Here is a 111,161-nt window from a genome sequence, read left to right as displayed (position 1 = left end):
AGCGCCCCGGCATCGAATCGCTGGCTCGTGGCCTGGTCGAGCAATCGAGCGCCCCGATCGCACAGGCGGGTTCGCAGTACCTGCAGACGCAGGTGCCTGAAGCCAAGCGCGAAGCAGCCGCCAAGGCAGCCGACGCCGAGCTGAAGAAGTACTTCGACGAGACCTACCCCATCGTGCGCGACAAGGCCGTGCAGCTGGCACCGGGCGCCCTGACCCCGCTGATGGAGCAGAACTTCAGCGAAGACGAACTGAAGCAGCTGCTGGCCTGGATCAACTCGCCCCTGAGCAAGAAGTACCAGGAACTGAACCCCAAGATGCAGACCGCCCTGACGGAAAAGCTCGTGTCCGAAACGCGCTCTTCGGTCGAGCCCAAGATGCAGGCGCTCGACACCGCCGTCGCCAAGGCACTCGGCGCCCCCACCGACGGTGGCGCAGCCCCTGCCAAGGCACCTGCCAAGGCCCCAGCCAAGAAGTAAGAGAAACGTGACCCAGCAGCAGACGCCGGCCGGCAAGCGCCCCTACAACTTCTCGGCCGGTCCGGCTGCCATGCCGGAGGCGGTGCTGCAGCGCGCCGCCGCCGAAATGCTCGACTGGCAGGGCAGCGGCATGAGCGTGATGGAGATGAGCCATCGCGGCAAGGAGTTCGGCTCGATCTGTACGCAGGCCGAAGCCGACCTCCGCGCGCTGCTGGCGATTCCCTCGAACTTCCACATCCTGTTCATGCAGGGCGGCGGGCTGGGCGAGAACGCGATCGTTCCGCTGAACCTGTCGCGCGGTAAGGCCACCGACTTCGTCATCACCGGCAGCTGGAGCACCAAGTCGCACAAGGAGGCTCAGCGCTACTGCGACGCGCGCGTGGTCGCCAGCAATGCCGACAACCAGCACACGAAGCTGCCCGATCCCGCGACCTGGCAGCTCTCCAAGGATGCCTCGTACGTGCACGTGTGCTCGAACGAGACCATCAACGGCATCGAATTCCAGCAGCTGCCCGACCTGGCCGCGCTCGGCAGCAGCGCGCCGCTGGTCATCGATTTCTCCTCGCACGTCGCCTCGCGCAGTGTCGACTGGAGCCGCGTGGGCCTGGCCTTCGGCGGCGCCCAGAAGAACCTCGGGCCCGCCGGGCTGACCATCGTGGTCGTGCGCGACGACCTGCTGGGCCATGCACTCGAGATCTGCCCGAGCGCCTTCAACTACAAGACCGTGGCCGACAACCAGTCCATGTACAACACCCCGCCGACCTGGGGCATCTACATGGCGGGGCTCACGTTCAAGTGGCTGCTGGAGCAGACCGAGGGCGAGTACACCGGTGTCGCCGCCATGGAGCAGCGCAACATCGCCAAGGCGAAGCTGCTGTACGACTTCATCGACGGCTCCGACTTCTACGCCAATCGCATCGACCCGGGCTGCCGTTCGCGCATGAACGTGCCCTTCTTCCTGGCCGACGAAAGCCGCAACGAGGCCTTCCTGGCCGGCGCGCGCGAAGCCGGGCTGCTGCAGCTGAAGGGGCACAAGTCAGTCGGGGGCATGCGCGCGAGCATTTACAACGCCATGCCGCTGGCAGGGGTGCAGGCTCTGGTGGCCTACATGCGAGAATTCGAGCGATCGCATGCCTAGGCGCATGCCCAGCCGCTCGCACCGATGACCGCCTCCGCACCCACCCCACCCTCCTCTTCTCCCGACAATTCCGAAAGCCTGGCCGATCTGCGCGTGCAGATCGACTCGCTCGACCAGCGCCTGCTGAGCCTGCTCAACGAGCGGGCCCACGTGGCCGAGCTGGTCGGCGAGGTCAAGAAGCGCGAGGGCACGCCGTACTTCCGCCCCGACCGCGTGGCGCAGGTCATCGACAAGATGCAGAAGAGCAATGGCGGCCCGCTCAAGGACATCCACGTGGCCGCCATCTGGCGCGAGATCATGTCGGCCTGCCTGGCGCTCGAATCGCCGCAGCGCGTGGCCGTGCTGGGCCCCGAAGGCACCTTCTGCGAACAGGCCGCCATCGAGTACTTCGGGGGCGCCGCAGATCTGATCTACTGCGCCAGCTTCGACGAGGTGTTCCACGCCACCGCCGCGGGCAGCGCCCAGTACGGCGTGGTCGGCGTCGAGAACTCGACCGAGGGCGTAGTCACCCGCTCGCTCGACCTGTTCCTGCATTCGCCCACGCACGTCGTCGGCGAGGTCAGCCTGCTGATTCGCCACCATCTGCTGCGCAGCAGCAACTCGCTCGAAGGCGTGGAGGCGGTGCTGGCCCATCCGCAGGCGCTGGCGCAGTGCCAGACCTGGCTTTCCAAGCATCTGCCCAACGCCGAGCGCCGCGCCGTGTCGAGCAACGCCGAGGGCGCGCGTCTGGCGGCCACCAATCCCAAGTGGGCCGCGCTGGCCGGCGAACGCGCCTCCACGCGCTTCGGCCTGCACATCGTGGCGCACGCGATCCAGGACGACTCGTACAACCGCACTCGCTTCTCGGTGATCTGCCTGCCGCAGACGCTGGCGATGCCGCCGGCCTCGGGCCGCGACTGCACCAGCCTGATCGTCTCGGTGCCGAACCGGCCCGGCGCGGTGCACGACCTGCTTGTGCCGCTGAAGCTCAACAACGTCTCGATGACGCGCTTCGAGTCGCGCCCCGCGCGCACGGGCCAGTGGGAGTACTACTTCTACATCGACCTCGACGGCCACCCCTCGCAGCCCAACGTGGCCGCGGCGCTGGCCGAGCTGCGCGGCCTCTGCGCCTTCTACAAGGTGCTCGGCGCCTACCCCGTCAAGGCCTGAGCGGCAGGCGGACACACAGAGACAGCATGTTCGAACAACTGGGACTGATCGGCTGCGGCCTGATGGGCGGCTCCTTCGCGCTCGCTCTCAAGCGCGCGAAACTGGTGAAACGGGTGGTGGGCTACAGCAAGTCGCCCTCCACCACCGAGCGGGCGCGCCAGCTCGGCGTGATCGACGTGGCGGCGCCCTCGGCACTGCTTGCGGTGTCGGGTGCCGACATCGTGCTGCTGGCGGTGCCGGTGGCTGCTTCCGAAGCCACCTTCAAGGCCATCCGCCATGGCATCTCGAGCGAAACGCTGGTGATGGACGTGGGTTCGACCAAGGGCGACGTGATCGAGGCTGCGCGCAACGGCCTGCAGCGCCAGTTCGCGAGCTTCGTGCCGGCGCACCCCATCGCCGGCAAGGAGCTTTCGGGCATCGAGCATGCCGAGGCATCGCTCTTCGCCGGCCGCCAGGTCGTGCTGACCCCGGTGAAGACCACGCTTCGCTCCAACGTGCAGCGGGCCACGCAGGTCTGGAGCGGCATCGGCGCCAACGTCGTCACGATGACGCACGAGGAGCACGACGGCGCCTTCGCCGCCGTGAGCCATCTGCCGCACCTGCTGGCCTTCGCGTACATCAACGGCCTGGCCGCGCAGCCGCAGGGCGAGCGCTTCCTGAGCCTCGCGGGGCCGGGGTTCCGCGATTTCTCGCGCATCGCCGCGAGCGATCCGGTCATGTGGCGCGACGTGCTGCTGGCCAACCGGGAGCATGTGCTCGAACAGTCGCGCGCCTTCCGCAAGGCCCTGGACGACTTCGAGGCGATGATGACCGCTAGCGATCTGCAGGGGCTGGAGCTGTCGATCGCCGCCGCCAGCAAGACCCGGGCGGCCTGGAAGCCGGCCACCGACACCTCGTCGCAGCAGCAGGACAACTGAGATGTTCTCGACGGCTTTCCTCGACCTCCCTCCCCTCGCGGGCGCGGCCGGCACGGTCCGGCTGCCGGGTTCCAAGAGCATTTCGAACCGCGTGCTGCTGCTGGCGGCACTCGCCAGCGGCACCACCACCATCCACGACCTGCTGGATTCCGACGACACCCGCGTGATGCTCGACGCGCTGCGCGCCCTGGGCTGCGGCGTCGATCCGGCCGGCAGTACGCTGCGCATCACCGGCCTCGGCGGACAGCTGAAGCCCAGCGAGGCGCTGCTGCCCCTTTTCCTCGGCAATGCCGGCACGGCGATGCGCCCGCTGACGGCCGCGCTGTCGCTGCTGGGCGGCGAATTCGAACTCAGCGGCGTTCCGCGCATGCACGAGCGCCCCATCGGCGACCTCGTCGACGCGCTGACGCAGCTCGGCTGCCGCATCGACTACCTCGGCAACCCCGGCTATCCGCCGCTGCGCATCCATCCGGTGCCGCACGGCGACCTGGCGCTCGACGCTCCGATCCGCGTGCGCGGCGACGTGTCGAGCCAGTTCCTCACCGCCCTGCTGCTGGGACTGCCGCTGGCCGCGGCCAACGACATCGTGATCGAGGTGGTCGGCGAGCTGATCTCCAAACCGTACATCGAGATCACGCTGAACCTGCTGGCGCGCTTCGGCATCCAGGTCCATCGCGACGGCTGGGAGCGCTTCACCATCCCGGCCGGCAGCCGTTACAGCTCGCCGGGCGAGATCCACGTGGAGGCGGATGCCTCGTCCGCCAGCTACTTCATCGCGCTTGGCGCCATCGCCACCGGCGCTTCCGGCAAGGACGGCATCCGCATCGAAGGCGTGGGCGCCGATTCGATCCAGGGCGACATCCGCTTCATCGACGCCGCCCGCCAGATGGGCGCGCTGGTCGACAGCGGGCCGAACTGGCTCGAGATCCGTCGCGGCGCCTGGCCGCTCAAGGCCATCGACATCGACGCCAACCACATTCCGGACGCCGCGATGACACTGGCCGTGATGGCGCTCTACGCCGACGGCCCGACCACGCTGCGCAACATCGCGAGCTGGCGCGTGAAGGAAACCGACCGCATCGACGCCATGGCCAACGAGCTGCGCAAGCTCGGCGCCACGGTCGAGGCGGGGCCCGATTTCATCCGGGTGCATCCGCTGGCGCAGGCCGGCTGGCTCCCGGCGAGCATCCGCACCTACGACGATCACCGGGTGGCCATGTGCTTCTCGCTGGCGGCGTTCAATCCGGCGGGCGTGCCGGTGCGCATCCTCGATCCGCACTGCGTCGCCAAGACCTTTCCCGACTACTTCGAGACGCTGTTCTCCGTGGCCGAGGCCGCCGAGGTGCCGGTGATCTGCATCGACGGCCCGACCGCCTCCGGCAAGGGCACGCTGGCCGCCGAGGTGGCGCGCCTGCTTGGCTACCACTACCTCGATTCGGGCTCGCTCTACCGGGTGACAGGCCTCGCGGTGCGCCGCGCCGGCCTGAGCGCCGACGCAGAGCACGAGGCCGAAGTTGCGGCCCTGGCCGCCGCCCTGCCCCTGCAGTTCACCGAAGGCAAGGTGCTTCTGGATGGCGAGGACGTGAGCGACGAGATCCGCACCGAAGCCGCCGGCATGGACGCATCCCGCGTCTCCGCGCTGCCGGCCGTGCGCGAGGCGCTGCTGGCCCTGCAGCAGCGTTTCCGCCAGCTGCCGGGCCTGGTGGCCGACGGCCGCGACATGGGCACGGTGATCTTCCCCGACGCCGCGCTCAAGGTCTTCCTGACCGCCAGCGCCGCCCAGCGCGCCGAACGGCGGCATAAGCAGTTGATTTCAAAGGGAATTTCGACTACACTCGACAGTCTTCGCTCCGACTTGGAGGCTCGTGACGCAAGGGATTCGTCCCGCAGCGTCGCCCCCCTGAAGCCGGCGCAGGACGCCCGCCACCTCGACAACTCGCAGTTGTCCATCGAGCAATCGATCGACACGGTGTTGGACTGGTGGCAGCAGATTCAGCCGTTCAAGCACGCTTGATCGGCCGGAAGTCACAGCCTTTCAGGTCCGCTTGAAAAGCTGGCGCCCGACGGAATATCCGTAGGCGCATACCGCTCCAGCAGGCTCCTTCCGCGCGACAGCGCACCGGCCTGTTGGTTGTTCAACCAACCGGGCTCACGCCCACCCAACCGCCGTCTACAGACCCACAGCAGCCGCACGCAATTTCGCAAGAGCGCCTGCCAACCCTGCCTGACGGAAGGAAACATAAATGTCTGAATCTTTTGCCGATCTGTTCGAAGAGTCCCTGAAGCGTTCCGAAATGCGCACGGGCGAGGTCATCACCGCCGAAGTCGTTCGCGTGGAACACAACCATGTCGTCGTCAACGCCGGCCTGAAGTCCGAAGCGTACGTGCCGATCGAAGAGTTCAAGAACGACAAGGGCGAACTCGAAGTGCAGGCCGGCGACTTCGTTTCCGTTGCCATCGGCAGCGTTGAAAACGGCTACGGCGACACCATCCTCTCGCGCGACACCGCCAAGCGTCTGGCTTCGTGGCTGGCCCTCGAGAAGGCGCTGGAATCGGGCGACTTCGTCACCGGCACCACCAGCGGCAAGGTCAAGGGCGGCCTGACCGTCCTGGTCAACGGCATCCGCGCATTCCTGCCGGGCTCGCTGATCGACACGCGTCCGATCAAGGACCTGACCCCCTACGAGAACAAGACCCTCGAATTCAAGGTCATCAAGCTGGACCGCAAGCGCAACAACGTCGTGCTGTCGCGCCGCGCCGTGGTCGAAGCCAGCATGGGCGAAGAACGCGCCAAGCTGATGGAAACGCTGAAGGAAGGCGCAGTGGTGCGCGGCGTGGTCAAGAACATCACCGAATACGGTGCGTTCGTTGACCTCGGCGGCATCGACGGCCTGCTGCACATCACCGACATGGCATGGCGTCGCGTGCGCCACCCGAGCGAAGTCGTTCAGGCCGGCCAGGAAATCACCGCCAAGATCCTCAAGTTCGACACCGAGAAGAACCGCGTGTCGCTGGGTCTGAAGCAGATGGGCGACGACCCGTGGATGGGCGTTTCGCGCCGCTACCCGCAAGGCACCCGCCTGTTCGGCAAGGTCACGAACATCGCCGACTACGGCGCGTTCGTCGAGCTCGAGCCCGGCATCGAAGGCCTGGTGCACGTCTCCGAAATGGACTGGACCAACAAGAACATCGCTCCGAACAAGATCGTCTCGCTGGGCGACGAAGTCGAAGTCATGGTCCTGGAAATCGACGAAGACAAGCGCCGCATCAGCCTGGGCATGAAGCAATGCAAGGCCAACCCGTGGCAGGAATTCGCGCAGAACACCAAGCGCGGCGACCGCGTCAAGGGCCCGATCAAGTCGATCACCGACTTCGGCGTGTTCGTGGGTCTGGCTGCCGGCATCGACGGCCTGGTTCACCTCTCGGACCTCTCGTGGAACGAAGCCGGCGAAACCGCCGTTCGCAACTACAAGAAGGGCCAGGAAGTCGAAGCGATCGTGCTGGCTGTCGACGTCGACCGCGAGCGCATCTCGCTGGGCATCAAGCAGCTCGACAGCGACCCGTTCACCACCTTCACCACGGTGAACGACAAGGGCCAGATCGTGACCGGCAAGGTCAAGACGGTCGACGCCCGCGGCGCTGAGATCGACCTCGGCGAAGACATCGTCGGCTACCTGCGTGCTTCGGAAATCTCGCGCGACCGCGTCGAAGATGCCCGCAACGTGCTGAAGGAAGGCGACGAAGTCACGGCCATCGTCGTGAACGTGGACCGCAAGACCCGCAACATCCAGCTGTCGATCAAGCAGAAGGACATGGTCGACGAGCAAGGCGCCATGGCCAGCCTGAGCCAGCAGTCGGCACGCGAGAACGCGGGCACGACCAGCCTGGGCGCACTGCTGCGCGCCAAGCTGGACAACAACGACAGCAAGTAAGCTGAGCCGGAAGACAGAGCAGGCCCTGGGGCCGCTCTGTCTTTTTTTTCGCCCACGTTTTTCGTTTATGTTTGGCCTATGACACGCTCGGACCTCGTCGAAGAACTCGCAGCCCGCTTTGCACAGCTCACGCACCGCGACGCCGAATACGCCGTCAAGACCATCCTCGACGCCATGAGCGACGCGCTGGTACGCGGCCACCGCATCGAGATCCGCGGCTTCGGCAGCTTCTCGGTCAACCGGCGCCCGCCGCGCATCGGCCGCAACCCGCGCTCGGGCGAGAGCGTGCAGATCCCCGAGAAGCGGGTGCCGCACTTCAAGCCCGGCAAGGCGCTGCGCGAAGCCGTCGACGCAAAGACGGCCGAACTCGACGCGGGCAAGGAAGCCAAGAGCCGAAAGGCCTGACGCGCGGACCATCGGAATGCCTGCAAACGTAGAATGCTCCCGGCAACGGGAACGGCTATGAAATACCTCCTGTGGCTGCTCAAGGCAGCCATTTTTTTTACGCTCTTCGCCTTCGCGCTGAACAACCAGCACGACGCGACCGTCTACTTCTTCTTCGGTACCTACTGGCGCGCGCCGCTGGTGCTGGTCGTGCTCGCGGCCTTCGCGGGCGGCCTCGTGGTGGGCGCGCTGGGCATGCTGCCAGGCTGGTGGAAGCACCGGGTCGCAGCGGCCCAGGCGCCGTCCGCAGGCGAAGCCGTCCAGCCATCCTCGACACCGGCCACCGTTGCAACGACCGCAGCCATGGCAACGGCTGCCGCTCCGGCCATCGCCACCACCGACCTTCCCGCCGCACGTCAACATGGACTTTGATCCCAGCTGGCTGCTGATCAGCCTGCCCGTCGCCTTCGTGCTGGGCTGGCTCGCATCGCGCTTCGACATCCGGCAACTCAAGCTCGAGAACCGCCAGGCCCCCAAGGCCTACTTCCGTGGCCTCAACTTCCTGCTCAACGAGCAGCAGGACCAGGCCATCGACGCCTTCATCGAGGCGGTGCAGAACGACCCCGACACCCAGGAACTGCACTTCGCGCTCGGCAACCTGTTCCGCCGCCGCGGCGAGTACCAGCGCGCGGTGCGCGTGCACGAGCACCTGCTGGGCCGCGGCGACCTGAGCCGCAGCGACCGCGAACGCGCGCAGCACGCGCTCGCGCAGGACTTCCTTCGCGCCGGCCTGCTCGACCGCGCAGAGGCTGCGCTGCAGAAGCTCGAGGGCACGCGCTACGAGAACGAGGCCCGGCTCGCGCTGCTGGCCATCTACGAACGCTCGCGCGAATGGGCCCAGGCAGCCGATGTGGCGCAGAAGCTCGACGAGTCCGACCAGGCCAGCTACAGCACGCGCCGCGCGCATCACCTCTGCGAGCAGGCGATCGAGCGCGTGGCAGCAGGCGACCTGCCCGGCGCCGGAAAGCTGCTGGCGCAGGCCGTCGAACTGGCACCGCAGGCACCGCGCCCGGCCATCGACACCGCCAACCTGCAACTGCGCAAGGGCGAGGCGAACGCGGCCTTCGACACGCTCGTGGTCCTTAGCGACACTGCGCCACTGGCGCTGCCGCTCTATGCCGCCACGCTGCAGCAAGCCGCCATGGCCGCGCACCGCGAAGCCGACGCGCTCGAACTGCTGCAGCGTCGCTATGTCGAGTCGCCCTCCATCGACGTGCTCGAAGCGCTGATGGCGCTCGGCGGCAAGCCGAGCGCCACCGCCGAAGAACCGAACCCTACGCCGCGCGACGGCTATATCGCGCACCTCGCGCAGCAGCCCTCGCTGGTGGCGGCCTCGCGCTGGCTCGCGGGCGAACGCTTCGAGCACGAGCAGTTCCATCCACAGGTGCAGCGCGCGCTCGACCAGGCCACGCGGCCGCTCATGCGCTACCGCTGCGCGGCCTGCGGCTTCGAGGCGCACCAGTACTTCTGGCACTGCCCCGGCTGCCAGGCATGGGACAGCTATCCGCCGCGCCGCGTCGAAGAACTCTGATCACGTTTCTGAACAATGGTCACATGGAGGCTCGTCGAGCCTTCATGCGTCAACGCCCTCTTCACATACCTCGTTGAGCGCGGGCCGACGATTCCGTCGGCTGTCATTCATCAACGAATAGAGGGAGTTCTCAAATCATGTTCAAGAAGATCCTGGCCACCACCGCCATGCTGTTCGCGATCGCCGCGTCCGCGGCCGTCGATGTCAACAAGGGCACCGAAGCCGATCTCGACGGCATCAAGGGCGTCGGCCCGTCGATGTCCAAGCGCATCCTCGAGGCGCGCAAGGAGGGCGAATTCAAGGACTGGCCCGACTTCATGCAGCGTGTGAAGGGCGTGAAGGAGAAGAAGGCGGCCAAGCTGTCGGCCGACGGTCTCACGGTCAACGGCAAGAGCTTCGGCGATGCGGCACCCGCCGCATCGAAGGATGCGAAGGCTCCGGCCAAGGCCGCCAAGCCCTGATTCCGCTTCGGTAGCAATATGCAAAGCCGCCTACGGGCGGCTTTTTCATGGGTGCCATGGCAAGGAGATGGCAGGGAAATGCCTCAGGAAGTGGTCCGGAATTTGCACGTAAGCTCCCTTTCGTTTTGCTTTCAACATATTCCGGAGAGAGTCAATGAATCACAAGTTCGGCATTGCCCTCGCGGGCCTCACCCTCGGCGCCGCGGCCTTCGCTCAGACCAAGTGGGACCTGCCCACGGCCTACCCGGCCACCAACTACCACACGGAAAACATCACGCAGTTCGCAAAGGACGTGGACGCGGCCACCGGCGGCAAGGTGAAGATCACGGTGCATGCCAACGCTTCGCTGTTCAAGGCGCCCGAAATCAAGCGCGCGGTGCAGAGCGGCCAGGCGCAGGCCGGCGAGATCCTGCTGGCCAACTTCGCCAACGAGAACCCGATCTACGCGCTCGACGGCGTGCCCTTCCTCGCCACCACCTACCCCGAGGCCCGCAAGCTCTACGACGCATCGAAGCCCGCCATGGAGAAGCTGCTCTCGGCCCAGGGCATCAAGGTGCTGTTCGTGGTGCCGTGGGCGCCGCAGGGCATCTACACCAAGAAGGAGATCGGCTCGGTGGCCGACCTGCGCGGCATCAAGTGGCGCGCCTACAGCCCCGCCACTGCCAAGATCGCCGAGCTCATCGGCGCCCAGCCGGTGCAGATCCAGCAGGCCGAGCTCAGTGCAGCCATGGCCACCGGCGTGATCGAGAGCTACATGAGTTCGGGCTCCACCGGCTACGACACCAAGACCTACGAGCACATCAAGAACTTCTACGACACGCAGGCCTGGATCCCCAAGAACGCGATCCTGGTGAACGCCAAGGCCTACGACGCGCTCGACGCCGCTACCAAGGCCGCCGTCGCAAAGGCCGCGGCCGATGCCGAAGCCCGCGGCTGGAAGGTGGCGCAGGAGAAGAACGAGGAATACAAGCGCCTGCTCGCCGAGCGCGGCATGAAGATCCACAAGCCTTCGCCCAAGCTCGACGCCGACATGCGCCAGGTCGGCGGCATCATGCAGGCCGACTGGCTGAAGGTGGCGGGCGCCGATGGCGCCGCGATCGTCGACGCCTACAAGAAAAAGTAGACCATGCGGCGCTTTCTAGACCGCCTGTACGACGGTGCAGGCGCGCTCGGCGCGCTCTGCGTGTTCCTGATCTTCGTGCTGATGATCCTGGCCGGCGTGGGCCGGCAGATGAACTGGCACGTGAGCGGGCTCAACGACGTGGTGGCCTGGCTGTGCGCCGCCGCCGCGTTCTTCGCGATGGCGCACGCCTTCCGCCACGGCGACTTCGTGCGCGTGACGCTGCTGCTCGAAGCGGTGTCGCCGAAGCTGCGGCGGGTGCTCGACGTGAGCTGCCTGCTGGTGGCCGCGGTGTCGGTGGCCTATCTCACCTACTGGGCCACCAGCTTCACCTACGAAAGCTACGAGTTCGCCGAGATGGCGACCGGCCTCGTGGTCATTCCGATCTGGATTCCGCAGTCGACCTTCGTGATCGGCTGCTGGCTGCTGCTGATCGCCATGATCGACGAACTGGTCGGCGTGGTGCGCGGCGACAAGCCCAGCTACCAGCGCGCCATCGAGGAGCGCCACGCGGCGGGCGACTTCTCCTCCGACGTCTGAACAACAACAGCAACAAAGACACCCGATGTTCGAAAACCTCTGGATGGGCGCGCTTCTGCTCGCGATCATGCTGCTGCTCCTGGCCGGCGGCGTGTGGATCGCGATGACACTGGCCATCGTCGGCTGGGTCGGCCAGGCCTTCTTCACCAACACGCTGCCAGGCAAGAACCTGTTCTCTGCCTTCTGGGAGAGCAACGCGAGTTGGGAGCTTGCGGCGCTGCCGCTCTTCATCTGGATGGGCGAGATCCTGTTTCGCACCAAGCTCAGCGAGGAGATGTTCGAGGGCCTTCGCCCCTGGCTCAACCGGGTGCCCGGCCGGCTGATGCACACCACCATCCTCGGATGCGGCGTGTTCGGCTCTGTCTCGGGCTCGTCTGCCGCCACCTGCGCGACCATCGCCAAGGTTGCCCTGCCCGAGCTCAAGCGCCGCGGCTACAACGAGAAGCTGGCCATCGGCTCGCTCGCCACAGCCGGCACGCTGGGCATCCTGATCCCGCCGTCGATCACCATGGTGGTGTACGCAGTGGCGGCCGATGCATCGATCATCCGCATATTCCTGGCCGGCTTCCTGCCGGGCTTTCTTTTGATGCTGCTGTTCTCGGGCTACATCGGCTGGTGGAGCCTGCGCCACCCCGACCAAGTGCCGCCGGCCGACCCGCCGACCAGCTTCATGGAGAAGATCAGGCTGTCGGGCAACCTCATTCCCTGCGCGCTGCTGATCGTCTTCATCGTCTGGGTGCTGGTGGCCGGCTGGGCCACCGCGACCGAGTGCGCGGCCTTCGGCGTGCTGGGCTCGCTGGCCATCGCGGCCTGGGGCCGAAGCCTGACCTGGAAGAACTTCAAGGACGGCATCATGGGCGCCACGCGCACCAGCTGCATGATCATGTTCATCCTGGCCGGCGCTGCCTTCCTCACCAAGACCATGGCCTTCACCGGCATTCCGCGCGAGCTGGCGGAGTGGGTGGACAGCATGCACCTGTCGCCCTACGCGCTGATCGGCGCGCTGGTGCTGGTGTACCTGGTGCTGGGCACCGCGCTCGACGGCATCTCGATGATCGTGCTCACGAGCGCGGTGGTGCTGCCCATGATCCAGAAGGCGGGTTTCGACCTGGTCTGGTTCGGCATCTTCATCGTGCTGCTGGTCGAGATCGCCGAGGTCACGCCGCCGGTGGGCTTCAACCTCTTCGTGCTGCAGAACATGACCGGCAAGGACAGCAACGTGATCGCGAAGGCGGCGATCCCGTTCTTCTTCTGCCTGGTGCTGTGCATCGTGCTGATCACGCTGTTCCCGAGCATCGTGACGATCCTCCCGGACCTCGTGATGGGCCGCGAGAAGTAGCCTTGCCAGGCGCCCCGGGGGCGTGCGGATAATCGCTGCCATGCTGCTGAACGCCCTCGTCATCTGCCTCGCCGCCTGCATCGGCGCCCTCATGCGCTGGGGCTTCGCCCTCTGGCTCAACCCCGGCGGCGTGATTCCCTGGGGCACGCTGGCCGTCAACCTGATCGGCGGCTACCTCATCGGCTTGGCCATCGGCATCTTCAGCGGCCTGCCGGACATCAACCCCGCGTGGCGGCTGATGGTGATCACCGGCTTCCTCGGCACGCTCACCACCTTCTCCAGCTTCTCGGCCGAAGTGGTGGGCATGCTGACCACCGGCCGCCTCGGCCTCGCCGTGGGCACGATCGCGCTGCACCTGGGTGGCTCGTTGTTCATGACCTGGCTCGGGCTGCGCACGGTGCAGGCTTTCTCAGCCTGACGAGCATGAAAATCTCGCCAAAACTGCCTTATGTCTTGCGGTTATAGATAAGGCTTTCCATAGGTCCGGCCGATAGAATCGACCCCGATGCCCCTGGTCTTTCTCGTCGCCCTCCCCTTCATCGCCAGCGTGCTGGCCGCGTTGATGCCGTCCAATGCGCGCAACCGGGAGTCGACGCTGGCGGGGCTGGTCGCGCTGGGCTGCGCGATCCAGGCCGCATGGTTCTTCCCGCAGATCGCCAACGGCGGCGTGCTGCGCCAGCAGATCGAATGGCTGCCGGCACTGGGCCTGAACCTCGTGTTCCGCATGGACGGCTTCGCGTGGCTCTTCTGCATGCTGGTGCTGGGCATCGGCGCACTGGTGGTGCTGTACGCGCGCTACTACATGTCGGCCTCCGACCCGGTGCCGCGCTTCTTTTCGTTCTTCCTCGCGTTCATGGGCGCGATGATGGGCGTGGTGCTCTCGGGCAACCTGATCCAGATGGTGCTGTTCTGGGAGCTCACCAGCCTGTTCTCCTTCCTGCTGATCGGCTACTGGCACCACCGCCGCGACGCGCGACGCGGCGCGCGCATGGCGCTCACTGTCACCGGCGCGGGCGGGCTGTGCCTGCTGGCCGGCGTGCTGGTGCTGGGCCGCATCACCGGCAGCTACGAGCTCGACAAGGTGCTCGCCTCGGGTGATCTCATCCGCGCGCACTCGCTCTACCCCGTCGCGCTCACGCTGATATTGCTGGGCGCCTTCACCAAGAGCGCGCAGTTCCCCTTCCACTTCTGGCTGCCGCGCGCCATGGCCGCGCCCACGCCGGTGTCGGCCTACCTTCACTCGGCCACCATGGTGAAGCTGGGCGTGTTCCTGATGGCGCGGCTGTGGCCCGTGCTCTCGGGCACCGAGCAGTGGTTCTGGATGGTCGGCGGCGCCGGCGCCATCACGCTGCTGCTCGGCGGCTTCATCGCGATGTTCCAGCGCGACCTGAAAGCGCTGCTGGCCTACTCCACCATCTCGCACCTCGGGCTCATCACGCTGCTGCTGGGGCTCAACAGCCCGCTCGCTGCCGTGGCGGCGGTCTTCCATGTGATGAACCACGCCACCTTCAAGGCGTCGCTCTTCATGGCGGCCGGCATCATCGACCACGAGACCGGCACGCGCGACATCCGCAAGCTCAGCGGCCTGATGCGGCTCATGCCCATCACCGGCACGCTGGCCATCATCGCCAGCGCCTCGATGGCCGGCGTGCCGCTGCTCAACGGCTTCCTCTCGAAGGAGATGTTCTTCGCGGAGACGGTGTTCATCCAGGCCACGCCCTGGGTCGACTTCAGCCTGCCGCTGATCGCCACCGTGGCGGGCATCTTCAGCGTGGCGTACTCGGCGCGCTTCGTGTTCGACGTGTTCTTCGGCCCGCCCTGCGGCGACGAGGTGCCCAGGCATCCGCACGAGCCGCCGCACTGGATGCGCGTGCCGGTCGAGCTGCTGGTGCTGGTGTGCCTGGTGGTGGGCGTTGCGCCGGCCTGGTCGGTCGGCCCGATGCTCGCGGCCGCGGCCGCGCCGGTGGTCGGCGGCACGCTGCCTGAGTACAGCCTGGCCGTGTGGCACGGCTTCAATCTTCCGCTGCTGATGAGCTTCGTGGCGCTGGCGGGCGGCGCCGCGCTGTACCTGCTGCATCGCCGCCAGCGCGCGCGCGGTGGCCTCGAACACACGCCGCTGCTGCACCGCTTCGACGGCCAGGCCATCTTCGAGCACATCATCGCGCTGCTGAGCGAGGCCGGCCGGCGCAGCCGCCGCCTCTTCGGCACCAGGCGCATGCAGTGGCAGTTGCTGCTGCTGGTGGTGGTGGCTGTGGCTGGCGCGACCGCCTCCCTGCAGCTCACGCCCGCCGCGCCCGGCACGCGCGAGCTGCTGCCTTTCTCGCCGATGTTCGCGATGACATGGCTCATCGGCGGCACCTGCGCGGTCGCCGCCGCCTGGCAGGCCAAGTTCCACCGGCTGGCGGCGCTGATGCTGGCCGCGGGAGCGGGGCTGGTCTCGTGCGTCACCTACATCTGGTTCTCGGCGCCCGACCTCGCGCTGACGCAACTGGTGGTCGAGGCCGTGACCACGGTGCTGATCCTGCTGGGCCTGCGCTGGCTGCCGATGCGCAGCAAGGACGTGGTGCAGCCCGCGCGCGCACGGCTCAAACCGTGGGGCCGGCGCGGGCGCGACCTGCTGATCGCGGCCATCGCCGGCAGCGGCATGGCCGCGCTGGCCTGGGCCATGATGACGCGCACCTTCCCGCAGAGCATTTCGCCCTTCTTCCTAGAACGCGCGCTCACCGAGGGCGGCGGCACCAACGTGGTCAACGTGATGCTGGTCGACTTCCGCGGCTTCGACACCTTCGGCGAGATCACCGTGCTGGGCATCGTCGCGCTCACGGTGTATGCGCTGCTGCGGCGCTTCCGCCCGGCGATCGAATCGATGGCGCTGCCGATCCAGCAGCGGCTGCAGGCCGACGACGGCAGCAGCGACCTGCTGAACCCGCGCCGCGCCAAGGACACCGCCGTCGGCTACCTGATGGTGCCGGCCGTGCTGGTGCGCCTGCTGCTGCCGGTCTCGGTGCTGGTGTCGGTCTACTTCTTCATGCGCGGCCACAACGCGCCGGGCGGCGGCTTCGTCGCGGGGCTGGTGATGTCGGTGGCGCTGGTGCTGCAGTTCATCGTCTCGGGCACCGAGTGGGTGGAAGAGCACCTGCGCATCTACCCGCGCCGCTGGATCGCCATCGGCCTGCTGCTGGCGCTGGCCACGGGTGCCGGGGCGGTGTTCTTCGGCTACCCTTTCCTCACCACGCACACTGCGCACCTGCACCTGCCGCTGCTGGGCGAAGTGCACGTGCCCAGCGCCCTCTTCTTCGACACCGGCGTGTTCGCGCTGGTGCTCGGCGCCACCATGCTGATCCTGACCGCGCTGGCCCACCAGTCGATACGAAGCCACCGCTGGGCCGACGAGCAAAAAGAAAAAGAGGCCGAGGCGACCTCCGCCGCCACCTCCGAGGGAGGAGCCGGCTGATGGAAATCGTGCTCGCACTCGCCATCGGCGTGCTCACCGGCTCGGGCGTCTACATGCTGCTGCGCCCGCGCACCTTCCAGGTCATCATGGGCCTGACGCTGATCTCTTACGCGGTCAACCTGTTCATCTTCAGCATGGGCCGGCTCAAGGTCGACAGCGAGCCGGTGCTCATCAAGGGCCTGACCGCCACGCTGGCCAACACGGCCGACCCGATGCCGCAGGCGCTGGTGCTCACCGCCATCGTGATCGGCTTCGCGATGACGGCGCTCTTCCTCGTCGTGATGCTCGCCTCGCGCGGCCTCACCGGCACCGACCACGTGGACGGTGAAGAACGGCAGGAGGCGGAGTGAAAGAGGTTTTCCACCTGCTCGACGAACTGCTGGAGTTCAGCATGCCGCACCTGGTGGCGGTGCCGATCCTCGTGCCCATGCTCACGGCCGCGCTCATGCTGCTGCTGGGCGAGAACCGCCGGCGCGCCAAGTCGGCGCTGAGCGTGGTCTCGGGCCTGGTCGGCCTGCTGGCCGCGCTGGCGCTGCTGCGCTGGGTGAACGCGCCCGACACCGGCGGCGGCCCCGGCTCCATCGGCGTCTACCTGCCGGGCAACTGGCGCGCGCCCTTCGGCATCGTGCTGGTGGCCGACCGGCTCTCGACCATGATGGTGGCGCTCACTGGCGTGATCGCCTTCGCCGCGTCGATCTACTCCACCTCGCGCTGGGACCGCGCGGGCGTGCACTTCCATCCGCTGCTGCAGCTGCAGCTCATGGGCCTGAACGGTGCCTTCCTCACGGGCGACCTGTTCAACCTGTTCGTGTTCTTCGAGGTGATGCTCGCGGCCTCCTACGGCCTGCTGCTGCACGGCTCGGGGCGGCTGCGGGTGCAGGCGGGGCTGCACTACATCGCAATCAACCTCGCGGCCTCTTCGCTGTTCCTGATCGGCGCGGCCATCCTCTACGGCGTGACCGGCACGCTCAACATGGCCGACCTGGGGCTGCGCATCGCCGAGCTCTCGCCGGGCGACCGCGGGCTGGTGCACGCGGCCACGGCCATTCTCTTCACCGCCTTCTTCGCCAAGGCGGGCGCCTGGCCCCTGAACTTCTGGCTGGTGCCGGCCTACAGCGCCGCGGTGTCGCCAGTGGGCGCGGTGTTCGCGCTGCTCACCAAGCTCGGCGTGTACACCGTGCTGCGCCTCTGGACGGTGCTCTTCGCGCCCGATACCGGCGCCTCGGCCGCCTTCGGCCAGCCGGTGCTGGTGGGCGCGGGCATCGCCACGCTTTTCGTGGCGGCCCTGGGCATCCTCGGCACGCAGCGGCTGTCCAACCTCGCGGGCTTCAGCGTGCTGATGTCGGCCGGCACGCTGCTCGCCGCGGTGGGCCTGGGGCAGCCGGCCGTGTGGGCCGGCGCGCTCTTCTACCTGCTGAGCTCCACGCTCGCGGTGAGCGCCTTCTTCCTGCTGACCGACATGATCGAGCGCTGGCGCAACGCGGGCATGAGCGTGGCGCCGCACGAGGTCGCGGGCACCGCGCCCTTCCTGGCCGAAGACCTGAGCGCGCTGAGCGACGTGAACCTCGACGACGACGCGCAGGCGCTCTACGGCCGCGCCATACCGGCGGGCGTTGCCTTCCTCGGCCTGAGCTTCATGATCTGCACGCTGCTGCTCACCGGCCTGCCGCCGCTGTCAGGCTTCGTCGGCAAGTTCGCGATGCTCTCAGGACTCATGGGTGGCAGCGGCGCCATCGGCACCGCCGGCTGGACCTTCCTGGTGCTGCTGATCGCCTCGGGCTTCCTCGCGCTGATCGCGCTGAGCCGCACCGGCATCCGCCATTTCTGGACCCAGCCGCACGGCAACCTGCCATCGCTGCCCGCGCTCGAAGTGCTGCCGGTGGCCGGCCTCATCGTCGCTTGCATCGCGCTCACGGTCTGGGCCGAGCCGGTGCTGCGCCACGCGCAGGCCACCGCCGAGGGCCTGCGCACGCCCACGGCCTATCGCGCGGCGGTGATGGAGGCGCGGCAGGTGCCGAACCCGGCGCCCGCCGCAAAGACCGAAGCAAATGCCGAAGGAAAGGCAGGCGCGCAATGAAGCGCCTGATCCCCTCCCCGCCGCTGTCGCTCGCACTGTTCGTCATCTGGCTGCTGCTCAACCAGTCGCTCGAGGCGAGCACCCTGCTGTCGGGCGTGCTGCTTGCCATCGCCGTGCCGCTGCTGACCAAGGGCCTGCGGCCGGCCACGGTGCGCATGCGCCGGCCGGGGGTGGCGCTGCGGCTGTGCGGCGTCGTGCTCTACGACATGTCGGTGTCGGTGTTCGCGGTGGCGCGTGCGCTGCTCACGCGCCGCAGCGAGAACATCCAGGCAAGCTTCCTGCGCATACCGCTGGACATGCGCGACCCCAACGGCCTCGCTGTGCTCTCGATGATCATGTGCCTGACGCCCGGCACCGCCTGGGGCGAGGTGGCCTTCGACCGCAGCACCCTGCTTATCCACGTGTTCGACCTCGACGACGAAGCCGCCTTCATCGCGCAGATCAAGAGCCGCTACGAACGTCCGCTGATGGAGATCTTCGAATCATGACGCCCATCCTTTTCTGGTCGCTCAAGTTCGCGCTGTTCCTGCTGGCGGTGGCGATGCTGTGCGCCGTCGCGCGCCTGCTGATCGGCCCTTCCGCGCAAGACCGCGTGATGGCGCTGGACTGCCTCTACATCAACGGCATGCTGATGATGCTCGTGCTGGGCATCGTCTACGCGAGCGACGTCTACTTCGCCGCCGCGATGCTGATCGCGCTCTTCGGCTTCGTCAGCTCCACGGCGATGGCCAAGTTCCTGCTGCGCGGGGAGGTGATCGAATGAACGACTTCATCGCGGGTCCGCTGCCGCTTTGGGCCGAGATCGTCACCGCGGTCTTCGCGGTGCTGGGCGCTGCCTTCGCCGCGATCGGCTCCTTCGGGCTGGTGCGCCTGCCCACTTTCTTCCGCCGCATCCACGCGCCCACGCTGGGCGCCACCGGCGGCGTGTGGTCGATGACGGTCGCCACCATCGTCTACTTCTCGGCGCAGGGCCACAGCCTCTTCATGCACGCGGTGCTCATCGTGCTGTTCGTGGCGCTCACCACGCCGGTCACCACCATCTTCCTGATGCGCGCCGCGCTGTTCCGCGAGCGGCAGAAGCACGGCGAGGTGCCGCCGCCGGCGCCGTCGGACCAGGGGCCGATCCCGCCCTACCACGGCTGAGCGGCTGGCCGGGCCGGACGCCTCAGGTCGGCAGCAGCTGCTGCATCTCCTTGGCGCGCGCCACCTCGACCTCGCGCGGCAGCGTGACCGCGTTCTTCACCGCGAGGATCTCCGCCATCACGCTCACCGCGATCTCCGGCGGCGTCTTGCTGCCGATGTAGATGCCGATGGGCCCGCGCAGCCGCGCGAGCGATTCCTCGGTCTGGTCGAAGTGCTCGATCATGCGGTCGCGCCGGGCGTCGGCATTGCGCCGCGAGCCGATGGCGCCGACGTAGAAGGCCTCGCTTTGCAGCGCCTCCAGCAGCGCGAGGTCGTCGAGCTTCGGGTCGTGCGTGAGCGCGACCACGCAACTGCGGCGGTCGGGCCTGAAGGCGGTCACCGCGTCGTCGGGCATCTCGGTCGTGATGTGCACACCAGGCAGCGACCATGCGGTGCGGTACTCGGCGCGCGGATCGCACAAGGTCACCGCGAAGCCGCTGAACTTGGCCATGGTGGCGAGGTACTCGGCGAGCTGGCCGGCGCCGATCAGCAGCATGCGGTATTCGGGGCCGAAGGTGTTCGTCAGTTCGGTGTCGTTCACCGCGAGTTCGTCGGGCGCGGTCGCCTCGGCGATGCGCACCGCGCCGGTGGCGAGCGTCACGGTGCGCTGCATGAGCTTGCCCTGCTCCAGCTGCGCCACCAGCAGCTCGAGCGAGCCGGCGTCGGGAGCGTATTCGAGCAGCAGCTCCAGCGTGCCGCCGCAGGGCAGCCCGAAGCGGTGCGCCTCGTCGGCGGTGATGCCGTATTTCACGAGCGCGGGCGGCGCGCCCAATGGCACGTCCTCGGCCTTGCCGTGGGCATGGCTGTAGCGTGCGATGAGATCGTCCTCGATGCAGCCGCCGGAGACCGAGCCCACCACCGCGCCGTCTTCCGCCAGGGCCATGATCGAGCCCACCGGCCGGGGCGACGAGCCCCAGGTGCGCACCACTGTCGCCAGCAGCGCGCGCTTGCCGGCACGCCGCCAGTCGCGCAGCGTGCGAAGCACCATGACGTCGAGGTTTTCCATGTCGCTGCAGCCCGGGTTCAGGCCGCGTCGCCGCCGGGTGCGGAGGGCGCGTCCTTGTCGTCCTTCTTGCCGAGGCCGATCTTCTTCATCAGGCCGGACATCATCCCGCTCTTCTCGGCAGGCGCCTCGGTGCCTTCAGCGGCGGCCGCCGGGGGAGGACCGTAGCGGCTCTGCATCTCGGCTTCGAAGCGCTTGAAGAAATCGTCGGCTGTGGACTTGGCAGCGCCATCGATCAGGCGCTGGCCCAGTTGGGCGATCTTGCCGCCGACCTGGGCCTGCACGGTGTAGTCGAGTTCGCAGCCTGCGGACGCGGCGGCTGGTGGAGTTGCCGCACCGGCCTCGTGCGCGGTGGCATCACCCGCAGGGGAGGCCGCCGCTTCGGTGGCGAGCGGCTTGAGCGTGACGCTCGAAGATCCCTTCGCGAAGCCGGCCACGCCGCCCTGCCCCTCGAAGGTGAGCTTGTAGCCGTCGGGCGCCACGATGTCGGACAGCAGCACCTTGCCGTTGAACTTGGCCGAGACCGGGCCGATCTTGACCGCGAGCGCGACGCTGTACTGGTTGTCGCCCACCAACTCGAACTTGTCGCAGCCGGGGATGCACTTCTTCAGCGTTTCGGGGTCGTTGAGCGCGTCCCAGGCCTGTTGTTGGGTGACGCCCAGGCGTCGGTTTCCGAGCATTTCCATGGTGGGTTTCCTTTGTCTTCCTTCCCGGCGCCGCTAGCGGCCGGACCGCATCAGGGCGGCCAGGCTCGCTGCGAGCTGTTCGAGTGCGCTGAGATTGTGAACCGCCAGCATCGCGTCCGCTTGCCGGTGCAATACGGCGGCCCCACGCGCCAGAGGGGCGTAGCCCTCGAAGCGCAGCAGCGGGTTGAGCCACAGCAGGCGGCGCGAATGGCGCTTGAGCCACAGCACCTCATGCTCCAGAACGGAGGGCTCGCCGGTGTCCAGGCCGTCGCTGATCACCAGCACCAGCGTGCGGCGGCCGGTCAGCCGGCGGGCGTGGGCGTGGCGCAGCTCGGCCAGCGAGGCGCCGAAGCGCGTGCCGCCTGCGAAATCGTCGATGGCGAGGCTGGCGGCGCCCAGCATCGCGTCGGTGTCGGCCAGCCGGAAGGCCGGCGTCAGGTCGGTCAGCCGGGTGCCGAAGGCAAACACGTCGCGGCGGCCGGCACGCCGCGTTGCGGCATGCAGAAAGGCAAGCAGCAGGCGCGCATAGCGCTCCATCGAGCCCGAGACGTCGACCAGCACCAGCAGCGGCAACGGCTGCTCGCGCCGGGCCAGCCGTGGCAGGCGCAGGATCTCGCCGCCCGTGCGCGCCGCCTCGTGCAAGACGCCCGGCCAGTGCATGCGCGCATGCTGGCGGCCCGCATCGCCGGCAGGCCGCAGGCGGCGCGACGGCAACTCGGGAATGGGCAGGCGGATGTCGCGCGCGAGCCGCTCCACCAGCCGGTATTCGGCGGCGCCGAGCGCGTTGAAGTCGGCATGCTGCAGGCGCTGCCGGTCGCTGGACGTCATGGCGGCATCGAATTCGATCTCGCGATCGGGCCTGGCCGGCTCCACAGGCTTGGCGAGTGCGCGCGGCGCACTGAGGGCTTCGCGCACGCGCGGGCGCCGCTTCGACGGCTCGGCCTTGCCTTCGGCGCTCGGCAGCATCTGGGCGAGCAGCTTGTTGGCCAGCTCCGGGTCGCGGAACCATGCGTCGAAGAGTTCGCGGAACACCATGCGGTCCTGCTCGCGGCTGACCATCACCGCCTCCATGGCCGCGCTCAGGTCGAGCTTGTCTTCGACGCCCACCAGCGTGGCGGCCTCTGCCGCCAGCGCAATGCGCATGGCGTCGGTGCGAACACCCGCCCGGCGCAGCGCCCGGCCGAAGGCGGCGATGTTGCCCGCGAGCTTGCCGCTGCGGACGTCGCCGAGTTGCTGGACGCCGGTGCTGGCCATCGGTCGATCACGCCTCGGGCTTGAGCAGGTCCGACGCCAGCTCCTGCGTCAGCGCGGCCACGTCGTCGCGCTGCTTGAAGAGGATGCCGGCGGTGTCGACCACCACTTCGGGATCGAGCTCCACCGTGTCGAGCGCGATCAGCGCCCTCGCCCATTCGACGCTCTCGGCGATGCCCGGCGCGCGCTGGAAGGCATTGGCGAAGGGCGTCTCGCGCAGCCGTGCGACGAAGGCCGCCACCTGGGCCGACAGCTTCTCGCCAGCTTGCGGCACCTGCGCGCGCACGATGGCCAGTTCGCGTTCGCGCTCGGGGTAGTCGAGCCAGTGGTAGAGGCAGCGGCGCTTGACCGCGTCGTTGAGCTCGCGCGTGCGATTGCTTGTGAGGATGGTGACGGGCGGCACCACCGCGCGCACGGTGCCCAGCTCGGGAATGCTGACCTGGTACTCGCCCAGATACTCAAGCAGGAAGGCCTCGAAAGGCTCGTCGGCGCGGTCTACCTCGTCGATCAACAGCACGGCGCCGGGCAGCGGCGTCTGCAGCGCCTGCAGCAGCGGGCGGCGAATCAGGTAGTGCGGCTGGTAGACCTCGGCTTCCACGTCACGGGCCGCGCCAGTGGCCTCGGCCGCGCGCATGTGCAGCAGCTGCGCCGCGTAGTTCCATTCGTAGAGCGCCTCGCGCTGCTCCAGGCCGTCGTAGCACTGCAGGCGCAGCAGTTCGCGGCCCAGCGCGACCGACAGCGCCTTCGCCAGCTCGGTCTTGCCGACGCCGGGCTCGCCTTCGAGCAGCAGCGGACGCTGCAGCTTGAGCGCAAGGAACACGGCCGTGGCCAGGCGCCGGTCGGCGAAGTAGCCGGCCTCCATGAGTCCGGCGGAGAGGGTGTCGATGCTGGGGAAGATCATGGCCTAGGGTAATGCAGGGGCCGCTGCATTCGGGAGCGGACAGCCGAACGCAGAAGGAATACAAAAACCACGCAGAGGTCGCAGAAGAAGCCAGATTCGATCTTTTCTGGTCTTCTTTCGCGACTTCCGCGAGAGCTTTGCGACTTCTGCGTTCGGCAATCCGATTTCGTCAGCCCAGCGCCTTGGTCACGGCCCTTTGCGTCAGCACGCTGATCAGGTTCGCGCGATACGCGGCCGAGGCATGCAGGTCGCTGTTGAGATCGCTCGCGTCGATCTTCACTGCAGCCGCTGCGGCAGCGGTGAAGCTCTTGTTGAGCGCGTCTTCCAGCCCGGCATGGCGGAACACGCCGTTGCCCGCGCCGGTGACCGCCACGCGCACGCCGCTGTCGTACTGCGCGAGGAACACGCCGACCAGCGGGAAGTTCGACGCCTTCTGGCGCAGCTTCTCGTACACGGCGCGCTTCGGAATCGGGAAGCGGATCGCGGTGATCAGCTCGCCGTCTTCCAGCGCCGTGGTGAAGAGGCCGAGGAAGAAGTCGTCGGCCGCGATCTCTCGCCTGGACGTGACGATGGTCGCGCCCGAGGCCAGCACCGCGCTGGGGTAGCACGCTGCCGGGTCGTTGTTGGCCACCGAGCCGCCGATGGTGCCCATCGCGCGCACCTGACGGTCGCCGATGCGCGAGGCCAGGTCGGCCAGCGCCGGGTAGGCAGCCTTCACGTCGGCGTTGTTCGCCACGTCGAGGTGGCGCGACATGGCGCCGACGGTGATGGCGTTACCGTTCTTCGTAATGCCGGTGAGCTCCTTGATGCCGCTCAGGTCCACGAGCTGCTCGGGTGCGGAAAGCCGCAGCTTCATCGAGGCCAGCAGGGTCTGTCCGCCGGCCAGCGGCTTGGCGCCGGCGGCCACGAGTCGTGCCGCGTCGGCCACCGAGTCGGGCCGTTCGAGTGTGAAGGCATACATGGTGTGATTCCTTCTTTATTCGTTCTTGGTTCAGGGGTTGGCGGCTGCGGACTGCATCGCCTCCCACACGCGGGCGGGGGAAGCGGGCATGTCGAAATCCTTGACGCCCAGCGGCGCCAGCGCATCGAGCACGGCATTGATCACGGCCGGCGGCGAGCCGATGGCCCCCGCCTCGCCGCAGCCCTTGGTGCCCAGCGGGTTGTGCGTGCACGGGGTGCACACGGTGTCGAGCTTGAACTGCGGGAAGTCGCCGGCGCGCGGCATCGCGTAGTCCATGAAGCTGCCGGTGAGCAGCTGGCCGGTCTCGTTGTCGTAGACGCAGTTCTCCAGCAGCGCCTGGCCGATGCCCTGCACCAGCCCGCCGTGCACCTGGCCCTCGACGATCATAGGGTTGATGATGGTGCCGAAGTCGTCCACCGCGGTGAAGCGGTCCACGCGCACCTCGCCGGTCTGCTTGTCGACCTCGACCTCGCAGATGTAGGTGCCGCCGGGGAATGTGAAGTTGGTCGGGTCGTAGAAGGCGGTTTCGTTCAGGCCGGGCTCGAGTTTGTCGAGCGGGTAGTTGTGCGGCACGTAGGCAGTCAGCGCCACTTGGCCGAACGGGATCTTCTTGTCGGTGCCCTTGACCGTGAACTCGCCGTTGGCGAACTCGATGTCGGCGTCGCTCGCCTCCATCAGGTGCGCGGCGATCTTGCGGGCCTTGGTCTCGATCTTGTCGAGCGCCTTCATGATGGCCGCGCCGCCCACCGAGATGGAGCGCGAGCCGTAGGTGCCCATGCCGAAGGGCACGCGGCCGGTGTCGCCGTGCACCACGTCGACGTTCTCGACCGGAATGCCCAGCCGCGCCGCCACCACCTGCGCGAAAGTGGTCTCGTGGCCCTGGCCGTGGCTGTGCGAGCCGGTGAACACCGTCACGCTGCCGGTGGGGTGCACGCGGATCTCGCCGCACTCGAACAGGCCCGCTCGCGCACCTAGCGCGCCCGCGATGTTCGACGGAGCGATGCCGCAGGCCTCGATGTAGCTCGAATACCCGATGCCGCGCAGCTTGCCCTTGGCCTCGCTGGCCGTCTTGCGCGCGGCGTAGCCGTCGACCTCGGCGAGCACGCGGGCCTTGTCCATGCAGGCGTGGAAGTCGCCGGTGTCGTACTGCAGCGCCACCGGCGTCTGGTACGGGAAGGCGGTGATGAAGTTGCGCTTGCGGATCTCGTCCTGCCCCAGGTTCATCTCCCAGGCACAGCGCGACACCAGCCGCTCCAGCAGGTAGGTGGCCTCGGGCCGCCCAGCCCCGCGGTAGGCATCGACTGGCGCGGTATTGGTGAACCAGGCGTCCACCTCGACGTAGATCTGCGGCGTGGTGTACTGGCCAGCCAGCAGCGTGGCATAGAGGATGGTCGGCACCGCCGTCGAGAAGGTCGACAGGTAGGCGCCGAGGTTGGCATCGGTATGCACGCGCAGCGCGAGGAACTTGCCATCCTTGTCCATCGCCATCTCGGCGTGGCTCACGTGGTCGCGGCCATGGGCGTCGGAGAGGAAACACTCCGAACGGTCGGCCGTCCACTTGATGTTGCGGTTGAGCTGCCTGGCGGCCCAGGTCAGGCACACGTCCTCGGCGTACAGGAAGATCTTGGAGCCGAAGCCGCCGCCCACATCGGGCGCGATCACTCGCACCTTGTGCTCGGGCAGGCCCAGCACGAAGGCCGTCATCAGCAGGCGCTCGACGTGCGGGTTCTGGTTGGACACGTACAGCGTGTAGTCGTCGCCCGCGCGGTTGTAGCTGCCGATGGCCACGCGCGGCTCGATGGGGTTGGGCACCAGCCGGTTGTTGACCAGGTCGAGCTTCGTCACGTGCGCGGCGCTCGCGAACACCGCGTCGACCGCCGCCTTGTCGCCCAGCGCCCACTTGTAGCACTGGTTGTCGGGGGCTTCGTCGTGCAGCGTGACGCCACCGGACTTCTTCGCGGCGTCGGCCACGCTCACCAGCGCGGGCAGCACCTCGTAGTCGACCACCACCGCCTCGGCGGCGTTCCTCGCCTGCTCGACCGTCTCGGCCACCACCATGGCCACGTGGTCGCCGACGTAGCGCACCTTCCTGATCGCGAGGATCGGGTGCATCGGCTCCTTCATCGGGGTGCCGTCGGGGTTGTTGATGAGCCAGCCGCAGGGCAGCCCGCCCATCTTTCCCTCGATGTCCTTGCCGCTGAAGATGCCGACCACGCCGGGCATCTTCAGCGCCTGGGCGGTGTCGACCGACTTGATGAGGGCGTGCGCGTGCGGCGAGCGCACGAAGACCGCATGGCTCTGGTTGGCCAGCGTGATGTCGTCGGTGTAGTTGCCCGCGCCGGTGAGGAAGCGGTAGTCCTCCTTGCGGCGGACCGCCTCGCCGATGTGCGGCAGGTTCGAGAAATCGGAAGCGCCCATGTCGCTCTCCTCAGGCCGTGGCCGTTGCCTTGACGGGAGTGCCCGAGGCCATGGCCTCGCCGCCCATCTTCACTGCCTTGACGATGTTCTGGTAGCCCGTGCAGCGGCACAGGTTTCCGTCGAGCAGTTCGCGGATCTCGGATTCGCTCGACTTGGGGTGGTGGGTGCACAGATCGATGGCGCTCATGACCATGCCCGGGGTGCAGAAGCCGCACTGCAGGCCGTGGCACTCCTTGAAGGCCGCCTGCATGGGATGCATGGTGCCGTCGGCCTCGGCGATGCCCTCGATGGTGGTGATGTCGGCGCCGGCGGCCTGGGCCACCAGCACGTTGCACGACTTGACGGCCCGGCCGTTCACATGGACGGTGCAGGCGCCGCACTGGGCGGTGTCGCAGCCGACGTGGGTTCCGGTGAGATGGAGATGCTCGCGCAGAGCGTGTACGAGGAAGGTGTTGGGAGGAGCGTCGACCGTGACCTGGCGGCCGTTGACCTTGAAAGCGACCTGCATTTGGCTGTCTCCGTAAAAGGTGATGGCTGTTTCAGCGAAAGCATCTTGGATGCCGACCTTTGGCACTATCCTAGGCAAAACCCTTGACACTTGCACAGAGCGCGCGAAATTCTCAAAATGAAACAGCTTGCCATCCGGCGGGCCAGGAAAAGCCTGCATACATGCGCGAAAAACCACGATGTCTGTATCAATCGTTTCGCAGCCGCCTGAGCGTTCCCTGGCAATTGCCCAAGCCCGCCGCGAACTGATCGAAGGCGAGCCGGCGCCCCGCGCACGCGGCGCCGCCTGCATCGACTCGTGGATCACCCGCTCCTGGCAGCGCTGCATCGAGGCCGGCCGCCAGCCGCAGCAGCGCGTCAACTTCGATCCGGTGAGCCGCTCGGCCAGCATCGACATCGTCGAGCGCAACCGGGCGCTCGTCGCCGCGGCCCGGCCGGTGATAGAGCAGCTCTCCCGCGCCATCGCCGACACACGCTATTTCGCCGTTCTCACCGATGCCCAGGGCATCGTGGTCGAAGTGGGCAACCTGCCCGACGGCACCGATGCGGCGAGCCGCTACGCGCGCGATATCGCCCGCATCGGCGTCGATCTTTCGGAGCGCGCCATCGGCACCAGCGCCATCGGCACGGCGCTGGCCGAGCAGGAATCGGTATGGCTGCACCGCGGCGAGCACTTCTTCGACGACACCAGCGTCTACAGCTGCGCCGGAGCCCCGCTCTTCGGTCCCCGGGGCGACTGCATCGGCATGCTCGACCTGACCGGAGTGCACGTGGTGGAGCGCCCCGAGCTGCGCCACCTGGCGACCCTGTCGGCGCGCAACATAGAGAACATGCTGGTGATGCGCGAGCCCTGCGAGCTGCTGCTGCACCTGGCCTGGCCGGGCAGTTCGGGCGGCGAGGCCACCGAGGGGCTGCTGTGCATCGACGCCGTGGGCAACGTGACGGGCGCCAACGCGGCGGCACGTCAGATGCTGCACCAGCCGCTGTCGCGCAGCGAGCACGCCCTGAACTTCAACGACCTGTTCGCCCTGCCACTTCACATGATGTTCGACGCGGCCCGCCGCGGCGACGCCGTGCTCGAGGTGCCGCTGTGGTCCGGCCTGCGGGTGCAGGTGCGGCCACGGCGCGGCGGCAGCAAGGGCCCGTCCGCCACCTCCCTTTCCACCGACAGCCGGCCGAGGCTGCGCGATGTGGAAACCGCGCTGATCCGCAAGGCGGTGGCCGATGCGCGCGGCAACGTGGCGGAGGCCGCGCGCACATTGGGCATCAGCCGGGCGACCGTCTACCGCAAGCTGTGGCGCGGGCGGCCTGCCGGGGCTCCGGACTGAAGCAGGCCCCGGCCGTTCAGTCTTCGTTCAGGCGCCGACCGGCACCTTGTCCAGGAAGCCCGTCACCGAACGCAGCTTGCCTGCGTCGACCTGCGCAAAGTCGGTACCCTGGATCAGGTCTTCGGCACCGCTCGGTCCCAGCGTCCACGAGAAGCGCAGATGGTCACCGTACGAGTCGGCCTTGCCCAGCAGGTTGAAGCGGAAGCCCGGGTAGCGCTGGTGAACCGCGCCGACCAGCGCGCTGATCTGCTCGTGCCCGCTGGCCTGCGCGATCGGGTCGACGTAGTGCGCGTCGGCGGTCCAGCCGGCCTCGATCAGCGCGGCGCGGCGGGCCGCGTCGGTCTCGTTCCAGACAGCGATGTAGCGTTGGGCAATGGTGGTGGCATCGTGTGCAGCGGTGTTCATGGTGACCATTCCTTTGGTGGTTTCCGGCCCGCAACATCGCGGGGTGAAGGAATGGTCGCGCCGCACGCGATCCGGGTCGATGACCTCTCGGGTCATGGAATGCGGCTGCCGGAGGCCCCCTTCCCCACCGCTCCTCGCGATCACATGGCGTCGAGGGGAAAGACCGGCCGGTGCACCTTGCCGAACGGGAACAGGCTGTAGTCCGAACTGGTGACACCGGGGCTGTCGCACTCCACCAGCGCGGCGGAGAGCGGCTCGAACACCGGCCGGCAGTACATGCGCGACTTGAGCAGCAGAAAGCGTTCCTTTCGTGGATCGAGCCCCGCGCATTCGAAGACGCCGATGTCCCACGGCTCCTGCGTGCGCTCGGTCACCACGATGCGCGCCGCGCCCGTGTCGAAGAGCACCGTGCGGCCCATGCTGCTGTGCTGGCCGGTGTAGGTGGGGCCGGTGATGACGTACTCGCCGTTGGAGATGGTGCGCACCGTGCCCGTCAGCAGCACCGGCGTTTTCTCCAGCCCGATGCCCGCGAGCGAGACCTTGTTGCCCAGCGCCACCGTCACCTGCGCGCCCTCGCCGGCCGCGACGAGCTGCGCCACCGCCTCGGGGTCGCACAGCGGACCGACGCCGATGCCGTGCAGCCCCTGCGCCAGCGCTTCCTGCAGCACGTCCATGGTGTCGCAGCTTCCGCCGGACATGCAGTTGTCGCCATGATCGAGCAGCAGCACCGGGCGCGTCGCGCTCTCGGCAATCAGCTTCGCACGCGCGACCGACTCCGCCAGCGGCTCGCTGCGGTAGACGAAGGACTCGCGCTGTGCCCACATCTGCGCCGCGATGCGGTCGGCCGTGGCCTGCGCGCGTTCGGGCGAATGCGCATCGACGGCGATCACGCTCATGCATGGCGCCTCGATGTCCGACAGCGAGAAGCCCGCGAGGATCGACACCGCCAGCGACTCCGCCTTTTCGGCTTCGCGCGCCGCCTCGATGGCCTGCTTCATCGCGCCGGAGAAGGAGGCGCTGCGCAGCGTGTGCGCCATCAGCGGCAGCCGGTGCCAGCGCATGTGCGGCTTGCTGCTCCCCGCGAGCATGTCGAGGAGCAGCCGCCCGGCATGCTCGCCGGTTTCGTACATGTCGACGTGCGGGTAGGTCTTGAAGCCGACGATCACGTCCGCGTTCTCCACCATCGCTGGTGTGACGTTGGCATGCAGGTCGAGCGCCACGCCGATGGGCACGCCCGGCGCCGCCGCACGAAGGCGCACCAGCAGGTCGCCTTCGCCGTCGGCGCTGTTGTGCGCGACCATCGCGCCGTGCAGGTCAAGCAGGATGGCGTCGCAGCCCGGGGCCGCATCGACGATGCATTGCGTCAGCTGCGTGTAGGCCTGCGCGTCGACCGGCCCGCTCGGGTTGGCCGAGGCCGACACCGGCGTGACCACCGTCGCGCCCGCCGCTTCGGCAAGGTCGATGAAGGCCGACATCGCGGTGCGCATGCCCTTGTTGTCGCGGTAGGCCTGTTCGCCGAAGGTCGGGCCGTCGGGCCCGAAGGCCGAGAGCGGCGTGGGCACGGGCGAGAAGGTATTGGTCTCGTGGTTCAGACGCGCGATCAGCACCTTCATTGCGCCACTCCCGCGCTGCGCAGCATCGCCTGCAGCAGCACGTTGCAGCCGGCCTCCAGGTGATCGGGCTGCGCGTCCTCGATCTCGTTGTGGCTGATGCCGTCGCGGCAGGGCACGAAGATCATCGCCGTGGGGCACACGCGCGCGAGGTACACCGCGTCGTGGCCCGCGCCGCTGATCACGTTCATCCAGCTCAGGCCCTGCGCCTGCGCGGCATCGCGCACGGCCGACACGAGCCCGGGCGTGAAGGGCTGCGGCGGGAAGTACACGACCTGCTCCACCGACATCTCGACCCTGACCTTCGCGGCGATGCGCTGCACGGTTTCCTTCAGCGCGGCGTCCAGCGCCGACAGCACCGTGTCGTCGGCCGCGCGCAGGTCGACGCTGAGCTTCACCCGGCCCGGGATCACGTTGCGCGAGTTCGGGTACGCGTCGATCCAGCCGACGGTGCCACGCGCATGCGGCGCATGGGCCAGCGCGATGCGGTTGACCTCGATCACGAGTTCGGAGGCGGCCAGCAGCGCGTCCTTGCGCAGCGCCATCGGCGTGGGGCCGGCATGGGCTTCCATGCCCTGCACCACCACGTCGTACCAGCGCTGGCCCAGCGCGCCTTCGACCACGCCGATGACGCGCTCGCTGGCTTCGAGCACCGGGCCCTGCTCGATGTGCGCCTCGAAGTACGCGCCCACCGGCGACGCTGCCGCCGAGACGGATGCGCTGCCCGCATAGCCGATGGCAGCCAGAGCGTCGGAGACGCTGATGCCGTCGTTGTCGCGCTGCGCCAGCGCATGCTCCAGCGTGAAGGCGCCGGCGAACACACCCGAGCCCATCATCACCGGCACGAAGCGCGAGCCTTCCTCGTTGGTCCACACCGCCACCTCGAGCGGCGCTTCGGTCTGAACCCCGGCGTCGTTCAGGGTGCGGATCACCTCCAGCCCGGCGAGCACGCCGTAGTTGCCGTCGAACTTGCCGCCCGTGGGCTGCGTGTCGATGTGGCTGCCCGTGGAGACGGGCGGCAGCGCGTCGTTGCGCCCGGCACGGCGCGCGAAGATGTTGCCGATGGCGTCCACGCGCACCTCGCAGCCCGCCTCGCGCGCCCAGCGCGAGAACAGGTCGCGGCCCTGGCGGTCGAGGTCGGTCAGCGCGATGCGGCAGACGCCGCCTTTCTCGGTGGCGCCGAGCTTCGCCAGTTCCATCAGCGAGTTCCAGAGCCGGCGGCCGTCGATGCGGAGTTCGTTGTGAGAGTTCTTCATGGCTTTCGAAAACGGTTGATGTGGAGAGCGCTCAGGCGAGCCCCACGCCCAGGTAGCGGTCTTTCACTTCGTGGTCGGCCATGAAGTCGGCATTGCCGGCCTCGTGCACGATCACGCCCTGCTCCACGATGTAGTGGCGGTCGGCCAGCTGCACGCAGACTTCCAGGTTCTGCTCGACCAGCAGGATCGCCACGCCGGCGGCCTTGATGGTCTTGAGCTGCGCGACGATCTCTTCGACGATCACCGGCGCCAGGCCTTCGACCGGCTCGTCGAGGATCAACACGCGCGGATGGTTCATCAGCGCCCGGCCGATGGCCAGCATCTGCTGCTCGCCGCCCGAGAGCTGCCCGCCGCCGTTGCGCCGGCGTTCCTTCAGGCGCGGGAAGATGCGGTAGATGTCGTCCAGCTGCCAGGGCGACTGGCGCCGCTGGCCGAGCAGCAGGTTCTCTTCCACCGTCAGCAGCTTGAAGATGCCGCGGTGCTCGGGCACCAGGCACACGCCGCGCGTGGCGATGCGGTGCGCGGGCATGCCCGCGATGTCGGCGCCCTGGAAGCGCACGCGTCCGCTCGTCGGCGTGACCGCGCCGGCAATGCTCTTGAGCGTGGTCGACTTGCCCGCGCCGTTGCGTCCCAGCAGCGTGACCAGCTCGGCCTCGCCCACGGTCATCGACACGCCCTGCAGCACATGGCTCTTGCCGTAGTGGGCATTCAGCTTCTCGACTTCGAGGATGTTCATGCCTTGCCTCCCGTGATCATGTTGCCGAGGTACGCAGTGCGCACGCGCGCGTCGGCGCGGATGTCGCCCGGAAGCCCCTCGGCCAGCACGCGGCCCAGCTGCATCACGGTCACGGTGTCGGAGATGTCCATCACGATGTTCATGTTGTGCTCGATGAGGACCACGGTGTGCGCGTCGCGCAGGCCGCGGATCAGCTGCTTCATGTCGTCGAGGTCGTCGATACCCATGCCCGATGTCGGCTCGTCGAGGAAGATCGCCTTCGGCCTCGCCGCAAGCGCCATGCCCACTTCGAGCCGGCGCTGCTGGCCGTGCGAGAGCTCGCCGGCCGGCGTGTTCGCCAGCCGCTCCAGCCCGATGCGCTGCAGCACCTCGTCGACGATCCGCGTGCAGGCCAGTTCGCCGACCGGCGCGCGCCAGCAGTTCATGGCCCGGCGCGGCGAAACGCCCTGCGCCGCCACGCGCAGGTTCTCACGCACCGGAAGGCTCAGGAACAGCGCGGTGACCTGGAAGGAACGTGCCATGCCGCGCTGCACGCGCTTGTGGTCGGGCTCGCGCGTCACGTCGTGGCCGTCGAACAGAATCCGCCCGCCGGTGGTCACGCCGGTGCCGGTGAGCATGTGGAACAGCGTGGTCTTGCCCGCGCCGTTGGGGCCGATCACCGAATGCACCGTGTTGCGCCGGATCTTCAGGTCGACCCCTCCGAGCGCCGCGAACTTGCCGTAGTGCTTGGTGACGCCTACGGCTTCGATGAGGACGTCGCTCATGCTTTTTCTCCTTGGGCGGCAGGCGAGACAGGGTCGGCCGGCGCCTTGCGGAAGATGCGCTTCCACGCGCTCTCGCCCAAGCCCCAGAGCCCGCGCTGCATGCCGATGCTCACACCGATCAGCAGGAGCCCCAGCAGCAGCAGCCAGCGCGGCCACAGCGTGGAGAGCCAGTCGGCCAGCAGCACGTAGAAGGCCGAGCCCAGCACCGAGGCGAAGAGGTTGCCGGTGCCGCCGATCACGGTGATGACCAGGATCATCTCGCTCGTGTGGTACTCGGCGTTCGACAGCGGCGCGATGCCGGTCATCATCGCGTGCAGCCCGCCCGCGAGGCCGGTGACGGCGCCCGAGATGACGAAGGCCAGCAGCTTGAAGCGCTTGAGGTCGTAGCCCACGGCGGCGGCACGATCCTCGTTGTCGCGGATGGCCAGCAGCGTGCGGCCGAAGACCGAATCGGTCACGCGCAGCAGCAGGCCGAAGGCGAACAGGAACACCACGGCCACGAAGGCGTAGTACTTCCAGGGCGTGTCCATGAAGCCGGGGCGCGGCACGTCGAGCAGGCCGTTGTCGCCGCCGGTGAGGCCGGTGGCGGTGTAGGCGATGAAATAGAACATCTGCGCGAAGGCCAGCGTGAGCATCACGAAGTAGGTGCCGCGCTGCCGGATGGCGACCCAGCCCACCACCGCCGCCCCGAGCGCACCCATCGCCGCGGCGGCGAGCAGCGCGAGCGGCATCGGCAGGCTCAGCCGCGTGAGCAGGATGGCGATGGTGTAGCTGCCCAGCCCGAAGAAGATGCCCTGCCCGAAGGAGAGCAGCCCGGTGTAGCCCAGCAGCAGGTTGCAGCCCAGCGCGGCCAGCGCGTAGATCAGCACCTCGCTGGCGAGCGAGCCCGAGCTCAGCACCAGCGGCAGGCCCAGCACCGCGATCAGCGCCAGGAGGAAAGTGATTTTTCTCGGCATGGCGTTTCCGTTCATGCTTTGCGGCCGAGCAGGCCATGCGGGCGCAACAGCAGCACGGCCGCCATCGCGATGTAGATCATCAGGCTCGCCCCCGGTGGCCAGATCGTGCTCATGAGGCTCTGCACGATGCCGATGAGCAGGCCGCCCACGAGCGCGCCACCGAAGCTGCCGAGCCCGCCGATCACCACCACAACGAAGGCCACGGCCAGCGCCTCGACACCCATGAAGGGCTCGGCGCCGCGGATCGGCGCGGCCAGCACGCCCGCCAGCGCCGCCGTGGCCGCTCCGAGCGCGAACACCAGGCTGAACACGCGGAACACGTTGATGCCGAGCAGCGACACCATCTCGGTCGACTCGCTGCCCGCGCGCACCGCGCTGCCCAGGCGAGTGCCCTCGAGCACCCACCACAGCAGCACCGCGAGCACGGCCGTGAAGCCGATCACGAAAAGCCGGTACTTCGGATAGACGAACGAGCCCCACATCACCACGCCCTGCAGCAGGTCGGGCGTGGCGACGCTGTTGCCCAGCGGGCCCCAGAACACGATCACCATCTCCTGCACCGCGAGCGCGAGGCCCACGGTGACGAGGATGTGAAACTCGTGCGCCTTGGCGTAGACGCGGCGCAGCAGCAGCTTCTCGGCCAGCCAGCCCAGCGCGCCCACGAAGAGCGGCACGAGCACCAGCGCGAGCCAGAAGTCCAGGCCCCATTGCATGGCCTGGAAGCAGAGATAGGCGCCCAGCAGATAGAAGGCCCCGTGCGCGAAGTTCACGAAGCGCAGCAGGCCGAACACGATGGACAGGCCGACCGCCAGCAGGAAATACAGCATGCCGATGCCGATTCCGTTGATGGTCTGGAGCAGGTAGACGGACATGGGCGAGTCGGTGTCCCTGTTGCTTCCTCAGGCCAGCTTGCAGCCGGTCTTGTCGACGGGGAGGAAGGACTTGCCGGAGCTCACCACGTCGACGTAATCTGCGGGGTTCGCCATCTTCGACTTGGCCTTGCCCTTGAGCAGGTAGTAGTCCTTGACGACCTGGTGGTCGGCCTTGCGGATCTCCTCGCTGCCGGTGAGTCCGTCGAACTTCATGCCCTCGAGCGCGGCGATCACCGCCTTCTGGTCGACCGAGCCGGCCTTCACGATGCCGTCGATCAGGATCTTGGTGCAGATGTACGAGCCGGCGAGGCTGTAGTTGGGCACGATCTTGAGCTTGTCGGCGGTGCGCTTCACCAGGTCCTTGTTGAGCGGCGTGTCGGCCGTGTGCCAGTACTGCGCGCCGAAGTAGACGCCGTCGCACAGGTCGGCGCCGAGTTCGTCGAACTGCTCCAGGCCCGAGGCCCAGGCCATGAGGATCGTCATGTTCTTGTGCATGCCGAAACTCACCGCCTGGCGCAGCGCGGCCGACGACTGGGCGCCGAAGTTCAGCAGCAGCAGCACGTCGGGCTTGGCGGCCATGGCGTTGGTGAGGTAGCCGCTGAACTCCTTCTCGGTGAGCGAGTGGTAGCTGTTGCCCACGTGCTCGATGCCTTTCTCCTGGAAGATGGTCTTGGCGGCGCTCAGCAGGCCGTCGCCGAACACGTACTGCGGCGTGATGGTGTACCAGCGCTTGGCCTTCGGCATGCTGGCGATCAGCGGGCGCACCGTCTGCTCGATCGCACCGAAGGTGGGCACCGACCAGCGGAAGGTGGCGGGGTTGCAGTCCTTGCCGGTGATCTCGTCGGCGCCCGCGGTGGTGATGAACAGGCCGCCGGCCTTCTCGGCCTCCTTGCCCATGGCCAGCGCCTCCGACGACAGGATGCCGCCCGCGAAGAACTTCGCGCCCTGCTGTTGCGAGGCTTCCTGCACCTTGCGCACGGCAGTGGCCGGCTTGCCTTCGGTATCGAGCACCGTGTAGGCCAGCGGACGCTTCAGCACGCTGCCGTACTGCTCGATGGCCAGCTTCATGCCCAGGTCGGCGAACTTGCCGTTGGCCGCGAACGCGCCCGACATCGGGACCGGGCAGCCGAATCGGATCGCGTCGGCCGACTGGGCGAAGGCGGCGCGGCCGCCCAGGAGCGAGGCGGGGGCAGCCGAGAGGGCGGCCAGCTGAAGAAGTTGTCTGCGTTGCATGAGTTCTCCGGTCGTTGGTGGGGAAGAAAGAAAGGGAACCAAGGGAAACGGGTGCCTGCGATTGCCGGCGAATTTAAGCGGATAAATTGGATTAATATGCTGGTAAAAACCCGCTAGCAAGCCCTGTGCCCAAGACCAGACCAATCCCCCGCACGGCGCCGTTTAAGATCGCGCGCTGTTGCGCATCCCGCGCATCTCCCGATGGGCATGGAGCGTTTCAATGAGAGTGGGGCAGAACCGTCCTAAGCGGCAGAAGCTCTCGGACGTCATCGTCGAAGACGTCAAGCGCTGGATCGTTGCGGAGCGCAAGCAGCCCGGCGACCGGCTACCGAACGAGAAGGAACTGATCGAGCTCTTCGGCTATTCGAAGAGCACCGTGCGCGAGGCGCTCAAGGCGCTGGAGGTGCGCGGCCTGATCTCCATCCGCACCGGGCCCGGCGGCGGTGCCTACCTGCAGCAGGTGTCGGTGGAGCACGCGTCGGAGCCGCTGCGCAACTTCCTGCACTTCCACCATCTCGACGGCCATCACATCTACCAGCTGCGCAAGGCGCTGGAGCCCGAGCTGGCCGTGAGCGTGGTGGGCAAGCTGACGCCCGAGCAGTTCGAGAAGCTGGAAGAAAACGTCCGGCTGTGCACGGTCGAACCGACCAGCGAGGACGAACTGCGCATCCAGCGCGAAGCCGAACTCGCCTTCCACACCATGCTGGCGGAGAGCTGCCCCAATCCGGTGCTCTCCTTCATGTGCCGCTTCCTCAACGACCTGCTGCGCGACCTCGTGGTCTACAAGAAGGCGCTCGACCATCACCACTTCGGCGAGGCGAACGTCGACTATCACACGCAGCTTCTCGCGGCCTACCGCAGGGAAGACGCCGACGAGGTGCGCCGCCTGATGACCGAGCACATGGTCGACGCCGAGCAGCACATGCACGAGATGGAGGCGCACATCGGCGCCAGGCACCTGCTGCTGCCGAGCGGGCAGCGCTGAGCTTTCGCCGACTTCTTCTACTTCCGGTGCGCCTGCTCCAGGCACTCCTGGAACGCCAGAACCGCCCGCGACGGCTTCGGCGAACGCCGCAGCAGGCTCACGAAGCGGCACGCATAGTTGAAACGCGCCGGCAGCACCGCCTTCATGAGCCCGCGCTCCTCGAACACCTGCGCGTAGTGGTCGGGCAGGAAGCCCAGGAAGCGCCCCGAGAGGATCAGCGTCGCGATCGCCTCCTGGTCGAAGCCCGTGGCCATGCGCGACAGCTTCGCGCGGTGGCTCAGCTCCATGTTGGGCGAGTGGTAGCCCAGCCCCGCGAAATGGTGCTCGCGCAGCCGCGCCCAGGTGAGCTTGTCGTGGCTCACGCCGAAGAGCGGATGCCCCGCGCCGCAGTAAAGCAGCATGGTCTCGTCGAACAGGTCGGCATACACCAGGCTCTTGGATGCGCGGTGCGCCGGGATGATGCCGATCTGGAAGTTGCCCTCCAGCACGCCCTGCTCGATGGCGTTGATCGAGCCCACGTGCACCGCCAGCCGCACCTCGGGCGCGATCTCGGTGAAGCGCGCGATCGCCTCGCCGATGCGCGCCTGCGGGTTGGTCGCCGTCTTGTCGAACAGCGCCACGTCGAGCTGTCCGCCCATGCGGTTGTGGATGTCGTCGATGCTGCCGCGGAAGGCGTCGACCGAGGCCAGCAGGCGCAGCGTCTCGTCGTACACGCGCTGCCCCTCGGCGGTGAGCGCGAAGCCCGCCCTGCCCCGCCGGCACAGCACCAGCCCCAAACGGGTTTCCAGGTCCTTCACATGGCGGCTCACGGTGGAGGTGCCGATGTTCAGCTCCAGCTCGGCGGCCGCCATGCCGCCGCAGTCGACCACGCTCCTGAACACCTTGAGCAGGCGCAGGTCCATGTCGCTGAGCTGCCCCAGCACGGCGCGGTTGCGGGTGCCGGAGGCACCATTTCGGGCTTTCGCCTTTACTTGCATGAAACGTCAAGTGAACATTGATATTGCGCCATTCTCCACACTGAAGGGCTTGCGAACAATCGGCGCATCCCTTCACCTCCGGAGCCCGCCGCGCGCGGGAATCGACATGACCCTCGCAGCAGCCCCTGCCCTCGAATCCGCATCGGCCGTGCGCACCGACGCCGCCTGGCTCGACGCGCACTGGATGCCCTACACCGGCAACCGCAACTTCAAGGCCGATCCGCGCATCGTCGTGGAAGCCAAGGGCGCCTACTTCACCGACTCCGAAGGCCGCAAGATCTTCGACGGCCTCTCGGGCCTGTGGTGCTCCGGCCTGGGCCACGGCCGCCCCGAGATCACCGAGGCGGTGAGCCGCCAGATCGCCAAGCTCGACTACTCGCCCGCCTTCCAGTTCGGCCATCCGCTCTCGTTCGAGCTGGCCAACAAGATCAAGGAGATGACGCCCGCCGGCCTCGACTACGTCTTCTTCACCGGCTCGGGCTCGGAAGCCGCCGACACTTCGCTGAAGCTGGCGCGCGCCTACTGGCGCACCAAGGGCCAGGCGAGCAAGACCCGCCTGATCGGCCGCGAGAAGGGCTACCACGGCGTCAACTACGGCGGCATCTCGGTCGGCGGCATCGCGGCCAACCGCAAGCTCTTCGGCCAGGGCGTGGAAGCAGACCACCTGCCGCACACGCAGCTCGCCTCGAACGCCTTCACGCGCGGCATGGCCGACAACGGCGTCGAGCTGGCCGACCGCCTGCTCGACATCATCGCGCTGCACGACGCATCGAACATCGCGGCCGTGATCGTCGAGCCCTTCGCGGGCTCGGCCGGCGTGGTGATCCCGCCCAAGGGCTACCTCAAGCGCCTGCGCGAGATCTGCACCGCCAACAACATCCTGCTGATCTTCGACGAGGTCATCACCGGCTTCGGCCGCTGCGGCGCGCTCACCGGCGCCGAGGCCTTCGGCGTGACGCCCGACATCATGAACATCGCCAAGCAGATCACCAACGGCGCGCAGCCCATGGGCGCGGTGGTGGCCAGCAAGGACATCTACGACACCTTCATGGCGGCGGGCGGCCCCGACTACATGCTCGAGTTCCCGCACGGCTACACCTACAGCGCGCACCCGGTGGCCTGCGCCGCCGGCATCGCCGCGCTCGACGTGCTGAAGAAGGAAGACATGATCGGCCGCGTGCAGGCATTGGCGCCGCACTTCGAGAACGCGGTGCACAGCCTGAAGGGCAGCAAGCACGTGACCGACATCCGCAACTACGGCCTGGCCGCCGGCCTGACCATCGCCGCCCTGCCGGGCGAGCCCGCGCGGCGCCCGTACGAGATCGCGATGAACTGCTGGAAGAAGGGCTTCTACGTGCGCTACGGCGGCGACACCATCCAGCTCGCCCCGCCCTTCATCGCGGAGAAGGCCGAGATCGACCGCATGGTGAACGCGCTGGCGGACGCGCTGGCCGAGACGGCCTGAGCCTTTAGCGTTAACTCGCCGGCAGGCGACGGCCCTGCAGCGGCACGGTCCTACACCCCGGCGGCCCGCGGATTCCCAGAATCTGCCGGGCTGCCGATGACAACGCTCCAAACAGACATCCCCGCCCGCCTCGACCGCCTGCCGTGGTCGCGCTGGCACTGGCGCGTGGTCATCGCGCTTGGCGTGGCCTGGGTGCTCGACGGGCTGGAGGTCACGCTGGTGGGCTCCATCGGCGCGGTGCTGGAGCGGCCCGACACGCTCGGGCTCACTGCCGGCGAGATCGGGCTGTCGGGCTCGGTGTACGTCGCGGGCGCGGTGCTCGGCGCCCTGCTCTTCGGCCGGATGACCGACCGGCTCGGGCGCAAGAAGCTCTTTCTCATCACGCTCGCGGTCTACACCGTCGGCACGCTGGCGACGGCCTTCTCGCCGAACTTCGCCTTCTTCGCGCTGTGCCGGTTCATCACCGGGCTGGGCATCGGCGGGGAGTACGCGGCCATCAACTCGGCCATCGACGAGCTGATTCCGGCGCGGGTGCGCGGGCGCGTGAATCTCGCGATCAACGGCAGCTTCTGGATCGGTGCCGCGCTGGGTGCGGCGCTCAGCCTCGTGCTGCTCGACGCGCGCGTGATCGGGCCGGTGTGGGGCTGGCGCGCAGGGTTCGCGCTGGGGGCGGTGCTGGCGGTGGCCATCCTGCTGGTGCGGCGCCACGTGCCCGAGAGTCCGCGGTGGCTGGTGGCGCACGGGCGGGCCGACGAGGCGAAGCGCATCGTCGATCGCATCGAAGCCGAGGTCGAGGCGCAACACGGCCCGCTGCCCGCGCCGCAGGGCTTCGTCGTGAACTACACGGCCGCGCGCCCGAACAGCCCGCCGATGCGCCAAGTGGCCCGGGTGCTGTTTCAGCGCTACCCGCAGCGCAGCGTGGTCGCGCTGGCGCTGATGATTTCGCAGGCCTTCTTCTACAACGCGATCTTCTTCACCTACGCGCTCGTGCTCACCCGCTTCTACGCCGTGCCCGAAGGCAACGTGGCGCTGTACATCTTTCCGTTCGCGCTGGGCAACGTGCTCGGGCCGCTGCTGCTGGGGCCGCTGTTCGACACCGTAGGCCGGCGCCGGATGATCGCGGCGACCTATGTGCTCGCGGGCATCGGCCTCGCGCTCACGGGCTGGGCGTTCATGCAGGGCTGGCTCGACGCGCGCGGGCAGGCGTTGTGCTGGTCGGCAGTGTTCTTCCTGGCATCGGCGGCGGCGAGTTCGGCGTACCTCACGGTGAGCGAGGTGTTTCCGCTGGAGATGCGCGCGATCGCCATCGCCATCTTCTACGCGGTGGGCATGGGTGCGGGCGGCTTCGCCGCGCCGCTGCTGTTCGGCCTGCTGATCGAGACCGGCAGCCGCGGCGCGGTGATGGTCGGCTACTGCATCGGCGCGGGGCTGGTCATCGTGGCGGGGCTGCTGGCGCTGCGCCATGCGGCCGACGCGGAACGCAAGCCGCTGGAGGAAGTGGCGCCGCCTCTGGCCTCCGAGGCCGGCGGGGAGCGCTGAGTGCCCTGACGCCGGGTCAGAGAGCGCAGGTCCGGAAGCCGAAGAAGCCGTCGTCGCGCTCCGGCAGCGCGAAGCCGCGGCGGCGCAGCGACCGCAAACGGGCACGTGTCGCGAACGAAGCGCCGCGCAGCACGCGCGCACGGCCGAAGGCAGCGGCCGGATCGAACTCGGTGCCCGCGCTCCACGGATCGGCCCGGTAGCCGGGCCAGGGCTGCAAGGTGCCCGAAGTCCACTCGTGCACGTCGGCCCAGCGGAAGCCGCGGCGCGCCGCCGTATGGGCGGCGATCTCCCATTCGACCTCGGTCGCCACGCGACGGCCGGCCCAGCGCGCCCAGGCGTCGGCCTCCCACCAGCTCAGGTGCACGGCGCTGTGATGGCCGGCCGCGCGCACGGTAGCGCCAAAGCGCTGCTGCAGCACCGAGCCGCCCGTGCCATTGCGCGCCGCGCCGATCTGCTCGATATGGCGCGGCCCGCGCCGGCCCTCGATCTGCGCCGAGAGCCAGCGCCAGCCTTCGCCATGCCAGAGCTCTTCGCGGTCGTAGCCGCCGTCCTCGACGAATTCGACGTACTGGTTCCAGGTGACGGGCTGGGCGTCGATCTCGAATTCGGGCACGTCCACCCGGTGCGCCGCGCGCTCCTGCGCGAAGGCGAAGCCGCTTTCGGGCATGCCCAGCTCCCAGCGCGTGGCCGGCAGCAGCAGCGGCTCGCGCGTGACGGCGATGGGCGCCTGTTCGACGCCCAGGGGCAGACCCAGCGTCTGCGCCATCACCACGAACTGCTCGCCGCGCATGTCTTCGTGAAACAGCGCGAGGCGGTAGAAGTAGAGGCCGGCGTCGGTCTCGGCGGCGTTGTCGAGCAGTTCGAGGGTGCTTTCCAGCGTCTCGAGCAGGTAGGCCTTGGTCTGGGCGAGGTCGGGCAGATCGGCCGGCCAGTGGTGGCCGGGGCCGACCTGGGCCGGGTTCCACCAGCCGTCGGCGCCGGGGTCGATGGCGGCCAGCCGCGTGGGCCGCACGGGGCAGTCGGTGCCGAAGGCCCGCTGGGTGTTGCGCCCTATCCACCATTCGGCGAACCAGCCGATATGGCCCGCCAGCCAGACCGGAGGCACCACGTCTTCCTCTCCAGGCGCGGGCGGCAGGGCCAGGGCCTCGGCTCCGAGCGCCTGCTCATAGAGCGACAGCAAGTGCAGCGTGTGGTTGCGCGCGTCGATCAACGCCAGCGACAGGAGCTCGCGCCCGGCCCGGCACATGTCGGGCGAATCGATGGAATGGGGCTGGCCAGCGGCGCCCGAGGGCGTGGAAGGCGGAAGGCGCGAGGACATGGAAGATTATGGCGACCGGCCCGCCGCCCGGCCGGCCAGGTGGGCCCGCATTCCGGGTAAACCCCGCCCCCGGTTGCAAGGCAATACAAAGGTTCACCGGGGTAACATCGCGGGCTTTGCGCAGCCCCCACCAGGGGCCGGCGCTCCATCATCGGGATTCGTGGGAGACACCCCCTTGTCTGCATTCCTCAAGTTCGCGACCGGCATGGACTGGATCAGCGAAAAACTCGGCAAGATCGCCGGCTACGCCGTCCTCGCGGCATCGCTCATCTCGGCCGGCAACGCACTCATCCGCTATGGGCTCGATTTCAGCAGCAACGCCTGGCTGGAGATCCAGTGGTACCTGTTCGCCGCCACCGTGATGCTGGGCGCCCCCGTGGTGCTGCGCTTCAACGAGCACGTGCGCGTGGACATCATCTACGGCAAGCTCAAGGGCTACGGGCCGGTCTACGTGGACCTGTTCGGCCTGATCTTCTTCCTGCTTCCGGTGATGGGCCTCTTCACCTACCTCACCTGGCCCTTCTTCTGGAACATGTGGGTCACGGGCGAGATGTCGGGCAACATCGGCGGCCTCATCCGCTGGCCCGCCGCGCTGCTGATGCCGGTGGGCTTCGCGGCGATGTTCCTGCAGGGCGTCTCGGAAATCATCAAGCGCATCGCCTACCTGCGCGGCCTGATCGAGATGGACACGCACTACGAGAAGCCGGTGCAGTGACGGGCGCAGTTCCCCGCGCCCTCACGCCTTCGCCCTCTCCCGCACCGCAGGACAAGTAGAAATGCACATGGAAAATTTCGCCCCGATCATGTTCGCGGGGCTCGTGGTGATCATGCTGATCGGCTTTCCGGTCGCGTTCTCGCTCTCGGCCCTCGGCCTGATCTGCGGCTTCTTCGCCATCGAGATGGGCTGGTTCCCGGCCGGCTTCATGGCCAACCTGCCGCTGAATGTCTTCGGCATCCTCTCCAACGAAACGCTGCTCGCCATCCCGTTCTTCACATTGATGGGAGCGGTACTGGAGAAATGCGGGCTGGCCGAGGACATGCTCGACTCCATGGGCCAGCTCTTCGGCCCGGTGCGCGGCGGCCTCGGCTACTCGGTGATCATCGTGGGCTTCATCCTCGGCGCCATCACCGGCACGGTGGCCGGCCAGGTGATCGCGATGGCGATGATCTCGCTGCCGATCATGATGCGCTACGGCTACAACATGCGCTACTCCACCGGCGTGCTGGCGGCCTCGGGCACCATCACGCAGCTGGTGCCGCCCTCGCTGGTGCTGATCGTCATGGCCGACCAGCTCGGCACCGACGTGGGCCAGATGTACAAGGGCGCCTGGGGCCCCTCGATCCTGCAGGTGCTGATCTTCGCGATCTACACCTTCCTGGTCGGGCGCCTCTACCCGAGCTACGTGCCGGGCCTGCCGGCCAGCGCGCGCACGCTCAACGGCTGGGCGCTATGGGGCAAGTGCCTGCGCGGCATCATTCCCTCGGCCATCCTGATCTTCGCGGTGCTCGGCTCGATGGGCGGCCTGCCTTTCATGGACAAGGCCATCGCCACGCCGACCGAAGCGGGCGCCATGGGCGCGGTGGGCTCGCTGGTGCTGGCGCTGATCCACCGCCGCCTGAACTGGCAGCTGCTGAAGGACGCCATGGAAGGCACCATGCGCCTGACGGCCATGGTGGTGTTCATCCTGATCGGCTCGCGCGTGTTCTCGCTGGTGTTCCAGGGCGTGGACGGCGCCAAGTGGATCGAGCACATGCTCTCGGGCCTGCCCGGCGGGCAGGTCGGCTTCCTGATCGCGGTGAACATCTTCGTGTTCTTCCTCGCGTTCTTCCTCGACTTCTTCGAGATCGCCTTCATCATCCTGCCGCTGCTGGGCCCGGTGGCCCACAAGCTGGGCATCGACATGGTGTGGTTCGGCGTGCTGCTGTGCGTGAACATGCAGACCTCGTTCATGCACCCGCCCTTCGGCTTCGCGCTGTTCTACCTGCGCGGCATAGCGGACACGCTCTTCAAGAACGGGGCGCTGCCCAAGAAGGTGGAATCGCGCGACATCTACCTGGGCGCGGTGCCTTGGGTGGCGATGCAGCTGCTGCTGGTGGCCATCGTGATCTTCTTCCCGCAGACGGTCACCGTGTTCCTCGAGAAGGAAAAGGTCGTCGACATCGACAAGGTCAACCTCGACATGCCGGTGGAAGAGCAGCCAACCTCGCCCGAGAACAACGGCGTGAACATGGAAGACCCGTTCGGCAACGAGAAGAAGGACGAGCCCTCCACACCGCCGCCATCCACCGATGCGCCACCGGCTTCCGGTGAAGCCACCAAGCCGTGAGCGACCAAGCCCACGGCCCCGCTGAAGAACCAAAACAACAAGACGACGACAACAGCCCCGGCAACGACACGGCCGGGGGCATCATCGAAAGCCCCGCCTTCCCGCCGCTGCTGCGCACGCTGGCGGTGGTGCTCGTCATCGATCTCTTCGCATTCGCGATCTGGAGCCTGCCCTCGCTGCGCGCGGCCGACTGGTCGGCCAGCGCGCTGGTGGTGATGGGCATCGCGGCGCTGTGCGTGGTGTGGGTCGGCTACTGGATCGTCTACAGCCGCGCCCGGCTCGAGGGCGACGTGCTGGTGCAGACATGGCTCTGGGACAAGCGCGTGAGCGCGCAGGAAGTGGCACAGCTGAAGCTGGTGCACATCCGCATGCTGGAGCGCGTGATCGCGCCGCGCCTGCTGGTGCGCCGGCGCTTCGGCGGCATGACATGGTTCCATTCAGCCGATGCGGCCGTGCTCGTGGCCTTCGGCGAGCAGGTGGCGAAGCGGACCATTCCGCCTGCGCCGCCGCAGGCATAGCAAACCCTATCGGCGCAGCAGCAGCCGCATCGCTTCGCCGACGGCCTGCGGCTTGCCGGCGCCCTCACCGGCCGGGCAAATGGCGGCCTGCGCCCTCTCCTTGCCCTTCGGACCCACCGTCGCGTGGAGCCGCTCGCAATCGCAGCGCAGCCGGCCCTTCAGCGTCTTCGTGCGCGCATCGCGCAGCTCGGCCACCCAGCACGAATCGCCGCAGCCGCAGGAGCGGTACTCCAGCACCTCGCCGGGCGTGTTCCACGGCAGCGTGTAGATGCCCGTGCCGCCAGCGGCCTGGGCGGCCGGAGCAAGCGCGGCCATGAAGAGCAACGCGGCGAAGGACGACGTTCGGAGCATCGGGCGGGACCTGCTGGAAAGTGGAAAGCTGCGCATCGACGAAAAAAAGCCCCGCCGGGACCGGCAGGGCTTCCTGTTCGACGAGGCGAGACCTCTTACAGCTTCTGCTGCTGCATGAAGCGGTCGAAGGTGCCTTCGGTATAGCGGAACCAGGCGTTCTGGTCGGCCAGGAATTTCGACCAGTCGCCGTAGATCTTCTTCCACTCGGGGTTGGTGTTGTTCAGGTCCGAGTAGATCTGCTGGGCCGACTTGAAGGCGGCGTTCATGACGTCCTGCGAGAACGGACGCAGCTTGGTGCCCGAGCCCACGAGCTGTTTCAGCGCGATCGGGTTCTTCGAGTCGTACTTGGCCGTCATCGTGATGTTGGCGTGCGCGGCAGCCGCCTCGACGATCGCCTTGTACTCGGCCGACAGGCCTTCCCACGCCTTGGTGTTGATGTAGAAGTCCAGCTCGGGGCCGCCTTCCCACCAGCCGGGGTAGTAGTAGAACGGGGCGATCTTGTTGAAGCCCAGCTTCTGGTCGTCGTAGGGGCCGACCCACTCCAGGCCGTCCAGCGTGCCCTTCTCGAGCGCGGGGTACAGGTCGGCGCCGGGAATGGATTGCGGGATCACGCCGAAGGGCTCGAGCACCTTGCCGGCGAACGGGTTGGTGCGGAACTTCAGGCCCTTCAGGTCGGCGACCGACTTGATCTCCTTGCGGAACCAGCCGCCCATCTGCGCGCCCGTGTTGCCGCCCGGCAGGTTGATGATGTTGTACTTGGCGTAGAAGGCGCGCATCAGCTTCAGGCCGTTGCCTTCGTACATCCAGGCGTTCTGCTGGCGGGTGTTCATGCCGAAGGGCACCGCGCAGCCCAGGCAGAAGGTCGGGTCCTTGCCGTAGAAGTAGTACGGGGCCGTGTGGGCCATCTCGACCGAGGCGTTCTGCACGCCGTCGACCACGCCGAACGCGGGCATCAGCTCGCCGCCGGCATGAACGGAAATCTGGAACTTGCCGCCCGTCATGTCGCTGACGCTCTTCGCGAACACCTCGGCGGTGCCGAAGATGGTGTCCAGCGACTTGGGAAAGCTCGACGCCAGGCGCCAGCGGACGGCGGCTTGCGCGTGAACCGCGGGTGCGATGCCGGCAGCCAGAACGCCCGCAATGCCGGCGTTTTTGATGAGGGAACGACGATCCATTAGATAGCTCTCCGAGTTCTTTGAAAAAACGAAACGCGGCTTGTGACCGCGTTGGGGACTTTTGTGTAAGTCCCGGGGATTGTAAAAACGCGCTTACACGCCCCGGGGCGGGTTTACCCTGCGCTGTTGCTGCTGGCGCGAACGAAGCGCTCGCGGATCGACGCCTCGATGCCGATCGAGTCCAACCCGATGGAGGCAAGCAACCTGGCCGGATCGCCATGCTCGATGAAGCGGTCGGGCAGGCCCAGCTGCAGCACCGGCTTCTGCACGCCGGCGGCCTGCAGCGCCTCGAGCACCGCGCTGCCCGCGCCGCCCATGATCGCGCCCTCTTCCAGCGTCACGATGGCATCGTGCGTGCCCGCGACCTTCAGCAGCAGCTCGACATCGAGCGGCTTGGCCCAGCGCATGTTGACCACGGTTGCATCGAGCGACTCGGCCGCCGTGAGCGCCGGGTACAGCAGCGTGCCGAAGGCGAGGATGGCGATGCCCTTGCCCTCGCGGCGGATCTCGCCCTTGCCGAAGGGCAGCGCGTCGAGCGTGAGATGCGGCGCCGCGCCGGCACCCGAGCCGCGCGGATAGCGCACCGCCACAGGGTGGTTCTGCTCGTAGGCGCTCGTCAGCAGCTGGCGGGTTTCGCGCTCGTCGGCCGGGCAGGCGATGCTCATGTTCGGAATGCAGCGCAGGAACGGGATGTCATAGGCGCCCGCATGCGTCGCGCCGTCGGCACCGACGAGGCCCGCGCGGTCGAGCGCGAACACCACCGGCAGGTTCTGGATCGCCACGTCGTGGATGAGCTGGTCGTAGGCGCGCTGCAGGAAGGTCGAATAGATCGCGACCACCGGCTTCAGCCCCTCGCAGGCCAGGCCGGCGGCGAAGGTCACGGCATGCTGCTCGGCGATGCCGACGTCGTAGTAGCGGTCCGGAAAGCGCTTCTCGAATTCGACGAGCCCGGAGCCCTCGCGCATCGCGGGCGTGATGCCCACGAGACGGCCGTCCGCGGCTGCGGTGTCGCACAGCCACTGGCCGAACACCTGCGTGAAGGTCTGCTTGGGCGCCGAAGCCGGCTTGACCAGCCCGACCTGTGGATCGAACTTGCCGGGGCCGTGGTACGCCACGGGGTCGGCCTCGGCCAGCTTGTAGCCCTGGCCCTTCTTCGTGACCACGTGCAGGAACTGCGGGCCGTCGAGGTGCCTGAGGTTCTCCAGTGTGGGCACCAGCGAATCGATGTCGTGGCCGTCGATGGGGCCCACGTAGTTGAAGCCGAACTGCTCGAACAGCGTGGCCGGCACCACCATGCCCTTGGCATGCTGCTCCAGCCGCTTGGCTAGCTCGAACAGCGGCGGCGCGTTGCGCAGCACGCTCTTGCCGACGTTCTTGGCGGCGGCGTAGAAGTTGCCGCTCATCAGCTGCGCGAGGTAGCGGTTGAGCGCACCCACCGGCGGGCTGATCGACATGTCGTTGTCGTTCAGGATCACCAGCAGCTTGCAGTCGCACACGCCCGCGTTGTTCAGCGCCTCGAAGGCCATGCCGGCCGTGAGCGCGCCGTCGCCGATGATGGCCACCGTGTGGCGGTCCTCGCCCTTCTGCTTGGCGGCCATGGCCATGCCGAGCGCGGCCGAGATGCTGGTCGACGAGTGGGCGGTACCGAAGGTGTCGTACTCGCTCTCGGTGCGCTGCGGAAAGCCCGAGATGCCGCCGATCTGCCGCAGCGTGGGCATGCGCTCGCGCCGCCCCGTGAGGATCTTGTGCGGATAGGTCTGGTGGCCCACGTCCCACACGAGCCGGTCGTGCGGCGTGTTGAACACGTGGTGCAGCGCGACCGTCAGTTCCACCGTGCCCAGGTTCGAGCTCAGGTGGCCGCCGGTGCGGGAGACGTTGTCGAGTACGCAGGCGCGCACCTCGTCGGACAGCTGGCGCAGCTGGGCCCGGTCGTATTTGCGGATGGGCGAAGGGTCGTGGAGTGTGGGAAGCAGCGGAGCAGCCATGGGGGAGGTTTGTTCTTTTCTCTCAGCGATCGCGGTCGACGACCATGTGGGCCAGCGCGCGCAACGCCGCGGTATCGGCCAGGCCGCTGCGCTCCAGTGCGGCGAGCGCGTCGGCCAGCAGCTGGCGGGCCTGGGCGCGGGCGCCGTCGAGGCCGAGCAGCGACACGTAGGTTGGCTTGTCGGCAGCGGCGTCCTTGCCCGCGGTCTTGCCCAGGGTCTGCGAATCGGCCGTGACGTCGAGGATGTCGTCGACCACCTGGAACGCGAGGCCGATGGCCGCGCCGTAGTCGCGCAGCGCGGCCAGCGCAGCGGCGCTCACGGTGCCGCAGGCGGCGCCCATCTCGACGCTGCCCTGCAGCAGCGCGCCGGTCTTCAGGCGGTGCATCTCGCGCAGCTGCGCTTCGTTCAAGGCGATGCCGACGCTGGCCAGGTCGATCGCCTGGCCGCCCGCCATGCCCTGGCTGCCCGCGGCCCGCGCGAGCAGGCGGCACAGCAGGGCCTGGGTGGCGACGGGAATTTCATCGCCCTCGGGGGTGAGCAGCTCGAAGGCCAGGGCCTGCAGGGCGTCGCCGGCCAGCAGGGCATCGGCCTCGCCGAACTTGACGTGCACCGTGGGCTTGCCACGGCGCAGCACGTCGTTGTCCATGCACGGCAAGTCGTCGTGCACCAGCGAATAGGCGTGGATCAACTCGGTGGCGCAGGCTGCGCGAAGAGCGGCGGCGGCATTGCCGCCGACGGCCTCGCTGGCGGCCAGCACCAGCAGCGGCCGCAGGCGCTTGCCGCCGTCGAGCACCGCGTAGCGCATGGCGTCGCCCAGCAGCACAGGGGCATCGACACCGACCCAGCGCGACAGCGCAGATTCGACATTCGCCAGGTGGGGTTCGCTCCAGCCGGCAAGCGTGCGGGCGTCCCAGGGCGCGGAATTCAGCGTGGCGGCGCTCATTCAGGCGTCCAGACCTTCAGGCTGCCCGAATCGAGCACCTTGATCTGGTCTTCGACCGCCTGCAGCTTGTCGCGGCAGAAGGCCAGCAGCGCCGCGCCGCGCTGGTAGCTGACTAGCAGCTGGTCCAGCGGAAGCTGGCCCGACTCGAGTTCCGCCACCAGTTGCTCCAGTTCCTGGAGCCCGGCTTCGTAACTGGCTGGCATCGGACCCGTGTCGGGCGTTGCCGCCGGGCTGGACGAGGAAGGGGGAGGCACCTTGGGCATGCAAGCGAAACGTGGGTGAAACGAGGCATTTTAGGACCGTGACCGGAACAAGTGGCGGGCGGGCCGCCCCTCGCCCTTGCGGAGACCTATCGCACATTGCGAAATGCCGCGGGAAGCCGGGAGGCCAAAAAAACGGCCCCGGGTACAATGCGAACTTCTCTCGTTGACGACGTTCAACACTGCTCCGGGCCGCCGAATCCTCCTGGCGGCGCCTTCCGTTCTTTTCTTCCTTTCCTCCCTGTGGGGAGCTTGGTCAGGTCCTCCATGTCTGATTTAAGTCTTCAACTGCAGCAGGCCGCGAGCCAACTTCCAGTTTCCGCGTATTTCGACGAGGCGCTCTTCGCCCGCGAGATGCAGAACCTTTTCTCGCGAGGGCCCCGCTATGTCGGCCATCGCCTGGCCGTGCCCGAGATGGGCGACTTCCACACCCTGCCCCAGGAGCACCAGGGCCGTGCACTCGTCCACACGCCAAAGGGCGTGGAACTGATCTCCAACGTCTGCCGCCACCGCCAAGCCCTGATCCTGAAGGGCCGGGGCCAGCTCGAGAGCCAGTCCGGCGGCAACATCGTGTGCCCGCTGCACCGCTGGACCTACGCCGCGAGCGACCCGCGCACCACCGGCACGCTGATCGGCGCCCCCCACTTCGAGCAGGACCCCTGCCTGAATCTGCACAACTACCCGCTCACCGAGTGGAACGGCCTGCTGTTCGAGAAGAACCCCGACGGCTCTGGCCCCGACGTGGCGGCCGACATGGCCGGCCTCGGCCCGCAGGCCGACCTCGACTTCTCGGGCTACGCGCTCGACCGCGTCGAGCTGCACGAGTGCAACTACAACTGGAAGACCTTCATCGAGGTCTACCTCGAGGACTACCACGTCGGCCCCTTCCACCCCGGCCTGGGCAGCTTCGTCACCTGCGACGACCTGCGCTGGGAGTTCAAGCCGCGCTATTCGGTGCAGACGGTGGGCGTGGCCAACCGCCTGGGCCGCGCAGGCAGCCCGGTCTACCAGAAGTGGCAGGAGCAGCTGCTCAAGTACCGCGAGGGCAAGCCGCCGAAGTACGGCGCCATCTGGCTGACCTACTACCCGCACGTGATGGTCGAGTGGTATCCGCACGTGCTCACGGTGTCGACCCTGCACCCCGTGAGCCCGACGAAGACGCTCAACATGGTCGAGTTCTTCTACCCCGAGGAAATCGTCGCCTTCGAGCGCGAGTTCGTCGAGGCCCAGCAGGCCGCCTACATGGAGACCTGCGTGGAAGACGACGAGATCGCCGAGCGCATGGATGCCGGGCGCCGCGCGCTGATGCTGCGCGGCGACAACGAGACCGGCCCCTACCAGAGCCCGATGGAAGACGGTATGCAGCAGTTCCACGAGTGGTACCGCAGCGCGATGCAGAACGCCTGAGCCGATGGTTGCCGCATCGACGGGTGTTCCAGGAACACCACGGAACCGGCTTTGCCGGGCCGTTGGTGTTGCCCCCGGTGAGGGGGTAGGAGAAGCGACACGAAGTGCGCGAAGCCTGGGGGAGAACCAATAGTGCAAGCGCTGTGGATGGTGCTGGGGGCCTTTTTGTTCGCCACGATGAGCGTGGTCGTGAAAGTCGCCTCGGCGTGGTTCAACAGCGGCGAGATGGTGCTCGGTCGCGGCCTGATCGGCATCGTCTTCCTCTGGCTGCTGGCCCGCAACCGCGGCGTGTCGCTGGCCACGCGCTACCCCGGCATGCACGCCTGGCGCAGCACCATCGGCGTGGTGTCGCTGGGTGCGTGGTTCTATGCCATCGCCCACATGCCGCTGGCCACCGCCGTCACGCTCAACTACATGAGCAGCGTGTGGGTCGCGGCCTTCCTGGTCGGCGGCGCGCTGCTGGCCTGGGTGCCCGTGCCCGGTCGCGACGGCCGCGTGGAGCGCCCGCCGCTGCAGGGCGCGCTGGCGATGACGGTGCTCGCGGGCTTCGTCGGCGTGGTGCTCATGCTCAAGCCCAGCGTGAACGGCAACGAGGGTTTCGCGGGCCTGCTGGGCCTGCTGTCGGGGCTGACGGCCGCCTTCGCCTACATGCAGGTGGTGGCGCTGTCGCGCATCGGCGAGCCCGAACTGCGTACCGTCTTCTACTTCGCGGTCGGCTCGGCCGTGGCCGGCGCCATCGCCACCACGTTCACCGGTTTTTCGGGCGGCACTTCCTGGACGTGGGAGCATGCGCTGTGGCTGCTGCCCATCGGCCTGCTCGCCGCGCTCGGCCAGCTGTGCATGACGCGCGCCTACGCCACCGCCAAGACGCAGGCCGGCACGCTGGTGGTTGCGAACCTGCAGTATTCGGGCATCGTGTTCGCCGCGTTCTACGGCGTCGTGCTGTTCGATGACCGGATCGACGCGGCCGGCTGGGCGGGCATGGCCCTTATCATCGCGAGCGGCATTGCTGCAACCGTGTTGCGACAACGGGCCGTGCCCAAGGCCCCGGCCGAGGAACACTGAAGCAGGCAGCGTGCATTTCCAGATTCCCCAAGGAGCAAGCGCCATGTACGACACCCTCATCTCCGCCGAACAGCTGCAGCAGCTGCAGGCCAGCGGCAAGCCTTTCATGGTGTTCGACTGCAGCTTCGACCTGATGAAGCCCGAAGCCGGCGCGCAGCAGTACGCGACTGCACACATTCCGGGCGCTCTCTACGCCAACCTCGACACCGACCTCAGCGCCAAGCACGGCGCCCCCGGCGCGCATGGCGAAGTCGTCGTGGCGCAGGAGGACGGCGTGCCCGCATCGGGCGGACGCCACCCGCTGCCCAGCCGCGAGAAGTTCGCGGCGTGGCTCTCCGGCATCGGCTTCGCCAACGACATGCAGGCCGTGGTGTACGACCGCAACGGCGCCAACTACTGCGGCCGCCTGTGGTGGATGCTCAAGTGGATGGGCCACGACGCGGTGGCCGTGCTCGACGGCGGACTGCAGGCCTGGCAGGCCTCTGGCGGCGAGGTCACCGGCCGCGAGGAGCCCGCCCGCTTCCAGTCGAACTTCGTCGCGGGCGAGCCCATCGCGAAGCTCGTGACCACCGAAACAGTGTTGCGCCGGCTCGGCCAGCCTGACCAGAACCTGATCGACGCACGCGCCGGTGCGCGTTACCGCGGCGAGGTGGAACCTCTGGACCCGATCGCCGGTCACATCCCCGGGGCCCTGAACCGGCCTTTCGCCGACAACATCGGTCCCGACGGCAAGTTCAAGCCGGCATCGCAATTGCGTGCCGAGTTCGAAGCGCTGCTCGCGGGACGTGATGCGGCGACAGTCGTCCACCAGTGCGGCAGCGGCGTGAGCGCCGTGCCAAACCTGCTCGCCATGCAGATCGCGGGATTCGGGACGACCGCGCTCTATGCCGGCAGCTGGAGCGAATGGAGCAACACGCCGGGGCTGCCGACCCGGCAAGGCGCTGAACCATGAAGCACATCCGACTCCGACGCACCACCGGTCTCGCAATCGCAGCCGCGCTCCTCGCGGCAGCACCGTTCCTCACCGCCCAGGCCCAGCAGCAGCACGCCCACGTGCACGGCCAGCTCAAGCTCGACGTGGCCGTCGACGGCCCCACGGTGGTGATCGACATGGAATCCCCACTCGACAACATCGTGGGCTTCGAGCGCGCACCCAAGACCGATGCCGAGAAGAAGATCGTCGAAGACGCCGTCGCCCAGCTGCGCGCGGCCGACAAGCTCTTCATCGTCGACCCCGCCGCCAACTGCAAGCTGGGCCCGGTCGACCTGCGTTCCGGCGCGCTGGGTCTCGGCAACCCCGACCCCAACGAGCCCGTCGGCCACGCCGACCTCGACGCCACCTTCTCCTTCAACTGCACCAACGCGGCCGCCGCGAAGTTCATCGACCTGAACCTGTTCGGCGCCTTCAAGGGCCTGCGCCAGATCGACTCGCAGATCGCCACCGCGCAGGGCCAGTTCAAGCGCCAGCTCAAGCGCCCCGCCGGCGCGCAGGCGGCCCAGCCCGCACGCCTGAGCTGGGGCAAGTGACGCCGTGAGCGACCTCCCTTCGGCGCAGGCCTCCTCGGCCCTGCGCGTCGTGCTCGCGGCCGAGGCGCTGCGCTTCACATGGCCTTCGGCCAAGGCCCCGTGCATCGACATCGAGGCCTTTCGCATCTCGGCAGGCGAGTCGGTGTTCCTGCATGGGCCCAGCGGCTGCGGCAAGAGCACGCTGCTTTCGCTGCTGGCCGGCGTGCTGGTGGCCGACGAAGGCCGCGTCACGCTGCTGGGCCACGACTGGTCGAAGCTCTCGGGCACGCAGCGCGACCGCAGCCGCGTGGCGCACGTGGGCTACATCTTCCAGCAGTTCAATCTTCTGCCTTACCTGAGCGTGATCGACAACGTGCTGCTGCCCTGCCGCTTCTCGCAGCGGCGCGAGGCCAATGCATCGCGCAACGGCAGCTCGCGTGGCGAAGCCGAGCACCTGCTCGACCAGATGGGCCTGGACCGCAACCTGTGGGGCCGCCAGGCGCTGCAGCTCTCCGTGGGCCAGCAGCAGCGCGTGGCCGCGGCGCGCGCACTCATCGGCCAGCCCGAAGTGGTGATCGCCGACGAGCCCACCTCCGCGCTCGACGAGGACCGGCGCGAAGCCTTTCTCGACGTGCTGCTCACGGCCTGCGCCGAGCACCACAGCGCGCTCGTGTTCGTGAGCCACGACCAACGCATCGCGCAGCGCTTCGCGCGGCATGTGCTGCTGCCCGAGATCAACCGCGCCGCCACCAGCGCGATGGCGGTGGATGCATGAAAGCGCTCTTCTCCATTGCATGGCGCAGCGCCTGGAACCGGCGCTTCACTCTCGCGCTGACGGTGTTCTCCATCGCGCTCTCCACATTCCTGCTGCTGGGCGTGGAACGCATCCGCACCGAGCTGCGCGAGAACTTCGCATCGTCCGTCTCGGGCACCGACCTGATCGTGGGCGCGCGCACCGGCTCCACGCAGCTGCTGCTGTACTCGGTGTTCCGCATCGGCGCGGCCACCAACAACATCTCGTGGAAGAGCGTGCAGGCGCTTTCGGCGCATCCGGGCGTCGACTGGGTGGTGCCGCTGTCGCTTGGCGATTCGCATCGCGGCTTCGCGGTGCTGGCCACGTCCACCGACTACTTCACGCACTTCCGCTACGGCGACAGGCAGACGCTGAAGCTGCGCGAGGGCAAGCCCTTCAGCGAGCTGTTCGACGCGGTGGTGGGCGCCGAGGTGGCCGACAAGCTCGGCTACCACGTGGGCCAGAAGATCACGCTCGCGCACGGCAGCGGCGAGCTCAACGTGGCCGAGCATGCGGACAAGCCCTTCACTGTGGTCGGCGTGCTCGCGCGCACCGGCACGCCGGTCGACCGCACGGTGCACATCGGCCTCGCGGCCATGGAGGCCATCCACCTCGAATGGGTGGGCGGCGCGCCGATGCCGGGCGTGCACATCTCGCCGGAGCAGGTGCGCAAGTTCGACCTCACACCCAAGAACGTGACGGCCGTGCTGGTGGGCCTGAAGAACCGCGCGGCCGTGTTCGGCGTGCAGCGTTGGATCTCGACCTACACCGGCGAGCCGCTGATGGCCATCCTGCCCGGCGTGGCGCTCGACGAGCTGTGGAGCGTGATCGGCATCGGCGAGAACGCGCTGCTGCTGATGTCTGCGCTGGTGGCGCTGGTGAGCCTCGCGGGGCTGGTGTCGGTGGTGATGGCGGGCCTCAACGAGCGGCGCCGCGAGCTCGCGGTGCTGCGTGCCGTGGGCGCGGGCCTGCGGCATGTGCTGGCCCTGCTCGCGCTCGAAGGCGCGATGGTCACCGTGCTGGGCGTCGCGCTGGGCCTCGTGATGGCGGTGCTGGGCATCGCCCTGCTCTCGCCATGGCTGCAGTCGCAGTTCGGGCTGACACTGAGCCTTTCCGAACCTACACTGAACGAATGGCTGCTGATGGCGAGCCTGCTGGTCGCCGGATGGCTGGCGAGCCTGCTGCCCGGCATCCGCGCCTATCGACTCTCCCTTGCAGACGGCCTCTCGCCGAGGATTTGAACCATGCCTTTCACACACGCGACCTCCACCAGCAAAGCTTTCATGTGGCTTTCAATGCTGATCGCCGGTGCCGGCCTCGCGGCCGCCGCATGGGCCGCGGAGCCCGCCCCCAAGGACACCACCGCCACCAATCCGCTGGGCGGCAAGGCCGCGTCCGCGACGCCGGCCAAGGCCACGCCGGGCCAGCCGCGCCAGATCACCTGGGAAGAGCTGGTGCCCAAGGACTGGGACCCGGCCAAGGAGTTCAAGGGCATGGACCTGAGCGCGCTCGACGACGGCGACCCGCGCGCCAACGAGCTGCTCATGAAGATGCAGGAGGTGTCGAACAACGCACCGACCAACCCCGCGATGAACGGCACCGAGATCAAGATCCCCGGCTTCATCGTGCCGCTCGAGGAAGCCAAGGGCGAAGTCACCGAGTTCCTGCTGGTGCCCTACTTCGGCGCATGCATCCACACGCCGCCGCCGCCGGCCAACCAGATCCTGCACGTGGTGCCGCAGAAGGGTGCCAAGTTCCGCGCGATGGACACCGTGTGGGTCACCGGCAAGCTGCAGACCGTGCGCAACGATTCGATGATGGGCGTGAGCGGCTATCACGTGAGCGCGGCCACCGTCACCAAGTACACCGGCGGCTCCAAGTAAGGCCGGCGGCTGCTGCCGCCATCGGGCACCGGAGGCGATGGCCTCCGGGCCGTGTGGTTCTGCGCCGACAGGCTTGACGGCAGGGAGCCGACACAGACCGTTGCATCCACGGCGCAGGCTCTGTCATCGCCTGCAGCCGGGCACCGTTGAAGAAGTTCCGGGCACGACGCCGGCGTCCTCATGGAACTCCAGATGACAAAAAATCTCTCCACCGCCCCGCGGCTGTTGACGATCTCGCTGTGCATCGGCGCCCTCGTCCTCGCAGGCTGCGACAAGTCCCCGAGCACGCCCACTGCCGCTGTTTCGGCACAGGACCCGGCGACCGGCATCCCTGCCCCGTCCGTGCCGCAGACGCAGCCGCCTACGGCCGCTCCTGTTCAGGCCGCCTACACGCCGCCCAGCGCCGAGCAGCTCTACCAGATGGTCGCCCCCATTGCGCTGTATCCGGACAAGCTGGTCGCGCAGATCCTGGCCGGCGCCACCTACCCCGATCAGATCACAGCGGCGCACGATTGGCTCGCGCAGAACCGCAATCTCAAAGCAGGCCCGCTGGCCGATGCGGCCAACCAGCAGCCCTGGGACCCGAGCGTGAAGTCGCTCACCGCATTCCGCCCCGTCATCGACCAGATGGCCGGCAACATCCCTTGGACCCAGGCGCTCGGGCAGGCCTACTACAACGACCCGGCCGACGTGATGAACGCGATCCAGGTCATGCGCCAGCGCGCGGCGAAGGCCGGCCGCCTCAAGAACAACGACAAGATGCGCGTGGTCACAGCCGCGCCGCCGCCGAACTATGCGCCCGCGCCCGACGTGCAGCCCGTGTATGCGGGCCCCGCGGTGATCGAGCCGCCGCAGGAGTTCATCACCATCGAGCCCGTGCAGCCTGATGTGGTGTACGTTCCCGCCTACGATCCGGAGATGATCTACGGTGCGCCGCAGCCGGTGTATCCGGGCTATGCCTACGCACCGCCGGTCCAGGTGGTGTCGCCGGGCTACAGCAGCGGCCAGGTGCTGGCCGCCGGCGCGCTCGCCTTCGGCACGGGCGTGATCGTGGGTGCCGCGCTCGAGCGCCACAACTGGGGCTGGCACTCGTGGAACATGAACTGGGGCGCACCGCGCTGGCGCGACCGGGGCCCCGCCCCTCAGCCGGCCTTCGCGCGGCCCGCCGTGGTCTACAACAACAGCACCTACGTCTCGCGTTCGACCACGGTGGTCAACAACGTGCGCAACGTCAATGTCTACAACAACAATGCCGGACCGCGAGGCGCGATGCCTCCGGGAGCGCCGCCCAATTTCGCAGCGGGCCCCGGGGCCGCGCAGCAACTGCAGCAGCAACAGCAGCGGGCCCTCTTCGCCCAGCAGCAGCAACAGCAGGCACAGCAACAGCAGCAACAACGCCTCCAGCAGCAGGCCGCGCTCACCCAACAGCAGCAACAACAGGCTCGTGCGCAACAGCAAGCCCAGCAGCGGCAACAGGAGCAAGTCCGGCGCCAGCAGGCCATGCAGCAACAGCAGACACAGAACCAGGCCCGCCAGCAGCAACAGCAGGCGCAGCAGCAGGAGCAGACGCGCCGGCAACAACAGGCGCAACAACAGGCGCAGCAACAGGCCCAGCAGCAGGCGCGCGACCAGCAGGCTCGCCAGGCGCGAGGCCTGATGCAGCCTCAACAGCAGCAACAGCAAGCCCAACAACAGGCACAGCTCGCGCAGCAACGCCAGCAGCAACAGGCCGCGCAGGAGCAACGGCGCCAACAGCAGGCCCAGCTCGAACAATCACGCAACCAGCAGAGTCAGCAGGAGCAGATGCGCCGCCAGCAGCAGGCCGATCAACAGGCGCGCGCGCAACAACAGGCGCAGCGGCAACAGGAGCAGATCCAGCGCCAGCAGGCCATGCAGCAACAGCAGGCACAGAACCAGGCTCGCCAGCAGCAGCAACAGCAGGCGGCGCAGCAGGAGCAGATGCGCCGGCAACAACAGGCGCAGCAACAGGCCCAGCAGCAGGCCGCGCGCATGCAACAGCAACAACAGCAGATGCAGGCCATGCAGCAACAGCGCCAGCAGCAGATGCAGCAGCAACAGGCCAGGGCCCAGCAGCAGGCTCAACAGATGGCGCACCAGCAACAGCAGCAGGCCCAGCAACAACAGCAGCAGCAACGCATGGCGGCCGCTGCCGCGGCACGCCAGCAGCAACAGCAACACCAGCAGCACCGCCCCGGCGACCCGAGGCAACAGCAGCAGTAGCGCGCCCGCGCCGCCTCGACTGCACCGTCGCGGTGGCGCCTATCCGCAGCCTCAGTTCTTGCCGATCTCGGTCAGCAGGCGCGTGACGAGGTACAGGCGCGGCACGATCGAGTCGGCTTCGATGTACTCGTCGCGTGCGTGGTAGCCGAAGCCAGCGAGGCCGAAGCTCTCCACCACCGTGGCCTTGCCCGAGCGGCCCGCGTAGCCCGCGTCGGTGCCGCCGCCGGTCATGGGCGTCAGCGCGAGGTCGCGGTCGATTTCCTTGTAGATGGCCTGCGCCTTCTCGGCCAGCGCGCGGCCCTTGTCGCCCGCGATGAAGGCCGGGCGGCCCACTTCCACCTTCACCGTGGTCTCGGTGTCGGGAATCAGCTTGCCCGACGCGATCTTCGCCTGCAGCGCCTCGGCGAGCTTCTTCTCGGCGCCGGGCTGCGTGATGCGGATGTCGCCCTGCGCCTGCGCTTTTTCGGTGATCTGGTTGAGCGGGCCGGTGGCGCGTGCCACGGTCCAGTTGAGCGTGGCGCCGGGAATGTCCTTGGCGAGGTCCTTGGTCTGCAGCATCTGGTACGAGAGCTCGTACAGCGCATTGCGGCCCAGTTCGGGCGCCGCGCCTGCATGCGACGCGCGGCCCTTCACCTCGAGCGTGGCGGTGGCGATGCCGGCCGCGCCGAGCAGCAGCGACTCGCCCTTGACCACCGACTTCGCCACCGTCGGCTCGAAGGACAGCACCGTGTCGTGCTGGTCGGCCATGGTCGCGATCAGCTCGCCAGAGCCGAGCGAGCCTACTTCCTCGTCGGGGTTCATGAGCACGGTGAGCGTGTCGTAGTCGCGCCAGCCGGCATCGGCCAGGATTTTCAGCGAGGCCAGCATGACCGCGAGGCCGCCCTTGTCGTCGGCGATGCCGGGACCGTAGATGCGGTTGCCGTCGACCTTGTAGGGCTGGCTGCCGAGGATGCCCGGCGCGTACACCGTGTCCATGTGGCCCTGCAGCATGATCTTGCGCTTGCCCGTGCCCTTGAGCGTGCCGATCACGATGTCGGCGCCCGCGCCGGCCGTCGCCTTGCGGCGCTCGGTCTTGAAGCCGGCCGCCTTCAGGCGCCCTTCGACCACATCGGCCATCTTGAGCAGGCCGTCGACATTCAGGCTGCCCGATTCGATCAACACCATCTCCTTGAGGTTGTCGATCACCGCGGGCTGCGCCTTCTCGGCGGCGGCGAGCAGCTTCGCGTCGGGCGCGGCGTGGGCGGCAGCGGCGCCGAGCACGAGGCCGCAGGCCAGGGCCATGGAGCGAAGCGGGAATGAAGGCGGACGCGAGGTCATGGTCTTTTCTCTGGAGTGGATGACGGCGCACAGCATAGCCATGCGGCCTCGCGCGGCGAGCAAATCGGAGACACGGCCCAGGGCGGCTATGCGCCCCTTGTTGCTGCGGCTTTCCGAGCGGACTTCGACTGCCCCCTCGACGCCTTCACGGGCAACGCCGACGCAACGGACCTCTCGCTCTTGTGGGCGACCGGTGCCGGCATGGCGCGCCCCTCTCCCTCCCGGGCCGACTGCATGTGCCCGCTCTCACCGATGGTCATGCCGACGATGCGCGCCAGTTGCCGGCTCACGCTGATGTACGCGTGGCCCAAGCGGCTGTCGAAGTAGAGCGAATCGCCCTTCGCCATGCGCACCACCTCGCCGTTGTCGAAGTGCACCTCGATCTCGCCCGACAGCACATAGGCGAACTCCTCGCCGCCATGCCGCACGAAGTCTTCCGGACCGTGGATCTTGCGCGCGTGCACCGTGCCGACGATGGGGCTCATCTGCTTGCCTGCCGCGGTGGTGCCGAGGAACTCGTAGGCGATGGACAGCCCCTTGTAGACCACGCCCTTGCCCGCACGCGTGACCACCGGCCCGTCGAGCTGCGCGGGCTTGACGCCGGCGCCCGCGAACATGGCGTTCATGTCCATGTCGAGCGCACGGCCCAGCGCGGTGAAGTTCTCGTAGCCCAGCGCGAGCTGGCCGCGTTCGGCGCGCGAGATGGTGGTGATCGACACGCCCGAGCGCTCGGCCAGCTGCGCCAGCGTCCAGCCGAAGCGCTTGCGCGCGGCGCGCAGGCGGTTGCCGAAGGTGGCGCGGTCCAGCGTGGGCGGCTCGTCCCTGGGCTTCGTTCCCGTCTTGGTCCCTGTGTGTGGATTCACGCTTGGCTTTCTCTTGTGGTGCCGCAGATTCTGCCAGCCGAGAGGGGCGCCATCCATGCCAACCCGCGTGACCCGGGCCCGGAAGTTGCGTATACGCAAATTGCGCGAACGCAAATTTCACCAGCACGGTGCATCATGGTTTCCCCTTGGGACCCCTGAATCAATTTGCGTATCCGCAAATTTCTTCCTACACTTTTCGCCGATGACTTCCAGCACTGCAGAGCCCGTCGTGGCTGACTTCCTCGTGATCGGCGGCGGCATCGCCGGGGCCTCGGTGGCCCACTGGCTTGCGCCGCACGCACGCGTGATCCTTCTCGAGCGCGAATCGCAGCCGGGCTACCACTCCACCGGCCGCTCCGCCGCCCTCTTCATGGAGAGCTACGGCACCGCGCAGGTGCGCGCCCTCACCATGGCGAGCCGGGCCTTCCTCGAGCATCCGCCCGAAGGCTTCAGCGAGCACCCGCTGCTCACGCCGCGCGGCGCGATGATGGTCGCCGGCGCCGAGCACATGGCCGAGCTCGAAGCCCACTGGCAGGTGCTGCGCGACATGAACACCGGCGCCTCGCGCCTGAGCGGCGAAGAGGCGTGCGAGATGGTGCCGGCCTTGCGCCCCGAGCAGGTGCAGGGCGCCGTCTACGAGCCCGATGCATCCGACATGGACGTGCACGCCATCCACCAGGGCTACCTGCGCGGCATGCGTCGCGCGGGCGGCAAGCTGGTGTGCGATGCAGGCGTGACGGCCATCCAGCGCAAGGGCGATCGCTGGCGCGTGGAAGCCGGCGGCGCAATCTACGAAGCGTCCGTGGTGCTCAACGCGGCCGGCGCATGGGTCGACACCATCGCCCAAATGGCCGGTGTGCCGCCGCTTGGCATCGAGCCGCGTCGCCGCTCGGCATTCATCTTCGCGCCGCCCGAGGGCCAGAGCGTGGCGCACTGGCCCATGGTGTTCGGCGCCGACGAAGGCTGGTACATCAAGCCCGACGCCGGCATGCTGCTGGGCTCGCCGGCCAACGCAGACCCGGTCGAGCCGCAGGACGTGCAGCCCGAGGAGATGGACATCGCCATCGCCATGCACCGCATCGAGGAAGCGACCACGCTCTCCATCCGCCGCCCCACGCGCACGTGGGCCGGCCTGCGTTCCTTCGTGGCCGACGGCGACCTGGTCGGCGGCTTCGAGCCCGGCGCGCCCGGCTTCTTCTGGGTGGCGGCGCAAGGCGGCTACGGCATTCAGACATCGGCCGCCATGGGCGAAGCCTGCGCCGCGCTCGCGCGCGGACTGCCGCTGCCCGAGCGCATCGCCTCCTTCGGGCTCACGGCGGAAATGCTGGGCCCCCAGCGGCTGCGCACGGCCGCGGGCTGAGCCCGGCCTGCTCCAACAACACAACAGAACCACCCCACGAGGTCCGACCATGCGCGTCTTCAGTGCTTCCCTTGCCACCGAAACCAACACCTTCGGCCCGATGCCTACGGGCCTCGCCTCCTTCAAGGACCGTGGCTACTTCCCCGCCGGCAAGCACCCCGAAGCGATGACGCTGTTCTCGGGCCCGCTGTGGGCCGCGCGCATGCGCGGCGCCGACAAGGGCTGGACCCTGTTCGAGGGCATGGTGGCCGGCGCGCAGCCCAGCGGCACCACCACGCGCCACGCCTACGAGACGCTGCGCGACGAACTGCTGAACGACCTGCGCGCGGTGCTGCCGGTCGACATGGTGCTGCTCGGCCTGCACGGCGCGATGGTGGCCGACGGCTACGACGACTGCGAGGGCGACCTGCTGGCGCGCGTGCGGCAGATCGTCGGCCCCGACGTGGTGATCGGCGCGGAGCTCGATCCGCACAACCACCTCACGCCGGAGATGATCTCCAACGCGAACGTGATGATCTCCTTCAAGGAGTACCCGCACACCGACGTGCTCGAACGCGGCCTGGAGCTGGTCGACATCTGCGCCGCCACGGTCGAGGGCAAGGTGCGGCCGGTGCCCGCGGTGGTCGACTGCGACATGATCGTCACGGTGCACACCTCGCGCCAGCCGGCGCGCGGCTTCGTCGAGCGCATGCAGTCGCTCGAAGGCAAGGACGGCGTGCTCTCGATCTCGCTCACGCATGGCTTCTCGTGGGGCGACGTGCCCGAGATGGGCACCAAGGTGCTGGTCTACACCGACGGCGACAAGGCGAAGGCCGACATGCTGGCGCGCCAGCTCGCCGACGAGGTCATCGCCATGCGCGACGGCCTCACCGTGAACTACCCCGGCATCGACGCCTCGCTCGACGAGGCGCTGGCCTTCGACGGCGGCCCGGTGGTGATCTCCGACGGCGCCGACAACCCCGGCGGCGGCGCGGCCAGCGACTCCACTTTCATCCTGCGCCGCATGGTGGAGCGCGGCATTGCCAACGCGGCACTGGGCCCGCTGTGGGACCCGATCGCGGTGCGCATCGCATTCGACGCGGGCGTGGGCGCGAAGCTGCCGATGCGCATCGGCGGCAAGATCAGCCCGCTGTCCGGCGACCCGCTCGATCTCGAATGCACCGTGAAGGCGCTGAAGCACGACCTGGTGATGACTGGCCTGGCCGGCACGCCCACGCTGATGGGCGACAGCGCGCTGGTCGAGGCCGACGGCATCGAGATCGTGCTGATCACGCTGCGCAACCAGGCGATGGGCACCGACCTGTTCACGCAGCTCGGTTGCGACCTCGCTGCGAAGAAGATCATCATCGTGAAGTCGTCGCAGCACTTCTATGCGTCGTACTCCAAGGTGGCGAAGCACGTCATCTACGCGGGCGCGCCGGGCGCCGTCACGCTCGACCTGAACACGCTGCCGTATCGCAAGGCCCGTCTGCCGAAGTGGCCGATCGGCGTCGCGGCCTGAGCCTTTCCTTCCTTTTTTCTGCTGCCTGCCCTCACCGGAGAACCGACGATGAAACGACGGACGCTTGGCGCTCTCGCCGCCCTGGCCCTTTCCACCGCCTTCGCGGCGAGCCTTCCCGCGCATGCCCAGACGCCGCAGCCCAAGACGCTGAAGGTGGTGGCGCATGCCGACCTGAAGATCCTCGACCCGACCTTCACCACCGCCTACATCTCGCGCAACTTCGGCTACATGGTGTACGACACGCTCTTCGCGCAGGACGCGAGCGGCAAGCCGCAGCCGCAGATGGTGGAGAAGTACACCGCCTCGAAGGACGGCAAGCAGTGGAGCTTCACGCTGCGCCCCAACCTCAAGTTCTCCGACGGCAGCGCCGTCACCTCGGCCGACGCGGTCGCTTCGCTGCAGCGCTGGGCCGCGCGCGACAGCCTGGGTCGCGCCATGACGGCCAGCGGCGCCGAATGGAAGGTCACCGACGCGCGCAGCTTCACGCTCACGCTCGCCGAGCCCTTCGGCATGGTGCTCGACGCGCTGGCCAAGCCCTCGGGCTTTCCGCCGGTGGTGCTGCCCGAGCGGCTGGCGAAGATGCCCGCCACCGCGCCGCTGACCGAAGTGCTGGGCTCGGGCCCCTACGTTTTCAAGCGCGACGAATGGGTGCCGGGCAACAAGGCGGTGTTCGTGCGCAACCCCAACTACGTGGCGCGCAGTGAGCCGCCCAGCGGCCTGGCCGGCAGCAAGAAGAGCAACTTCGACCGAGTCGAGTGGCTCTACCTGCCCGACGCCAACAGCGCGGTAGCGGCGCTGAAGCGCGGCGAGGTCGACATCATCGAGCAGCTGCCGCCCGACTACATCGCGCCGCTGCGCACCGACACGGGCGTGAAGATCGGCTCCGGCGGCGCCTACCAGGGCTTCCTGGTGATGAACCAGCTGCATCCGCCCTTCAACAACCCGAAGGTGCGTCAGACGCTGCTGCAGGCCGTGAGCCAGGAGCGCTTCATGGCGGCCATGGGCTTCCCGCTGGACATGCGCATGGCCTACTGCGCCACTTACTTCATTTGCGGTAGCCCCAACGACACGGCCGCCGGCGCCGAGCCCTACCGCAAGGCCGACGTCGCAAAGGCCAAGAAGATGCTCGCCGACGCCGGCTACAAGGGCGAGAAGGTGGTGCTGCTGGTGCCCAGCGACGTGCCCTACCTGAACGCAGAGGCGCTGATGGCCGCGCAGACGATGAAGAGCATCGGCCTGAACGTCGACGCCCAGACCATGGACTGGGCCTCCATCGGCGCGCGCCGCGCCAAGCGCGACGCACCCGACGCGGGCGGCTGGAACATGTACGTCACCGTGGCCGGCGAATTCGACGCCAACTCGCCCATCAGCAACGCCTACCTGAGCGCGGCCTGCGGCAACACCCTGCCCGGCTGGCCATGCGACAAGCAACTGGACGAACTGCGCACTGCCTGGCTGAAGGAGACGGTGCCCGCCAAGCGCAAGGAGCTGCTCGACGCCTTCCAGGCCCGCGCCTACGAGGCCGTGCCCTACATCAACGCCGGCCAGTACTCGGCCGCCTTCGCCGCGCGCACCAGCCTGAAGGGCCTGGACAAGCTCTGGTCCGGCATGCCGACGGTCTGGGCGCTCGACAGGCAGTAAGGGCCGGAGGGACACCGCCATGGGCTACATCGTTCGACGCTTCATCGCGACCCTGCCCGTCATGGCGGTGGTGGCCGTGGTGGTGTTCCTGCTGATCCATCTCTCGCCGGGCGACCCGGCCGCGCTCATCGCGGGCGACCTCGCCACCACCGAAGACATCGAGAAGCTGCGTGCCGCGCTGGGCCTGAACCTGCCGCTGTGGCAGCAGTTCGGGCTGTGGATCGGCAAGCTGTTCACCGGCGACCTGGGCACCTCGATCTTCACGCAGATGCCTGTCACGCAGCTGCTGGGCCAGCGGCTGGAGCCCACGGTGTCGATCGCCGCGCTGACCATGCTCATCACGCTGGTGGTGTCGGTGCCGCTGGGCACGCTCGCGGCCTACCGCGCGGGCAGCTGGATCGACCGGCTGGTGATGCTCTTCGCGGTGCTGGCCTTCTCGGTACCGGTGTTCCTGGTGGGCTACCTGCTGGTCTACAGCTTCGCGATCCAGCTGCCGTGGTTTCCGGTGCAGGGCTACGTGCGCTTCGCCGAAGGCCCGGGCGAGTGGCTGCGCTCGCTGGTGCTGCCCTGCGTGAACCTCGCCCTGGTCTACATCGCGCTGGTGACGCGCATGACGCGTGCCACTGTGCTCGAAGTGCTGCACGAGGACTACATCCGCACCGCCCGCGCCAAGGGCCTGGGCGTGCTGCCGGTGCTGGGCCATGCGCTGCGCAACGCGGCCATCCCCATCGCCACCACCGTGGGCGCGGGCATCGCGCTGCTGATCGGCGGCGTGGTGGTCACCGAGACGGTGTTCGCCATTCCCGGCGTGGGCCGGCTGGTGATCGACTCGGTGCAGCGGCACGACTATCCGGTGATCCAGAGCGTGCTGCTGCTGTCGGCGGGCGTGTACGTGCTGATCAACCTGCTGATCGACCTGAGCTACCGGCTCTTCGATCCGCGCATCCAGTACTGAATCACCCATGTCCTCCGTACTTCCCATGAGCGACATCGATGTGCCCGCGACGTCTGCCACAGCCGCCACCCCGGCAGCCGCGCCGCCGGTCGAGGCCCCCTTCGTTCCGCCGCGCCTGCGCTGGCTGCGCAAGCACCCGACGCTGATCATCGGCGCGCTGCTGCTGATCGCGGTGGCGGCGCTTTCCATTGCCGCGCCCTGGATCGCCACGCACGACCCGCAGGACATCGACCCGCTCGCGCGCATGCAGCTGCCCTCGGCCGAGCACTGGTTCGGCACCGACGCGCTGGGCCGCGACGTGTTCAGCCGAGCCGTGTGGGGCGGACGGGTGTCGATGATCGTGGGCGCCTCGGTGGCGCTGCTGGCCACCTTCTTCGGCGTCGCGCTGGGGCTGGTGGCGGGCTTCGTGCGATGGGCGGACGGACCGATCATGCGCGTGATGGACGGGCTCATGGCCATCCCGGGCATCCTGCTGGCCATCGCGCTGATGGCGGTCACGCGCGCCAGCCTCACGACGGTGATCATCGCCATCACGGTGCCGGAGATTCCGCGCGTGGTGCGGCTGGTGCGCTCGCTGGCGCTCACGCTGCGCGAACAGCTCTTCGTGGAGGCCGCGCACGCGGTGGGCACGCGCCTTCCGGTGATCCTGGTGCGCCACGTGCTGCCGAACACCGTGGCGCCGCTGATCGTGCAGGCCACCTTCGTGGCCGCGGCCGCCGTGCTGACGGAGGCCGCGCTCTCCTTCCTCGGCGTGGGCGTGCCCTCGCAGACGCCGAGCTGGGGGAACATGATGGCCGAGGGCCGCAACTTCGTGGCCGTGGCGTTTCACATCATCCTGTACCCGGGGCTGCTGCTGGCAGCCACGGTGCTGGCCATCAACCTGCTGGGCGACGGCCTGCGCGACGCGCTGGACCCACGCCTGGCGCGCCAACTCTGAGCGAGGCAGCCTCATGACCATCGCCATGTCCCATGCAGCGCTGGCTCCCGGCGAGCCGCTGCTCGAAGTCGACGACCTGCGCACGCACTTCCTCACGCCCGGCGGCGTGGTGCGCTCGGTCGACGGCGTTTCCTACACGGTGCGCGCGGGCCGCACGCTCGGCGTGGTCGGCGAATCGGGCTGCGGCAAGAGCGTGACCGCCCTGTCGATCCTGCGGCTGGTGCCCACGCCGCCGGGCCGCCACATGGGCGCCGTGCGCCTGCGCGGCACCGACCTGATGCGGCTGAGCGAGCGCGAGATGCGCCAGATCCGCGGCAACCGCATCTCGATGATCTTCCAGGAGCCGATGACCTCGCTGAACCCGGTGCTCACCGTGGGCCGTCAGATCGCGGAGACGGTGCAGCTGCACCAGAAGGCCAGCCGCGCCGACGCGATGAAGCGCGCGGTCGAGATGCTGCGCGTGGTGCAGATCCCCGAGCCCGAGCGCCGCGTGAACGAATACCCGCACCAGCTCTCGGGCGGCATGCGCCAGCGCGTGATGATCGCGCTGGCCCTGGCCTGCAACCCCGAGGTGCTGATCGCCGACGAGCCGACGACCGCGCTGGACGTGACCATCCAGGCGCAGATCCTCGACCTCATCAAGCGGCTGCAGAAGGAGCTGGGCATGGGCGTGGTGATGATCACGCACGACCTCGGCGTGGTCGCCGAGAGCTGCGACCGCGTGGTCGTCATGTACGCCGGCAAGAAGGTCGAGGAAGCCGACGTGATCGACCTCTTCGACCGCCCGCTGCACCCCTACACCCGCGCGCTGATGGCCTCGATGCCCGCGATGAACACCGCGAGCACGCGACTCACCGAGATACCGGGGCTGGTGCCGGCCGCGCACGAGCTGGGCCGCGGCTGCGCCTTCGCGGCACGCTGCAGCCACGCGCGCGAACGCTGCCGTGCCGAAACGCCGAGGCTGGCGCAGCAAGGCGGCGACCACGTCGTGGCCTGCTTCGCGGTCGAGGAAAACTGGGCCGGTGCCGAAGAGATCGCCGCATGACGACAACCGCTGCAACGCCCTTGCTGCAGGTGCGCAACCTGCGCAAGCACTACACCACGCCCAAGCGCTGGCTGCGGCCGGCCAGGCCGGCGATACAGGCGGTGGACGGCGTCTCCTTCGATGTCGCGCGCGGCGAGACGCTGTCGCTGGTCGGCGAATCGGGCTGCGGCAAGACGACCACAGCTAAGTCGGTGATGCGGCTGGTCGAGCCGAGCTCGGGTTCAGTGCAGCTCGAAGGCCGGGAGCTGCTGTCGCTCTCCCCCGAGGACATGCGCATGCGCCGGCGCGACCTGCAGATCATTTTTCAAGACCCGTATGCCTCGCTGAATCCGCGGCTGACGGCGGGAGACATCGTGGCGGAGCCGCTGCGGAACTTCGGCATGGGCGCCGCGGCCGAGCGGCGCGAGCGCGTGCAGTGGCTGTTCTCGCGCGTGGGCCTGCGGCCCGAGGCAGCGAAGAAGTTCCCGCACGAGTTCTCGGGCGGGCAGCGCCAGCGGCTTGGCATCGCGCGGGCGCTGGCATTGAACCCCAAGCTCATCGTCTGCGACGAGCCGGTGTCGGCCCTCGACGTGTCGGTGCAGGCGCAGGTGGTCAACCTGCTGATGGACCTGCAGGCCGAGTTCGGCATCGCGTACCTCTTCGTGGCGCACGACCTCGCGGTGGTGCGGCACATCAGCCATCGCGTGGCCGTGATGTACCTCGGCCACATCGTGGAAATCGCCGACCGCGACACGCTGTTCTCTGCGCCGCTGCATCCGTACACCGAGATCCTCCTGTCGGCCGTGCCGGTGCCCAACCCGCGCACGCCCGCGCGCCGCATGCTGCTGCAGGGCGATCCGCCGAGCCCGGCCAATCCGCCTTCGGGCTGCCGCTTCCACACCCGCTGCCCGATGGCGCAGGCCGTGTGCAAGGAGAAGGCGCCGGAGTTGAGCGAGCGGCCTTCGTCGTCCGCGAACGGAAGCCACCTGGTCGCCTGCCATTTCCGCTGAAGAAAGGATTCATCCCGTGTCCGACAAGCTCCCCCACTACGAATTGCTGATCCGCGGCGGCACCGTGATCGATGGCACCAAGGCACCGCGCTTCGACGCCGACGTCGGCATCGTCGGCGACCGCATCGTCGCCATCGGCAAGCTCGCGGGCCACATGGCGGAACAGACGATCGACGCCACCGGCCGCATCGTGGCGCCCGGCTTCATCGATTCGCACACGCACGACGACCAGGCGGTGCTGTCGCAGGCGCAGATGCCGTTCAAGGTGTCGCAGGGCGTGACCACGGTGGTGGCGGGCAACTGCGGCATCAGCGCCGCGCCGCTGCGCGAGGACATGGACCTGCCCATGCCGCTGAGCCTGCTTGATTCGCCCGCCGAAGGCCGCTTCACCAGCTTCGCCGCGTACCTCGACGCGCTGCGCGCGACACCGTCGTCGGTGAACGTGGCAGCGATGGTCGGCCATTCGACGCTGCGCGCGGTCGCCATGTCAGACCTCGACCGCCCCGCGAACGAGGCCGAGATCAAGGCCATGCAGGCGATGGTCGAGGAAGCGATGCAGGCCGGCGCCATCGGCCTGTCGACCGGCACCTTCTACCCGCCCGCGGTGAAGGCGACGACCGAGGAGATCATCGAGGTCGGCCGACCGCTGACTTCACGCAAGGCGCTGTACGTGACCCACATGCGCGACGAGAGCGACCGGGTGATGGAGTCGCTGGAGGAAACCTTCCACATCGGCCGCGCGCTGGGCATTCCGGTGGTGGTGTCGCACCACAAGGTTCAGAACACGCGCAACTTCGGCAAGACGAAGGTGACGCTGCCCTTCATCCAGGAGGCGATGAAGCACCAGTGCATCGGGCTCGACTGCTACCCCTACACGGCCGGCTCCACCATGATCCGCACCGACCGCGGGATGATGGAAGGCCGCGTGCTCATCGCCTCGAGCGTGCCGCACCCCGAATGCGCGGGCCGCGACCTGAAGGACATCGCAGCCGATTGGGGCGTGTCGGGCGAGGAAGCGGCCAAGCGCCTGCAACCCGGCAGCGCGATCTACTTCATGATGGACGAGGACGACGTGCAGCGCATCCTCGCGTTCGACGAAACCATGATCGGCTCCGACGGCATCCCGCTGGGCGACAAGCCGCATCCGCGCCTGTGGGGCACCTTCCCGCGCGTTCTGGGGCACTACAGCCGCGATGTGGGCCTGTTCCCGCTGGAGACGGCGGTGTGGAAGATGACCGGGCTCACCGCACGCAACTTCGGCCTGCACGAGCGCGGCACGCTGAAGCCGGGCCACCACGCCGATGTGGTGATCTTCGACGCCGCGACTGTGCGCGACACGGCCAACTACGAATCGCCGATGCAGCCTGCCGAAGGCATCGATGCGGTGATCGTCAACGGAGCCCTGACTTGGCGCAACGGGGCGCACTGCGGGGCGCGCAACGGGCAGGTGATCACGCGGCGCGAAGCGGCTGCCTGAGCGGGCTCAGTCGGGCGCGTTCATGACCCGGTCGAATTCCTCGTCGGCCGGTACGTTGTCCGCGTCGAGTTCGCTCGCATCGGAAAGATCGATCCCCGTCTCCTCCGAGAGATCGTCGCCCAGGTCGGCATCGGGCTCCTCGAAATCGTCGGCGGGCAGGTTGTCTTCATCGTCTTCGGAGGGCGAAGCGGATCGCGCGGTGGCGTTCATGATCTGTTCCTCGGCTTGTTTCTGACAGGCCCCCTATGGTGCGCCTGTTTCGGCCCTTGCGGTTCATCCGGCGCGAGGCTTCGGTGTCGGAAAGTTTCGCGCCGGCCCGAAGGAAGATCAGTCCTTGTGCACGTGCCCATGCTCACCGTGGCCGGGGGCGTCATGGCCGTGTTCGTGCCCATGCTCACCGTGCGCGAGGCGGCTGACCAGCGTGACCAGCGCGATGCCCGCCACCAGCCACAGGATCTGCGCTGCCGTCTGGCGCGCGGGCAGGCGCTTCTGCAGCTGCGGGATCAGGTCGGCCAGCGCCACGTAGACGAAGCTGCTGCCGGCCAGCACCAGGAAGTACGGCAGCAGGCCGTGCAGCTGGTCGACCAGCCACCAGCCCGCGATACCTCCCAGCGCGGTCATGGTGCCCGCGAGCGACACCTTCACCAGTGCCGCCCGCTGGTTGGCCGAGCTCTGGCGCAGTACGACGAGGTCGCCGATGTGGTGCGGGATCTCGTGCGCCAGCACCGCCAGCGCGGCCACCAGGCCCAGCCGGATGTCGGCGGTGAAGGCGGAGGCGATCAGGATGCCGTCGCCGAAGCAGTGCACGCTGTCGCCGGTGAGCACGGCCCAGCCGCCGGTGCGGGGCCCGTGGGCGTGGCCGTGGGAATGACCGTGGGCGTGGTCGTGTCCGTGGTGATCGTGGCCGTCCGTCCCGCCCTTCTCTTCACCGTGGTGATGCTCGTGCCCGTGATGCCATAGCTCCGCCTTGTCGAGCAGGAAGAAGAACACCAGCCCGAACAGCAGCATGCCGAACAGCAAGCCGGGCTCAATGCGGCTTTCGAAGGCTTCGGGCAGCAGGTGCATGAAGGCTGTGGCGAGCAGCGCACCGGCCGCCAGGCTCAGCAGGTGCTGCGGGTTCACGCCGCCCGAGCCGCTGCGCACGCCCACTTTCAACAGAAGAGCCGCGACCCACACGCTTCCGATACCGGCAACCAGGGTCGCCGCGATGATGACTATCAAATTCATAGCTGCTTGCGCAAGAAAGACGGCCGCCGGAACTTTTCCGGGGCCGCATACCGATCATAAAAAGAGAAAGGCCGTCACGAGGACGGCCTTCGGCGGGGATTGGCTGACGGGCGCCGTTCAGGCTACGCCGTTGGCTTTGAACCAGGCCGTGGCACGCTGCCAGCCGTCTTCCGCCGCGCTCCTGACATAGCTGGGGCGGTAGTCGGCATGGAACGCGTGACCCGCTTCGGGATACACGACGAAGCTCGACGCCTTGGCCGCCGGGGTTCCGGTTGCCAGAGCTGCTTTCATCTTATCAACCGTGTCAAGGGGGATGCCCTGGTCTTTCCCGCCGTAGAGGCCGAGCACGGGCGCCTGCAGGCTGGCGGCGACGTCGACGGGGTGCTTCGGCGTCAGCTCGCTGGCCTGGCCGACCAGCCGGCCGTACCAGGCGACGCCAGCCTTGACCTTGCCGGTGGCGGCATAGAGCCACACGACGCGGCCGCCCCAGCAAAAGCCGGTGATGGCGGCCTTGCCGGTGTCGCCGCCGTTGGCCTTGGCATAGGCCAGGGCGCCGTCGAGATCGGCCATGACCTGCGCGTCGGGCACCTTGGAGACGATGTCGGCCTGCAGCTTCGGAATGTCGGTGTAGCCGCGCGGGTCGCCCTGGCGGGCATACAGCTCGGGCGCGATGGCCAGGTAGCCCAGCTTGGCGAAGCGGCGGCAGGTGTCGGCGATGTATTCGTGCACGCCGAAGATTTCCTGCACCACCAGGATCACCGGCAGGCCGGTCTTGCCGGCGGGCGCGGCCGCATAGGCGGGCACCTCGAAGTCGCCGACGGCGTACTTGATGGGGCCTGCCTTCAGGCCGTCGGCCGGGGTGCTGATGGCGGACTGCGCCATCACCGGCATGACCGCTGCCGCGTAGCCGACGCCGATGGCGGCCTTGAGGGCGGTGCGGCGCGTGGCGCCCTGCTCGGTGCTGTCGCCGGGGCGAAGCGAATCGAAGTCGGAACGGCTGTCGTCGAGAGGCATTGATTGGGCTCCGGTTGAATCGTCGGACAAGGGGCGTGGCGCTGTGGAAAAACGCACGCCGCAATGTAGGCGAAATCGGCCGGCGGCCCTATGCCCCGAACTTCATTGGGGTTGGTGCGCCCCGTAGGCCCGCCGGGCCAGCGCCGCCGCCAGCACCTGTGCCGGATCGACCAGGTCCAGCCCCGCCACCGCGGCCGAGCCATGCAGGCCCAGCGGCACCTCGGTGCAGCCCATGATGATGGTGACGGGGCCATGGCGCTCGGCCAGCCTCAGCGCCACTTCGGAAAAGCATTGCTCGGCGAGCGGCATGTTGCCGGCCTTCACGCCTTCGAAGATGCCGCGCGTGATGGTCTCGCGCTCTTCGGGCGGCGGCACATGGCACTCCAGCCCCTCCTGGGCCAGCGCCTGCTCGTAGAGGCGGATGCGGTAGGTGCCTTCGGTGGCCATCAGCGCCACGCCCGTCGCACCCTGTGCCGCGAGGTGGCGCGCCGTCTCGCGCGCCATGTGCAGCAGCTCCACCTGCGGAAAGCGCTCCTGCAGGTTGGCGTGCCAGGCATGTGCCGTGTTGCATGCGATGGCCACCGTGCGGCTGCCGAGCGCCGCCAGCCGGCCCAGCGCCTGCAGCATCGGCTCCAGCGGCTGGTGCGCCCCCTGACCGGCCGAAGCCAGTGCCTCGGTACGGTCGGGCACCGGGACCTGCGCGAGCCAGTGCTCGGGAAAGGACTGGTCGCGCACCGGCTCGCCGCGCGCACGCATCTGCTGCGTGCAGGCCTGCACGAAAAGCCGCACGAAGTCGGCCCCCGCCGCCGGGCCCATGCCTCCAAGAATGCCGACAACCTGCGTCACTGCAACTTCCTTTTCTTTCTCTCTCCGCGCCGCTGTCAGGTCGCTGGCTTATCGCTCAGGGCCTTCAGGTTTTCCTTCAGCTGCGGGCTCATCGGCAGGTTCAGCGGCACGTTCTTCGGCGGGATAGGCTGCATGAACCACTTGTTGTAGAGCTTCTCGAACTCGCCGCTCTTCATCAGGCCGGCGAAGGTGTCGTCCACCAGCTTCTTGAAGGCTGGGTCGTCCTTGGGCAGCATGCAGGCGTAGGGCTCCACCTGCAGCGAGTCGCCCACCACCTCGTAGTCGCCCGGCGTCTTGGCGTTGGCGATCAAGCCGTAGAGGAGGATGTCGTCCATGGCGAAGGCCGCGACACGGTCGCTCTCGAGCAGCAGGAAGGCATCGGCGTGGTCCTTGCCGAGCACGATGTCCATGCCGAGGTTCTTCTCGATGTTGTACTTGCGCATGACCAGCACGTTGGTGGTGCCGGTGGTGCTGGCGACGGTCTTCTTCGCGAGGTCGGCGTAGTTCTTGATTTTGGAAGACTTCTTCACCAGCAGGCGCGTGCCCGTGTAGAAGTGGTTGATGGCGAAGGCCACGTCCTTGCCGCGCGCGGTGTTGTTGGTGGTGGAGCCGCACTCCAGGTCGATGGTGCCGTTGGTGATCAGCGGAATGCGGTTCTGCGAGGTCACGGGCATCAGCGCCACCTGCAGGTCGGGCTTGTTCAGTTTCTTCTTCACCGCCTCGACCACGGCATTGGACAGATCCACCGCCATCCCGATCGGCTTGCCGGGGCCCTCGAGGTAGCTGAAGGGCACCGACGATTCACGGTAGGCCAGCGTGATCTTGCCGGACTCGGCGATCTTGGCGAGCGTGTCGGCGGCCTGTGCGCCGGTGGCGGTGAAGAGCACCGTGGCGGCCATGGAAGCCATGAGGACGGAGAGTTTCATTCGAGCCTTCATTCGGTTGGACTGAACAGGCGGCCAGTGTAGGAACGGGCGAAACAAAACCACAAATTCCAATAGAAAGCTGATCCATGCCCAAAGGTTATGGGCAGGGGTGCTTTTGGCATTTCCGGTGCGGGCCGCGCGCGCCTACAGTCAAAGCCACCGTTCTGCCGAACATTCATTCAATCCATCCATCTCTCCGGAAAGCTGCCTCCATGCATGTGTGTGTGCTCGGCGCCGGCATCGTGGGCCTGGCGACCGCCTGGCAGCTCGAGCGCCAGGGCCATCAGGTCACCGTGATCGACCGCGCCGCTCCCGGCTCGGGCGCGAGCGGGGGCAACGGCGCGCAGCTGAGCTACTCGTACGTGCAGCCGCTGGCCGATCCTTCGATCTGGAAGCAGTTGCCCAAGCTGCTGCTTTCGTCTGCCTCGCCGCTCAAGCTGCGCCCGCAGCTCGATCCGCTGCAGTGGCGCTGGGGCATGGAGTTCCTCGCGGCCTGCAACGCGCGCACCTCGCGCGACACCACCGCGAGGCTGCTGGAGCTGGCCGCGTCGAGCCGCATCGAGTTCGAGGCCATGCGCGCCGAGCTCTCGCCCGACTGCGATTTCTCCGCCACCGGCAAGCTGGTGCTGTACGCCAGTGCCGCCTCTCTCGAGGGCGCGCGGGCGCAGCTCGAACTGCAGCGCAGCATGGGCAGCGAGCAGCGGCTGGTGACGCCCGAGGAATGCGTCGCCATCGAGCCCGCCCTCGCCAGCTACCGCGATCGGATGGCGGGCGCCGTCTACACGCCGAGCGAATGCGCGGCCGACTGCCTCAAGGTGTGCACGGAGCTGACGAAGGCACTTGGCGCGCGCGGCGTGCGCTTCATCACCGGCACCGACGTGCGCGGCTTCGTGCGCAACGGACGCCGCATCGCCGCCGTGCACACCGGCAGCGGCGACGTGGAAGCCGATGCCTTCGTGATGGCGCTGGGCTCGGCCTCGCACAAGCTGGGACGTGCGCTCGGCGCGTACCTGCCGGTCTATCCGCTCAAGGGCTACAGCATCACGGTGGACGTCGACCCCGCGCCCGGTGCCGCGCCGCGCGTGAACGTGACCGACAGCGCGCGCAAGGTGGTGTTCGCGCGCATCGGCTCGCGCCTGCGCGTGGCGGGCATGGCCGAGCTGGTTGGGCATGACGCGAGCATTCCGGCCACGCGCATCGAGACGCTGGCGGCCGCCACGCGCGCCCTCTTCCCGCATGCGAGCCGGCTCGAGCAACTGCACCCCTGGACAGGCATGCGCCCCGCCACGCCCAAGGGGCTGCCGATCATCGGACGGCTGGAGAGCGCGCCTTCGAACATGCTGTTCAACACCGGCCACGGCGCGCTCGGCTTCACACTGGCCTTCGGCTCGGCGCTGCGCGTGGCGCAGGCCCTGAAAACCTAGGCCCTAGATCGTGTCCTGTATCGCCTGCTGCATGCAGCGGGTGATTTCGCGCACCGCCACCGAATCGGGCCGCGCCGCGAAGCGCAGCGCACGGATCGGCACCGGGATGTGCGGCTCGAGCGTCAGCACGTCGACCTTGGCGCGGTCCGCCGAGCGCGCGGTGCAGCCGTCGACCAGCGCCACGCCGATGCCGTGGTGCGCCATCGCCAGCGCCGCGTGATAGGTCTGCACCGTGACCACCGCCTGCTGGAAGCCCACGCCTGCCTGCCGGCAGGCCTGGCTCAGGCTGGTGCCGACGGGGTCGCGGCTGTCCAGGCCGATCACCGGCCGGTCGACCAGGTCGTGCAGTGCCACCGAGCCGTTGCGCACCAGCGCGCGCGGCAGCATCCCCTTGGGCGCGATGCACACCATGCGGCTGTCGGCCAGCGTCTCCTGCGTGAGCGATGGGTGCACCGCCGGGCTGAAGGCGAAGCCCACGTCGGCCTCCTGCAGCAGCAGCGCCGACATGATCTGCGGCGAGTGCAGCGACTCCACCGTGATCGCGTAGCCCGGATGCTTCTCGCGGAACGCTTTCAGCGCGCGCGGCAGGATGTCGTAACTCAGGGCCAGCACGCTCAGGATGCGCAGCTCGCCGGTGTCGCCCGCCGTGCGCAGGTTGGCGGCGAGCCGCTGCACCTCGTCGAGCTGCGCGAACAGCCGCTCGATGTGCGGATACAGCGTGAGCGCCTCGGTGGTCGGCGTGAGCCGTCCCTTGGCGCGCTGGAACAACGGAAAGCCCAGCTGCAGCTCGGCATGCTGCAGCGTGCGGCTCACCGCCGGCTGGGTGATGTTGATGAGCCGCGCCGCCGCGCTCACGCTGCCCGTGAGCATGATCGCGTTGAAGACCTCGATGTGGCGCAGTCGCATGATGATCAGCGGCAGTTCATGCCTTCTTCGCGGAACACCGTGGAACCGGCTTTGCCGGGCCACTGGTGTTGCCCCCGGCGAGGGGGTTGGCGAAGCGACGCGAAGTGCGCGAAGCCTGGGGTGAGCTCACTTTCCTCGCGCGAGGTCCATGACCATCCGCGTGCCGAGGTACAGGCGCGGCTCGATCGAATTGACCAGCACGTACTCCGCATCGGCCGAATGTGCGCCGAAGCCTTGCAGGCCGAAGCGCTCGACCACCGGCGCCTTGGTCTTCAGCGCCGCGAAGGCCGCGTCGGTGCCGCCGCCGGCGGCCTTGTCGTCGGCGCCCAGCGGCAGGCCGAGTTCGTCCCTGTAGATCTGCTGTGCATGGCGGGCCATGGCGACCGAGGCTTCGGAGGACTCCAGCGGCGGACGGCGGCGCTCGAACTTCAGCTCGACCTTGGCCTCGGGAATGAGCTGCTTCTTCACGCGCTCGTTCACCTGCTGCTCGATACGGTCGTAGTCGCTCACCTTCAGCACGCGCACGTCCGCCGCGGCGGTGGCGCCGGCCGGGATCACGTTGCGGTTGGTTCCCGACTTGGAGATGGTCCAGTTCATCTTCAGGCCCGTGGCGGGGTCGGACAGATCGCGCATCTGCAGGATCTGGTGCGAGAGCTCGTACAGCGCATTCACGCCCAGCTCGGGCGCCGAGCCCGCATGCGAGGCCTTGCCCGTGACGTTCAGCGTGACCGAGGCGATGCCCGCGGTGGCGAGGGAGAGCTTGTCTTCCTTGATGGAGGCGCCTTCGAAGGACAGCACCGCATCGTGCTCGCCGCCCATGCGCGTGATGAGGGAGCGCGCGCCGGGCGAGCTGATTTCCTCGTCGCCGTTGATGAGCACGGTCAGCGTGCCGTATTCCTTGAACTTCATGGCCTGCAGCATCGACACGATGTGCGTGATGACGGCCACGCCCTGCTTGTCGTCGGCGATGCCCAGGCCGTAGGCCTTGTCGCCGTCGATGCGGAAAGGCTGCCTGTTGATCATGCCCACGGTGTAGACCGTGTCCATGTGCGCGATCAGCAGGATCTTCTTCTTGCCGGTGCCCTTGAAGGTGGCGCGCACCACGCGACCGATCTTCTCGGGCGTGTCCTCCATGCGATAGGCGTCGGCGCTCGGGTCGATCAGCTCGACCTCGCCGCCCAGCGCCTTGAACTTCGCGGCGATGAGATCGGAGATCTTCTCGAGGCCCTCGAGGTCGCGGCTGCCGGACTCGATGGAGACCAGCTCCTTCAGCGTGTCGAGCAGGGCCGGCTTTTCCTTGGCGGCAAGCGCGGCGATCTTCGCGTCGGGTGCCGCGAAGGCGCTGCCGAGGAAGGCGGCGCAGACTACGGCAAGCAGGAATTTGCGGTGAGGGAATCGGTTCATGTTCTTGCGTTTCTTCCTTCTGTGGCTGACTGGTTGTCTCGTCCTTGTCCGTTCCCTGCTCTCTTCTTCTTGATGTTCTTTCTCAGTGCGCCTTGTCCCAGTTGGGACCGACGCCGATCTCGGCCAGCAGCGGCACCTTCAGCGATGCGACGCCGGCCATGATGCGCGGGATCTCGGTGCGCACCCACTCGACCTCGGCCTCGGGCACCTCGAACACCAGTTCGTCGTGCACCTGCATGATCATCCGGGTCGCGCGCTTTTCCTCGTCAAGCACGTTCTGTACCTTGACCATGCTGAGCTTGATGAGGTCGGCCGCCGTGCCCTGCATCGGCGCGTTGATGGCCGCGCGCTCGGCGCCGCCGCGGCGCGGGCCGTTGGGCGAGTTGATCTCGGGCAGGTACAGGCGCCGGCCGAACACGGTCTCGACGTAGCCCTGCTCCTTGGCCAGCGCCTTGGTCTCGTCCATGTAGGCCTTCACGCCCGGATAGCGCGCGAAGTAGCGCTCGATGTAGGAAGCCGCGGCCTTGTTCTCGATGCCGAGGTTCTTCGCGAGCCCGAAGCTGCTCATGCCGTAGATCAGGCCGAAGTTGATGACCTTGGCGTAGCGGCGCTGCTCGCTCGACACCTGGTCGGGCGTGGAGCCGAACACCTCGGCGGCCGTCGCACGGTGCACGTCGATGCCTTCGGTGAAGGCGCGCAGCAGCGACTCGTCGCCGCTGATGTGGGCCATGATGCGCAACTCGATCTGCGAATAGTCGGCGCTGGCGATCACGCTGCCCTCGGGCGCCACGAAGGCCTCGCGCACGCGCCGGCCTTCGGGCGTGCGGATCGGGATGTTCTGCAGGTTCGGGTCGTTGCTGCTCAGCCGGCCGGTGACGGCCACGGCCTGCGCGTAGTGCGTGTGCACGCGTCCGGTGCGCGGGTTGGCGAGCTGGCCGAGCTTGTCGGTGTAGGTGCCCTTGAGCTTCGAGAGGCTGCGGTGCTCAAGGATCTTGGCCGGCAGCGGGTAGTCTTCAGCGAGTTTCTCGAGCACCTCTTCGTCGGTGCTCGGCGCGCCGCTCGGCGTCTTCTTGACCACGGGCAGGCCCAGCTTGGTGAAGAAGATCTCGCCGATCTGCTTGGGCGAGCCGAGGTTGAAGGGCTGGCCCGCGATCTCGTAGGCCTCCTGCTCCAGTTCCATGATGCGCTTGCCCAGCTCGTGGCTCTGAGTGGCCAGCGTGGGCGCGTCGATCAGCACGCCGTTGCGCTCGACGCGGTAGAGCGCCTCGCTCGAATCCATCTCGAGCTGGTAGATGAAGAGCAGCTTCTCGTCGGCCTGCAGGCGCGGCCAGAGCGTGTTGTGCACGTCGAGCGTCTGGTCGCTGTCCTCGCACGAGTATTCGGCGGCCTTGGCGATGTCGACCTGGCTGAACGGGATCTGGTGCGCGCCCTTGCCGCACAGGTCTTCGTAGGAGATGCCGCTGCGGCCCAGGTGGCGCTCGGCCAGGCTGGAAAGGCCGTGCGGCTTGTGCACTTCGAGCACGTAGCTCTGCAGCATGGTGTCGTGCGCGTAGCCCTGCACCTCGATGCCGTGGTTGGCGAACACATGCCGGTCGTACTTGATGTGCTGGCCGAGCTTCTTCTTCGCGCCGTTCTCCAGCCAGGGCCGCAGCTTCGCGAGCACCTCGTCGAAGGGCAGCTGCTGCGGCGCGTCGGGGTAGTTGTGCATCAGCGGGATGTACGCGGCCTCGCCGGGCGTGACGCTGAAGCTGATGCCCACGATCTGCGCGACCATCTCGTCGAGCGAGGTGGTCTCGGTGTCGATGGCGGCGAGATCGGCCGCCTCGAGCTTCGCGAGCCAGGCGTCGAGCTGTTCCCAGGTCGTGATGGTCTCGTACTTCAGGTTGCTCGCGGGAGAGGCGGCCTCCAGCGCCTGCATTTCGGAGGGCTCGTCGAACAGGCCGCCCTGGTCGGTGTCGGCCTTGCCGGAAGCCGCCTTCTTCTTGAGGTTTTCCTCGATCAGCTCGGGCGGCACGGCCTGCGCCTCGAGCCCCTTGACCAGGCTCTTGAAGCCGAACTTCTCGTAGAACGGCTTCAGCTCGGCCGTCTGCGGCGCACCCACCGGCAGCCCTTCGAGCGAAGGCAGGCCCGCGACGTGGCCGTCGAGGTCGCAGTCGGTGCGGATGGTCACGAGGCGCCTGCTCAGCGGCAGCTGTTCCATGGCCTGGCGCAGGTTCTCGCCCGCGGCGCCCTTCACTTCGGCGGCGCGCTCCATCAGCGCGTCGAGCGAGCCGTATTCGAGCAGCCACTTGGCGGCCGTCTTGGGGCCGACCTTGGGAACGCCGGGCACGTTGTCGACCGAGTCGCCCACCAACGTCTGGTAGTCGATCATCAGGCTGGGCGGCACGCCGAACTCGGCCGTGACGCCGGCCACGTCGCGCCGCTTGCCGTTCATCGTGTCGATGATGGTGATGTGCTCGTCGACCAGCTGGCTCAGGTCCTTGTCGCCGCTGGAGACGATGACTTCGACGCCCTGCGAGGAGGCGACCCGGGCGAGCGTGCCGATGACGTCGTCGGCCTCCACGTCGGGCACGCTGAGCACGGGCCAGCCGAGCAGCTTCACCACCTCGTGGATGGGTTCGATCTGGCTGCGCAGGTCGTCGGGCATCGGCGAGCGGTTGGCCTTGTACTCGGGGTACCAGTCGTCGCGGAAGGTCTTGCCGGGCGCGTCGAAGATGCAGGCGGCGTAGTCCGCGCGCACCTCGCGGCGCAGCGCGGTCATCATGTTGATCATTCCGCGGATGGCGCCGGTCGCCGGGCTCTTCGGGTCGCCGGGCACGGCCCGGAGGTCGGGCATGGCGTGGAAGGCGCGGTAGAGGTAGCTCGAGCCATCGACGAGCAGCAGCGTTTTCTTGTCGGTCATCGGGCCATTTTGCCGTGCCCGCAGCGGCGCCCGGAACCACGACGGCGCGAGGTGCCAACCGACGCCCCGGAAGCAGGCGCGCGCCTACAATGCATGCATGCCTAGCTCCACACTCCTGGTCGCCCGCCGCATCCTGCTGGCGCTGGCCTTCGCAACCCCCTTTGCCGCCGTGCAGGCGCAACAGGCCGCGCCCGCCCCCGCGGCGGCTCCGGCCGAGGCGCTCCCAAATCAGGAGCAGGCGAAGGCCGAGGGCCGACGAAACCAGAAGGTGGAAAACATCCACACAGAGGACAGCGGCGCATCGGTCGACGAGGTCCGCTACGGCGGCCGCACCCAGAGCATCAACGTCAAGCCCAAGTCGAACATGCCCGGCTACGAAGTGCTTCCGGCAGATGCCGCCACGGGTCGCCAGGGTTCGAGCGAAACAGGCGCCAACGGCCCCCGCGTCTGGAACGTGCTGAAGTTCTGACCGCAATGAGGTCTTCCGTTCTGGTTTTCGCGGCAGCAATGCGGCGCTGAGTACCTACCGCCATGGCAGTTTTTACCGAAGTCGGCTTCGGCGAGGCCGACGCGCTCGTCCAGAGCCTGGGCCTGGGCCCGCTGCGCGAGCTGCGCGGCATCGAGGGCGGCATCGAGAACACCAACTATTTCGCGACCACCGAGTCCGGCGAGTTCGTGCTGACGCTGTTCGAGCGCCTGAGCGCCGAGCAGCTGCCCTACTACCTTTGTCTGATGAAGCATCTGGCGGACGCAGGCCTGCCGGTGCCCGCGCCAGTCGCACTGCCCGAGCCCGAACCCGCCGGCAAGCCCCGCAAGGGCCAGCCGCCGGTGCCCCCGGAGGATTCGTGCGACCTGCTGCACCTCGTGGCCGGAAAGCCTGCTGCCGTTGTGCAGAAGCTCTCGGGCCGCAGCGAGCTGGCGCCAACCGCCGCGCACTGCACCGAGTTGGGCTCGATGCTGGCGCGCATGCATCTCGCGGGGCGCGACTACCCCCGCATCCAGCCAAACCTGCGCGGCCTGCCCTGGTGGAACGAGACGGTGCCGGTGGTGCTGCCATACATCGAGGAGCACCAGGCCGCCCTGCTGCGCGCAGAGCTGGCCTACCAGAACCACGTCGCCGAGTCGTCGGCCTATGCGGCGCTGCCGCGCGGTCCGGTGCACGCCGACATGTTCCGCGACAACGTGATGTTCGCGACCGACGGCGAGCCCGGCGCCGCCCCGCGCCTGACCGGCGTGTTCGACTTCTATTTCGCCGGCACCGACACCTGGCTGTTCGACCTGGCCGTGTGCCTGAACGACTGGGCCATCGACCTGTCCACCGGCCGCCACGACCCCGAGCGCGCAGACGCGCTGCTCTCGGCCTACGAGTCCGTGCGCGCGCTGAATGCAGCCGAGCGCGCCCTGCTGCCCGCGATGCTGCGCGCGGCGGCGCTGCGCTTCTGGATCTCGCGCCTGTGGGACTTCCATCTGCCGCGCGAGGCGAGCATGCTCAAGCCCCATGACCCCACGCACTTCGAGCGCGTGCTGCGCGAGCGCGCCACACATCCGCACGCCATGGCGCAGGCCCTCGAGCCGCTGCTGGCTGCCTGACCTTCACACATGAAACTCAACCTCGTGCCGGCGCGAACCGGCGTGGAATGGGTCCGCCTCGGACTCCGGAACTTCTGGCGGCAACCACTGGCCTTCGTGTCGCTGTTCATGCTGTTCATGGCGCTGATCTCGACGATCTCGCAGCTGCCTGTGATCGGCAGGTTCCTTCCGTTCGTGCTGCTGCCCTTCTCCACGCTGGGCTTCATGGTCGCGGCTTCGGTGGCCGACGCCTCGGCGAACGACAAGGCCGCGGCGGATGACGGCACGGCCGGCCCAAGGAGGCCGACCGGCGCGCTCATGTTCCTGTCGGTGGCGCAGGCCATGCGGGCCGAATGGCGCTCGCTGGCGGTGCTGGGCGTGATTTCGGCTGTGTATTGCCTGCTGACGGTGTTCGTGACCGCGGTCGTCGATGGCGGCCAGTTCATGCGCAGCTATTTCGCCGGGGAGGCTCCAGCCAAGGAAGTCATGGAGAGCAGCCGGTTCCAGGTGGCCAACCTGCTGCAGATGTGCCTGACGCTGCCGCTGATCGCCGCCATCTGGCATGCGCCTGCGCTGGTCCACTGGCACCGGGTGGAGCCGGTGAAGAGCATCTTCTTCAGCCTGGTCGCGATGTTCCGCAACTTCGGCGCCTATGCGCTGTACTGGCTGGCGTGGTGCGGCGTGCTGCTGCTCGGCCTGCTGGCGGCGGCGCTGATCGGCACCATCGTGATCGGCGTGGGCTCGCTGGGCTCCGGCAGCGGCGCGATGACGGCCGGCAACCTCCTGATGCTCGGCACGGTGCTGACGCTCGCGGCGATGACGCAGGCGTCGAACTGGTTCACCTTCCGCGACACCTTCTATCCCGACTGAGCGCCGCCGACGCGGCAGGCGCCCGCCGGGCGCCGGATCAGATCGGCGTGAGCTTGGCCACCGACAGCGCCAGCCACTTCACCCCATGACGCGCGAACTTGACCTGCGCGCGCGCATCGTCCCCGGTGCCCTCCAGCGCGGTCACCGTGCCTTCGCCGAACTTGTTGTGGAACACCTGCATGCCCGAGCGCAGGCCGTGCGACGGCGCGGCCTTCTGCGGCGGCACGGGCGGGCTGGAGAAGGTGTCCTTGTCGCGGCTTCCGCCTGAACTGCCGCCGTAGCCGCCACCGTATCCGCCAGAACCGCCGCGCGTGCTGCCGTAGCCGCCGCCATAGCCGAAGGCCGAGGGCGCGAAACCCTGGTTCTTGGGCGTGAGCCACTTGAGGGCGCCCTCGGGCAGTTCGTCGAAGAAGCGGCTCTTCACGTTGTAGCGAGTCTGGCCATGCAGCATGCGGGTCTGCGAGTGGCTGAGGTACAGGCGCTTGCGGGCGCGCGTGATCGCCACGTACATCAGCCGGCGCTCTTCCTCCAGCGCCTCGAAGTCGCTCATCGAGTTCTCGTGCGGGAACAGGCCCTCTTCCATGCCGGTGATGAAAACGCAGTCGAACTCCAGGCCCTTGGCGGCGTGCACGGTCATGAGCTGTACCGCGTCCTGACCCGCCTGCGCCTGGTTGTCGCCCGACTCGAGCGCGGCGTGCGTGAGGAAGGCGGCCAGCGGGCTCAGCGTTTCGCCGGTTTCGGCGTCGGGCGCGAGCGGCTCGTCGAGCACCGGGCGGTTCGGGTCCAGTCCCTGGCTCGCGGGCGACTGGCGCAGTTCGTCGACCGGCAGCGCCACAGCGTCGCGGCCGAAGCCTTCCTGCGTGACGAAGCTTTCGGCCGCGTTCACCAGTTCATCCAGGTTCTCGATGCGGTCGGCGCCTTCGCGGTCGGCCCTGTAGTGCTCCACCAACCCGCTGTGGTCGAGCACCAGTTCGATGATCTCGCGCAGGCTCGCGCCCTGGGTCTGCTCGCGCAGCACGTCGATCTTGGCGACGAAACCGGTGAGGTTGGCGCCCGCCTTGCCGCCGACCACGCTCACCGCGTCGTGCAGCGAGCGGTTGGCGGCACGCGCCGCGTCCTGCAGTGTTTCGAGCGTGCGCGCGCCGATGCCGCGCGGCGGGAAGTTGACGACGCGCAGGAAGCTGGTGTCGTCGTCCTTGTTCTCCAGCAGGCGCAGGTAAGCCAGTGCATGCTTGATTTCCGCGCGCTCGAAGAAGCGCAGGCCGCCATACACGCGGTACGGCACGGAGGCATTGAAGAGCGCGGTTTCGATCACCCGACTCTGCGCGTTGCTGCGGTAGAGCACGGCCATTTCCTTGCGCTCATAGCCATCGCGCACCAGTTGGCGCATTTCCTCGACCATCCACTGCGCCTCGGCGAGGTCGGTGGGTGCCTCGTACACGCGCACGGGCTCGCCGGGGCCCTGGTCGGTGCGCAGGTTCTTGCCCAGTCGCTTCTTGTTGTGGCCGATGAGCTCGTTGGCGGAATCGAGGATGTTGCTGTAGCTGCGGTAGTTCTGCTCCAGCTTGATCTGGTGGCGCACGTCGAACTCGCGCACGAAGTCGGTCATGTTGCCCACGCGCGCGCCGCGAAAGGCGTAGATGCTCTGGTCGTCGTCGCCCACGGCGATCACGCTGTTGTGCTGGCCCGGCACGAATCGGCCCTCGACGGTGTTGCCGGCGAGCATCTTGATCCACGCGTACTGCAGGCGGTTGGTGTCCTGGAACTCGTCGATCAGGATGTGGCGGAAGCGCCGCTGGTAGTGCTCGCGCACGGGTTCGTTGTCACGCAGCAGTTCGTAGCTGCGCAGCATGAGTTCGCCGAAGTCGACCACGCCCTCGCGCTGGCACTGCTCCTCGTACAGGCGGTAGAGCTCGACCTTCTTGCGGTCGTCGTCGTTGCGCACCTCGATGGCGTCGGGGCGCAGGCCGTCCTCCTTGGCGCCGGCGATAAACCACTGGGTCTGCTTGGCGGGAAAGCGCTCGTCGTCGACGTTGAACTGCTTCATCAGGCGCTTGATGGCCGAGAGCTGGTCCTGCGTGTCGAGGATCTGGAAGGTGGAAGGCAGGTTGGCCAGCTTCCAGTGCGCGCGCAGCAGGCGGTTGCACAGGCCGTGGAAGGTGCCGATCCACATGCCGCGCACGTTGACGGGCAGCATCGCCGTCAGGCGCGTCATCATTTCCTTGGCGGCCTTGTTGGTGAAGGTCACGGCGAGGATGCCGCCTGCGGACACTTGGCCCGTCTGCAGCAGCCAGGCGATGCGGGTGGTGAGCACGCGCGTCTTGCCGGAGCCGGCGCCTGCCAGGATGAGAGCGTTGCCTTCGGGCAACGTGACCGCGGCGAGCTGCTCCGCGTTCAGGTTCTGCAGCAGCGGCAGCGCTGGGGGATTGGCGTCGGCCGCGGGATCGTTAAACAACATCCCCCAATTGTAGAAACCACGGCGTATGCGGGTTATATGAAGAAGCGGAAGACCCGGCTTCGCGAGTCCGCGTAAAATCAATCACCGGGCCCAAGTTTCTTGCGCCCGGTTTTTTGTGGGCGTTTCCTTTGCGAAACGTACTGCAGAGGCCGGCCGGACCAAGCGCTCATTCGTTTCTTTCAACGATTCTCTTCAGGAGCCTGGTCATGCAGATTTTCGATTACGACAACATCCTCCTCCTCCCGCGCAAGTGCCGCGTGGAGAGCCGTTCCGAGTGCGACACCAGCGTCACGCTGGGCGAGCGCTGCTTCCGCCTGCCGGTGGTTCCCGCCAACATGAAGACGGTGGTCGACGAGTCGATCTGCCTGTGGCTGGCGCAGAACGGCTACTTCTACGTGATGCACCGCTTCGACCTCGACAACGTCAAGTTCGTCAAGGACATGCAGGGCAAGGGCGTATTCGCCTCCATCTCGCTGGGCGTGAAGAAGGCCGACTACGACACCGTCGACCAGCTGGCGGCCCAGGGCCTCGTGCCCGAGTACGTCACGATCGACATCGCGCACGGCCACGCCGACAGCGTGAAGAACATGATCGGCTACCTCAAGCAGAAGCTGCCGAAGACCTTCGTGATCGCAGGCAACGTCGGCACGCCCGAGGCCGTGATCGACCTCGAGAACTGGGGCGCCGACGCGACGAAGGTCGGCATCGGCCCGGGCAAGGTCTGCATCACCAAGCTCAAGACCGGGTTCGGCACGGGTGGCTGGCAGCTGTCGGCGCTGAAGTGGTGCGCCCGCGTGGCGACCAAGCCGATCATTGCCGACGGCGGCATCCGCGACCACGGCGACATCGCCAAGAGCGTGCGCTTCGGCGCGTCGATGGTCATGATCGGCTCGCTGTTCGCGGGGCACGAGGAGTCGCCGGGCAAGACCGTGGAGGTCGACGGCAAGCTCTTCAAGGAGTACTACGGCTCGGCCAGCGACTTCAACAAGGGCGAGTACAAGCACGTCGAGGGCAAGCGCATCCTCGAACCCATCAAGGGCAAGCTGGCCGACACGCTGATCGAGATGGAGCAGGACGTGCAGAGCTCGATCAGCTACGCCGGCGGCCGCGCGCTGATGGACATCCGCAAGGTCAACTACGTGACGCTCGGCGGCGACAACGCCGGCGAACACCTGCTGATGTAACTGGCTTCCTCAGGCTTCAGGCTTCCAGGAGCTGCACCGCATGCCGGTGCAGCGCATGCGCCGGATCGGCGAGCGCGTCCACCACGTCGAAGTGGTTGAGCCCTGGAAGCACCTCGCACACCGGCACGGTGTTGCGGCCCCACGCATCGCGGATCATTGCGTTGTGGCGGATGAACTCTTCGCTTTCACTGCCGCCGGCGAGGGCGTACAGCTGGCCACGCTTCGGCGCCGGCCAGAAGGCGGGGCTGGCACGCAGGGCGTCGGCGTCGGTCAGCTTCAGCGTGTTTTCAAGGAACGGCGTGCGCTGCAGCGGGCGCAGATCGTAGAGGCCGGATATCGCTAGCGCGTTGCGCACCAGGTGCGCGGGCAGGTCGGCCGCGACAGTTTTCCAGTCGCAGGCCAACAGAGCTGCCGCCACATGCCCGCCGGCCGAGTGGCCAGCCACGGTGATCCGCGACGGATCGCCGCCGTGGGCAGCGACGTGGCGCCACGTCCATTCGAGCGCACGCACCATCTGCAGCATGATGCCGGGCACCGTGACCGGCTGCTCCGATGTGCCGGGGCAGAGCGCATAGTTGGGCTGCACCACGCAGATGCCGCGGTCGTTGAAGGCGGGGGCGATGAAGGAATGGTCTTTCTTGTCCATCGCACGCCAGTAGCCGCCGTGAATGAAGACCAGCACCGGCGCATCGGGCACCGGCGCGGGAAAGATGTCGAGCGTCTCGTTCACGCCCTGGCCGTAGGGCAAATCGATGCGGGCAGGCAGAGTCTCGCGCGCCTCGGCGGATTCCCTGGCCCAGCGCTGGAAGTACGCGGGGTGGTCCTTGACCCGCGCGAGGTTGTTGTACATGCCTTCCAGCCAGGCGGGATCGAACAAGGCCATGAGGTCTTTGCTCCGTGTTTTGCGAGGCGCGCATCTTGGCACGGCGACATGCGCCAAAACGGCGGTTTTGGTTAAAATTCGCCCTGCGTTGGGGGGGTAGCTCAGCTGGGAGAGCGCCGCGTTCGCAATGCGGAGGTCGGGAGTTCGATCCTCCTCCTCTCCACCAACCGACACGGAAAAGGCCTTGGCATCCGCCAGGGCCTTTTCTTTTTTGTTCAGGTATCGAGCGTCAGGTGCTGCCCGTGCAGCGCAGCCGCAGCCGGCGACGCGAGGAATGCGATGGTCTGTGCGACAACCGACGTCGACACCCAGTCGGCAGGATTCGCATCGGGCATCGCCTGCCGGTTTGCGGGTGTGTCGAGCACGCTCGGCGCCACGCTGTTGATGTTGACGCCATGCGGCGCAGCCTCGGCCGCCATGGCTTCCACCAGCCGCTGCAGTGCGCTCTTCGATGCGATATACGCAGCCATCGCCGGCACGCCGCGCACCGCGACCTTCGCGGTGACGGCGATGACGTTGCCGGCACGCCGCTCGATCATCGAAGGCAGCACCGCCTGCGTCACCGCGACGAAGGACCAGGCGTTGAGATTCATCATCCGGTCCCAGCTCGCACGCGTGAGCGCATGCGTCGCCTCGCCCATCTCGAAGCCGCCGGCGATGTGCACCAGCGTGTCGATGCGGCCGAAGGACTTCAGCGTCTGCTCCGCAAGAGCCGCCATCTCGGTAGTGGAAGTCACATCGCCCGACAGGAGCAGGTGCTGCGAGTTGCCGAGCCCCGGGAACACTTCGGCCAGACGACCCGCGTGGTGGCCGACCAACGCAAGGCGCGCGCCCTGATCGATGAAGTGCTGGGCCACCGCGCGCCCCAGTGCGCCTGCGGCGCCGGTGATCAAGATATGTGGCGTGGTGCTGGCGTCGCTCATCGAAGTTCTCCTGGTTGAGGGCCTCCGCCCCGTCGTCGATGACGAATCCTAACGCCGCAAGTCACAAATTTTTTGGACAAGCTCGATTTCTGGGATATACTCGTGGTCTTGCCAGAAAACACTAAACGTTTTCAAAGCAAGGGCTCTTAGCTCAGTTGGTAGAGCAGCGGACTCTTAATCCGTAGGTCGAGTGTTCGAGTCACTCAGGGCCCACCACCAACACAAAAATAGCGCGGTCTTCGCGCTATTTTTTCGTCAAAGCCTCCTCAAGATATTCCCTGAGGAGGCTTTTTCTTTGCTGGCTCGCGCCCGGTCACGAACCAGAGCTGGAAGCGGCGCCCTTCCGCGCAATCCAGTCGTCGACGCAGCGCTCCAGCAGATCCTGTCGCTCGCCCACTTCCGCCGCCAGGTATTGGCGGGCATGCGCCTGCGCCAGTTCGCTCGACAGGAACCACTGCTCACGATCCGGGCTCCCTTGCGCCGGCGGTGCTCCCCATGCAGCAGTGCCCAGAAAGGCCTCGGTGACAGGCAATCGCCCATCGGTCTTGCCAAGCTCCGACAACGCATCGCGTGCGCCGCCAAGAACAATGCGCACCTGCACGACCTCGTCGTCCGCCTCGATCAGCGCACCGAGGCCGCCAGCCTGATGCACCTGCCAGAGCTGTGCTGCAGAAGCATTGCGAACCCAGCTCTCCAGCGCCCGCGTCAAACTTTCGAAGATGATTTTCTTGTTCATAAGGGAATATTTCACGATTTACTCCTTCAGCTACAAGCAGCTTGCCCCAGAGCTGCAAACGGCGCCCATCTGGCGTGGCATCTTGCACTTGCTGTCACGCAGCGCAACAACAAAGAAAGACACAGGGACATCAACTTCGAAGCCAGACGGCTCGTTCGGCCCGCACATGCGGGTATTTTTTTGCCCGGCTCGCCGCAACCTCCGCAGCGACGCACGACAGCCACGGAATGCGCCCCGCCCCGGACCGTGCTTTGGGCGTGAGCTATATTTCCGCCCATGGAAAAGGCGTCCGACATAGGCAAACCCACCGTCCCCATCGACCTGATCGGGCCGGATCACTGGCCCCGTTCGAAGCGCGGCACGGGCCGTGCAACCAAAGTCATCCTGGCGATCGTCGGCGGTCTGGCTGCAGCAGGCGTGATCGCTTACCGCTTCTTCGGTATCGGGCGCTGAAAGGCAGTCTTCGCCACGAACCCAAGCCCGCCGTCCAAAGGACAGCGGGCTTTTTTCATGGGCGCGGCGGGACAGGAAGCTCATCACAGCCCCGCACCTACTGAAGCCGCGAACCCTTGGGCAAACGCTTCGCCAGCCATTCGTGCACGTCCGCACGGATGTTGCGGCCTTCCAGCAGGAAGTTCTCGTAGCGGCTCGGCACATACGGCAGGTAGACCAGCGGCATGCCCGCCTCCTCCGGCGTGCGCGCTGCCTTGCGGTTGTTGCAGGCGGCGCATGCGCTCACGAGGTTGGTCCAGGTCCATGGGCCTCCGCGCGATTCGGGCAGCACGTGCTCGCATTGCAGGTCGCGCTCGTGGAAGACGCCCGCGCAGTAGGCGCAGGTGTGGCGGTCGCGGCGCAGCAGCTTGCTCTTGGTGACACTCGGGATCACTTCGAAGAGGTTGATCTTCGAGGCGCCGCGCAGCGCGATGATCGGCGCGACCTCGATGCGCGACTGCACGCCGCGCGCCACGTTGAAACCGCCGCGCAGCGTGGCCAGCGGCTGGTCGCCGTCTTCCCAGGCGACCGAGCCGGTCGCGTAGTGCAACACCGCCTGCTCCAGCGAAATCCAGGCTTGCGGCGTGCCCTGAATGTCGAGTTGCAGGACGTGAGGGTGCATGAATCGCCTCCTTTCGCGGCGATGGTTGCGTGGTTGATGAATGAAGGAGCGAAGCCATGGGGTACGCGAACGGAATCGAACCGTCGTCAGCGGGACCACAACCCGCGGCTCTGCCATTGAGCTACGCGCACCATGAAGAAGTGATGATCGGTGAGAGGCCGATCACCACTCGCCGACCGCGCGAACGCGTTGGTCGAGATCGAGGCCGTCGGACTGCAGCTCGCGACCCGGCGCTTCCTGGTTCGCGCCGCGTGCACCGGCGATGAAACCGAAGCGCCGGACCAAGGCCAGCATCGTGGTGCGCTCGCGCGGCTGCGCCGGGCGCACGGTGATCATCCGGATCGGGGTATTGCGCTTGCGCATAGTGACTCCTCGGTTGTGTGACAGCAGGACAAAGAAACTGGCCCCACGTGCACGACTCGAACGTGCAACCCCTTGCTTCGTAGGCAAGTGCTCTGATCCATTGAGCTAACGCGGGTGGCAAAAAGAAAAAAGTGTCCGGTTACGAGTTCCGGCGCCGCCCAATCTTTGCGGCCGGTTTCCGCGGGAGGACCATCTGCATGGCCCTGTCCCGCTCGGGTTCGGTGATGTCGTCGTGCCTGGAACGGCTGTCCGCTTTCCATTTCGGTTGTGTCCTCACGCGACGGACAACGCGCTGGCGCTGCCCCGTACGACGTCGCTGCACAGGAGTGATCAATTCCTGCACATCCCGCCAGACCGTCTACGCGGTGGGCTCTGGCGGTGTGGTGAAGGCACACCCGAAATGGCAAACAGAAAACTGCACGACAAAACAAAGAGGCCCGGAACCTTGCGGTTTCCGGGCCTCTGAACGAGAGAGCTTGGAAGGTGTGCGCCTATGCGCAACCTCCACCCGGTAGCACCTGATCCTCGGTTTTTCCAAAACGCAGGCTGGCTGCGGCTTTCGTGGAATACACGTGGCTCTGGTGCTGGTTCGATCGGACCGACGGCATGCCGTCGAAACCACCGCACGCCCAGACGCGCACGAGCGATCGGCCCGATGCGGGACGAATGCTGGTGAGGATCAGTGCGGTGTTCACGATGGTTCCTGAGTCAAAAATTGCCGCTGTCGGCCGTTAGGGGTTGGAAAAATGGTACGGCTTGGAGCCGCGAGTGAAGGCAACTGTAAATAGTGTTTACGGCGGCGTCAACAACCGGGACAATCTTTTTTTGTCTTGTTGTTGTTTTTGAACAGTGCCCAATATCACCGTCGCGCGCCGCCGCAATGCGCTTGCGCTGCACCGCCGCTTTCTCGAAGAGGCCGTTGCCGCAGGCTTGCCAGCCAAGGGGCTGGACCAGGCGTTCGCGAAGAAGATCGAGATTTCCCCCAGCATGTGGAGCCAGATCAAGAGCTCCCGCCCCATCGGCGACAACCTGGCGAGGCAGATCGAAAGGCACTGCGGCGTCGAGCTCGGCTGGCTCGACGAGGAAGACCGGCCCAGCGAAGTGCCGGATGCCGCTGAGGAGCGCTTCATCGCAGCGGCGCGCGAGGCATGGCGATCGGCCAACGCCAAGGGAAAGAAGGAGCTCAGCGGCTGGCTGAAGAAGCGCGCGCAGGACGCCGGCGGCAACGAGCCCGCACCCTGAAGACGGCTCAGCCCAGCGCGGGCGCGCTGCGCAGGATGGCAGCGCGCATGTCGTCCGGAATGGCAACGGCCCGATGGGTCTCCAGCGACGTGGTCACCAGCACCTGCTGCATCTGCATGCGCACCTCGCCGCCCACCGGCTCGAAGCAGCGCACCCGCAGGGTCATCGAGCGGGAGCCGAGGCGCTCCACGGCCAGCCCCAGCATCACCTGGTCGCCCATGCGGCTCACCGCGCGGAAATCGACCTCGAGCTTCACCGTGGGCAGGCCGATGCGGCGCTGCGCCACCAGGCCGTGGTAGCTGAGGCCCAGGCCTTCGTTGACCCAGTCTTCGACGAGGCCGTTCAGCATCACGAAGTACTGCGGATAGAAGACGATGCCCGCCGGATCGCAGTCCGAGAAGCGGATCAGCCGCGGCCTGCAGAACTCGCTGTCCTCGGCCATGCTCAGCCCTCCTCGCTCGCCGGCTCGCCGCGCATCACATGCACGCGCAGCAGGCCGAGCTGCGTGTGCAGCTGCTTGACGGTCTTCATGTCGAGCCCCGAGAACATTTCCAGGATCCACTGCTCGTGCTCGCTCGCCATGGTCTCGAAAGTGCGGCGTCCAGTGGGCGTGAGGCTCACGATCCACGCGCGGCGGTCGTCGGGGCTGGGCGCACGGGCAACCATGCCTTCGCGCTCGAGTTCGTCCGTCAGGCCGGTGACGTTGCCGCCGGTCACCATCAGGTAGCGCGACAGCACGCGCATCTTCAGGCCGTCCTTGTAGCGATAGAGCTGCGCCATGTAGTCGAAGCGCGCCAGCGAGATGCCGAAGCGCTCGCGCAGCCGGCGACGGATCTCGGACTCGATCTGCGTGGTGCTGGCCAGCATGCGCAGCCACAGCTTGAGCACGGCGTGGTCGTCGTGGCCGGCGCGGGCCTCGTGGCCCAGTTCTTCCGCATCGCTCAGCACTGCGTGCGACGCGTCGTTGCGTGTCATGTCACTTCTCCCCCTGAAACCGAAATCGACTGCCCGGTGACCGACGCGGCGCCCTCGCCGCACAGCCAGCGCACGGCGTCGGCCACTTCGGCGGGCTGCACGATGCGCTTCTGCGGATTCACGCTGGAGAACTCCGCAAGCGCATCGGCCTCGCTGCGCCCGGTCTTGCCGACCACGTTGGCGACGCTGTTGCGCAGGATATCGGTGTCGGTGTAGCCAGGGCACACGGCGTTCACGGTGACGCCCTTGCGTGCCACTTCCAGCGCCAGCGAGCGCGTGAGCCCGAGTACGCCATGCTTGGCCGCGGTGTAGGCAGCCACGTAGGCATAGCCCTTCTGGCCCGCCGTGCTGGCGATGTTGACGATGCGCCCCCAGCCGGCATCGAGCATGTCCGGCAGCGCGGCCTGCGCGCACAGGAAGCTGCCGGTGAGGTTGACCGACAGCATCCGCTGCCAGAGTTCGAACGATGTCTTGAGAAACGGCGCACTCTCCGCCGCCCCCGCGTTGTTGACTAGCACGGTGACGGGCCCACGCGCGGCACGGGCTTCGGCGAACGCCGCCTGCACGGCCTCAGGGTTCGCCACGTCCGCGGCGACAACGCCGTGCCCGCTGCCGGCCAGCGAATCCGCCACCCGCTGCAGCGCCTCGCGGTCACGTCCCAGTAAGGTCAGAGTGGCGCCTTCGGCAGCCAGCGTGCGGGCGATCTCCGCCCCGATGCCGCGCGCCGCGCCCGTGACGAGTGCGTGCCGGCCAGTCAGTGAATTTGAGTCCATACCTGAATGATTTAGTTCTGAACCATTTTAGCCGAGCGGCCCGGCAAGGCTGTCAGCGCATGAAACGGCCGCCGTTGAGATCCAGCGTCGCGCCGGTCATGAAGGCCGTCGCAGGAGAAGCGAGATAAACCACGGCCGCAGCCACCTCCTCGGCCAGCCCGAAGCGGCCGAGCGGAATGTCCGCCTGCAACGCCTGCTGGCGCGCAGGCGCCATGGCATCGAGCGCGGGGCTGCGGATCGCCGCCGGCGCCAGCGCATTCACCGTCACGCCATGAGGCGCCAGCTCCTGCGCGAACGACCGCGTCAGCGCGAGCAGCCCTGCCTTGCTCGCTGCGTAGTGCACGCCAGTGGCACTGCTGGCCTGCTGCCCGGCCATCGAACTCAGGTTCACGATGCGCCCCTCGCCCCGCTCGCGCATGTGGCGCCCCGCGATGCGGCAGCCGAAGAAGGCGCCGCGCAGGTTGATGGCCAGAACGTCGTCCCACTCCTCGGGCGTGATGTCCCAGAGGGAGGTAGACGGCGTGCGCGCCGCGTTGTTGACCATGATGTCGACGCAGCCGAAATGCGCCACGGCGCCGCCGAAGCACGCGCCGAACGCAGTCTCGTCGCGCACGTCGAGCCCCAGCGCGAGCCCGCCGATCTCGCTCGCCACGGCCTCGACCGCCGGAAGCTCGATGTCGGCCAGAGCCACCCGCGCCCCCGCCTGCGCCAGCCCTCTCGCGATGGCCGCCCCCAAGCCCTGCCCCGCGCCCGTCACGAACGCCACGCGCCCGGAAAGAGGAAGCTGCGGCGCACCGTTCGTCATGCCCGTCAGGCCTTCGCGGGCCGGCCGTCCCAGGTCTGGGGCCCCACGCCGCGTTCCCGCAGCTTGAACTTCTGGACCTTGCCGTTCTCGGTGCGCGGAAGGTCGGCCAGCACGTCGATGTAGCGAGGCACGGCGAAGTACGGCAGCCGGCCTTCGCAGAAGCGCGCGAGCTCGGCCGGGTCGATGGCCGCGCCCTCGCGGGCCACCAGCGCGGCCATCACCTCGTCCTCGGCAAGCTCGGAGCGCACCGGATACACCGCGCAAGAAGCCACGCCCGGATGGCTCAGCAGCACCTGCTCAACCTCGAAAGAGGAAATGTTCTCCCCACGACGCCGGATCGCGTCCTTGATGCGGTCGACAAAGCGGAAGGCCCCGTCCGCATCGCGCACCACGCGGTCGCCGGTGTGGAACCAGAGATTGCGCCAGGCCTCGACCGTCTTCTCCGTCATGTTGAAGTAGCCGCTGGCGAAGGCGTACGGCTCATCAGCGCGAAGCAGCAGTTCACCCGCCTCGCCGGCCGGCAGCGCCACGTCGTCCTCGTCGGCCACGCGCGCCTGGAAGCCGGGGCGCAGCCAGCCCATCACACCGCCGCGCGGCGAATCGGGCGCCGTGGCGATCGCGAAGTTGGTCTCGGTCGACCCATAGCCTTCCAGCAGCGATACGCCCGTGCGCGCCTTGAACGCGACACCGGCGGCAGCCGGCACGCCGGGCCCCAGCCCGATGCGCACGCGGTGGTCGCGCTCCCCGGCCCCTTCGGGCTGGGCCAGCAGGATCGGCACCATCGCCCCCAGCAGATAAACCACCGTCGCCCCGCTCGCGCGCATCGTCGGCCAGAAGCCCGATGCCGAGAAGCGCGGCTCGAACACCACTTGCGAGCCCGTCAGCGCGGCCTGCGCGAAGGTGTTGAGCGCGTTGATGTGGAAGAGCGGCAGCGTGGTGCACAGCACGTCGTCGGCGCCCACGCCGAGCACTTCGGCACTGTTCACGCCCCACCAAAAGTACTGCGCGTGCGGGCAGACCACGCCCTTGGCAGGCCCGGTCGTGCCCGAGGTATAGAGGATCGCGAGTGCGTCGCCGGGCTGCACGGATGCCGGCTCGACGGGTTCTCCATGCGCGGGATACGCCACGACGCGCACGCCCGCAGGCGCACGCCAGGCGTCCAAAGCTGTCTCGCCGACGACCCAGATCTCGCGCAGCACGGTACGCCCGAGATCCGCCGCCGCGAGCCGCTCCACGAAGCCCGCTTCGATCACCAGCAGCTTCGCCTCGCTGTTCGCGAGGAAGTATTCGATCTGTGGCCCCATCGACGCCGTATTGACCGGCACCGTTGACGCACCCAGCCATCCCGCTCCCAGGAAGCTTTCGAGAAACTCGACGCGGTTGCCGCACATCACCGCGATGCGATCGCCGCGCACCACGCCGGCCGCCGCCAGCGCGCCGGCCCGCGCCGCCGCAACGTGGGCCGCATCGCGGTGCGTCCACTCGCTCCCCGCGATCTTCAGCAGCGCGCGCGAGCCGAACAGCCCGGCCTGCTGCTGCAGCATCGCCGGCAGCGTGCGCTGCGCGGGCGGCACGGCGCGGGGTTCAGTCGTCATCGTGCGTGCCCCCGCCGAGGTAGGTCGCCTGCACCCGCGAGTCGCTCGCCAGTTCGGCGGAGGCCCCGGAGAGCGCGATCTCGCCCGTCTCCAGCACATAGCCGTGGTCGGAGCTTTCGAGCGCGGCTCGCGCGTTCTGCTCCACCAGCAGGATCGACACGCCGTCCTCCCGCAGCTTGCGCACGATGGCGAGGATGTCCCTCACGATCAGCGGCGCCAGGCCCAGGCTGGGCTCGTCGAGCATCAGCAGCCGGGGCGCCGACATCAGCGCGCGCCCCACGGCCAGCATCTGGCGTTCGCCACCCGAGAGCGTGTCGGCGCGCTGCGAGCGGCGCTCGGCCAAGCGTGGAAAGCGGTCGTACACCGACTGCAGCCGCTTCTTCATCGCGTCGCCGCGCAGGCGCTTGGCATAGGCGCCGAGCTGCAGGTTGTCGAGCACGGTGAGCTCGCCGAAGAGCTCCCGCTTCTCGGGCACGAGGCACAGGCCCCGCTCCACGCGCGCTTCCACGTCGAGCCCCTGCAGGTCTTCGCCCTCGAAGCGCAGCGTACCCTTGCATGGCAGCAGGCCCATGGCGGCCGCCAGCAGCGTGGTCTTGCCCGCGCCGTTGGGACCGATCACCGAGATGATCTGGCCCGGCTGCAGGTCGAGCGACACGCCGCGCACCGCCTCGACCTGTCCGTAGGACACGTGCAGATCGCCGATCTCCAGCATCGCGGTCATACCCACACCCCCAGGCTCGTCACTTCGCGTACTTCGCGCACCCCCTGAACGGGGCCCGCGCCTTCGGGCAGCCGTGCGGCGCTCATACGACGCTCCCCAGATAAGCCGCCTGCACGCGCTCGTCCGCGCGCACCGCCGACGGCACGCCCTCCACGAGCTTGGAGCCGAAGTTCATCACCACCAGCCTGTCCACCAGTTTCATCACGAAGTCCATGTCATGTTCCACGATGAGGATGGTCACGCCCTCTTCGCGCAGCTTGCGCAGCAGGTCGCCGAGCGCCATCTTCTCCTTGCGGCGCAGCCCGGCCGCGGGCTCGTCGAGCACCAGCAGCACCGGGTCGGCGGCCAGCGCGCGGGCGATTTCCAGGATGCGCTGCGTGCCCAGCGGCAGGCTGCCCGCCTGTTCGTGCGCGCGGTCGCCCAGGCCGATGCGGTCCAGCTGGCGCTGAGCCTCCTGCAGGATCTGCTGCTCTTCCGTGCGATCGAGCCGCAGCCCCGCCTTCAGGATGCCCGATCGCGTGCGCGAATGCGCGCCCAGCGCCACGTTGTCGAGCAAGCTCATGTGCGGGCGCAGCTTCACGTGCTGGAAGGTGCGCGCCAGCCCCAGCCGCGCCACCTCGCGCTGCGGCATGCCGGCGATGTCGTGCTCCAGGAAGCGCACCTGGCCCGAGCTCATCGGCAGCGTGCAGGTCAGCAGGTTGAACATGGTCGACTTGCCCGCGCCGTTGGGCCCGATCAGGCCGACGATCTCGCCGGCCTTCACGTCGAAGCTCACGTCGTTCACCGCCACCAGACCGCCGAAGCGCTTGACCGCGCCGTTCACCGACAGCACCGGCGAGCCGCGCGCGGGCAGCGTGCGGTGCGGCAGCGGCTCGACCGCCGGCCCCTCGTGGCGCGAAGGCCCGCGCGCGCCGGCGCGGCGTCGCGTCCAGCGGCGCAGCAGCCCCATCACGCCGCCGCGCGCGAAGTGCAGCAGCAGGATGAAAAGCGCCGCGAAGGCCACCGCCTCCAGCTGGCCCGCGCGCTGCGTGAGCATCGGCAGCACGTCCTGCAGGCCGTTCTTCAGCACCAGCACCAGCGCGGCGCCCACCAGCGCGCCACCCAGCTGGCCGAGCCCGCCGGCCACCGCCATCAGCAGGTACTCGATGCTGGCGCGCACGTCGAAGGGCGACGGGCTCACGAAGCGGTTCATGTGCGCGTAGAGCCAGCCCGCCAGCCCCGCGAGCAGGGCTGCGGTGACGAACAGCGAAAGCCGCACGCGGTACGCATCGGCCCCCACGCTCGCCAGCAGCGTCGCGCCGCCGCGCAGCCCGCGAATCGCGCGCCCCGGCCGCGACTGCAGCAGGTTGTGGCTGAACAGGCAGGCCAGCCCGACCACCGTCCAGATCAGGCAATACATCGCGCGCGGATCGGCCAGCGACCAGCCCGCGATCTGCAGCGGCGGAATGTTCGACAGGCCCGTGTGCCGCCCCAGCGCATCGACATTGCCGAACAGCATCGCGATGGAGAGCCCCCAGGCGATGGTGCTCAGCGGCAGGAAGTGCCCGCCCAGCCGCAGCGTCAGCATGCCGATGGCCAGCGCGGACAGCCCCGTGAGCAGCAGCGCGAACAGCAGCCCCAGCCAGGGCGACATGCCCTGCGTGGTGGTGAGCCACGCGGTCGCATAGGCCGCGATGCCCACGAAGGCCGCCTGCCCGAAGGAGGTGGCGCCGCCCACGCCCGTCAGCAGCACGAGGCCCAGCGCCACGAGTGCGCCGATGCCGATGTCGTTGAGCAGCGAGACGGTGAAGCTGCCCGCGAACACCGGCACCAGCGCCAGCACCACGACGAGCCCGGCGATCCACGCCATGCGTTTGCGATTGCCGTTCATTCGTCCACCTCGTCTTCTTCCTCTTCGGCATGCGCGGCCATGAAGGAGCGCAGCATCAGCACCGGTATCAGCAGGCTGAACACGATCACGTCCTTCAGCGCGCCGCTCCAGAACGAGGCGAAGCTCTCGACCACGCCGACCGCGAGCGCGCCCACGGCCGTCATCGGGTAGCTCACGAGCCCGCCGATGATCGCGGCCACGAAGGCCTTCAGGCCGATGATGAAGCCCGAGTCGTAGTACATCGTCGTCACCGGCGCGATCAGCACGCCGATCAGCCCCGCCAGCAGCGAGGCGCAGCCGTACGCCAGCAACGCGGTGCGCACCGGCCGGATGCCGACCAGCCGCGCGCCCACACGGTTGACCGCCGTGGCGCGCAGCGCCTTGCCGGCCACCGTGCGCTCGAACACCAGGAAGAAGAGGCCGCTCAGCACGATGGCCGCCCCCACCATCAGCACCACCTGGCCGCTGACGGTGAAGCCCTCGCCCAGCGTGAACACGGCGCTGGTCAGCGGCGTGGTGCGCGAGCCCTCGGGTCCGAAGAACAGCAGGCCCAGGCCCGACAGCAGGAAGTGCAGCGCCAGCGACACGATCAGCAGCACCAGCACCGAAGCGTCGGCGATCGGCTGGAACACCACCCGCGCCAGCAGCGGCGCGATGGGCACCACCAGCAGCACCGCCACCGCGATGTGCACCGCCACCGGCACGCCCGGCCGTGCCGCGAGCCATGCCAGCGCGCAGGGTATGGCGGGCAGCACGCCCCAGGTCAGCACCGCCTTCGGAATGCGCGCGGTCTCGCCGCGCCGCACGAGGCTGCCTACTTCGGTGGCCAGGGCCAGCGCCGCAAGCACCGCGACCATGCCGATGGTCGGCGGTACGCGGCCGGTCTCGAAGGCCGCGAGCGACAGCGCCGCGAAGGCCGCGATGTCACCGAAAGGCACGAACACAACCCGCGTGACCGAGAAGATCAGCACCAGCCCGAGGCCGGCCAGCAGGTAGATGGCACCGTTGGCAAGGCCGTCGGTGATGAGGATGAGCGCCACGTCCCACGTCATGGCGCGGTCCTCCGGAAAGTCGGGAACAAGAGGTTCAAGGTGCGAGCTTCCATTGGCCGTTGTCGAGCTTGACGATCACCCGGGCGCGCTCATCCACGCCGTAGAGGCTGCCGGGCTTGAAGGTATAGACGCCGTGCGTGCCCACAACCTCCTTGGTGCTGAAGATGGCGTCGCGAAGCGCCACGCGGAACTCGGGCGTGCCCGGCTCGGCCTTCTTCATCGCGCGCGAGGCGGCGTCGGCGAACACCAGCCAGCCGTCGAAGGAATAGGCCGAGAAGGCATCGCTGGTCGGCGCGTTGTTGACCTTCTGGAAGACGGCGCGGAAGTCGGTGGCGATCTTCTTGGTCGGGTACTCGGCCGGCAGCTGCTCGGCCACGATCACCGGGCCCGTGGGCATCAGCGCGTTCTGGCCCGCCGCGCCGACCACGCGCACGAAATCGGGGTTGATGAGGCCGTGCTGGCCGTACACGCCGCCCTTGAAGCCGCGCTCCTGCAGCGCCAGGAAGGGCAGCGCGCCCGGCGTGCCGGCGCCGCCGGTCATCACCACGTCGGGGCGCAGCGCCACGATCTTCAGCACCTGTCCGGTCACCGAGGCGTCGGAGCGCGCATAGCGCTCATTGCTCACCACCTTGATGCCTGCGGCGGGCGCGGCCTTCATCAGCGCCTCGTACACCAGGTCGCCCCAGGCATCGGAGAAGCCGATGTAGCCCACGGTCTTCACGTTGTTGCGCTTCATGCGCTCGACCACCGCGTCGATCATCAGCTGCGTGGGCTGGGCCACGGTCATCACCCACGGGTTGTCGTTGGGGTCGAGCAGAATCGGCGTGAGGCCGATCATCGGCGTCTTCGCCTCCTTGCCGACCTGGGCCATCGCTATTGCCGCGGGCACGCCTGAGGTGCCCATGAGCACGTCCACCTTCTCCTCCTCGATCAGCTTGCGCGCGTTGCGCCCGGCCGTGGTCGGGTCGGAGCCGTCGTCGAGCACGACCAGCTGGATCTTGCGGCCATTGACTTCGGGCTTGTAGGCCAGCGCGGCCTGCATGCCCTTGGCGTAGGGCACGCCCAGCGAGGAGTTCGGCCCCGACAGCGACACGCTCAGTCCGACCTTGAGGTCGGCCGCGAATGCGCTGGCAACGCCACAGGCGGTCAGCGCGGCGGCAAGGGCGCCGCGCGTCAATGTCTGCATCAGGCTCTTCATGTCGTAGCTCCGGTGAGGATGGTTGGAATGGACAACGGGTAACTCGGATGGATCAGATGAACAACTGGATGGCGGGCAACGCGCGCGGGGCGTTGAGCAGGTCGACGCGCTTCTCGCGGATTCGCCAGCCCTCAGGAGTGCGCACGAGGTGGTGGCGGGCGGTGCCGCTCAGCAATATCTGCCCCTCGCCGCGCGCCTCGACGTAGAGGAACGGCGTGCGCAGCCAGGCTTCATCGCCATCCTCGCGTTCGATTCGCGAGGGCTGCAGCACATGCTGGCTGTGGCTCGCGGGATGCTGCGAATGCGCGCGCGGGTTCTTCAGCCGCTCCACGCGAAGCTGCAGCAGCAGGCGGTCTTCGTAGGCCAGCGAGTTGTGCGAGAAGGGGTCGGCCTGCGCCGCGCCGAGCAGCGGCACCCAGTAGTGGCCGTCTTCCGCGAACAGGGCCAGCCAGTCGTCGAAGCGGCGCTCGTCGAGCAGCGCCGCCTCCTGGGCGGCGAAATCGCGCGGGTCCGTCATGCCGTGGCCTCCATGCCCGCCGCCATGGCCTTCGCCCAGGCGCGGAACTGGTTGCGCATCAGCAGCTCGTTGGTGCCGTTGGTGGTGATCGTGGCCTGCTGCTTCTCGGCCGGATCGAAGTTGCGATGCAGGCTCACCCATTCGTTGCCGCCCGCGCGCAGGCCCTGCTGGATGCTCTCGAACAGGTGCACGTCGTCGTGCGCGACCACCGACATCGGCGAGAACACCAGCCGGTTGTAGCTCATGGCGCGCTCGAAGAGCAGCGCAGGCGCGCCTGCCGCGCTGAAGCTCCAGGCCTCGATCAGCGTGCGGTTTGCCGCCAGCGGACGGATCACGCGGATGGCCAGCGGCGAGCCCTTGACCGACAGGCTCGGAAAGAAGACGGAGTTCTGCGGCGAGCGCTGCAGGATCTCGGCCGCGCGCTCCTCGCCGTGCGCAGCGCGCATGGCGGCCTCGTACTCGGGCAGCTGCGCGTAGTTCGAATGGATGCTGAAGTTCACCCCCAGCACGCTGTGGCCGTTGGCGAACACGCGCCCGCCCATCCTGTCGAAGAATTCGTATCCCGAGCCGAAAGGCAGGATCTGCTCCATCGCCATCGGCTTGGGATCCGTTGGCGCATGGCCCTCCCACAGCGCCTCGGCCGCCTTGGTGGCAGATTCGTGCGTGGACATCGGATGCACCGTGTCGTTGATGTTCTCCAGGTACATCTTCCAGTTGCAGTGGACGATGTTGCGCAGCACGCCGCCGCCAACGGCCAGCTTGCCTTCGGGCGAGCGGTCGACCATGTTGTCGATGGCGCCCAGCACCTCGCCGAAGTACTCGTCGAACGAAGGGCCGGTGTCGGAAAGGCGCACGAACACGAAGTCGCGATACACCTTCACGTTCTTCACCACCGAAAGCCCCAGCCCCGACTCGCAGGCCTTGAGCTGCGTGCCCTCGTAGCCGTTCTTCAGCGGCAGTCCGAGCGGCGCCCCGTCGAGCTTGTAGGTCCAGGCGTGGTACGGGCAGCGGAAGAAGCGGCCGGTGTTGCCGCATTCGTCCGTCACCAGCTGCGTGCCCTTGTGGGCGCAGCGGTTGTAGAGCACATGCACATCGCCGTCGGGCTGGCGCACCATGAGCAACGGCCGGCCCGCGATCTCCTGCGTCACGAAGTCGCCGGCCTGCGGCACCTGGCTCGCATGGCCCAGGAAGACCCAGGTGCCGGCGAACAGGTGCTCCTGCTCCAGCGCGAAAAGCTCGTCGCTCAGGTACAGGTCGCGGTGCACCCGGTCGTCCTGAACCAGCGCCGCGACGAGATCGGGGCGGTTTCGGTAGGTGGTCATGGCAATGTGCTCGGTGGCCGGACTGCGCTAGGGGACCAGCTTCCACTGGCCCTTGGTCATCTGCACGATGACCACGCCGCGCTGGTCGGAGCCGTAGCGGTCGTCGGGCTTGAAGGTGTAGACGCCGTGCGTGCCCACCAGCTCCTTGGTGCCGACGATGGCGTCGCGCAGCGCCGTGCGGTAGGCCGGCGTGCCCGGCTCGCCCTTGGTGCGCGAGGCCGCGTCGGCCAGCAGCAGATACGCGTCGTAGGTGTACGACGAGAAGGCATCGGTCGGCACCGCGCCGTTGAGCTTCTGGTAGGCATTGCGAAAGCCCATCGACACCTTCTTGATCGGGTTGGCGTCGGGCAGCTGGTCGGCCACCAGCACCGGGCCGCTGGGCACCTGCAGGCCCTCGATGGAGGCGCCGCCCACGCGCACGAAGTCGGCGTTGATGAGGCCGTGCGTGCCGTAAATCCTGCCCTTGTAGCCGCGCTCGGCCAGTGCGATGTAGGGCAGCGCGCCGGGCGTGCCCGAGTTGCCCGCGAACACCGCGTCGGGCCGCGCCGCGACGATCTTCAGCACCTGCCCGGCCACCGACGAATCGCTGCGCGCATAGCGCTCGTTCGCCACCACCTTGATGCCGGCGGCATCGGCGCTCTTCATCAGCGAGTCGTAGGCCAGGTCGCCCAAAGCGTCGGAAAAGCCGATGAAGGCCACCGTCTTCACGCCCGACTTCTTCATGCGATCGACCACGCCCGCCACCATCAGCGGGAAGGGCTGCGACACCGTCACCGTCCACGCGCCCTCGGGGCCCGGAATGGTCACCGGCGTGGGCGAGATCAGCGGCGTGTTGAGCTCGCGCGCCACCGAGGCGATGGCCATCGCGCCCGGCACGCCCGAGGTGCCGATCAGCACGTCGACCTTGTCCTCGGTCACCAGCTTGCGCGCGTTGCGGCCTGCGGTGGTGGGGTCGGAGGCATCGTCGAGCACGATGAGCTGCACCTTGCGCCCGGCGATCTCGGGGTGCTCGGCGATGGCGGCGCGGATGCCCTTCTCGTAGGGCACGCCCAGCGCGGCCACGGGGCCCGAGAGCGAACTGATGAAGCCGATCTTCAGGTCGGCGGCCATGGCCTGCGCTGCGGCCAGCGCGACGGCCGTGGTGGCGAGGATGCGGGCGATCTTTTTCATTGGCGATTTCACGTCGGGGGTTTCAGGGAACCAGCTTCCATTGGCCCTTGTCGAGCCTCACGACGACGCGCGAGCGGTCGTCAGAGCCGTAGCGGTCGGTCGGCTTGAAGTTGTAGACGCTGTGCGTGCCCACCAGCTCCTTGGTGCTCACGATGGCGTCGCGCAGCGCGAGGCGGAACTGCGGCGTGCCGGGCTCGGCCTTGCTCGCCAGCGCACGCTGCGCGGCGTCGAGATAGATCAGCCACGCATCGAAGCTGTAGGCCGAGAAGGTGTCGGTGGGCGGCGCGCCGTTGGCCTTCTGGAAGGCGGCGCGGAAGTCCATCGCGATCTTCTTCATCGGGTTGGCGTCGGGCAGTTGCTCGGCCACCACCACCGGGCCAGTGGGTGCCAGCAGCCCTTCCACCGACGCACCGCCGACGCGGATGAAGTCGGGGTTGATCAGCGAGTGCATGCCGTAGATCTTTCCCTTGTAGCCGCGTTCCTGCAGCGCCAGGTAGGGCAGCGCGCCGGGCGTGCCGGATGCGCCGGTGATCACCGCGTCGGGGCGCAGCGCCACGATCTTCAGCACCTGGCCGGCCACCGACGAATCGGCACGCGCATAGCGCTCGTTCGACACCACCTTGATGCCGGCGGCGGGCGCCGACTTCATGAGCGCGTCATACACCAGGTCGCCCCACGCGTCGGAGTAGCCGATGTAGGCCACCGTCTTCACGCCCGACTGCTTCATCTTCTCGACCATCGCACCCATCATCAGCGGCGCGGGCTGCGGCAGCGTCACCATCCACGCGCCCTCCTCGCCCGGCAGGTCGGCGTTGGCGATGGATATCAGCGGCGTCTTCGTCTCGCGCGCCACGCCGGCGATGGCCAGCGAGCCCGGCGCACCGGCCGTGCCGATGATGACGTCGACCTTGTCCTCCTCGATCAGCTTGCGCGCGTTGCGCGCCGCCGTGGACGGATCGGAGGCGTCGTCCAGCGCGATCACCTGCACCTTGCGGCCGCCGACTTCCGACTTGTAGGCCTGAGCCGCCTTCATGCCCTTGTCGTACGGAATGCCCAGCGACGACACCGGGCCGGACAGCGACGTGATGAAGCCGACCTTGAGGTCGGCGGCCCACGCGCTCGCGGCGCTCAGCGCGCCGAGGCCCGCGGCGATGGCCGCGAAGGTGCGAATTCGGTTCAGTACTTTCATGGCGGTGCTCCAGAGGTGGTTTTTTCGAGGGACGAGAGAAAGCAACAGGAAATGAAAAGGTTCAGAGGGCCAGGCTGCCGACGCTGGTGCCGCCGCACACGTACAGCACCTGGCCTGTGACGAAGCTGTTGTCGGCATCGGCGAAGAAACGCACGGCCCGTGCCACGTCGGCCGATTCGCCGAGCCGCTTCACGGGCACCGAGGCGGCAAGCGCGCGTTCCTTCTCGCTGCCGGCCTCGACCACGTCGTAGAACATGTCGGTGCGGATGGGTCCCGGCGCCACCACGTTCACCGTGATGCCGTCGGCCGCGAGTTCCAGCGCCCAGGTGCGCGCCATGCCCAGCATGCCGGCCTTGGTGGCCGAATAGCTGGTGCGCGTGGCCAGCCCCAGCGCGGCGCGCGAAGACAGCAGCACCACGCGGCCGAAGCGCTGCGCGCGCATCGCGGGCAATGCACCTTGCACGAGCTGGATCGCACAGCCCAGGTGCAGGTCGACCAGCGCGTCGAGGTCGTCGAGCTTCACCTCGGGCAGCAGCGCGGCGCGGATCACGCCCGCGTTGTGCACGATGGTGGTGGGCGAGAAGCGCCCGACCAGTTCGCGCACCGCCTCGCCGGTGGCGGCGCGGTCGCTCAGGTCGACTTCGATGCTGTGCAGCTTCGGGTGGTTGATCTCCGCCTTGCGGCGAGCGAGCGACACCACCTCGTAGCCCTGCGCGAGCAGGTCTTCGCAGATGGCCCTGCCGATGCCTGCGCTGCCGCCGGTGACGGCCGCGACCTTGGGTGCGGTGCCGCTCATGCCGATGCTCCCACCAGCGCCAGCACGCGCAGCGGACTGCCGCTGCCCTTCTCGATCTTCAGCGGCGGGCAGATCAGCACCGCGCCGGAAGGCGGCAGCAGGTCGAGGTTGCTCAGGCACTGCAGGCCATAGCGACCCGCGCCGTGCATGTAGTAATGGCACGGGTACGGCGGGCGCAGGTGATAGCCCTGCCCCGCGTCGGTGCCGATGGCTTCGGAGCCGAAGCCCAGCACGTCGCGCTGCTCGACAAGGAAGCGCACGGCCGCCGTGCTCGGTCCAGGCGTGTGCTGGCCTGTCTCGTCGAAGTTCTGATAGGCCTCGGGGTCGGTGCGCTTGGACCAGTCGGTGCGCATCAGCACCCACGCACCCTTCGGGATGCGGCCATGCGCTGCCTCGTAGGCCTCGATGTCTTCCAGGGTCAGCAGGTAGTCGGGGTCGTCCTTCACCTGCGGCGAGCAGTCGATCACGCAAGCCGGCGCCACGAAGTGCTGCACGGGAATGGTGTCCACCGAGTTGTTCGGCAGGTCGCGTCCCGAGATCCAGTGGATCGGCGCGTCGAAGTGCGTGCCGGTGTGCTCGCCGCAGGAGAAGTTGTTCCAGTACCAGCCCGGGCCGCGCTCGTCGTACTTCGACACCTCCTCGATGCGGAAGGGCCAGCACTGGCCCATTTCGGGCGGCAGCGCGATCTGCGGGAACTCGGGCGTCAGCGTCTGCGTGAGGTCGATCACGCGGATACGGCCGCTTGCCATGGCGGTCACCAGGCCGCCGAGGATCTCGGCTGCGGACATCAGTTCGGTTGTGGTGGTCATTCGTTCGGCTCCTGTCTCAACCGCCTGCAGCCAGCTCGCGCTCGAGCACTTTCGGGTTGTCGCGCCAGCGCTCCAGCCACTCCTGCGCCACGTCGCCGGGGTACACGTCTTCCACGCCATCACGCAGCGCCTTCACGATGGCGTTGGCCAGCGCCGGGGGCGCGAGCTTGGGCGGCGGCGTGTGCTGGTTCCATTCGTCGTCGATGGGGCCGGGGAACACGTTGATCACGCGGATGCCCGCCGGCCGCATCTCCGCGCGCAGGCACTGCGCGAGCGAATGCGCCGCCGCCTTCGATGCGCTGAAGGTGCCGTGCGGCGGGAAGTTGCTCAGCGCGTAGATCGACAGCAGGTTCACCCACGCCGTCGCGCCCGTCACGCCGTCGGCCGAGCGGCCCTTGAGCGCGGGACCGAACTCCTGCGCGAGGCGCAGCAGGCCGAAGTAGTTGATGTCCATCTCGGCCTTGGCCACGTCGGTGCCACGCCGCGCGCCGATGCCGAAGGTGCGGTGCACCTCCGCGTTGTTGATGACGATGTCGACCTTGCCGCCGATGGAGCCCGCGAGTTCCGTCACCTGCCGGCCGTTGGTCAGATCCAGCGGCACCAGCGTGACCTGCGGCAGCGCCGAGATGTCGTCGAGGCCGTCGCCCATCTTCTTCCAGGGCTCGGCGTGGCCGACCCAGACGATGTCGGCGCCGGCCTTGACCAGCGCGCGCACGATCGCCTGCCCGGTCTCGGTCTTGCCATCGGTCACCAGCACCTTGCGGAACTTGGGGTCGCTGGTCATCTCGCGCAGCATCTTGTCGTCGGCCATGTGGGGACTCCCTTCGTTCGGAAAACCAATGAGAACGGCCTGGCCTGCGCGGTCGAGCCGGGCGCCTACGCGCACCCTCTGCGGCGCGTCGCCGACTTCGCCATGCAGGTGGACCATGAGCGTGGGGCCGGCATCCAGGTGCACCAGGCCCAGCCGCCAGGGCAGCCGCTCGCGGAAGAACAGGTCGTTGCTGTGATGCAGCGTCGTGCTGCCGAGCAGCTCGCCCTCGCCGCTTTGCTGCCGCCAGCGCAGCGCGGCGGAGAGGCATCTGTGGCAGACCTCGCGCGGCGGGTACTGCACCGTGCCACAGTCGTCGCAGGTCTGGAGTTCGAAGCGGCCTTCGGCCGCGGCAGCGGTGAGACCCAGCGCCACGCGACCGCGCGCGCCGGGCGGCAGGTTCATCTGCCGGGTGCGCAGCACCGGGTTCTTGCGCGGGGGGCGCATCAGGGGCATCGTCATGCGGGTCTCCCCAGGATCACCGCGCCTGTGCACAGGCAACGGTCGTAGGTCACCATGCCGAAGCCGGCGACAAGGCCCAGCTGGGCATTCGGCACGGCGCGCGCGCCGGCTTGGTCGGTCAGCTGCCGGATCGCCTCGACCATGCCGAGGAAGCCGCCCGCCGCACCAGCCTGTCCGGCCGAGAGCTGGCCGCCGCTGGTATTGTTCGGAAAGCTGCCGTCGAAGGTCATGGTGTTGGCCTGCACGAAGGCCGGGCCCTCGCCCTTCTCGCAGAAACCCAGGTCCTCGAACTGCATCATCACGATGACGGGGTAGTCGTCGTAGGTCTGCACGAAGTCGAGCTCCGCGGGCCGGATGCCGGCCTGCGCGTACAGGTCGTCGCGGTCCTTGCGCCAGCCGCCCTGCACCATCACCGGGTCTTCGGCGTAGGCGTTGTGGCGCTCGATGGCGCCGCGGATCACCACGTGCGCCAGGCCCAGGTCGCGCGCGCGCTCCTCGCTCATCACGAGGAAGGCGTCGGCGCCGGCGCAGGGCATCACGCAGTCGAACAGGTGGATCGGGTCGGAGATCGGCCGCGCGGCCATGTACTCGTCGAGCGTGAGAGCCTTCTTGAACATCGCGTTCGGGTTGCCCAGCGCGTTGGTGCGCTGGTCGACGCAGATGCGGCCGAAGTCTTCACGCCTTGCGCCGTAGGTGCGCATGTAGTTGGCGGTGATGAAGGCGAAGATCGAGTTGGGGCCGCCCGAGCCGTAGGGGTAGCTCGCATCGCGCGCGAAGTTGCTGAAGCTGCCCAGCGTCTGGCGGAAGGAGTCGACATGGTTGGTGTCGGCACCCACGCAGGCCACGATGTCGGCATCGCCCGCCTGCACGGCGCGCGCCGCACGGCGCAGGCACATCACGCCCGATGCGCCGCCCGTGGGCACATGGTCGAGCCAGCGCGGCGACAGGCCCAGATGCTGGGTAACGCCCACCGCCGTGTCGGGCGCGAGCGAGAAGCTGCTGAGGCACAGGCCGTCGATCTGCTCCTTGGGCACGCCGCTGGCCTTCACCAGCGCCTCGACCGCCTGGCCGATGAACCAGTGCGCGGTGCGCGTGGAATAGCGCACGTAAGGCACGGTGACGGGCACCGCGACCGCCACGCCTTCGTAGGAAAGCCGCTTGCCCGTCATGCCTGCCTCTTCTTCATCGAGCGGGTGTCGATGCAATGGGCCTGGCCTGGAAGCGACTGCGCCATCTCGCGCAGCTGCCCGCGCTGGATCTTCTGCGAGGGCGTGAGCGGCAGCGCATCGACGAAGGCCACGTAGCCGGGCGCCTTGTAGTAGGCGAGCTGTGCCAGCGCGTGCTGGACGATACTGGCCGCGGTCTGTTCGGGCTGCGAGGCATCGGCGCCTTCGCGCATCACGATGCAGGCGAGCACCTCGTCTCCGCGCACTTCGTCGGGCGTGGCGGCCACGGCCGATGCCTTCACCGCCGGATGCTGGTTGAGCACGCTCTCGACTTCGACGGCCGAGATGTTCTCGCCGCTGCGGCGGATCACGTTCTTCTTGCGATCGACGAAGAAGAAGTTGCCCTCTGCATCGCGGCGCACCAGGTCGCCGGTGTGGAACCAGCCGTCGGCCCAGGCCTCGCGCGTGGCCT

107 protein-coding genes and 4 tRNA genes (2 of these 111 only partly in view) are annotated in these 111,161 nt (G+C 68.0%); 52 read left to right on the top strand and 59 right to left on the bottom strand.

Translation table 11 applies throughout. The features are described 5' to 3' along the window. From ABL844_RS09105 to mnhG, 20 genes are all read left to right on the top strand, one after another. On the top strand, nt 1–476 hold the 3' portion of the coding sequence (locus tag ABL844_RS09105; RefSeq protein ID WP_126022920.1) for a DUF2059 domain-containing protein. 106 nt of this gene lie to the left of the window's left edge; only the last 476 of its 582 coding nucleotides appear in the window; its start codon lies off the left edge, out of view; it ends in the stop codon at nt 474–476. A gap of 70 nt (nt 477–546) precedes the next feature. Next, nucleotides 547–1,614: a 3-phosphoserine/phosphohydroxythreonine transaminase gene (gene serC / locus ABL844_RS09100; RefSeq protein ID WP_418131892.1), complete on the top strand. Its 1,068-nt coding sequence runs from the start codon at nt 547–549 to the stop codon at nt 1,612–1,614. 24 nt (nt 1,615–1,638) lie between these two features. Continuing rightward, a complete protein-coding gene (gene pheA, locus ABL844_RS09095) occupies nt 1,639–2,763 on the top strand; it encodes a prephenate dehydratase (RefSeq protein WP_126022918.1) in 1,125 nt (374 codons plus the stop codon). A 26-nt stretch (nt 2,764–2,789) separates the two neighbouring features. After that, nucleotides 2,790–3,680: a prephenate dehydrogenase gene (locus ABL844_RS09090; protein ID WP_126022917.1), complete on the top strand. Its 891-nt coding sequence runs from the start codon at nt 2,790–2,792 to the stop codon at nt 3,678–3,680. Nucleotide 3,681: 1 nt separating this feature from the next. After that, nucleotides 3,682–5,694 (top strand): bifunctional 3-phosphoshikimate 1-carboxyvinyltransferase/cytidylate kinase, encoded by a 2,013-nt coding sequence (locus ABL844_RS09085; RefSeq protein WP_418131042.1) that lies wholly within the window; start codon nt 3,682–3,684, stop codon nt 5,692–5,694. A gap of 229 nt (nt 5,695–5,923) precedes the next feature. Next, complete coding sequence (rpsA, locus tag ABL844_RS09080; protein ID WP_019654767.1) at nt 5,924–7,612, top strand: 30S ribosomal protein S1; 1,689 nt, start codon at nt 5,924–5,926, stop codon at nt 7,610–7,612. A 78-nt stretch (nt 7,613–7,690) separates the two neighbouring features. Continuing rightward, a complete protein-coding gene (locus tag ABL844_RS09075) occupies nt 7,691–8,017 on the top strand; it encodes an integration host factor subunit beta (RefSeq protein WP_126022915.1) in 327 nt (108 codons plus the stop codon). A gap of 57 nt (nt 8,018–8,074) precedes the next feature. Then, complete coding sequence (locus ABL844_RS09070) at nt 8,075–8,428, top strand: LapA family protein (RefSeq protein ID WP_418131041.1); 354 nt, start codon at nt 8,075–8,077, stop codon at nt 8,426–8,428. Further along, nucleotides 8,418–9,587, top strand: coding sequence for a lipopolysaccharide assembly protein LapB (gene lapB / locus ABL844_RS09065; protein ID WP_418131040.1), 1,170 nt, complete (start codon nt 8,418–8,420; stop codon nt 9,585–9,587). The genes ABL844_RS09070 and lapB overlap by 11 nt, the downstream gene beginning before the upstream one ends. A 137-nt stretch (nt 9,588–9,724) precedes the next feature. Then, nucleotides 9,725–10,048: a ComEA family DNA-binding protein gene (locus tag ABL844_RS09060; RefSeq protein ID WP_126022912.1), complete on the top strand. Its 324-nt coding sequence runs from the start codon at nt 9,725–9,727 to the stop codon at nt 10,046–10,048. Between the two features lie 154 nt (nt 10,049–10,202). Then, nucleotides 10,203–11,171, top strand: a complete 969-nt coding sequence (locus ABL844_RS09055) for a TRAP transporter substrate-binding protein (protein ID WP_184635791.1) — start codon at nt 10,203–10,205, stop codon at nt 11,169–11,171. Between the two features lie 3 nt (nt 11,172–11,174). Further along, nucleotides 11,175–11,708 (top strand): TRAP transporter small permease, encoded by a 534-nt coding sequence (locus ABL844_RS09050; protein ID WP_418125103.1) that lies wholly within the window; start codon nt 11,175–11,177, stop codon nt 11,706–11,708. A 25-nt stretch (nt 11,709–11,733) separates the two neighbouring features. Next, a complete protein-coding gene (locus tag ABL844_RS09045; protein ID WP_418131039.1) occupies nt 11,734–13,047 on the top strand; it encodes a TRAP transporter large permease in 1,314 nt (437 codons plus the stop codon). A 40-nt stretch (nt 13,048–13,087) separates the two neighbouring features. Next, on the top strand, nt 13,088–13,465 hold the full coding sequence (gene crcB, locus ABL844_RS09040) for a fluoride efflux transporter CrcB (protein ID WP_418131038.1): 378 nt from the start codon (nt 13,088–13,090) through the stop codon (nt 13,463–13,465). A gap of 87 nt (nt 13,466–13,552) precedes the next feature. Further along, entirely contained in the window at nt 13,553–16,501 is a 2,949-nt protein-coding gene (locus ABL844_RS09035; protein WP_418131037.1) for a monovalent cation/H+ antiporter subunit A, read from the top strand. Next, nucleotides 16,501–16,851: a Na+/H+ antiporter subunit C gene (locus ABL844_RS09030; protein WP_093236787.1), complete on the top strand. Its 351-nt coding sequence runs from the start codon at nt 16,501–16,503 to the stop codon at nt 16,849–16,851. The genes ABL844_RS09035 and ABL844_RS09030 overlap by 1 nt, the downstream gene beginning before the upstream one ends. 41 nt (nt 16,852–16,892) lie before the next feature. Then, nucleotides 16,893–18,578, top strand: a complete 1,686-nt coding sequence (locus ABL844_RS09025) for a monovalent cation/H+ antiporter subunit D (protein ID WP_418131891.1) — start codon at nt 16,893–16,895, stop codon at nt 18,576–18,578. Beyond that, entirely contained in the window at nt 18,575–19,066 is a 492-nt protein-coding gene (locus ABL844_RS09020; RefSeq protein ID WP_184635779.1) for a Na+/H+ antiporter subunit E, read from the top strand. Before ABL844_RS09025 ends, ABL844_RS09020 begins: the two co-directional genes overlap by 4 nt. Further along, a complete protein-coding gene (locus tag ABL844_RS09015; RefSeq protein WP_019654754.1) occupies nt 19,063–19,341 on the top strand; it encodes a K+/H+ antiporter subunit F in 279 nt (92 codons plus the stop codon). Before ABL844_RS09020 ends, ABL844_RS09015 begins: the two co-directional genes overlap by 4 nt. After that, nucleotides 19,338–19,721, top strand: coding sequence for a monovalent cation/H(+) antiporter subunit G (gene mnhG, locus ABL844_RS09010; RefSeq protein ID WP_126022904.1), 384 nt, complete (start codon nt 19,338–19,340; stop codon nt 19,719–19,721). The genes ABL844_RS09015 and mnhG overlap by 4 nt, the downstream gene beginning before the upstream one ends. Before the next feature lie 22 nt (nt 19,722–19,743). Here mnhG and ABL844_RS09005 read toward each other — a convergent pair whose 3' ends face one another. From ABL844_RS09005 to ABL844_RS08975, 7 genes are all read right to left on the bottom strand, one after another. Further along, complete coding sequence (locus ABL844_RS09005; RefSeq protein ID WP_418131036.1) at nt 19,744–20,766, bottom strand: XdhC family protein; 1,023 nt, start codon at nt 20,764–20,766, stop codon at nt 19,744–19,746. A gap of 17 nt (nt 20,767–20,783) precedes the next feature. Continuing rightward, a complete protein-coding gene (locus ABL844_RS09000) occupies nt 20,784–21,449 on the bottom strand; it encodes a CoxG family protein (RefSeq protein WP_369659049.1) in 666 nt (221 codons plus the stop codon). 33 nt (nt 21,450–21,482) lie between these two features. Continuing rightward, nucleotides 21,483–22,703, bottom strand: coding sequence for a vWA domain-containing protein (locus ABL844_RS08995; protein ID WP_418131035.1), 1,221 nt, complete (start codon nt 22,701–22,703; stop codon nt 21,483–21,485). A 7-nt stretch (nt 22,704–22,710) separates the two neighbouring features. After that, nucleotides 22,711–23,601, bottom strand: coding sequence for an AAA family ATPase (locus ABL844_RS08990; protein WP_126022900.1), 891 nt, complete (start codon nt 23,599–23,601; stop codon nt 22,711–22,713). A gap of 169 nt (nt 23,602–23,770) precedes the next feature. Continuing rightward, nucleotides 23,771–24,562: an FAD binding domain-containing protein gene (locus tag ABL844_RS08985; RefSeq protein WP_418119630.1), complete on the bottom strand. Its 792-nt coding sequence runs from the start codon at nt 24,560–24,562 to the stop codon at nt 23,771–23,773. A 30-nt stretch (nt 24,563–24,592) separates the two neighbouring features. Further along, nucleotides 24,593–26,980 carry a xanthine dehydrogenase family protein molybdopterin-binding subunit gene (locus ABL844_RS08980; RefSeq protein WP_369659052.1) on the bottom strand — a complete coding sequence of 796 codons (2,388 nt, stop codon included), beginning with the start codon at nt 26,978–26,980 and terminating at the stop codon, nt 24,593–24,595. Nucleotides 26,981–26,990: 10 nt separating this feature from the next. Continuing rightward, nucleotides 26,991–27,488 carry a (2Fe-2S)-binding protein gene (locus ABL844_RS08975; RefSeq protein WP_418131034.1) on the bottom strand — a complete coding sequence of 166 codons (498 nt, stop codon included), beginning with the start codon at nt 27,486–27,488 and terminating at the stop codon, nt 26,991–26,993. A 178-nt stretch (nt 27,489–27,666) separates the two neighbouring features. Between ABL844_RS08975 and ABL844_RS08970 the strand changes: the two genes are divergently transcribed. Beyond that, nucleotides 27,667–28,815, top strand: a complete 1,149-nt coding sequence (locus tag ABL844_RS08970; RefSeq protein WP_418131033.1) for a helix-turn-helix domain-containing protein — start codon at nt 27,667–27,669, stop codon at nt 28,813–28,815. Between the two features lie 27 nt (nt 28,816–28,842). Here ABL844_RS08970 and ABL844_RS08965 read toward each other — a convergent pair whose 3' ends face one another. The 8 genes from ABL844_RS08965 to ABL844_RS08930 all read right to left on the bottom strand — a co-directional run bounded on the left by ABL844_RS08965 (nt 28,843) and on the right by ABL844_RS08930 (nt 36,647). Beyond that, entirely contained in the window at nt 28,843–29,220 is a 378-nt protein-coding gene (locus ABL844_RS08965; RefSeq protein ID WP_418131032.1) for a nuclear transport factor 2 family protein, read from the bottom strand. Nucleotides 29,221–29,360: 140 nt separating this feature from the next. Continuing rightward, nucleotides 29,361–30,833, bottom strand: a complete 1,473-nt coding sequence (locus ABL844_RS08960; protein ID WP_418131031.1) for a M81 family metallopeptidase — start codon at nt 30,831–30,833, stop codon at nt 29,361–29,363. Further along, the gene (locus tag ABL844_RS08955) at nt 30,830–32,086 is read right to left on the bottom strand and encodes a Zn-dependent hydrolase (protein ID WP_418131030.1); all 1,257 of its coding nucleotides are present in this window, start codon (nt 32,084–32,086) and stop codon (nt 30,830–30,832) included. The genes ABL844_RS08960 and ABL844_RS08955 overlap by 4 nt, the downstream gene beginning before the upstream one ends. Nucleotides 32,087–32,117: 31 nt before the next feature. After that, complete coding sequence (locus ABL844_RS08950; RefSeq protein WP_418131029.1) at nt 32,118–32,822, bottom strand: ABC transporter ATP-binding protein; 705 nt, start codon at nt 32,820–32,822, stop codon at nt 32,118–32,120. Continuing rightward, entirely contained in the window at nt 32,819–33,586 is a 768-nt protein-coding gene (locus tag ABL844_RS08945; protein WP_418131028.1) for an ABC transporter ATP-binding protein, read from the bottom strand. The genes ABL844_RS08950 and ABL844_RS08945 overlap by 4 nt, the downstream gene beginning before the upstream one ends. After that, nucleotides 33,583–34,542, bottom strand: a complete 960-nt coding sequence (locus tag ABL844_RS08940; RefSeq protein ID WP_418131027.1) for a branched-chain amino acid ABC transporter permease — start codon at nt 34,540–34,542, stop codon at nt 33,583–33,585. The genes ABL844_RS08945 and ABL844_RS08940 overlap by 4 nt, the downstream gene beginning before the upstream one ends. An 11-nt stretch (nt 34,543–34,553) precedes the next feature. After that, nucleotides 34,554–35,414, bottom strand: a complete 861-nt coding sequence (locus tag ABL844_RS08935; protein ID WP_418131026.1) for a branched-chain amino acid ABC transporter permease — start codon at nt 35,412–35,414, stop codon at nt 34,554–34,556. A 27-nt stretch (nt 35,415–35,441) separates the two neighbouring features. Then, a complete protein-coding gene (locus tag ABL844_RS08930) occupies nt 35,442–36,647 on the bottom strand; it encodes an ABC transporter substrate-binding protein (RefSeq protein ID WP_184635761.1) in 1,206 nt (401 codons plus the stop codon). A 220-nt stretch (nt 36,648–36,867) separates the two neighbouring features. Between ABL844_RS08930 and ABL844_RS08925 the strand changes: the two genes are divergently transcribed. Next, the gene (locus ABL844_RS08925) at nt 36,868–37,632 is read left to right on the top strand and encodes a FadR/GntR family transcriptional regulator (RefSeq protein WP_126022887.1); all 765 of its coding nucleotides are present in this window, start codon (nt 36,868–36,870) and stop codon (nt 37,630–37,632) included. A 17-nt stretch (nt 37,633–37,649) separates the two neighbouring features. Here the strand turns inward: ABL844_RS08925 and ABL844_RS08920 are convergent, their stop codons facing one another. After that, nucleotides 37,650–38,609, bottom strand: a complete 960-nt coding sequence (locus tag ABL844_RS08920) for a LysR family transcriptional regulator (protein WP_418131025.1) — start codon at nt 38,607–38,609, stop codon at nt 37,650–37,652. 106 nt (nt 38,610–38,715) lie between these two features. Here ABL844_RS08920 and ABL844_RS08915 point away from each other — a divergent pair, with 106 nt between their 5' ends. Together ABL844_RS08915 and ABL844_RS08910 are read left to right on the top strand one after the other, a co-directional pair. Then, a complete protein-coding gene (locus ABL844_RS08915; protein WP_369659058.1) occupies nt 38,716–40,074 on the top strand; it encodes an aspartate aminotransferase family protein in 1,359 nt (452 codons plus the stop codon). A 96-nt stretch (nt 40,075–40,170) separates the two neighbouring features. Next, complete coding sequence (locus tag ABL844_RS08910; RefSeq protein WP_369659059.1) at nt 40,171–41,613, top strand: MFS transporter; 1,443 nt, start codon at nt 40,171–40,173, stop codon at nt 41,611–41,613. Between the two features lie 16 nt (nt 41,614–41,629). On the opposite strand, the gene ABL844_RS08905 is transcribed toward ABL844_RS08910, so the two are convergent. Beyond that, nucleotides 41,630–42,931, bottom strand: a complete 1,302-nt coding sequence (locus tag ABL844_RS08905; protein WP_418131024.1) for an SUMF1/EgtB/PvdO family nonheme iron enzyme — start codon at nt 42,929–42,931, stop codon at nt 41,630–41,632. 175 nt (nt 42,932–43,106) lie between these two features. Between ABL844_RS08905 and ABL844_RS08900 the strand changes: the two genes are divergently transcribed. The 3 genes from ABL844_RS08900 (at nt 43,107) to ABL844_RS08890 (ending at nt 45,776) form a co-directional block, all read left to right on the top strand. Next, nucleotides 43,107–43,646 (top strand): TRAP transporter small permease subunit, encoded by a 540-nt coding sequence (locus ABL844_RS08900; protein ID WP_176664638.1) that lies wholly within the window; start codon nt 43,107–43,109, stop codon nt 43,644–43,646. Between the two features lie 61 nt (nt 43,647–43,707). After that, nucleotides 43,708–45,258: a TRAP transporter large permease gene (locus ABL844_RS08895; RefSeq protein WP_184635750.1), complete on the top strand. Its 1,551-nt coding sequence runs from the start codon at nt 43,708–43,710 to the stop codon at nt 45,256–45,258. Continuing rightward, nucleotides 45,255–45,776, top strand: a complete 522-nt coding sequence (locus tag ABL844_RS08890; protein WP_418131023.1) for a hypothetical protein — start codon at nt 45,255–45,257, stop codon at nt 45,774–45,776. Before ABL844_RS08895 ends, ABL844_RS08890 begins: the two co-directional genes overlap by 4 nt. 6 nt (nt 45,777–45,782) lie before the next feature. On the opposite strand, the gene ABL844_RS08885 is transcribed toward ABL844_RS08890, so the two are convergent. From ABL844_RS08885 to xseB, 5 genes are all read right to left on the bottom strand, one after another. Beyond that, nucleotides 45,783–46,127 carry a hypothetical protein gene (locus ABL844_RS08885; protein WP_418125087.1) on the bottom strand — a complete coding sequence of 115 codons (345 nt, stop codon included), beginning with the start codon at nt 46,125–46,127 and terminating at the stop codon, nt 45,783–45,785. 95 nt (nt 46,128–46,222) lie between these two features. After that, entirely contained in the window at nt 46,223–47,302 is a 1,080-nt protein-coding gene (locus ABL844_RS08880) for a TRAP transporter substrate-binding protein (protein ID WP_019654727.1), read from the bottom strand. 113 nt (nt 47,303–47,415) lie between these two features. Continuing rightward, on the bottom strand, nt 47,416–49,287 hold the full coding sequence (gene dxs / locus ABL844_RS08875) for a 1-deoxy-D-xylulose-5-phosphate synthase (protein ID WP_418131022.1): 1,872 nt from the start codon (nt 49,285–49,287) through the stop codon (nt 47,416–47,418). Between the two features lie 22 nt (nt 49,288–49,309). After that, on the bottom strand, nt 49,310–50,230 hold the full coding sequence (locus ABL844_RS08870) for a polyprenyl synthetase family protein (RefSeq protein WP_418131021.1): 921 nt from the start codon (nt 50,228–50,230) through the stop codon (nt 49,310–49,312). After that, nucleotides 50,227–50,493, bottom strand: coding sequence for an exodeoxyribonuclease VII small subunit (gene xseB / locus ABL844_RS08865; protein ID WP_130425965.1), 267 nt, complete (start codon nt 50,491–50,493; stop codon nt 50,227–50,229). Before xseB ends, ABL844_RS08870 begins: the two co-directional genes overlap by 4 nt. 264 nt (nt 50,494–50,757) lie before the next feature. Between xseB and ABL844_RS08860 the strand changes: the two genes are divergently transcribed. The 8 genes from ABL844_RS08860 to ABL844_RS08825 all read left to right on the top strand — a co-directional run bounded on the left by ABL844_RS08860 (nt 50,758) and on the right by ABL844_RS08825 (nt 59,385). Beyond that, nucleotides 50,758–51,897: an aromatic ring-hydroxylating oxygenase subunit alpha gene (locus tag ABL844_RS08860; protein ID WP_184635741.1), complete on the top strand. Its 1,140-nt coding sequence runs from the start codon at nt 50,758–50,760 to the stop codon at nt 51,895–51,897. Between the two features lie 147 nt (nt 51,898–52,044). After that, the gene (locus tag ABL844_RS08855; protein WP_126022865.1) at nt 52,045–52,962 is read left to right on the top strand and encodes a DMT family transporter; all 918 of its coding nucleotides are present in this window, start codon (nt 52,045–52,047) and stop codon (nt 52,960–52,962) included. Nucleotides 52,963–53,005: 43 nt separating this feature from the next. After that, the gene (locus tag ABL844_RS08850) at nt 53,006–53,914 is read left to right on the top strand and encodes a sulfurtransferase (protein WP_418131020.1); all 909 of its coding nucleotides are present in this window, start codon (nt 53,006–53,008) and stop codon (nt 53,912–53,914) included. Further along, nucleotides 53,911–54,489 carry a DUF2796 domain-containing protein gene (locus ABL844_RS08845; protein ID WP_126022863.1) on the top strand — a complete coding sequence of 193 codons (579 nt, stop codon included), beginning with the start codon at nt 53,911–53,913 and terminating at the stop codon, nt 54,487–54,489. The genes ABL844_RS08850 and ABL844_RS08845 overlap by 4 nt, the downstream gene beginning before the upstream one ends. A gap of 4 nt (nt 54,490–54,493) precedes the next feature. Further along, nucleotides 54,494–55,243 carry an ABC transporter ATP-binding protein gene (locus ABL844_RS08840; RefSeq protein WP_418131019.1) on the top strand — a complete coding sequence of 250 codons (750 nt, stop codon included), beginning with the start codon at nt 54,494–54,496 and terminating at the stop codon, nt 55,241–55,243. Beyond that, the gene (locus tag ABL844_RS08835) at nt 55,240–56,502 is read left to right on the top strand and encodes an ABC transporter permease (RefSeq protein WP_126022861.1); all 1,263 of its coding nucleotides are present in this window, start codon (nt 55,240–55,242) and stop codon (nt 56,500–56,502) included. Before ABL844_RS08840 ends, ABL844_RS08835 begins: the two co-directional genes overlap by 4 nt. A gap of 3 nt (nt 56,503–56,505) precedes the next feature. Continuing rightward, nucleotides 56,506–57,144 (top strand): DUF3299 domain-containing protein, encoded by a 639-nt coding sequence (locus tag ABL844_RS08830; protein WP_418131018.1) that lies wholly within the window; start codon nt 56,506–56,508, stop codon nt 57,142–57,144. A gap of 192 nt (nt 57,145–57,336) precedes the next feature. Then, a complete protein-coding gene (locus ABL844_RS08825) occupies nt 57,337–59,385 on the top strand; it encodes a DUF3300 domain-containing protein (RefSeq protein ID WP_418131017.1) in 2,049 nt (682 codons plus the stop codon). Nucleotides 59,386–59,436: 51 nt separating this feature from the next. Here the strand turns inward: ABL844_RS08825 and ABL844_RS08820 are convergent, their stop codons facing one another. Both ABL844_RS08820 and ABL844_RS08815 read right to left on the bottom strand, forming a co-directional pair. Then, complete coding sequence (locus ABL844_RS08820) at nt 59,437–60,702, bottom strand: glutamate carboxypeptidase (protein WP_184635730.1); 1,266 nt, start codon at nt 60,700–60,702, stop codon at nt 59,437–59,439. Between the two features lie 86 nt (nt 60,703–60,788). After that, nucleotides 60,789–61,565: a helix-turn-helix domain-containing protein gene (locus ABL844_RS08815; RefSeq protein WP_184635728.1), complete on the bottom strand. Its 777-nt coding sequence runs from the start codon at nt 61,563–61,565 to the stop codon at nt 60,789–60,791. Between the two features lie 202 nt (nt 61,566–61,767). Here ABL844_RS08815 and ABL844_RS08810 point away from each other — a divergent pair, with 202 nt between their 5' ends. Genes ABL844_RS08810 through ABL844_RS08775 form a run of 8 tightly spaced genes read left to right on the top strand, consistent with a single transcriptional unit; the run spans nt 61,768 to nt 71,470 of the window. Next, the gene (locus ABL844_RS08810) at nt 61,768–62,925 is read left to right on the top strand and encodes an NAD(P)/FAD-dependent oxidoreductase (protein ID WP_418131016.1); all 1,158 of its coding nucleotides are present in this window, start codon (nt 61,768–61,770) and stop codon (nt 62,923–62,925) included. Nucleotides 62,926–62,974: 49 nt separating this feature from the next. After that, nucleotides 62,975–64,426 carry a M81 family metallopeptidase gene (locus tag ABL844_RS08805; RefSeq protein ID WP_418131015.1) on the top strand — a complete coding sequence of 484 codons (1,452 nt, stop codon included), beginning with the start codon at nt 62,975–62,977 and terminating at the stop codon, nt 64,424–64,426. A gap of 48 nt (nt 64,427–64,474) precedes the next feature. Further along, complete coding sequence (locus ABL844_RS08800; protein ID WP_418131014.1) at nt 64,475–66,067, top strand: ABC transporter substrate-binding protein; 1,593 nt, start codon at nt 64,475–64,477, stop codon at nt 66,065–66,067. A gap of 19 nt (nt 66,068–66,086) precedes the next feature. Next, nucleotides 66,087–67,022, top strand: coding sequence for an ABC transporter permease (locus tag ABL844_RS08795; protein ID WP_007831166.1), 936 nt, complete (start codon nt 66,087–66,089; stop codon nt 67,020–67,022). A 25-nt stretch (nt 67,023–67,047) separates the two neighbouring features. Then, nucleotides 67,048–67,959: an ABC transporter permease gene (locus tag ABL844_RS08790; protein ID WP_418120452.1), complete on the top strand. Its 912-nt coding sequence runs from the start codon at nt 67,048–67,050 to the stop codon at nt 67,957–67,959. 13 nt (nt 67,960–67,972) lie between these two features. Then, nucleotides 67,973–69,004 carry an ABC transporter ATP-binding protein gene (locus ABL844_RS08785; protein WP_369659077.1) on the top strand — a complete coding sequence of 344 codons (1,032 nt, stop codon included), beginning with the start codon at nt 67,973–67,975 and terminating at the stop codon, nt 69,002–69,004. Beyond that, on the top strand, nt 69,001–69,993 hold the full coding sequence (locus ABL844_RS08780) for an ABC transporter ATP-binding protein (protein WP_126022850.1): 993 nt from the start codon (nt 69,001–69,003) through the stop codon (nt 69,991–69,993). Before ABL844_RS08785 ends, ABL844_RS08780 begins: the two co-directional genes overlap by 4 nt. A gap of 16 nt (nt 69,994–70,009) precedes the next feature. Next, nucleotides 70,010–71,470, top strand: coding sequence for an N-acyl-D-amino-acid deacylase family protein (locus tag ABL844_RS08775; RefSeq protein WP_418131013.1), 1,461 nt, complete (start codon nt 70,010–70,012; stop codon nt 71,468–71,470). A gap of 6 nt (nt 71,471–71,476) precedes the next feature. Here the strand turns inward: ABL844_RS08775 and ABL844_RS08770 are convergent, their stop codons facing one another. The 5 genes from ABL844_RS08770 to ABL844_RS08750 form a co-directional block, all read right to left on the bottom strand. Further along, a complete protein-coding gene (locus ABL844_RS08770) occupies nt 71,477–71,680 on the bottom strand; it encodes a hypothetical protein (protein WP_126022848.1) in 204 nt (67 codons plus the stop codon). Between the two features lie 117 nt (nt 71,681–71,797). Further along, nucleotides 71,798–72,697 (bottom strand): ZIP family metal transporter, encoded by a 900-nt coding sequence (locus ABL844_RS08765; RefSeq protein WP_418131012.1) that lies wholly within the window; start codon nt 72,695–72,697, stop codon nt 71,798–71,800. Between the two features lie 117 nt (nt 72,698–72,814). Further along, on the bottom strand, nt 72,815–73,711 hold the full coding sequence (locus ABL844_RS08760) for a dienelactone hydrolase family protein (RefSeq protein ID WP_418131011.1): 897 nt from the start codon (nt 73,709–73,711) through the stop codon (nt 72,815–72,817). Between the two features lie 102 nt (nt 73,712–73,813). After that, complete coding sequence (locus ABL844_RS08755; RefSeq protein ID WP_418131890.1) at nt 73,814–74,527, bottom strand: aspartate/glutamate racemase family protein; 714 nt, start codon at nt 74,525–74,527, stop codon at nt 73,814–73,816. A 65-nt stretch (nt 74,528–74,592) separates the two neighbouring features. Beyond that, nucleotides 74,593–75,483 (bottom strand): transporter substrate-binding domain-containing protein, encoded by an 891-nt coding sequence (locus tag ABL844_RS08750; protein WP_369659081.1) that lies wholly within the window; start codon nt 75,481–75,483, stop codon nt 74,593–74,595. 212 nt (nt 75,484–75,695) lie between these two features. Here ABL844_RS08750 and ABL844_RS08745 point away from each other — a divergent pair, with 212 nt between their 5' ends. Continuing rightward, nucleotides 75,696–76,907 carry a D-amino acid dehydrogenase gene (locus tag ABL844_RS08745; protein WP_418131010.1) on the top strand — a complete coding sequence of 404 codons (1,212 nt, stop codon included), beginning with the start codon at nt 75,696–75,698 and terminating at the stop codon, nt 76,905–76,907. Between the two features lie 3 nt (nt 76,908–76,910). Here ABL844_RS08745 and ABL844_RS08740 read toward each other — a convergent pair whose 3' ends face one another. The 3 genes from ABL844_RS08740 to polA form a co-directional block, all read right to left on the bottom strand. Further along, nucleotides 76,911–77,813: a LysR family transcriptional regulator gene (locus ABL844_RS08740; protein WP_126022843.1), complete on the bottom strand. Its 903-nt coding sequence runs from the start codon at nt 77,811–77,813 to the stop codon at nt 76,911–76,913. Between the two features lie 126 nt (nt 77,814–77,939). Continuing rightward, nucleotides 77,940–79,217, bottom strand: coding sequence for a M20/M25/M40 family metallo-hydrolase (locus ABL844_RS08735; RefSeq protein WP_418131009.1), 1,278 nt, complete (start codon nt 79,215–79,217; stop codon nt 77,940–77,942). 82 nt (nt 79,218–79,299) lie between these two features. Further along, entirely contained in the window at nt 79,300–82,119 is a 2,820-nt protein-coding gene (gene polA / locus ABL844_RS08730) for a DNA polymerase I (RefSeq protein ID WP_418131008.1), read from the bottom strand. A gap of 97 nt (nt 82,120–82,216) precedes the next feature. Between polA and ABL844_RS08725 the strand changes: the two genes are divergently transcribed. The 3 genes from ABL844_RS08725 (at nt 82,217) to ABL844_RS08715 (ending at nt 84,558) form a co-directional block, all read left to right on the top strand. Next, nucleotides 82,217–82,588 (top strand): hypothetical protein, encoded by a 372-nt coding sequence (locus tag ABL844_RS08725; RefSeq protein WP_126022840.1) that lies wholly within the window; start codon nt 82,217–82,219, stop codon nt 82,586–82,588. Between the two features lie 62 nt (nt 82,589–82,650). Continuing rightward, nucleotides 82,651–83,709: a homoserine kinase gene (locus ABL844_RS08720; protein ID WP_418131007.1), complete on the top strand. Its 1,059-nt coding sequence runs from the start codon at nt 82,651–82,653 to the stop codon at nt 83,707–83,709. Between the two features lie 9 nt (nt 83,710–83,718). Continuing rightward, entirely contained in the window at nt 83,719–84,558 is an 840-nt protein-coding gene (locus tag ABL844_RS08715) for a BPSS1780 family membrane protein (RefSeq protein ID WP_418131006.1), read from the top strand. 37 nt (nt 84,559–84,595) lie between these two features. Here the strand turns inward: ABL844_RS08715 and ABL844_RS08710 are convergent, their stop codons facing one another. Continuing rightward, nucleotides 84,596–87,016: a UvrD-helicase domain-containing protein gene (locus ABL844_RS08710; protein WP_369659085.1), complete on the bottom strand. Its 2,421-nt coding sequence runs from the start codon at nt 87,014–87,016 to the stop codon at nt 84,596–84,598. Nucleotides 87,017–87,222: 206 nt separating this feature from the next. On the opposite strand from ABL844_RS08710, the gene ABL844_RS08705 reads away from it, so the two are divergent. Further along, complete coding sequence (locus ABL844_RS08705; RefSeq protein ID WP_184635701.1) at nt 87,223–88,200, top strand: GMP reductase; 978 nt, start codon at nt 87,223–87,225, stop codon at nt 88,198–88,200. Between the two features lie 16 nt (nt 88,201–88,216). Here the strand turns inward: ABL844_RS08705 and ABL844_RS08700 are convergent, their stop codons facing one another. Next, entirely contained in the window at nt 88,217–89,083 is an 867-nt protein-coding gene (locus tag ABL844_RS08700) for an alpha/beta hydrolase (protein WP_418131005.1), read from the bottom strand. Nucleotides 89,084–89,173: 90 nt separating this feature from the next. On the opposite strand from ABL844_RS08700, the gene ABL844_RS08695 reads away from it, so the two are divergent. Then, nucleotides 89,174–89,249, top strand: a tRNA-Ala gene (locus ABL844_RS08695). Nucleotides 89,250–89,298: 49 nt separating this feature from the next. On the opposite strand, the gene ABL844_RS08690 is transcribed toward ABL844_RS08695, so the two are convergent. Continuing rightward, entirely contained in the window at nt 89,299–90,006 is a 708-nt protein-coding gene (locus tag ABL844_RS08690) for an SDR family NAD(P)-dependent oxidoreductase (RefSeq protein ID WP_418131004.1), read from the bottom strand. Nucleotides 90,007–90,146: 140 nt separating this feature from the next. On the opposite strand from ABL844_RS08690, the gene ABL844_RS08685 reads away from it, so the two are divergent. Next, nucleotides 90,147–90,222 (top strand) — tRNA-Lys (locus tag ABL844_RS08685). A 97-nt stretch (nt 90,223–90,319) separates the two neighbouring features. Here ABL844_RS08685 and ABL844_RS08680 read toward each other — a convergent pair. Beyond that, nucleotides 90,320–90,757 (bottom strand): hypothetical protein, encoded by a 438-nt coding sequence (locus ABL844_RS08680; RefSeq protein WP_418131003.1) that lies wholly within the window; start codon nt 90,755–90,757, stop codon nt 90,320–90,322. Between the two features lie 261 nt (nt 90,758–91,018). On the opposite strand from ABL844_RS08680, the gene ABL844_RS08675 reads away from it, so the two are divergent. After that, the gene (locus ABL844_RS08675) at nt 91,019–91,195 is read left to right on the top strand and encodes a hypothetical protein (RefSeq protein ID WP_165909637.1); all 177 of its coding nucleotides are present in this window, start codon (nt 91,019–91,021) and stop codon (nt 91,193–91,195) included. A gap of 97 nt (nt 91,196–91,292) precedes the next feature. Here the strand turns inward: ABL844_RS08675 and ABL844_RS08670 are convergent, their stop codons facing one another. The 5 genes from ABL844_RS08670 to ABL844_RS08650 form a co-directional block, all read right to left on the bottom strand. Next, nucleotides 91,293–91,856 carry an HNH endonuclease gene (locus ABL844_RS08670; protein WP_418131002.1) on the bottom strand — a complete coding sequence of 188 codons (564 nt, stop codon included), beginning with the start codon at nt 91,854–91,856 and terminating at the stop codon, nt 91,293–91,295. Nucleotides 91,857–91,913: 57 nt separating this feature from the next. Then, a tRNA-His gene (locus ABL844_RS08665) sits at nt 91,914–91,987 on the bottom strand. Between the two features lie 31 nt (nt 91,988–92,018). Next, nucleotides 92,019–92,219, bottom strand: coding sequence for a short-chain dehydrogenase (locus ABL844_RS08660; protein ID WP_126022788.1), 201 nt, complete (start codon nt 92,217–92,219; stop codon nt 92,019–92,021). Between the two features lie 38 nt (nt 92,220–92,257). Beyond that, a tRNA-Arg gene (locus ABL844_RS08655) sits at nt 92,258–92,334 on the bottom strand. 376 nt (nt 92,335–92,710) lie between these two features. Beyond that, nucleotides 92,711–92,914, bottom strand: a complete 204-nt coding sequence (locus tag ABL844_RS08650) for a hypothetical protein (RefSeq protein WP_126185418.1) — start codon at nt 92,912–92,914, stop codon at nt 92,711–92,713. Between the two features lie 154 nt (nt 92,915–93,068). Between ABL844_RS08650 and ABL844_RS08645 the strand changes: the two genes are divergently transcribed. Further along, nucleotides 93,069–93,461 (top strand): hypothetical protein, encoded by a 393-nt coding sequence (locus tag ABL844_RS08645; RefSeq protein ID WP_126022786.1) that lies wholly within the window; start codon nt 93,069–93,071, stop codon nt 93,459–93,461. A 7-nt stretch (nt 93,462–93,468) separates the two neighbouring features. On the opposite strand, the gene ABL844_RS08640 is transcribed toward ABL844_RS08645, so the two are convergent. The 18 genes from ABL844_RS08640 to ABL844_RS08555 form a co-directional block, all read right to left on the bottom strand. Then, a complete protein-coding gene (locus ABL844_RS08640; protein ID WP_418131001.1) occupies nt 93,469–93,903 on the bottom strand; it encodes an acyl-CoA thioesterase in 435 nt (144 codons plus the stop codon). A gap of 2 nt (nt 93,904–93,905) precedes the next feature. Then, complete coding sequence (locus ABL844_RS08635) at nt 93,906–94,436, bottom strand: MarR family winged helix-turn-helix transcriptional regulator (RefSeq protein WP_126022784.1); 531 nt, start codon at nt 94,434–94,436, stop codon at nt 93,906–93,908. After that, on the bottom strand, nt 94,433–95,209 hold the full coding sequence (locus ABL844_RS08630) for an SDR family NAD(P)-dependent oxidoreductase (RefSeq protein WP_418131000.1): 777 nt from the start codon (nt 95,207–95,209) through the stop codon (nt 94,433–94,435). Before ABL844_RS08630 ends, ABL844_RS08635 begins: the two co-directional genes overlap by 4 nt. 52 nt (nt 95,210–95,261) lie before the next feature. After that, nucleotides 95,262–96,014: an SDR family NAD(P)-dependent oxidoreductase gene (locus ABL844_RS08625; RefSeq protein ID WP_418130999.1), complete on the bottom strand. Its 753-nt coding sequence runs from the start codon at nt 96,012–96,014 to the stop codon at nt 95,262–95,264. Nucleotides 96,015–96,019: 5 nt separating this feature from the next. Then, nucleotides 96,020–97,609, bottom strand: coding sequence for an ATP-dependent acyl-CoA ligase (locus tag ABL844_RS08620; RefSeq protein ID WP_418130998.1), 1,590 nt, complete (start codon nt 97,607–97,609; stop codon nt 96,020–96,022). Continuing rightward, nucleotides 97,599–98,330, bottom strand: a complete 732-nt coding sequence (locus ABL844_RS08615) for an ABC transporter ATP-binding protein (RefSeq protein ID WP_126022780.1) — start codon at nt 98,328–98,330, stop codon at nt 97,599–97,601. The genes ABL844_RS08620 and ABL844_RS08615 overlap by 11 nt, the downstream gene beginning before the upstream one ends. Before the next feature lie 82 nt (nt 98,331–98,412). Continuing rightward, nucleotides 98,413–100,200 carry an ATP-binding cassette domain-containing protein gene (locus ABL844_RS08610; RefSeq protein WP_184635684.1) on the bottom strand — a complete coding sequence of 596 codons (1,788 nt, stop codon included), beginning with the start codon at nt 100,198–100,200 and terminating at the stop codon, nt 98,413–98,415. After that, nucleotides 100,197–101,252, bottom strand: a complete 1,056-nt coding sequence (locus tag ABL844_RS08605; RefSeq protein WP_369659183.1) for a branched-chain amino acid ABC transporter permease — start codon at nt 101,250–101,252, stop codon at nt 100,197–100,199. Before ABL844_RS08605 ends, ABL844_RS08610 begins: the two co-directional genes overlap by 4 nt. 34 nt (nt 101,253–101,286) lie before the next feature. Further along, nucleotides 101,287–102,450, bottom strand: coding sequence for an ABC transporter substrate-binding protein (locus tag ABL844_RS08600; protein WP_418130997.1), 1,164 nt, complete (start codon nt 102,448–102,450; stop codon nt 101,287–101,289). Nucleotides 102,451–102,502: 52 nt separating this feature from the next. Then, a complete protein-coding gene (locus ABL844_RS08595; protein ID WP_126022774.1) occupies nt 102,503–102,967 on the bottom strand; it encodes an aromatic-ring-hydroxylating dioxygenase subunit beta in 465 nt (154 codons plus the stop codon). Further along, complete coding sequence (locus ABL844_RS08590) at nt 102,964–104,289, bottom strand: aromatic ring-hydroxylating dioxygenase subunit alpha (protein ID WP_418130996.1); 1,326 nt, start codon at nt 104,287–104,289, stop codon at nt 102,964–102,966. Before ABL844_RS08590 ends, ABL844_RS08595 begins: the two co-directional genes overlap by 4 nt. 27 nt (nt 104,290–104,316) lie before the next feature. Further along, a complete protein-coding gene (locus ABL844_RS08585) occupies nt 104,317–105,459 on the bottom strand; it encodes an ABC transporter substrate-binding protein (protein WP_184635676.1) in 1,143 nt (380 codons plus the stop codon). Between the two features lie 22 nt (nt 105,460–105,481). After that, complete coding sequence (locus ABL844_RS08580) at nt 105,482–106,648, bottom strand: ABC transporter substrate-binding protein (RefSeq protein WP_184635673.1); 1,167 nt, start codon at nt 106,646–106,648, stop codon at nt 105,482–105,484. Between the two features lie 61 nt (nt 106,649–106,709). Beyond that, complete coding sequence (locus ABL844_RS08575; RefSeq protein WP_184635671.1) at nt 106,710–107,444, bottom strand: SDR family oxidoreductase; 735 nt, start codon at nt 107,442–107,444, stop codon at nt 106,710–106,712. Then, nucleotides 107,441–108,253 carry a cyclase family protein gene (locus ABL844_RS08570; RefSeq protein WP_126022767.1) on the bottom strand — a complete coding sequence of 271 codons (813 nt, stop codon included), beginning with the start codon at nt 108,251–108,253 and terminating at the stop codon, nt 107,441–107,443. Before ABL844_RS08570 ends, ABL844_RS08575 begins: the two co-directional genes overlap by 4 nt. A gap of 16 nt (nt 108,254–108,269) precedes the next feature. Continuing rightward, nucleotides 108,270–109,523, bottom strand: coding sequence for an SDR family NAD(P)-dependent oxidoreductase (locus tag ABL844_RS08565; protein ID WP_126022766.1), 1,254 nt, complete (start codon nt 109,521–109,523; stop codon nt 108,270–108,272). Then, complete coding sequence (locus tag ABL844_RS08560; RefSeq protein ID WP_418130995.1) at nt 109,520–110,692, bottom strand: thiolase family protein; 1,173 nt, start codon at nt 110,690–110,692, stop codon at nt 109,520–109,522. The genes ABL844_RS08565 and ABL844_RS08560 overlap by 4 nt, the downstream gene beginning before the upstream one ends. Further along, nucleotides 110,689–111,161: the end of an AMP-binding protein gene (locus ABL844_RS08555; RefSeq protein ID WP_184635663.1), read on the bottom strand. Its footprint extends 1,153 nt past the window's final position; only the last 473 of its 1,626 coding nucleotides appear in the window; its start codon lies off the right edge, out of view; the stop codon is at nt 110,689–110,691. Before ABL844_RS08555 ends, ABL844_RS08560 begins: the two co-directional genes overlap by 4 nt.

The sequence above is a fragment of the Variovorax sp. 278MFTsu5.1 genome (assembly GCF_048305045.1).
Lineage (GTDB): Bacteria > Pseudomonadota > Gammaproteobacteria > Burkholderiales > Burkholderiaceae_C > Variovorax > Variovorax guangxiensis.
The sequence above is the reverse complement of the archived record's forward strand: the minus strand, read 5'-3'. Positions and strand labels throughout refer to the sequence as shown.

Excerpts from the sequence above, each read along its gene's own strand:
- serC (WP_418131892.1), top strand. The coding sequence starts at position 547 with ATGCCGGAGGCGGTGCTGCAGCGCGCCGCCGCCGAAATGCTCGACTGG.
- pheA (WP_126022918.1), top strand. The coding sequence starts at position 1,639 with ATGACCGCCTCCGCACCCACCCCACCCTCCTCTTCTCCCGACAATTCC.
- ABL844_RS09090 (WP_126022917.1), top strand. The coding sequence starts at position 2,790 with ATGTTCGAACAACTGGGACTGATCGGCTGCGGCCTGATGGGCGGCTCC.
- ABL844_RS09085 (WP_418131042.1), top strand. The coding sequence starts at position 3,682 with ATGTTCTCGACGGCTTTCCTCGACCTCCCTCCCCTCGCGGGCGCGGCC.
- rpsA (WP_019654767.1), top strand. The coding sequence starts at position 5,924 with ATGTCTGAATCTTTTGCCGATCTGTTCGAAGAGTCCCTGAAGCGTTCC.
- ABL844_RS09075 (WP_126022915.1), top strand. The coding sequence starts at position 7,691 with ATGACACGCTCGGACCTCGTCGAAGAACTCGCAGCCCGCTTTGCACAG.
- ABL844_RS09070 (WP_418131041.1), top strand. The coding sequence starts at position 8,075 with ATGAAATACCTCCTGTGGCTGCTCAAGGCAGCCATTTTTTTTACGCTC.
- lapB (WP_418131040.1), top strand. The coding sequence starts at position 8,418 with ATGGACTTTGATCCCAGCTGGCTGCTGATCAGCCTGCCCGTCGCCTTC.
- ABL844_RS09060 (WP_126022912.1), top strand. The coding sequence starts at position 9,725 with ATGTTCAAGAAGATCCTGGCCACCACCGCCATGCTGTTCGCGATCGCC.
- ABL844_RS09055 (WP_184635791.1), top strand. The coding sequence starts at position 10,203 with ATGAATCACAAGTTCGGCATTGCCCTCGCGGGCCTCACCCTCGGCGCC.
- ABL844_RS09050 (WP_418125103.1), top strand. The coding sequence starts at position 11,175 with ATGCGGCGCTTTCTAGACCGCCTGTACGACGGTGCAGGCGCGCTCGGC.
- ABL844_RS09045 (WP_418131039.1), top strand. The coding sequence starts at position 11,734 with ATGTTCGAAAACCTCTGGATGGGCGCGCTTCTGCTCGCGATCATGCTG.
- crcB (WP_418131038.1), top strand. The coding sequence starts at position 13,088 with ATGCTGCTGAACGCCCTCGTCATCTGCCTCGCCGCCTGCATCGGCGCC.
- ABL844_RS09035 (WP_418131037.1), top strand. The coding sequence starts at position 13,553 with ATGCCCCTGGTCTTTCTCGTCGCCCTCCCCTTCATCGCCAGCGTGCTG.
- ABL844_RS09030 (WP_093236787.1), top strand. The coding sequence starts at position 16,501 with ATGGAAATCGTGCTCGCACTCGCCATCGGCGTGCTCACCGGCTCGGGC.
- ABL844_RS09025 (WP_418131891.1), top strand. The coding sequence starts at position 16,893 with ATGCCGCACCTGGTGGCGGTGCCGATCCTCGTGCCCATGCTCACGGCC.
- ABL844_RS09020 (WP_184635779.1), top strand. The coding sequence starts at position 18,575 with ATGAAGCGCCTGATCCCCTCCCCGCCGCTGTCGCTCGCACTGTTCGTC.
- ABL844_RS09015 (WP_019654754.1), top strand. The coding sequence starts at position 19,063 with ATGACGCCCATCCTTTTCTGGTCGCTCAAGTTCGCGCTGTTCCTGCTG.
- mnhG (WP_126022904.1), top strand. The coding sequence starts at position 19,338 with ATGAACGACTTCATCGCGGGTCCGCTGCCGCTTTGGGCCGAGATCGTC.
- ABL844_RS09005 (WP_418131036.1), bottom strand. The coding sequence starts at position 20,766 with ATGGAAAACCTCGACGTCATGGTGCTTCGCACGCTGCGCGACTGGCGG.
- ABL844_RS09000 (WP_369659049.1), bottom strand. The coding sequence starts at position 21,449 with ATGGAAATGCTCGGAAACCGACGCCTGGGCGTCACCCAACAACAGGCC.
- ABL844_RS08995 (WP_418131035.1), bottom strand. The coding sequence starts at position 22,703 with ATGGCCAGCACCGGCGTCCAGCAACTCGGCGACGTCCGCAGCGGCAAG.
- ABL844_RS08990 (WP_126022900.1), bottom strand. The coding sequence starts at position 23,601 with ATGATCTTCCCCAGCATCGACACCCTCTCCGCCGGACTCATGGAGGCC.
- ABL844_RS08985 (WP_418119630.1), bottom strand. The coding sequence starts at position 24,562 with ATGTATGCCTTCACACTCGAACGGCCCGACTCGGTGGCCGACGCGGCA.
- ABL844_RS08980 (WP_369659052.1), bottom strand. The coding sequence starts at position 26,980 with ATGGGCGCTTCCGATTTCTCGAACCTGCCGCACATCGGCGAGGCGGTC.
- ABL844_RS08975 (WP_418131034.1), bottom strand. The coding sequence starts at position 27,488 with ATGCAGGTCGCTTTCAAGGTCAACGGCCGCCAGGTCACGGTCGACGCT.
- ABL844_RS08970 (WP_418131033.1), top strand. The coding sequence starts at position 27,667 with ATGTCTGTATCAATCGTTTCGCAGCCGCCTGAGCGTTCCCTGGCAATT.
- ABL844_RS08965 (WP_418131032.1), bottom strand. The coding sequence starts at position 29,220 with ATGAACACCGCTGCACACGATGCCACCACCATTGCCCAACGCTACATC.
- ABL844_RS08960 (WP_418131031.1), bottom strand. The coding sequence starts at position 30,833 with ATGAAGGTGCTGATCGCGCGTCTGAACCACGAGACCAATACCTTCTCG.
- ABL844_RS08955 (WP_418131030.1), bottom strand. The coding sequence starts at position 32,086 with ATGAAGAACTCTCACAACGAACTCCGCATCGACGGCCGCCGGCTCTGG.
- ABL844_RS08950 (WP_418131029.1), bottom strand. The coding sequence starts at position 32,822 with ATGAACATCCTCGAAGTCGAGAAGCTGAATGCCCACTACGGCAAGAGC.
- ABL844_RS08945 (WP_418131028.1), bottom strand. The coding sequence starts at position 33,586 with ATGAGCGACGTCCTCATCGAAGCCGTAGGCGTCACCAAGCACTACGGC.
- ABL844_RS08940 (WP_418131027.1), bottom strand. The coding sequence starts at position 34,542 with ATGCCGAGAAAAATCACTTTCCTCCTGGCGCTGATCGCGGTGCTGGGC.
- ABL844_RS08935 (WP_418131026.1), bottom strand. The coding sequence starts at position 35,414 with ATGTCCGTCTACCTGCTCCAGACCATCAACGGAATCGGCATCGGCATG.
- ABL844_RS08930 (WP_184635761.1), bottom strand. The coding sequence starts at position 36,647 with ATGCAACGCAGACAACTTCTTCAGCTGGCCGCCCTCTCGGCTGCCCCC.
- ABL844_RS08925 (WP_126022887.1), top strand. The coding sequence starts at position 36,868 with ATGAGAGTGGGGCAGAACCGTCCTAAGCGGCAGAAGCTCTCGGACGTC.
- ABL844_RS08920 (WP_418131025.1), bottom strand. The coding sequence starts at position 38,609 with ATGCAAGTAAAGGCGAAAGCCCGAAATGGTGCCTCCGGCACCCGCAAC.
- ABL844_RS08915 (WP_369659058.1), top strand. The coding sequence starts at position 38,716 with ATGACCCTCGCAGCAGCCCCTGCCCTCGAATCCGCATCGGCCGTGCGC.
- ABL844_RS08910 (WP_369659059.1), top strand. The coding sequence starts at position 40,171 with ATGACAACGCTCCAAACAGACATCCCCGCCCGCCTCGACCGCCTGCCG.
- ABL844_RS08905 (WP_418131024.1), bottom strand. The coding sequence starts at position 42,931 with ATGTCCTCGCGCCTTCCGCCTTCCACGCCCTCGGGCGCCGCTGGCCAG.
- ABL844_RS08895 (WP_184635750.1), top strand. The coding sequence starts at position 43,708 with ATGCACATGGAAAATTTCGCCCCGATCATGTTCGCGGGGCTCGTGGTG.
- ABL844_RS08885 (WP_418125087.1), bottom strand. The coding sequence starts at position 46,127 with ATGCTCCGAACGTCGTCCTTCGCCGCGTTGCTCTTCATGGCCGCGCTT.
- ABL844_RS08880 (WP_019654727.1), bottom strand. The coding sequence starts at position 47,302 with ATGGATCGTCGTTCCCTCATCAAAAACGCCGGCATTGCGGGCGTTCTG.
- dxs (WP_418131022.1), bottom strand. The coding sequence starts at position 49,287 with ATGGCTGCTCCGCTGCTTCCCACACTCCACGACCCTTCGCCCATCCGC.
- ABL844_RS08870 (WP_418131021.1), bottom strand. The coding sequence starts at position 50,230 with ATGAGCGCCGCCACGCTGAATTCCGCGCCCTGGGACGCCCGCACGCTT.
- xseB (WP_130425965.1), bottom strand. The coding sequence starts at position 50,493 with ATGCCCAAGGTGCCTCCCCCTTCCTCGTCCAGCCCGGCGGCAACGCCC.
- ABL844_RS08860 (WP_184635741.1), top strand. The coding sequence starts at position 50,758 with ATGTCTGATTTAAGTCTTCAACTGCAGCAGGCCGCGAGCCAACTTCCA.
- ABL844_RS08855 (WP_126022865.1), top strand. The coding sequence starts at position 52,045 with ATGGTGCTGGGGGCCTTTTTGTTCGCCACGATGAGCGTGGTCGTGAAA.
- ABL844_RS08850 (WP_418131020.1), top strand. The coding sequence starts at position 53,006 with ATGTACGACACCCTCATCTCCGCCGAACAGCTGCAGCAGCTGCAGGCC.
- ABL844_RS08845 (WP_126022863.1), top strand. The coding sequence starts at position 53,911 with ATGAAGCACATCCGACTCCGACGCACCACCGGTCTCGCAATCGCAGCC.
- ABL844_RS08835 (WP_126022861.1), top strand. The coding sequence starts at position 55,240 with ATGAAAGCGCTCTTCTCCATTGCATGGCGCAGCGCCTGGAACCGGCGC.
- ABL844_RS08830 (WP_418131018.1), top strand. The coding sequence starts at position 56,506 with ATGCCTTTCACACACGCGACCTCCACCAGCAAAGCTTTCATGTGGCTT.
- ABL844_RS08825 (WP_418131017.1), top strand. The coding sequence starts at position 57,337 with ATGACAAAAAATCTCTCCACCGCCCCGCGGCTGTTGACGATCTCGCTG.
- ABL844_RS08820 (WP_184635730.1), bottom strand. The coding sequence starts at position 60,702 with ATGACCTCGCGTCCGCCTTCATTCCCGCTTCGCTCCATGGCCCTGGCC.
- ABL844_RS08810 (WP_418131016.1), top strand. The coding sequence starts at position 61,768 with ATGACTTCCAGCACTGCAGAGCCCGTCGTGGCTGACTTCCTCGTGATC.
- ABL844_RS08805 (WP_418131015.1), top strand. The coding sequence starts at position 62,975 with ATGCGCGTCTTCAGTGCTTCCCTTGCCACCGAAACCAACACCTTCGGC.
- ABL844_RS08800 (WP_418131014.1), top strand. The coding sequence starts at position 64,475 with ATGAAACGACGGACGCTTGGCGCTCTCGCCGCCCTGGCCCTTTCCACC.
- ABL844_RS08795 (WP_007831166.1), top strand. The coding sequence starts at position 66,087 with ATGGGCTACATCGTTCGACGCTTCATCGCGACCCTGCCCGTCATGGCG.
- ABL844_RS08790 (WP_418120452.1), top strand. The coding sequence starts at position 67,048 with ATGAGCGACATCGATGTGCCCGCGACGTCTGCCACAGCCGCCACCCCG.
- ABL844_RS08785 (WP_369659077.1), top strand. The coding sequence starts at position 67,973 with ATGACCATCGCCATGTCCCATGCAGCGCTGGCTCCCGGCGAGCCGCTG.
- ABL844_RS08780 (WP_126022850.1), top strand. The coding sequence starts at position 69,001 with ATGACGACAACCGCTGCAACGCCCTTGCTGCAGGTGCGCAACCTGCGC.
- ABL844_RS08770 (WP_126022848.1), bottom strand. The coding sequence starts at position 71,680 with ATGAACGCCACCGCGCGATCCGCTTCGCCCTCCGAAGACGATGAAGAC.
- ABL844_RS08765 (WP_418131012.1), bottom strand. The coding sequence starts at position 72,697 with ATGAATTTGATAGTCATCATCGCGGCGACCCTGGTTGCCGGTATCGGA.
- ABL844_RS08760 (WP_418131011.1), bottom strand. The coding sequence starts at position 73,711 with ATGCCTCTCGACGACAGCCGTTCCGACTTCGATTCGCTTCGCCCCGGC.
- ABL844_RS08755 (WP_418131890.1), bottom strand. The coding sequence starts at position 74,527 with ATGGGCCCGGCGGCGGGGGCCGACTTCGTGCGGCTTTTCGTGCAGGCC.
- ABL844_RS08750 (WP_369659081.1), bottom strand. The coding sequence starts at position 75,483 with ATGAAACTCTCCGTCCTCATGGCTTCCATGGCCGCCACGGTGCTCTTC.
- ABL844_RS08745 (WP_418131010.1), top strand. The coding sequence starts at position 75,696 with ATGCATGTGTGTGTGCTCGGCGCCGGCATCGTGGGCCTGGCGACCGCC.
- ABL844_RS08740 (WP_126022843.1), bottom strand. The coding sequence starts at position 77,813 with ATGCGACTGCGCCACATCGAGGTCTTCAACGCGATCATGCTCACGGGC.
- ABL844_RS08735 (WP_418131009.1), bottom strand. The coding sequence starts at position 79,217 with ATGAACCGATTCCCTCACCGCAAATTCCTGCTTGCCGTAGTCTGCGCC.
- polA (WP_418131008.1), bottom strand. The coding sequence starts at position 82,119 with ATGACCGACAAGAAAACGCTGCTGCTCGTCGATGGCTCGAGCTACCTC.
- ABL844_RS08725 (WP_126022840.1), top strand. The coding sequence starts at position 82,217 with ATGCCTAGCTCCACACTCCTGGTCGCCCGCCGCATCCTGCTGGCGCTG.
- ABL844_RS08720 (WP_418131007.1), top strand. The coding sequence starts at position 82,651 with ATGGCAGTTTTTACCGAAGTCGGCTTCGGCGAGGCCGACGCGCTCGTC.
- ABL844_RS08715 (WP_418131006.1), top strand. The coding sequence starts at position 83,719 with ATGAAACTCAACCTCGTGCCGGCGCGAACCGGCGTGGAATGGGTCCGC.
- ABL844_RS08710 (WP_369659085.1), bottom strand. The coding sequence starts at position 87,016 with ATGTTGTTTAACGATCCCGCGGCCGACGCCAATCCCCCAGCGCTGCCG.
- ABL844_RS08705 (WP_184635701.1), top strand. The coding sequence starts at position 87,223 with ATGCAGATTTTCGATTACGACAACATCCTCCTCCTCCCGCGCAAGTGC.
- ABL844_RS08700 (WP_418131005.1), bottom strand. The coding sequence starts at position 89,083 with ATGGCCTTGTTCGATCCCGCCTGGCTGGAAGGCATGTACAACAACCTC.
- ABL844_RS08690 (WP_418131004.1), bottom strand. The coding sequence starts at position 90,006 with ATGAGCGACGCCAGCACCACGCCACATATCTTGATCACCGGCGCCGCA.
- ABL844_RS08675 (WP_165909637.1), top strand. The coding sequence starts at position 91,019 with ATGGAAAAGGCGTCCGACATAGGCAAACCCACCGTCCCCATCGACCTG.
- ABL844_RS08670 (WP_418131002.1), bottom strand. The coding sequence starts at position 91,856 with ATGCACCCTCACGTCCTGCAACTCGACATTCAGGGCACGCCGCAAGCC.
- ABL844_RS08660 (WP_126022788.1), bottom strand. The coding sequence starts at position 92,219 with ATGCGCAAGCGCAATACCCCGATCCGGATGATCACCGTGCGCCCGGCG.
- ABL844_RS08640 (WP_418131001.1), bottom strand. The coding sequence starts at position 93,903 with ATGGCCGAGGACAGCGAGTTCTGCAGGCCGCGGCTGATCCGCTTCTCG.
- ABL844_RS08635 (WP_126022784.1), bottom strand. The coding sequence starts at position 94,436 with ATGACACGCAACGACGCGTCGCACGCAGTGCTGAGCGATGCGGAAGAA.
- ABL844_RS08630 (WP_418131000.1), bottom strand. The coding sequence starts at position 95,209 with ATGGACTCAAATTCACTGACTGGCCGGCACGCACTCGTCACGGGCGCG.
- ABL844_RS08625 (WP_418130999.1), bottom strand. The coding sequence starts at position 96,014 with ATGACGAACGGTGCGCCGCAGCTTCCTCTTTCCGGGCGCGTGGCGTTC.
- ABL844_RS08620 (WP_418130998.1), bottom strand. The coding sequence starts at position 97,609 with ATGACGACTGAACCCCGCGCCGTGCCGCCCGCGCAGCGCACGCTGCCG.
- ABL844_RS08615 (WP_126022780.1), bottom strand. The coding sequence starts at position 98,330 with ATGACCGCGATGCTGGAGATCGGCGATCTGCACGTGTCCTACGGACAG.
- ABL844_RS08610 (WP_184635684.1), bottom strand. The coding sequence starts at position 100,200 with ATGAACGGCAATCGCAAACGCATGGCGTGGATCGCCGGGCTCGTCGTG.
- ABL844_RS08605 (WP_369659183.1), bottom strand. The coding sequence starts at position 101,252 with ATGACGTGGGACGTGGCGCTCATCCTCATCACCGACGGCCTTGCCAAC.
- ABL844_RS08600 (WP_418130997.1), bottom strand. The coding sequence starts at position 102,450 with ATGAAGAGCCTGATGCAGACATTGACGCGCGGCGCCCTTGCCGCCGCG.
- ABL844_RS08595 (WP_126022774.1), bottom strand. The coding sequence starts at position 102,967 with ATGACGGACCCGCGCGATTTCGCCGCCCAGGAGGCGGCGCTGCTCGAC.
- ABL844_RS08590 (WP_418130996.1), bottom strand. The coding sequence starts at position 104,289 with ATGACCACCTACCGAAACCGCCCCGATCTCGTCGCGGCGCTGGTTCAG.
- ABL844_RS08585 (WP_184635676.1), bottom strand. The coding sequence starts at position 105,459 with ATGAAAAAGATCGCCCGCATCCTCGCCACCACGGCCGTCGCGCTGGCC.
- ABL844_RS08580 (WP_184635673.1), bottom strand. The coding sequence starts at position 106,648 with ATGAAAGTACTGAACCGAATTCGCACCTTCGCGGCCATCGCCGCGGGC.
- ABL844_RS08575 (WP_184635671.1), bottom strand. The coding sequence starts at position 107,444 with ATGAGCGGCACCGCACCCAAGGTCGCGGCCGTCACCGGCGGCAGCGCA.
- ABL844_RS08570 (WP_126022767.1), bottom strand. The coding sequence starts at position 108,253 with ATGACCACCACAACCGAACTGATGTCCGCAGCCGAGATCCTCGGCGGC.
- ABL844_RS08565 (WP_126022766.1), bottom strand. The coding sequence starts at position 109,523 with ATGACGATGCCCCTGATGCGCCCCCCGCGCAAGAACCCGGTGCTGCGC.
- ABL844_RS08560 (WP_418130995.1), bottom strand. The coding sequence starts at position 110,692 with ATGACGGGCAAGCGGCTTTCCTACGAAGGCGTGGCGGTCGCGGTGCCC.